Source organism: Agromyces sp. PvR057 (assembly GCF_040547485.1).
GTDB lineage: Bacteria > Actinomycetota > Actinomycetes > Actinomycetales > Microbacteriaceae > Agromyces.
In genome coordinates this window covers 1-114,616 of the sequence record NZ_JBEPPT010000006.1, presented here as the reverse complement: position 1 = coordinate 114,616, position 114,616 = coordinate 1, and the positions used below count along the sequence as shown (strand labels likewise).

The 114,616-nt window shown below is 70.7% G+C and carries 100 protein-coding genes; 39 read left to right on the top strand and 61 right to left on the bottom strand.

Features of this window, described 5'->3' with window-relative positions; genetic code table 11:
- Window positions 1-66: 66 nt before the first annotated feature.
- Window positions 67-759 carry a DUF4386 domain-containing protein gene (locus tag ABIC29_RS17990; RefSeq protein ID WP_354247685.1) on the top strand — a complete coding sequence of 231 codons (693 nt, stop codon included), beginning with the start codon at window positions 67-69 and terminating at the stop codon, window positions 757-759.
- A 110-nt stretch (window positions 760-869) separates the two neighbouring features.
- On the opposite strand, the gene ABIC29_RS17985 is transcribed toward ABIC29_RS17990, so the two are convergent.
- The 4 genes from ABIC29_RS17985 to cls form a co-directional block, all read right to left on the bottom strand.
- A complete protein-coding gene (locus tag ABIC29_RS17985) occupies window positions 870-2,813 on the bottom strand; it encodes a YhgE/Pip family protein (protein ID WP_354247683.1) in 1,944 nt (647 codons plus the stop codon).
- Entirely contained in the window at window positions 2,810-3,481 is a 672-nt protein-coding gene (locus ABIC29_RS17980) for a hypothetical protein (RefSeq protein WP_354247680.1), read from the bottom strand. Before ABIC29_RS17980 ends, ABIC29_RS17985 begins: the two co-directional genes overlap by 4 nt.
- Window positions 3,478-4,200 carry a TetR/AcrR family transcriptional regulator gene (locus tag ABIC29_RS17975; RefSeq protein ID WP_116086120.1) on the bottom strand — a complete coding sequence of 241 codons (723 nt, stop codon included), beginning with the start codon at window positions 4,198-4,200 and terminating at the stop codon, window positions 3,478-3,480. The genes ABIC29_RS17980 and ABIC29_RS17975 overlap by 4 nt, the downstream gene beginning before the upstream one ends.
- Window positions 4,201-4,294: 94 nt before the next feature.
- Window positions 4,295-5,794: a cardiolipin synthase gene (gene cls / locus ABIC29_RS17970; protein ID WP_354247677.1), complete on the bottom strand. Its 1,500-nt coding sequence runs from the start codon at window positions 5,792-5,794 to the stop codon at window positions 4,295-4,297.
- 232 nt (window positions 5,795-6,026) lie between these two features.
- On the opposite strand from cls, the gene ABIC29_RS17965 reads away from it, so the two are divergent.
- Window positions 6,027-6,365 carry a hypothetical protein gene (locus tag ABIC29_RS17965; protein WP_116086125.1) on the top strand — a complete coding sequence of 113 codons (339 nt, stop codon included), beginning with the start codon at window positions 6,027-6,029 and terminating at the stop codon, window positions 6,363-6,365.
- A 79-nt stretch (window positions 6,366-6,444) separates the two neighbouring features.
- Here the strand turns inward: ABIC29_RS17965 and argG are convergent, their stop codons facing one another.
- The gene (argG, locus tag ABIC29_RS17960; RefSeq protein ID WP_055862818.1) at window positions 6,445-7,872 is read right to left on the bottom strand and encodes an argininosuccinate synthase; all 1,428 of its coding nucleotides are present in this window, start codon (window positions 7,870-7,872) and stop codon (window positions 6,445-6,447) included.
- Window positions 7,873-7,987: 115 nt separating this feature from the next.
- Here argG and ABIC29_RS17955 point away from each other — a divergent pair, with 115 nt between their 5' ends.
- Entirely contained in the window at window positions 7,988-8,530 is a 543-nt protein-coding gene (locus tag ABIC29_RS17955) for a DUF3151 family protein (protein WP_354247673.1), read from the top strand.
- Window position 8,531: 1 nt separating this feature from the next.
- Window positions 8,532-9,818, top strand: coding sequence for an adenylosuccinate synthase (locus ABIC29_RS17950; RefSeq protein WP_116086132.1), 1,287 nt, complete (start codon window positions 8,532-8,534; stop codon window positions 9,816-9,818).
- Between the two features lie 214 nt (window positions 9,819-10,032).
- On the opposite strand, the gene ABIC29_RS17945 is transcribed toward ABIC29_RS17950, so the two are convergent.
- A complete protein-coding gene (locus ABIC29_RS17945; RefSeq protein WP_354247670.1) occupies window positions 10,033-11,904 on the bottom strand; it encodes an alkyl/aryl-sulfatase in 1,872 nt (623 codons plus the stop codon).
- 245 nt (window positions 11,905-12,149) lie between these two features.
- Here ABIC29_RS17945 and ABIC29_RS17940 point away from each other — a divergent pair, with 245 nt between their 5' ends.
- A complete protein-coding gene (locus tag ABIC29_RS17940; RefSeq protein WP_354247667.1) occupies window positions 12,150-21,518 on the top strand; it encodes a DUF5979 domain-containing protein in 9,369 nt (3,122 codons plus the stop codon).
- A 76-nt stretch (window positions 21,519-21,594) separates the two neighbouring features.
- On the opposite strand, the gene ABIC29_RS17935 is transcribed toward ABIC29_RS17940, so the two are convergent.
- On the bottom strand, window positions 21,595-21,813 hold the full coding sequence (locus ABIC29_RS17935) for a hypothetical protein (RefSeq protein ID WP_055862810.1): 219 nt from the start codon (window positions 21,811-21,813) through the stop codon (window positions 21,595-21,597).
- 143 nt (window positions 21,814-21,956) lie between these two features.
- Here ABIC29_RS17935 and ABIC29_RS17930 point away from each other — a divergent pair, with 143 nt between their 5' ends.
- A complete protein-coding gene (locus ABIC29_RS17930; protein ID WP_354247664.1) occupies window positions 21,957-22,604 on the top strand; it encodes a GNAT family N-acetyltransferase in 648 nt (215 codons plus the stop codon).
- Between the two features lie 4 nt (window positions 22,605-22,608).
- Here ABIC29_RS17930 and ABIC29_RS17925 read toward each other — a convergent pair whose 3' ends face one another.
- The 5 genes from ABIC29_RS17925 to ABIC29_RS17905 are packed head-to-tail and all read right to left on the bottom strand — an operon-like array spanning window position 22,609 to window position 27,233.
- Complete coding sequence (locus ABIC29_RS17925) at window positions 22,609-23,355, bottom strand: sulfite exporter TauE/SafE family protein (protein ID WP_055862806.1); 747 nt, start codon at window positions 23,353-23,355, stop codon at window positions 22,609-22,611.
- 44 nt (window positions 23,356-23,399) lie between these two features.
- Window positions 23,400-24,863 carry a sodium/solute symporter gene (locus ABIC29_RS17920; protein ID WP_055862804.1) on the bottom strand — a complete coding sequence of 488 codons (1,464 nt, stop codon included), beginning with the start codon at window positions 24,861-24,863 and terminating at the stop codon, window positions 23,400-23,402.
- On the bottom strand, window positions 24,860-25,276 hold the full coding sequence (locus ABIC29_RS17915; RefSeq protein ID WP_354247661.1) for a DUF485 domain-containing protein: 417 nt from the start codon (window positions 25,274-25,276) through the stop codon (window positions 24,860-24,862). Before ABIC29_RS17915 ends, ABIC29_RS17920 begins: the two co-directional genes overlap by 4 nt.
- On the bottom strand, window positions 25,273-26,022 hold the full coding sequence (locus tag ABIC29_RS17910) for a LytR/AlgR family response regulator transcription factor (RefSeq protein WP_116085571.1): 750 nt from the start codon (window positions 26,020-26,022) through the stop codon (window positions 25,273-25,275). The genes ABIC29_RS17915 and ABIC29_RS17910 overlap by 4 nt, the downstream gene beginning before the upstream one ends.
- A complete protein-coding gene (locus tag ABIC29_RS17905) occupies window positions 26,019-27,233 on the bottom strand; it encodes a sensor histidine kinase (protein WP_354247658.1) in 1,215 nt (404 codons plus the stop codon). Before ABIC29_RS17905 ends, ABIC29_RS17910 begins: the two co-directional genes overlap by 4 nt.
- A gap of 200 nt (window positions 27,234-27,433) precedes the next feature.
- On the opposite strand from ABIC29_RS17905, the gene ABIC29_RS17900 reads away from it, so the two are divergent.
- A complete protein-coding gene (locus ABIC29_RS17900) occupies window positions 27,434-27,805 on the top strand; it encodes a DUF485 domain-containing protein (RefSeq protein WP_116085576.1) in 372 nt (123 codons plus the stop codon).
- Complete coding sequence (locus tag ABIC29_RS17895; protein WP_354247655.1) at window positions 27,802-29,433, top strand: monocarboxylic acid transporter; 1,632 nt, start codon at window positions 27,802-27,804, stop codon at window positions 29,431-29,433. The genes ABIC29_RS17900 and ABIC29_RS17895 overlap by 4 nt, the downstream gene beginning before the upstream one ends.
- Window positions 29,434-29,644: 211 nt before the next feature.
- Here the strand turns inward: ABIC29_RS17895 and ABIC29_RS17890 are convergent, their stop codons facing one another.
- The 6 genes from ABIC29_RS17890 to ABIC29_RS17865 form a co-directional block, all read right to left on the bottom strand.
- Complete coding sequence (locus ABIC29_RS17890; RefSeq protein WP_116085582.1) at window positions 29,645-29,842, bottom strand: hypothetical protein; 198 nt, start codon at window positions 29,840-29,842, stop codon at window positions 29,645-29,647.
- 21 nt (window positions 29,843-29,863) lie between these two features.
- Window positions 29,864-30,523: an LPXTG cell wall anchor domain-containing protein gene (locus ABIC29_RS17885; RefSeq protein ID WP_354247652.1), complete on the bottom strand. Its 660-nt coding sequence runs from the start codon at window positions 30,521-30,523 to the stop codon at window positions 29,864-29,866.
- Window positions 30,524-30,651: 128 nt separating this feature from the next.
- Entirely contained in the window at window positions 30,652-32,052 is a 1,401-nt protein-coding gene (gene lpdA, locus ABIC29_RS17880) for a dihydrolipoyl dehydrogenase (RefSeq protein ID WP_116085587.1), read from the bottom strand.
- Between the two features lie 32 nt (window positions 32,053-32,084).
- On the bottom strand, window positions 32,085-32,744 hold the full coding sequence (locus ABIC29_RS17875; protein ID WP_116085589.1) for an isochorismatase family protein: 660 nt from the start codon (window positions 32,742-32,744) through the stop codon (window positions 32,085-32,087).
- Window positions 32,745-32,781: 37 nt separating this feature from the next.
- Entirely contained in the window at window positions 32,782-33,219 is a 438-nt protein-coding gene (locus ABIC29_RS17870; RefSeq protein ID WP_158551872.1) for a MarR family winged helix-turn-helix transcriptional regulator, read from the bottom strand.
- Between the two features lie 57 nt (window positions 33,220-33,276).
- Window positions 33,277-34,137, bottom strand: coding sequence for a carbohydrate kinase family protein (locus tag ABIC29_RS17865; protein ID WP_354247648.1), 861 nt, complete (start codon window positions 34,135-34,137; stop codon window positions 33,277-33,279).
- Between the two features lie 240 nt (window positions 34,138-34,377).
- Here ABIC29_RS17865 and ABIC29_RS17860 point away from each other — a divergent pair, with 240 nt between their 5' ends.
- A complete protein-coding gene (locus ABIC29_RS17860) occupies window positions 34,378-35,292 on the top strand; it encodes a DMT family transporter (RefSeq protein ID WP_502915507.1) in 915 nt (304 codons plus the stop codon).
- Window positions 35,293-35,323: 31 nt separating this feature from the next.
- Here the strand turns inward: ABIC29_RS17860 and ABIC29_RS17855 are convergent, their stop codons facing one another.
- Entirely contained in the window at window positions 35,324-36,616 is a 1,293-nt protein-coding gene (locus ABIC29_RS17855; protein ID WP_158551873.1) for a cation:proton antiporter, read from the bottom strand.
- A gap of 237 nt (window positions 36,617-36,853) precedes the next feature.
- Between ABIC29_RS17855 and ABIC29_RS17850 the strand changes: the two genes are divergently transcribed.
- From ABIC29_RS17850 to ABIC29_RS17795, 12 genes are all read left to right on the top strand, one after another.
- Window positions 36,854-37,213 carry a GntR family transcriptional regulator gene (locus tag ABIC29_RS17850; protein ID WP_116085600.1) on the top strand — a complete coding sequence of 120 codons (360 nt, stop codon included), beginning with the start codon at window positions 36,854-36,856 and terminating at the stop codon, window positions 37,211-37,213.
- On the top strand, window positions 37,210-38,115 hold the full coding sequence (locus ABIC29_RS17845) for an ABC transporter ATP-binding protein (protein WP_354247641.1): 906 nt from the start codon (window positions 37,210-37,212) through the stop codon (window positions 38,113-38,115). The genes ABIC29_RS17850 and ABIC29_RS17845 overlap by 4 nt, the downstream gene beginning before the upstream one ends.
- Window positions 38,112-38,879 carry a hypothetical protein gene (locus tag ABIC29_RS17840; RefSeq protein ID WP_116085606.1) on the top strand — a complete coding sequence of 256 codons (768 nt, stop codon included), beginning with the start codon at window positions 38,112-38,114 and terminating at the stop codon, window positions 38,877-38,879. The genes ABIC29_RS17845 and ABIC29_RS17840 overlap by 4 nt, the downstream gene beginning before the upstream one ends.
- A 221-nt stretch (window positions 38,880-39,100) precedes the next feature.
- Complete coding sequence (locus ABIC29_RS17835) at window positions 39,101-40,486, top strand: lytic polysaccharide monooxygenase (RefSeq protein WP_354247638.1); 1,386 nt, start codon at window positions 39,101-39,103, stop codon at window positions 40,484-40,486.
- 171 nt (window positions 40,487-40,657) lie between these two features.
- Window positions 40,658-41,359 carry an ABC transporter ATP-binding protein gene (locus ABIC29_RS17830; RefSeq protein WP_354247635.1) on the top strand — a complete coding sequence of 234 codons (702 nt, stop codon included), beginning with the start codon at window positions 40,658-40,660 and terminating at the stop codon, window positions 41,357-41,359.
- Window positions 41,356-42,681, top strand: a complete 1,326-nt coding sequence (locus ABIC29_RS17825) for an FtsX-like permease family protein (protein WP_354247633.1) — start codon at window positions 41,356-41,358, stop codon at window positions 42,679-42,681. The genes ABIC29_RS17830 and ABIC29_RS17825 overlap by 4 nt, the downstream gene beginning before the upstream one ends.
- Before the next feature lie 9 nt (window positions 42,682-42,690).
- Window positions 42,691-43,014 carry a chorismate mutase gene (locus tag ABIC29_RS17820; protein WP_354247631.1) on the top strand — a complete coding sequence of 108 codons (324 nt, stop codon included), beginning with the start codon at window positions 42,691-42,693 and terminating at the stop codon, window positions 43,012-43,014.
- Window positions 43,011-43,931: an SDR family NAD(P)-dependent oxidoreductase gene (locus tag ABIC29_RS17815; RefSeq protein ID WP_116085619.1), complete on the top strand. Its 921-nt coding sequence runs from the start codon at window positions 43,011-43,013 to the stop codon at window positions 43,929-43,931. The genes ABIC29_RS17820 and ABIC29_RS17815 overlap by 4 nt, the downstream gene beginning before the upstream one ends.
- Window positions 43,928-44,206 (top strand): hypothetical protein, encoded by a 279-nt coding sequence (locus ABIC29_RS17810; RefSeq protein WP_116085621.1) that lies wholly within the window; start codon window positions 43,928-43,930, stop codon window positions 44,204-44,206. Before ABIC29_RS17815 ends, ABIC29_RS17810 begins: the two co-directional genes overlap by 4 nt.
- A gap of 218 nt (window positions 44,207-44,424) precedes the next feature.
- Window positions 44,425-45,585, top strand: coding sequence for an alcohol dehydrogenase catalytic domain-containing protein (locus ABIC29_RS17805; RefSeq protein ID WP_116085624.1), 1,161 nt, complete (start codon window positions 44,425-44,427; stop codon window positions 45,583-45,585).
- A gap of 130 nt (window positions 45,586-45,715) precedes the next feature.
- The gene (locus ABIC29_RS17800; RefSeq protein ID WP_116085767.1) at window positions 45,716-46,135 is read left to right on the top strand and encodes a pilus assembly protein CpaE; all 420 of its coding nucleotides are present in this window, start codon (window positions 45,716-45,718) and stop codon (window positions 46,133-46,135) included.
- Complete coding sequence (locus tag ABIC29_RS17795) at window positions 46,132-46,725, top strand: hypothetical protein (RefSeq protein ID WP_147309226.1); 594 nt, start codon at window positions 46,132-46,134, stop codon at window positions 46,723-46,725. Before ABIC29_RS17800 ends, ABIC29_RS17795 begins: the two co-directional genes overlap by 4 nt.
- 26 nt (window positions 46,726-46,751) lie before the next feature.
- On the opposite strand, the gene ABIC29_RS17790 is transcribed toward ABIC29_RS17795, so the two are convergent.
- The 9 genes from ABIC29_RS17790 to ABIC29_RS17750 form a co-directional block, all read right to left on the bottom strand.
- Window positions 46,752-47,027, bottom strand: coding sequence for a hypothetical protein (locus ABIC29_RS17790; protein ID WP_116085629.1), 276 nt, complete (start codon window positions 47,025-47,027; stop codon window positions 46,752-46,754).
- 10 nt (window positions 47,028-47,037) lie between these two features.
- The gene (locus ABIC29_RS17785; RefSeq protein WP_354247626.1) at window positions 47,038-48,099 is read right to left on the bottom strand and encodes a GNAT family N-acetyltransferase; all 1,062 of its coding nucleotides are present in this window, start codon (window positions 48,097-48,099) and stop codon (window positions 47,038-47,040) included.
- 19 nt (window positions 48,100-48,118) lie between these two features.
- Window positions 48,119-50,452: a phosphoribosylformylglycinamidine synthase subunit PurL gene (gene purL, locus ABIC29_RS17780; protein WP_502915504.1), complete on the bottom strand. Its 2,334-nt coding sequence runs from the start codon at window positions 50,450-50,452 to the stop codon at window positions 48,119-48,121.
- A gap of 146 nt (window positions 50,453-50,598) precedes the next feature.
- Entirely contained in the window at window positions 50,599-53,751 is a 3,153-nt protein-coding gene (locus ABIC29_RS17775; protein ID WP_354247623.1) for a type I restriction endonuclease subunit R, read from the bottom strand.
- A gap of 192 nt (window positions 53,752-53,943) precedes the next feature.
- Window positions 53,944-54,459 (bottom strand): hypothetical protein, encoded by a 516-nt coding sequence (locus ABIC29_RS17770; RefSeq protein WP_354247620.1) that lies wholly within the window; start codon window positions 54,457-54,459, stop codon window positions 53,944-53,946.
- A gap of 8 nt (window positions 54,460-54,467) precedes the next feature.
- Window positions 54,468-54,854: a hypothetical protein gene (locus ABIC29_RS17765; protein ID WP_354247618.1), complete on the bottom strand. Its 387-nt coding sequence runs from the start codon at window positions 54,852-54,854 to the stop codon at window positions 54,468-54,470.
- Complete coding sequence (locus ABIC29_RS17760; RefSeq protein ID WP_354247615.1) at window positions 54,841-55,482, bottom strand: nucleotidyltransferase domain-containing protein; 642 nt, start codon at window positions 55,480-55,482, stop codon at window positions 54,841-54,843. Before ABIC29_RS17760 ends, ABIC29_RS17765 begins: the two co-directional genes overlap by 14 nt.
- A gap of 52 nt (window positions 55,483-55,534) precedes the next feature.
- On the bottom strand, window positions 55,535-56,752 hold the full coding sequence (locus ABIC29_RS17755; RefSeq protein WP_354247612.1) for a restriction endonuclease subunit S: 1,218 nt from the start codon (window positions 56,750-56,752) through the stop codon (window positions 55,535-55,537).
- A complete protein-coding gene (locus ABIC29_RS17750) occupies window positions 56,749-58,710 on the bottom strand; it encodes a type I restriction-modification system subunit M (RefSeq protein ID WP_354247609.1) in 1,962 nt (653 codons plus the stop codon). Before ABIC29_RS17750 ends, ABIC29_RS17755 begins: the two co-directional genes overlap by 4 nt.
- 292 nt (window positions 58,711-59,002) lie before the next feature.
- Between ABIC29_RS17750 and ABIC29_RS17745 the strand changes: the two genes are divergently transcribed.
- On the top strand, window positions 59,003-60,202 hold the full coding sequence (locus ABIC29_RS17745) for an MFS transporter (RefSeq protein ID WP_354247607.1): 1,200 nt from the start codon (window positions 59,003-59,005) through the stop codon (window positions 60,200-60,202).
- 24 nt (window positions 60,203-60,226) lie between these two features.
- Here the strand turns inward: ABIC29_RS17745 and ABIC29_RS17740 are convergent, their stop codons facing one another.
- The gene (locus tag ABIC29_RS17740; protein ID WP_354247604.1) at window positions 60,227-60,694 is read right to left on the bottom strand and encodes a DUF3817 domain-containing protein; all 468 of its coding nucleotides are present in this window, start codon (window positions 60,692-60,694) and stop codon (window positions 60,227-60,229) included.
- 168 nt (window positions 60,695-60,862) lie between these two features.
- On the opposite strand from ABIC29_RS17740, the gene ABIC29_RS17735 reads away from it, so the two are divergent.
- The 3 genes from ABIC29_RS17735 to ABIC29_RS17725 all read left to right on the top strand — a co-directional run bounded on the left by ABIC29_RS17735 (window position 60,863) and on the right by ABIC29_RS17725 (window position 63,503).
- The gene (locus ABIC29_RS17735) at window positions 60,863-61,396 is read left to right on the top strand and encodes an adenine phosphoribosyltransferase (protein WP_354247601.1); all 534 of its coding nucleotides are present in this window, start codon (window positions 60,863-60,865) and stop codon (window positions 61,394-61,396) included.
- Between the two features lie 94 nt (window positions 61,397-61,490).
- Window positions 61,491-61,931 (top strand): Fur family transcriptional regulator, encoded by a 441-nt coding sequence (locus ABIC29_RS17730; RefSeq protein WP_354247599.1) that lies wholly within the window; start codon window positions 61,491-61,493, stop codon window positions 61,929-61,931.
- A 111-nt stretch (window positions 61,932-62,042) separates the two neighbouring features.
- Window positions 62,043-63,503: a catalase gene (locus ABIC29_RS17725; RefSeq protein WP_354247596.1), complete on the top strand. Its 1,461-nt coding sequence runs from the start codon at window positions 62,043-62,045 to the stop codon at window positions 63,501-63,503.
- 114 nt (window positions 63,504-63,617) lie between these two features.
- Here ABIC29_RS17725 and ABIC29_RS17720 read toward each other — a convergent pair whose 3' ends face one another.
- The 5 genes from ABIC29_RS17720 to purS form a co-directional block, all read right to left on the bottom strand.
- A complete protein-coding gene (locus tag ABIC29_RS17720) occupies window positions 63,618-64,640 on the bottom strand; it encodes a DUF389 domain-containing protein (RefSeq protein ID WP_354247593.1) in 1,023 nt (340 codons plus the stop codon).
- Window positions 64,641-64,714: 74 nt separating this feature from the next.
- Entirely contained in the window at window positions 64,715-66,310 is a 1,596-nt protein-coding gene (locus tag ABIC29_RS17715; protein ID WP_354247590.1) for an AMP-binding protein, read from the bottom strand.
- Between the two features lie 92 nt (window positions 66,311-66,402).
- Complete coding sequence (locus tag ABIC29_RS17710) at window positions 66,403-66,588, bottom strand: hypothetical protein (protein ID WP_354247587.1); 186 nt, start codon at window positions 66,586-66,588, stop codon at window positions 66,403-66,405.
- 155 nt (window positions 66,589-66,743) lie between these two features.
- Window positions 66,744-67,442: a phosphoribosylformylglycinamidine synthase subunit PurQ gene (gene purQ / locus ABIC29_RS17705; protein ID WP_116085664.1), complete on the bottom strand. Its 699-nt coding sequence runs from the start codon at window positions 67,440-67,442 to the stop codon at window positions 66,744-66,746.
- Window positions 67,443-67,446: 4 nt separating this feature from the next.
- Complete coding sequence (purS, locus tag ABIC29_RS17700; protein ID WP_116085666.1) at window positions 67,447-67,719, bottom strand: phosphoribosylformylglycinamidine synthase subunit PurS; 273 nt, start codon at window positions 67,717-67,719, stop codon at window positions 67,447-67,449.
- A 180-nt stretch (window positions 67,720-67,899) separates the two neighbouring features.
- On the opposite strand from purS, the gene ABIC29_RS17695 reads away from it, so the two are divergent.
- On the top strand, window positions 67,900-68,481 hold the full coding sequence (locus tag ABIC29_RS17695; RefSeq protein ID WP_116085669.1) for a PadR family transcriptional regulator: 582 nt from the start codon (window positions 67,900-67,902) through the stop codon (window positions 68,479-68,481).
- Window positions 68,482-68,588: 107 nt separating this feature from the next.
- On the top strand, window positions 68,589-70,148 hold the full coding sequence (locus tag ABIC29_RS17690; protein ID WP_502915503.1) for a DHA2 family efflux MFS transporter permease subunit: 1,560 nt from the start codon (window positions 68,589-68,591) through the stop codon (window positions 70,146-70,148).
- 114 nt (window positions 70,149-70,262) lie between these two features.
- Here the strand turns inward: ABIC29_RS17690 and ABIC29_RS17685 are convergent, their stop codons facing one another.
- The 4 genes from ABIC29_RS17685 to kynA form a co-directional block, all read right to left on the bottom strand.
- Window positions 70,263-70,760 carry a hypothetical protein gene (locus ABIC29_RS17685; protein ID WP_116085672.1) on the bottom strand — a complete coding sequence of 166 codons (498 nt, stop codon included), beginning with the start codon at window positions 70,758-70,760 and terminating at the stop codon, window positions 70,263-70,265.
- 175 nt (window positions 70,761-70,935) lie between these two features.
- Window positions 70,936-72,159, bottom strand: a complete 1,224-nt coding sequence (locus tag ABIC29_RS17680; RefSeq protein ID WP_116085777.1) for a kynureninase — start codon at window positions 72,157-72,159, stop codon at window positions 70,936-70,938.
- A 32-nt stretch (window positions 72,160-72,191) separates the two neighbouring features.
- On the bottom strand, window positions 72,192-73,217 hold the full coding sequence (locus ABIC29_RS17675; protein ID WP_116085675.1) for an amidohydrolase family protein: 1,026 nt from the start codon (window positions 73,215-73,217) through the stop codon (window positions 72,192-72,194).
- Between the two features lie 4 nt (window positions 73,218-73,221).
- Window positions 73,222-74,121 (bottom strand): tryptophan 2,3-dioxygenase, encoded by a 900-nt coding sequence (kynA, locus tag ABIC29_RS17670; RefSeq protein ID WP_116085678.1) that lies wholly within the window; start codon window positions 74,119-74,121, stop codon window positions 73,222-73,224.
- A 246-nt stretch (window positions 74,122-74,367) separates the two neighbouring features.
- Between kynA and ABIC29_RS17665 the strand changes: the two genes are divergently transcribed.
- The gene (locus ABIC29_RS17665; protein WP_354247581.1) at window positions 74,368-75,045 is read left to right on the top strand and encodes a TetR/AcrR family transcriptional regulator; all 678 of its coding nucleotides are present in this window, start codon (window positions 74,368-74,370) and stop codon (window positions 75,043-75,045) included.
- Window positions 75,046-75,138: 93 nt separating this feature from the next.
- On the opposite strand, the gene ABIC29_RS17660 is transcribed toward ABIC29_RS17665, so the two are convergent.
- The gene (locus ABIC29_RS17660; protein ID WP_354247930.1) at window positions 75,139-75,993 is read right to left on the bottom strand and encodes a VOC family protein; all 855 of its coding nucleotides are present in this window, start codon (window positions 75,991-75,993) and stop codon (window positions 75,139-75,141) included.
- Between the two features lie 201 nt (window positions 75,994-76,194).
- On the opposite strand from ABIC29_RS17660, the gene ABIC29_RS17655 reads away from it, so the two are divergent.
- Entirely contained in the window at window positions 76,195-76,722 is a 528-nt protein-coding gene (locus ABIC29_RS17655) for a DUF1269 domain-containing protein (protein ID WP_147309227.1), read from the top strand.
- Between the two features lie 81 nt (window positions 76,723-76,803).
- On the opposite strand, the gene ABIC29_RS17650 is transcribed toward ABIC29_RS17655, so the two are convergent.
- Together ABIC29_RS17650 and purD are read right to left on the bottom strand one after the other, a co-directional pair.
- A complete protein-coding gene (locus ABIC29_RS17650; RefSeq protein ID WP_354247578.1) occupies window positions 76,804-77,751 on the bottom strand; it encodes a phosphoribosylaminoimidazolesuccinocarboxamide synthase in 948 nt (315 codons plus the stop codon).
- A gap of 9 nt (window positions 77,752-77,760) precedes the next feature.
- Complete coding sequence (gene purD / locus ABIC29_RS17645; RefSeq protein WP_354247575.1) at window positions 77,761-79,068, bottom strand: phosphoribosylamine--glycine ligase; 1,308 nt, start codon at window positions 79,066-79,068, stop codon at window positions 77,761-77,763.
- Between the two features lie 90 nt (window positions 79,069-79,158).
- On the opposite strand from purD, the gene ABIC29_RS17640 reads away from it, so the two are divergent.
- Window positions 79,159-79,554 carry a sterol carrier family protein gene (locus ABIC29_RS17640; protein ID WP_354247573.1) on the top strand — a complete coding sequence of 132 codons (396 nt, stop codon included), beginning with the start codon at window positions 79,159-79,161 and terminating at the stop codon, window positions 79,552-79,554.
- A gap of 22 nt (window positions 79,555-79,576) precedes the next feature.
- Here ABIC29_RS17640 and ABIC29_RS17635 read toward each other — a convergent pair whose 3' ends face one another.
- The 3 genes from ABIC29_RS17635 to ABIC29_RS17625 are packed head-to-tail and all read right to left on the bottom strand — an operon-like array spanning window position 79,577 to window position 82,616.
- Window positions 79,577-80,350 (bottom strand): heme ABC transporter ATP-binding protein, encoded by a 774-nt coding sequence (locus ABIC29_RS17635; RefSeq protein ID WP_354247570.1) that lies wholly within the window; start codon window positions 80,348-80,350, stop codon window positions 79,577-79,579.
- Window positions 80,347-81,444 (bottom strand): FecCD family ABC transporter permease, encoded by a 1,098-nt coding sequence (locus ABIC29_RS17630; protein WP_354247567.1) that lies wholly within the window; start codon window positions 81,442-81,444, stop codon window positions 80,347-80,349. Before ABIC29_RS17630 ends, ABIC29_RS17635 begins: the two co-directional genes overlap by 4 nt.
- Window positions 81,441-82,616 carry a heme/hemin ABC transporter substrate-binding protein gene (locus ABIC29_RS17625; RefSeq protein ID WP_116085700.1) on the bottom strand — a complete coding sequence of 392 codons (1,176 nt, stop codon included), beginning with the start codon at window positions 82,614-82,616 and terminating at the stop codon, window positions 81,441-81,443. The genes ABIC29_RS17630 and ABIC29_RS17625 overlap by 4 nt, the downstream gene beginning before the upstream one ends.
- Window positions 82,617-82,769: 153 nt before the next feature.
- Here ABIC29_RS17625 and ABIC29_RS17620 point away from each other — a divergent pair, with 153 nt between their 5' ends.
- Both ABIC29_RS17620 and ABIC29_RS17615 read left to right on the top strand, forming a co-directional pair.
- Entirely contained in the window at window positions 82,770-86,138 is a 3,369-nt protein-coding gene (locus ABIC29_RS17620; protein WP_354247564.1) for an HtaA domain-containing protein, read from the top strand.
- Window positions 86,139-86,270: 132 nt separating this feature from the next.
- Window positions 86,271-86,747, top strand: coding sequence for a hypothetical protein (locus tag ABIC29_RS17615; RefSeq protein WP_354247562.1), 477 nt, complete (start codon window positions 86,271-86,273; stop codon window positions 86,745-86,747).
- 95 nt (window positions 86,748-86,842) lie between these two features.
- On the opposite strand, the gene purF is transcribed toward ABIC29_RS17615, so the two are convergent.
- Together purF and ABIC29_RS17605 are read right to left on the bottom strand one after the other, a co-directional pair.
- The gene (gene purF, locus ABIC29_RS17610; RefSeq protein ID WP_116085705.1) at window positions 86,843-88,300 is read right to left on the bottom strand and encodes an amidophosphoribosyltransferase; all 1,458 of its coding nucleotides are present in this window, start codon (window positions 88,298-88,300) and stop codon (window positions 86,843-86,845) included.
- Between the two features lie 186 nt (window positions 88,301-88,486).
- Window positions 88,487-88,981 carry a carboxymuconolactone decarboxylase family protein gene (locus tag ABIC29_RS17605; protein WP_116085785.1) on the bottom strand — a complete coding sequence of 165 codons (495 nt, stop codon included), beginning with the start codon at window positions 88,979-88,981 and terminating at the stop codon, window positions 88,487-88,489.
- A 47-nt stretch (window positions 88,982-89,028) separates the two neighbouring features.
- On the opposite strand from ABIC29_RS17605, the gene pdxR reads away from it, so the two are divergent.
- On the top strand, window positions 89,029-90,432 hold the full coding sequence (gene pdxR, locus ABIC29_RS17600; protein WP_354247558.1) for a MocR-like pyridoxine biosynthesis transcription factor PdxR: 1,404 nt from the start codon (window positions 89,029-89,031) through the stop codon (window positions 90,430-90,432).
- 39 nt (window positions 90,433-90,471) lie between these two features.
- Here the strand turns inward: pdxR and ABIC29_RS17595 are convergent, their stop codons facing one another.
- A complete protein-coding gene (locus ABIC29_RS17595) occupies window positions 90,472-90,906 on the bottom strand; it encodes a PaaI family thioesterase (RefSeq protein ID WP_116085711.1) in 435 nt (144 codons plus the stop codon).
- A gap of 83 nt (window positions 90,907-90,989) precedes the next feature.
- The gene (locus ABIC29_RS17590) at window positions 90,990-91,601 is read right to left on the bottom strand and encodes a zinc-binding alcohol dehydrogenase (protein ID WP_116085713.1); all 612 of its coding nucleotides are present in this window, start codon (window positions 91,599-91,601) and stop codon (window positions 90,990-90,992) included.
- Between the two features lie 89 nt (window positions 91,602-91,690).
- On the opposite strand from ABIC29_RS17590, the gene purM reads away from it, so the two are divergent.
- Window positions 91,691-92,797 carry a phosphoribosylformylglycinamidine cyclo-ligase gene (gene purM / locus ABIC29_RS17585; protein ID WP_354247554.1) on the top strand — a complete coding sequence of 369 codons (1,107 nt, stop codon included), beginning with the start codon at window positions 91,691-91,693 and terminating at the stop codon, window positions 92,795-92,797.
- Between the two features lie 19 nt (window positions 92,798-92,816).
- Window positions 92,817-93,632: an LLM class flavin-dependent oxidoreductase gene (locus tag ABIC29_RS17580; RefSeq protein ID WP_354247551.1), complete on the top strand. Its 816-nt coding sequence runs from the start codon at window positions 92,817-92,819 to the stop codon at window positions 93,630-93,632.
- A 51-nt stretch (window positions 93,633-93,683) separates the two neighbouring features.
- Here ABIC29_RS17580 and ABIC29_RS17575 read toward each other — a convergent pair whose 3' ends face one another.
- Window positions 93,684-93,896 carry a DUF3073 domain-containing protein gene (locus tag ABIC29_RS17575; protein WP_116085719.1) on the bottom strand — a complete coding sequence of 71 codons (213 nt, stop codon included), beginning with the start codon at window positions 93,894-93,896 and terminating at the stop codon, window positions 93,684-93,686.
- Window positions 93,897-94,079: 183 nt separating this feature from the next.
- Here ABIC29_RS17575 and ABIC29_RS17570 point away from each other — a divergent pair, with 183 nt between their 5' ends.
- On the top strand, window positions 94,080-95,264 hold the full coding sequence (locus tag ABIC29_RS17570) for an FAD-dependent oxidoreductase (RefSeq protein ID WP_354247548.1): 1,185 nt from the start codon (window positions 94,080-94,082) through the stop codon (window positions 95,262-95,264).
- A 114-nt stretch (window positions 95,265-95,378) separates the two neighbouring features.
- Here the strand turns inward: ABIC29_RS17570 and ABIC29_RS17565 are convergent, their stop codons facing one another.
- The 6 genes from ABIC29_RS17565 to ABIC29_RS17540 form a co-directional block, all read right to left on the bottom strand.
- A complete protein-coding gene (locus ABIC29_RS17565) occupies window positions 95,379-97,469 on the bottom strand; it encodes an APC family permease (protein ID WP_354247545.1) in 2,091 nt (696 codons plus the stop codon).
- Between the two features lie 102 nt (window positions 97,470-97,571).
- On the bottom strand, window positions 97,572-97,952 hold the full coding sequence (gene crcB / locus ABIC29_RS17560) for a fluoride efflux transporter CrcB (RefSeq protein ID WP_199471798.1): 381 nt from the start codon (window positions 97,950-97,952) through the stop codon (window positions 97,572-97,574).
- Window positions 97,949-98,368: a fluoride efflux transporter FluC gene (locus ABIC29_RS17555; protein WP_354247542.1), complete on the bottom strand. Its 420-nt coding sequence runs from the start codon at window positions 98,366-98,368 to the stop codon at window positions 97,949-97,951. The genes crcB and ABIC29_RS17555 overlap by 4 nt, the downstream gene beginning before the upstream one ends.
- A 9-nt stretch (window positions 98,369-98,377) precedes the next feature.
- Window positions 98,378-98,899, bottom strand: coding sequence for a GNAT family N-acetyltransferase (locus ABIC29_RS17550; protein WP_354247539.1), 522 nt, complete (start codon window positions 98,897-98,899; stop codon window positions 98,378-98,380).
- 100 nt (window positions 98,900-98,999) lie between these two features.
- The gene (locus ABIC29_RS17545; RefSeq protein WP_116085730.1) at window positions 99,000-99,647 is read right to left on the bottom strand and encodes a PadR family transcriptional regulator; all 648 of its coding nucleotides are present in this window, start codon (window positions 99,645-99,647) and stop codon (window positions 99,000-99,002) included.
- Window positions 99,644-100,558, bottom strand: a complete 915-nt coding sequence (locus ABIC29_RS17540) for a DUF4097 family beta strand repeat-containing protein (RefSeq protein WP_116085732.1) — start codon at window positions 100,556-100,558, stop codon at window positions 99,644-99,646. The genes ABIC29_RS17545 and ABIC29_RS17540 overlap by 4 nt, the downstream gene beginning before the upstream one ends.
- A 214-nt stretch (window positions 100,559-100,772) precedes the next feature.
- Between ABIC29_RS17540 and ABIC29_RS17535 the strand changes: the two genes are divergently transcribed.
- Window positions 100,773-101,531, top strand: a complete 759-nt coding sequence (locus ABIC29_RS17535) for a MerR family transcriptional regulator (RefSeq protein ID WP_354247536.1) — start codon at window positions 100,773-100,775, stop codon at window positions 101,529-101,531.
- 93 nt (window positions 101,532-101,624) lie between these two features.
- Here ABIC29_RS17535 and yczE read toward each other — a convergent pair whose 3' ends face one another.
- Entirely contained in the window at window positions 101,625-102,305 is a 681-nt protein-coding gene (gene yczE, locus ABIC29_RS17530) for a membrane protein YczE (RefSeq protein WP_116085738.1), read from the bottom strand.
- 61 nt (window positions 102,306-102,366) lie between these two features.
- On the opposite strand from yczE, the gene yczR reads away from it, so the two are divergent.
- Window positions 102,367-103,818 carry a MocR-like transcription factor YczR gene (yczR, locus tag ABIC29_RS17525; protein WP_116085741.1) on the top strand — a complete coding sequence of 484 codons (1,452 nt, stop codon included), beginning with the start codon at window positions 102,367-102,369 and terminating at the stop codon, window positions 103,816-103,818.
- A gap of 58 nt (window positions 103,819-103,876) precedes the next feature.
- Here the strand turns inward: yczR and ABIC29_RS17520 are convergent, their stop codons facing one another.
- Together ABIC29_RS17520 and ABIC29_RS17515 are read right to left on the bottom strand one after the other, a co-directional pair.
- The gene (locus ABIC29_RS17520; RefSeq protein WP_354247533.1) at window positions 103,877-105,073 is read right to left on the bottom strand and encodes a chaplin family protein; all 1,197 of its coding nucleotides are present in this window, start codon (window positions 105,071-105,073) and stop codon (window positions 103,877-103,879) included.
- A 124-nt stretch (window positions 105,074-105,197) separates the two neighbouring features.
- Window positions 105,198-106,268, bottom strand: coding sequence for a hypothetical protein (locus ABIC29_RS17515; protein ID WP_354247530.1), 1,071 nt, complete (start codon window positions 106,266-106,268; stop codon window positions 105,198-105,200).
- A 164-nt stretch (window positions 106,269-106,432) separates the two neighbouring features.
- Here ABIC29_RS17515 and ABIC29_RS17510 point away from each other — a divergent pair, with 164 nt between their 5' ends.
- Window positions 106,433-109,786 carry an efflux RND transporter permease subunit gene (locus ABIC29_RS17510; protein ID WP_354247527.1) on the top strand — a complete coding sequence of 1,118 codons (3,354 nt, stop codon included), beginning with the start codon at window positions 106,433-106,435 and terminating at the stop codon, window positions 109,784-109,786.
- Between the two features lie 140 nt (window positions 109,787-109,926).
- Here the strand turns inward: ABIC29_RS17510 and ABIC29_RS17505 are convergent, their stop codons facing one another.
- The 3 genes from ABIC29_RS17505 to ABIC29_RS17495 are packed head-to-tail and all read right to left on the bottom strand — an operon-like array spanning window position 109,927 to window position 114,432.
- Complete coding sequence (locus tag ABIC29_RS17505) at window positions 109,927-112,002, bottom strand: ABC transporter ATP-binding protein (RefSeq protein WP_354247524.1); 2,076 nt, start codon at window positions 112,000-112,002, stop codon at window positions 109,927-109,929.
- The gene (locus ABIC29_RS17500) at window positions 111,999-113,735 is read right to left on the bottom strand and encodes an ABC transporter ATP-binding protein (RefSeq protein WP_116085751.1); all 1,737 of its coding nucleotides are present in this window, start codon (window positions 113,733-113,735) and stop codon (window positions 111,999-112,001) included. The genes ABIC29_RS17505 and ABIC29_RS17500 overlap by 4 nt, the downstream gene beginning before the upstream one ends.
- A 13-nt stretch (window positions 113,736-113,748) precedes the next feature.
- Window positions 113,749-114,432: a TetR/AcrR family transcriptional regulator gene (locus ABIC29_RS17495; RefSeq protein ID WP_354247521.1), complete on the bottom strand. Its 684-nt coding sequence runs from the start codon at window positions 114,430-114,432 to the stop codon at window positions 113,749-113,751.
- Between the last annotated feature and the right edge of the window lie 184 nt (window positions 114,433-114,616).

Genomic DNA, 114,616 nt, shown 5'->3' with positions numbered 1-114,616 from the left:
GAGCCATCGAGTCCGAGACACGGCCGGTTCCGTCGGCCGACCTCGCAACGACGGAGGCGTGACGCCATGCGCATCGTCACCGGCATTCTCCTGATCGTGCTCCCCATCGCGTTCAACGTCGCCTTCGCGGGACTCGCAGCGCGGTTCTCGTACCCCGACATCCTCCGCAGGCCCACCACCGAGATCCTCGAGCGCTTCAGGGCGGGCGGGTCCTCGCTCGTGCTGCTGTGGTGGTGCTTCGCGATGACGGCCGTGCTCCTCGCCCCGGCGGCAGTGCTCGTCGCCGGAACGCTGACCGGGGCGGATGGGACGCTCGTCGCGACCGGTCTCGTCGTCGGGGTGCTCGCGGCGGCCGTGCAGTTCCTGGGCCTCGTGCGCTGGCCCTTCCTCGTTCCCTTCCTCGCGCGGGAGAGTGCCGATGCCGAGGCGTCGCCGGCGCGCCGCGAGGCCGTCGAGATCGTGTTCCAGTCGTTCAACCGCTACCTCGGCGTTGCTGTGGGTGAGCACCTCGGCTACCTCTTCAGCGGTGCGTGGACGATCCTCGTCGGGGTCGCGATCATGCAGTCCGCGGCGGTGCCGTGGTGGATCGGCCTCATCGGCATCCTCGTCGGAGCCGTGCTGGCGCTGTGCTCGCTCGAGTTCGTCGGCGGGTTCGAGGAGCACGGTTGGCGGCTTGCAGGTGCGATCACGCCGTTCGCGTACATCGCGTGGTCGGTGTGGCTCGTGGGCACGGGCGTCGCGCTGCTGTTCCCGCTCTGAGGTCGCGGGCTCGCGCCGGGCCGACGGTGCAGAGAGGGGCGGATGCCGCGGCATCCGCCCCTCTCTTCGTGCGCGAGGTGCGCGGCCGACGCGATCGCCGACGCTCGCGCTCAGCCGATCAGGCTCGGCTGCAGGTCGCGCAACGTGCGGAAGTGCGTCATGCGGGTCACGCCGATCGCCGCGAGGGCGAGCGCGCCGACCATCCAGACGAGCAGCACGACCGCGTCGGACGCCGCCCGGCCGAGGTCGCCGCCGTACATGAACTGGCGCATCATGTCGACCACGTAGCCCATCGGCAGGACGTGGTGCAGCGCGGCGAGCGGCGCGGGCAGCGTCTGCCACGGGAACGTGCCGCCCGCGGTCACGAGCTGCAGCACCATGAGCACGAGCCCGAGGAACTGCCCGACGGAGCCGAGCCACACGTTCAGCGCGAGGATGATCGCCGCGTACGTGGCCGAGGCGAGCACCATGACCCCGAGCGTGCCGAGCGGGTGCGTCATCGGGAACCCGAGGGTCACCGCGAGCACCGTGAACAGGCCGATCATCTGCACCGCCCCGAGGATGCCGGGGGTCAGCCATCCGGCGAGGGTCACCCGGATCGGCGAGTGCAGGGCCGTGATCGCGCGCCGCGAGATGGGCTTCACGATGAGGAACAGCGCGTAGATGCCGATCCACCCGGCGAGGGCCGCGAAGAACGGGGCGAGTCCCGCACCGTAGTTGCCGGCCTCGGTGAGCGCGTCGGTCTCGAGCGAGACCGGGTCGGCGATGGTCTTCGCCTGCGCGTCGCGGGTGGCCTGGTCGGAGTCGGGGATCGCCGCGGCGCCGTCGGAGAGACCGGACTGCAGCGTCTGCGCGCCGGTCTCGAGCTCGCCGAGGCCGGCGCCGAGCGTGCCGATGCCGTCGCGCAGCGTCGAGGCGCCGGATGCCGCGGCGGCCGCGCCGTCGGCGGCGCTCTGCGCTCCCTGGGCGAGCGTGGCCGAACCGCTCGCGACCTGGGCGCTGCCGGCCGCGAGGCTCGCCGAGCCGCTCGCCACCTGCGCGCTGCCCGCGGCGAGCTGGTCGATCTGCCCGACGACCTCCTGCACGCGTGCGTTGCCGGCGGCGATGTCGTCGGCAACGGGGTCGAGCCGGGCGAGCACCGCGTCGATCGTCGCCTGGTCGACGCCCGCGGCCGCGAGCCGTGCGGCGATGTCGGCGCGAGCCTCCGGCACGGAGGCCGCGGCGTCGCCGAGGGCGGATCCGACGCGGTCGGCGGATGCCGCGAGCTGCGCATTGCCGTCGGCGACCTGCTGTGCGCCGTCGGCGAGCGTCGCGCTGCCGTCGGCCACCTGCTGTGCGCCACCGGCGAGCGTCGCGCTGCCCTCGGCGAGCTGCTGCGTGCCGGTGGCGAGCTGCGCGTTGCCGTCGGCCAGCGCGGACGCGCCGGCACCGAGCTTCGAGGAGCCGTCGATCGCGGTCGCGGTGCCGTCGGCGAGCTGTTGCGCGCCGTCGGCGGCCTCGACGATCTTGCCCCGGATCGTCGAGATCGAGTCGAGCAGCAGCGAGGCGGCCTCGCGCCCGACCTGCTCCGCGACGGTCGTGCGGATGGTCTTCACCGCCTGCTCGCCGATGGTGCCCGCGAGGTAGCTGTTGGCGTCGCTGGTCTCGAGGATGATCTCGGCCTGGCGCGGCTCGTCGGTCTGGATCGAGGCGAGCGCCTCGCTGAAGTCGGCCGGCAGCGTGATGACGAAGTCGTACGACGAGTCCGCCAGGCCGTCGGCGGCCTCGTCGGCGGAGACGCGGTGCCAGTCGAACGTGCCATCGGCGATGAGCTCGTCGGCGACCTCGTCGCCGACGTTGCGCGCCTCCGCGTCTTCGGTCGCGGGGCTGCCCTCGTCGGCGACGACGAGCGCCACCGGAACCTCGTTCAGCTTCGCGTAGGGGTCCTGGTTCGCCCAGAGGTAGAGCCCGCCGTAGAGCACGGGCACGGCGACGAGCGCGATGAGGGCGATCACCGACATGCGGGTCGAGAACAGGCGCCGGAACTCGGCGGCGATCATCTGCGGAACCTTCACGCGAGGCCTCCTTCGGCGATGACGTCGTGTTCGACGTCCTCGTCGGGTTCTTCGTCGCCCTGCATGCGGGCGAGCATCGAATTCGCCGCGATGGCGGCGGCCGAGGCGTCGCCGGCGATCACGAGCACGGCGAAGCCGCGGTCGGCGAGCGCCCGGGCGAGATCCCACCACTCGATGGGGTCGCCGCCGTGGCGGTCGGGGGAGACCAGCACGAGCCCCTCGACGCCGTCGCGGAGGATCGCGAGCTCGGTGAGCAGGCGCAGGCGGTCCCTCGGGTCGACGTTCGCGATCGGAACCCGGGCGGATGCCGCGAGCCCGAGGTCGTTCAGCCAGTTCGAGACCGAGACCGGGTGCGACGGGATGCCGGCGAACATGAGCTCCTCGGCGGTGACGCCGGCGACGGTGACGTCGGGCGCGGGGTCGCTGACGCCCGGTGCGTCGACGAGGGCCACGCGTCGGCGGATGGCCGAGGCATCCGCTCGCCCGTCGATCGTGACGGTGCCGGCGTCGGGCCGCATGCGCCCCGCTGCCATGAGGCCGAGCACGGTGGGCCGCTGCTCGGTCTCGGCGCGGGCGAGGGTGGCGCGACCGGACTCGAAGCCGATCGTCGTGCCGGGCAGGGCCTGGCCCTTGCGGCCCTTCGAGACGTGGTGCAGGTCGATCCTCACGCGCGGGCCTCCTCGCCGGTCTCGGCGTCGGCGGGGGCAGCGGCGGTGGGAGCACCGGCCGTGGTGCCGACCCCTGCCGGTGCGGGGCAGTACGCGAGCTCGGGTGCGGCGTCGATGAGCGCCCCGGCCTCGCGCCAGCCGAGGCCGGCCGTGCCGAGCACCGAGAGCATCACGAGCCGGTGGCCCTCGGCGTCGTCGAGTCGGGCGACGGATGCCTCGAGCAGCACGGCGATCGCGGCGCGCTCGATGAGCCGGGCGAGCGTCTGCGGGTTCATGTCGCCGCGCAGCGCGCCCTCGTCGATGCCGCGTGTGACGAGCTCGCCGACGCGTTCGCGCACCGGGGCGAGCGCGGCCGCCACCTGGTCGACGTGGGGCTCGCGCACGGCCATGGCGGCGAGCAGCTGCACGTGCTCGACCGCGTGCCAGAGGCGCGCGCCGAGCAGGGCGATCGCGGTGGGCGTGTGCGGGTGGTCGAGCGTGGCGGCAATGTCGTTGAGCCGGGTCGCGCCGGAGGCGATGAGGGCGGCGATGAGCTCGTCGCGGCCGGCGAAATGGCCGTAGACGGCTCGGCGCGAGAGGCCGGCGGCCGAGGCGATGGCCTCGAGCCCGGCGTCGGGGTGCTCGTTCAGCGTCGCCGATGCGGCGGCGAGCAGGGCTTCGCGGTTCGCGGCGGCATCTCGACGAGGGGCGCGGCGAACCTCCTCGGTGATGGTCGGCATGCTTCCATCGTACGAACTTGCACACTGCTGTGCAAGTTATCTCGGCGAACGCCCAGCGACACGCGCATCGCGCGCCGCGCGTGCTGCCTGCGCGCTACTGCAGCGCCGAGGTGAGCCGTGCGACCCCGTCGAGGAACGTCGCCGACAGCGGCTCCTTCTCCCACTCCTCGAGGGTGAGCTCGCGTCCGGCATCTCGGTACCCCTGCTCCACCTCGCGCATGTCCGCGACGAACGACGCTCCGCGGACCACGAGCGAGATCTCGAAGTTGAGGTTGAAGGAGCGGATGTCCATGTTGCTCGACCCGATGACGGCGACCTCGTCGTCGATCGAGAGATGCTTCGCGTGCAGGATGTACGGCGCCGGGTAGAGCCAGATGCGCACGCCCGCCCGCAACAGGGTGCCGTAGTACGAGCGCTGCGCGTGCCAGACCGAGCCCTGGTCGCCGAGTTCCGAGACGAACAGCTGCACGTCGAGCCCGCGCAGCTTCGCCGACGTGATCGCGTAGATCATCGCCTCGTCTGGCACGAAGTACGGGCTCGTGATGATCACCCGCTCCTGGGCCGACGCCACGAGCGAGAGGAACAGCCGCAGGTTGTTCTCGGTCGGGTAGGCGGGGCCGCTCGGCACGACCTGGCAGACCAGGCCCGCGGATGCCCCGGGCGAAGCGCCCTCGGTCGCGCCGACGGCAGCGGCGGCAGGAGTCGCTGCGCGCTCCGCGGGATCCTCGAGCAGCTCGTCGGTCTCGGCGTACCAGTCCGACCGGAACACCGCATCGATCGAGCGGACGACGGGCCCGGTGGTGCGCACCACGAGCTCCTGCCACTTCAGCCCGCGCTTGAGGTTCTTCTCCGCGTCGTAACTGCGGTCGATGAGGTTCTGCGAGCCCGTGAAGGCCACCCGGCCGTCGACCACGACGAGCTTGCGGTGGTTGCGCAGGTCGGGGCGCTCGTACCGGTTCGAGAAGAACTTCAACGGCAGCAGGAAGTGCCACTGCACGCCGATGCGGTCGAGCTCGGCGAAGGTCGCCTCGTGCACGCTCACCCGCTTGGATGCCACGTGGTCGAGCAGCACCTTCACCGTCACCCCGCGCTGCACCGCGCGCTCCATGGCGGCGAAGAACCCCTTCGTGGTGTCGTCGAGCCCGATGATGTAGAACTCCACGTGCACGTACCGCTCGGCGGTGTCGATGTCGGCGGCCATCGCCGCGATCGATGCCTCGTAGTCGCCCATCAGCTGCGCGGAGTCGCCGGCGACCGCCGGCAGCGCGCCGAGCCGGCGGTTCTGCTCGACCACCGTCCGGAACCACGCCGGCCAGTTCGCGGCATCCGGCGACGGCAGGAGGTCCTCGTCGTGCTCCTCGAGGATGCGGTCGATCTCGAGCTGGCGCTGGCGCCGTCGCTTCGACAGCTTCACGTTGCCGATCAGCAGGAACAGGATGATGCCGATGAACGGGATGAGGAAGATCGCCAGCAGCCAGGCCATGGCTGCCGTCGGCTTGCGGTCGCGCGGCACGATGATGAGCGCCGCGATGCGGATGGCCAGGTCGGCGGCAACGAGCAGCCAGCCGATGATGGTGGCCAGTTCGGCGCTCATCGTGAGGGCTCCGCGTCGATCGTCGGTGCGTGGCTCATCGGCACTCCTCGGGTCGGAGCCGGACTGGCCGGCAGCGCGGGCGATGCCTGAGTATCGCACCGACGGGGCCGTCGCCGGTGGGGTACACGCCCCGAATTGGGGGCATCCGGCGGTAGGACGAACGGCACCCGCCGTCGCCTCGGCGCCCGGATCCGGGACTTGAATGTGGTGATCCGAGACGAAAGGAGCCACCATGTCCGCAACGAAGCGACGGCTCACCGCAATTCTCGCCGCGATCCCGTTCGTCGCGCTCAGCGTGCTCGGCGCAGGCGCCGCCGCGAACGCGACGCAGCCGGGCGCCGACGGCGAGCACAAGGTCGCGTTCTGCCACGCCACCCACAGCGAGACGAACCCGTACGTCTACATCGAGACCGACAACATCGCCGTCGTCCGCGCGCACTTCAAGCACCAGGACCAGGAGGACGTCTGGCCCGCCTTCAGCTACACCTGGAAGGGCGAGACCGTCTCGTACGCCGGATCCGACAACGACGCGTTCATCGAGCGCGGCTGCAGGAGCGGCGGCATCGGCTGACCGACCCGTCACGTCGACATGCAGCAGGGCGGATGCCGCGGCATCCGCCCTGCTGCATGCGGCGTCGGTGCTGCTCGACTCAGTCGGTGCCGAGGTCGAACGCCGAGGCCTCGTTCGCGGCGTCGGTCGCGGCCTCGAGGTCGGTCTCGCCCGAGCCGGCCAGGATCTGCGCGGACTCGCCTGAGGCGAGGTCGCCCACGAGCGCGGCCGTCGCGCCGCCCACCAGGTTGAGGCGGGCGTACTGCTCGAGGCGCGCACGCGAGTCGGCGATGTCGAGGTTGCGCATGGTCAGCTGGCCGATGCGGTCTTCGGGGCCGAAGGCCTGGTCGCCGACGCGCTCCATCGAGAGCTTCTCGGGCTGGTAGCTGAGCGCGGGGCCGGTCGTGTTCATGATCGTGTAGTCGTCGCCGCGGCGAAGTCGCAGCGTGACCTCGCCCGTGACGGCCGAGGCGACCCAGCGCACGATCGACTCGCGCAGCATGAGCGACTGCGGGTCGAGCCAGCGGCCCTCGTACATGAGACGGCCGAGGCGGCGACCCTCGTTGTGGTAGTTCGCGATGGTGTCTTCATTGTGGATCGCGTTCACGAGGCGCTCGTAGGCGATGTGCAGCAGTGCCATGCCCGGGGCCTCGTAGATGCCGCGCGACTTCGCCTCGATGATGCGGTTCTCGATCTGGTCGCTCATGCCGAGGCCGTGGCGGCCGCCGATGGCGTTCGCCTCGAGCACGAGGGCGACCGCGTCGTCGAAGCGCACGCCGTTCAGCGCGACCGGGCGACCCTGCTCGAACGTGACCGTGACGTCTTCGGTCGGGATCTCGACGCTCTCGTCCCAGAACTTCACGCCCATGATCGGCTCGACCGTGGTGATGCCCTCGTTGAGCTCCTCGAGCACCTTGGCCTCGTGCGTCGCGCCCCAGATGTTCGCGTCGGTCGAGTACGCCTTCTCGGCGGAGGCGCGGTAGGGCAGGTCGCGCTGCTGCAGCCACTCGCTCATCTCGGCGCGGCCGCCCAGCTCGGTGACGAAGTCGGCGTCGAGCCACGGCTTGTAGATGCGCAGTCGCGGGTTGGCCATGAGGCCGTAGCGGTAGAACCGCTCGATGTCGTTGCCCTTGTAGGTCGAGCCGTCGCCCCAGATGTCGACGCCGTCTTCGAGCATCGCGCGCACGAGCAGCGTGCCCGTGACCGCGCGGCCGAGGGGGGTCGTGTTGAAGTAGGCCTTGCCGCCGGAGCGGATGTGGAAGGCGCCGCACTGCAGGGCGACCAATCCCTCTTCGACGAGCGCCGCACGGCAGTCGACGAGGCGCGAGAGCTCGGCGCCGTACTCGATGGCGCGCCCGGGCACGGCCTCGACGTCGGGCTCGTCGGGCTGGCCGAGGTCGGCCGTGTACGTGCAGGGGATCGCGCCCTTCTCGCGCATCCACGCGACCGCGACCGAGGTGTCGAGGCCGCCTGAGAAGGCGATGCCGACGCGTTCGCCGACGGGGAGGCTGGAGAGGACTTTCGACATGCCCTCCAGCCTACCGGCGCGGCAATTCCGCTCCGACCGGCGGATGCCGAGCGAGACGCAGGAACCTCCGACGCCGCCTCGTGGGCGGCCGAGACCCCTCGCGATAAGGTTGAGTGTGACTGCAGACGAAACAGAAGCAGAGCGCGAGACCGGTCTCCTCGACGAACCCGAGGTTCGCGAGGCGCTCGCCACCGCCGATCGCGGGGCCGTCGCCGAGGTGGTCGCGGAGCATCCGTCATCGCCCCTCGCCTGGGCCGAGCTCGCCGACCTCGCCGATTCCGAGGGCAACTCCATCGCGTCGTTCGCCTATGCGACCGTCGCGGTCGACCTCGCCGAAGAGCAGCTCGCGGCATCCGGATGGGAGCCCGGCGCAGCCGTGCCCTGGTCAGACGAGCCCAACCGCGCCTACCTGCGCGCCCTCGACGCCAAGCGCCGTGCCGCGTCGGCCCTCGGCCTCGACACGCAGGTCGAACGTCTCGCCGGCGAGCTCTCGAGCGCCGATGCCGAGGCCCCCGGCCGCATCGCGTCGGAGTACACGCCCACCCAGGTCATCACCATCGTGAGCCAGGCCCAGCTCCTCGAGCGGGCCAAGGCCACGGCAACAACCGGCGACCCGCTCGCCGAACCCGTCGCGCTCGACGCGGCCGGAGAGGACTGAAATGCCCGCAGCCGTCCTGATCGGTGCACAGTGGGGCGACGAGGGAAAGGGCAAGGCGACCGACCTGCTCGGTCCCCGCCTCGACTACGTCGTCAAGTTCAACGGCGGCAACAACGCCGGACACACGGTCGTCGTCGGCGACGAGAAGTACGCGCTGCACCTGCTGCCGTCCGGCATCCTGACCCCCGGGGTCACCCCGGTCATCGGCAACGGCGTGGTCGTCGACGTCGAGGTGCTCTTCGAGGAGCTCGAAGCCCTCGAGAGCCGAGGGGTCGATGTCTCGCGGCTGCGCGTCTCGGCGAACGCCCACCTCATCACGCAGTACCACCGCACGCTCGACAAGGTCACCGAGCGCTTCCTCGGCAAGCGCCAGATCGGCACCACCGGCCGCGGCATCGGCCCGGCCTACGCCGACAAGATCAACCGCGTGGGCCTCCGCATGCAGGACCTGTTCGACGAGAACATCCTGCGCCAGAAGGTCGAGGGCGCCCTCGACCAGAAGAACCACCTGCTGGTCAAGGTCTACAACCGTCGCGCGATCGCCGTCGACGAGGTCGTCGAAGACCTGCTCGGCTACGTCGAGCGCCTGCGCCCCATGGTCACCGACACGGCGCTGCTGCTGCACCAGGCGCTCGAGCGCGACGAGACCGTGCTCTTCGAGGGCGGCCAGGCGACCATGCTCGACGTCGACCACGGCACCTACCCGTTCGTCACGTCGTCGAACGCGACGAGCGGCGGCGCCGTCACCGGCTCGGGCATCGCGCCCAACCGCATCGACCGGGTCATCGCCGTGATCAAGGCCTACACGACCCGCGTCGGCGCCGGCCCGTTCCCGACCGAGCTCTTCGACGAGTGGGGCGAGTTCCTCAGCGAGAAGGGGCACGAGTTCGGCACCACCACCGGTCGTCGCCGTCGAACCGGCTGGTACGACGCCCCTATCGCGCGCTACACCTCGCGCATCAACGGCGTCACCGACTTCGTGCTCACCAAGCTCGACGTGCTCACCGGCATCGAGCGCATCCCCGTCGCGGTCGCCTACGACGTCGACGGGCAGCGCTTCGATGAGGTGCCCGTCTCGCAGTCCGACTTCCACCACGCGACCCCGATCTACGAGGAGTTCCCCGGCTGGAGCGAAGACATCACGGGCGCCCGGGAGTTCTCCGACCTGCCCGCGAACGCCCGGGCCTACGTGCGCGAGCTCGAGGCCATGAGCGGGTCGCGCATCTCGGCGATCGGCGTCGGCCCCGGCCGCGACGAGATCGTGCAGCTGCACGACCTGCTGGCCTGAGCCGCGCTTCCCCCGTTCGACCCTCCCCGACAGCGCCTTCGTTGGTGCCGTGTCGCTGATTCTCCCTCGTGCGTGTCCTGCATGCCATCCCCTACGAACCACGCCCGTGGGAAGTGCCGATCCTCAAGACGGCCGCTCGGACGAGCGCGCTCGAGTGATCGTGTTCTCGATCGGTGACCAGACCCCGCCCTCCACGGGGTCCGGTCCCCTCCACTTACGGGAGGACGATCTCGAAGGCGGGGTTGCCGGGGCTGAGCACGCCGAAGAGCTGCGTCAGCAGGCCGAGGTCGCCGTCCGCGCCGAGGCCGTCGGACTGCAGGTCGCCGCCGGCGAGACGGATGAGTCGCGCCTTCTCGAGCGTGAGGTGCAGCGCGGCATCCGTCTCAGGCTCGCGTTCGACGTAGACGAGCACGCCGTTGCGGAGGGTGACGTGGAAGCTCCGGCCGAGGTCGCTGACGGTGACGTCGAACGCCAGATCTAGATCCCAGGCCTTCGGGCCGTCGACGGTGATCGCGATGGCGTCGAACACCTGTTCGGGCGTGAGCTGCGCCAGGATCGCCGGCGCGTTCGTGGTGGTCGGCGTGCCGAAGTTGCCCGATCGCAGCTCGGTCGCTCCGGAGAGGAAGAAGTTGCGCCAGGTGCCGTTCTCGGAGCCGTAGCCGAGCTGCTCGAGGGTATCGGCGTAGAGCGCCTTCACCGCCTCGTTCGACGCGTCCACGAACACGGCGTGGTCGAGCAGGGTCGCCGCCCAGCGGAAATCGCCGCCGTCGTAGGCGACCTGTGCGAGTTCGAGGACCCGGTCGATGCCGCCGATGGCGTCGACGTACCGTTCGGCGATCGCGGCCGGCGGGTGCGGCCAGAGGCGCGCGGGGTTGCCATCGAACCAGCCCATGTAGCGCTGGTAGATCGCCTTGACGTTGTGGCTGACCGATCCGTAGTAGCCGCGCGCGTGCCACGAGTTCTCGAGGGCCGGGGGCAGTTGGATCACCTCGGCGATCTCGGCCCCGGTGAGTCCCTGGTTCAGCATCCGCAGTGTCTGGTCGTGCAGGTAGGCGTAGAGGTCGCGCTGCAGGCCGAGGAACTCCGTGATCTCGGTGTTGCCCCACGTCGGCCAGTGGTGCGACGTGAACACGACCTGTGCGCGGTCGCCGTAGCGTTCGATGGCCTCGGTCAGGTACTGCGACCAGACGTGCGGGTCGCGCACGACCGCACCGCGGAGCGTGAGCAGGTTGTGCAACGTGTGAGTCGCATTCTCGGCCATGCAGAGCGCCTCGTACCGCGGGATGTAGAAGTGCATCTCGCTGGGAGCCTCGGTGCCCGGGGCCATCTGGAACTCGATCTCGACGCCGTCGATCGTGTGCGTCTCGCCGGTCGTCGTGATCTCGAGCGTCGGCGCGAGCAGGGTCGCCTCACCGGTCGAGGTCGTCTGCCCGAGCCCGGCGCCGACCGCACCACGGATGCCGCGCGGCAGCGCTGCTCCGTACATGTAGCCGGCGCGACGCCCCATCGCAGTGCCCGCGTAGACGTTCTCGGCGACGGCGTGCTCGACCAGGCCCTCCGGTGCGATGATCGCGACGGCTCCGGTGTCGACCTGCTCCTGGGTGACGATGCCCTGCACGCCGCCGAAGTGGTCGATGTGCGAGTGCGTGTGGATGACGGCCACGATCGGCCGGTCGCCGCGGTGCTGCCGGTACAGGCCGAGCGCGGCCGCGGCGGTTTCTTTGGAGATGAGCGGGTCGATCACGATCACGCCGGTGTCGCCCTCGACGAACGACATCACCGACAGGTCGAGACCGCGGATCTGGTACAACCCGGGCACGACCTCGAACAGGCCGTGCTTGGCGACCAGCCGGCTCTGGCGCCACAGGCTCGGGTTCACCGAGTCCGGCGCCTCCCCCTGGATGAAGTCGTAGGTCGACGCGTCCCAGACGACCTCGCCGGCCGCGTCGAGGATCTTCGGATCCTCCAGCGTGGCGATGAATCCCCGTTCGACCGCCGCGAAGTCCGCGTCATCCGCGAACGGAAGGCGGGCGGCGAGCTCCGCGTTGGCGGCGATGATCGCGTCGGTCGGGTCCTGATGCTGCATACGTTGAACTCCCCCTCGCGTGGGCACGCGCCCACCCTTGGCAGTCTGCCGCGAAGCGCGCGGATGGACAACCACCTGGCCTCACGCCTTCCCGGCGCGGCTGAACATGCTTCGGATCTGCTGACGCCGTTCCACCGGGACGCGGCCCTTCCCCACTCAGGCCCTCCCGGATAGGGTCGGAGCACGGGCGTCTCACCTACCGCGCGTCCGTGGCAGCCGTGCGGCTGCGGGGGCTGGGGGAAGTGATGTCGGTCGTTCGACGCGTGCTCGCCGGGGTCGGCGCGATCATCCTGACGGCGGCACTGGCGACGCCGGCGGCGTTGTCGGCGTCCGCGGCTCCCGATGACGCCGAGTTCACGACCTTCACGAAGGCGGTCACGCCGCCAGACACGGCGCCCTTCGAAGCCGGCGAGCAGTTCAGCTACACGATCACCCTCACCTGCAACAGTCCCATCGTCGACATCTGCGTCGGCGCCCAGGTCTCTGACACGCTGCCGCCGCCCCTGATCTTCGACCCGACCGTGCCGAACCCGGTCGTCGTCTCCTCGAGCGACGCGACCGTCACCACCGGCGACACCGACTTCACCGTCGCGTTCAACGAGACGGGCGCGGCGGGCACCGGACTCGAGACGGGCCAGCAGGTGAGCATCGTCGTCTACGTGCAGGTGCCCGATCCCGTCTCCGCAGACTACGACGGCGAGATCACGAACACCGCGACGGCATCGGCCGAGAACGCGTTGCCGAAGGACGCATCGGTGGTCGTCGACCTCGACATCCCGTCGGAGCTCGAGTCGACGGTCGAGAAGTCGGTCGACGACCACGTCGCCGACGGGCAGAGCGTTCCCTCCCTGCCCGGCCAGCCCATCGACTACACGATCGGCGGCGGCAACGCGTCGAACCAGTCCGTCGACGCGGTCGTCGTGCAGGACCCGGCGGAGGGCGTCGACAGCCCGTTCGACAGCTACCTCGACTTCACCGGCATCACGTCGATCACGCCGCCGCCGGGCGCCGACCAGGTGCAGATCGAGTACCGCGACGCCGACGGCAACTGGACCAGCGTGTACGGCCCCGACGTGGTGCCCACCGACTTCACCGACATCCCGGGCGTCGACCCGCCGTCCGACGTGAAGGGGCTGCGCTTCACGTTCACGTCGAGCACGGGCGAGCCGATTCCCCCGGGCGACAACGGCACGATCGGCATCTCGGCGGAGACGAACGACACCGTGCTCGACATCCCGCTCGGCGAGTCGGTCGACGTGCCGAACACCGCCTCGTCGAGCGTCGTGGTCGACGACACCACGACCGACCCGAACACGGCCGACGGCGATGTCGTCATCAGCAACACCGGCCCGACCGTCGACGTCGAGAAGACCTTCGCCGACCCGGTGCTGCTCGCCGGCGACTCCACCACGGCCACCATCGAGTCGGCCAACGGGCCGCGGCCCGTGACGTCCATGACCATCGACGAGCCCACCGCCGGGTCGCCGAACCTCGCCGACCAGGGGCTCACCTTCGACGGCTTCGGCGACATCACGTGGCCGCAGAACGCCACCGGTGCGTCCATCACGTACACGTATGCCGACGGCACGACCGAGACGCTCGACACCACGACGCCCGACACGCTGCCCGACCCGACCGGCGACGTCGTCGGGTTCTCGGTCACCTTCACCGGCCCGATCCTGCCGAACGCGTCGGCGCAGATTCCGTTCGACGTCACGGCGCAGAGTGTCGAAGGCCAGGCCGACGTCGTCAGCACGAACGACACGACCTCGACCGTGACCGACTCCACGGGCCAGACGGGCGACGACGAGGATGCCGCGGACATCACCAGGCAGCCGGTGCGCGTGTCGACGGTCATCGACAAGAACATCGTGCGCGACGAGGTCTGGGACGTGCCGGGCAGCACGACGGACGTGACGTTCCTCGCGTCCGTGAACAACCAGGGCGAGAACGCGTCGACCGTCGGAGCCGACTCGCTCGTGATCAGCGACCCCGCCGACCCGCAGCCCGGCGATCCGCCCTCGCTGTTCTGGAACACGTTCGACCTGAAGCAGATCAGCGCCGGCGTGCCGGCCGACGCGAACCTCACCGTCGAGTACTGGGACGGCGAGGAGTGGGTGACGCTTCCCGGTGCCGAGCTCGTCGAGGGTCCGGCAACGTTCAACTACACCGTGCCCGACGACCTGCAGGACGACATCCAGGGCATCCGATTCGTCTACACGCCGAAGCCCGGCGAGACACTGCCGCCCGGATTCCAGGTCGCCCCGCGCATCTCGGTCGAGACCCGCGACCAGTTCCGCGACGGCTCGGGCAGCGTGCACGACGCGGCCGTGGCCGCGGATCCGCTCGTGGTCGACAACACGGCATCGTCGACGGTGACGAATCCCGACGACACGTCGCCCGAGGACAACACCGCGACCGACGGCGACCAGATCGACGTGAACCCGTTCGACCCCGACGAGGGCGTCGACCTGCTCGAGAAGCAGTGGCTCGACGAGAACGTCGAGGCGTTCAGCGACGACCAGCGCAGCGCGCGCATCTCGTGGGCGACCGAGGGCCTGCCGTTCGACTCGGTCGCGATCACCGACGACCCGACGGCCGGAGCGGACTTCGCCGACATCGCGGCATCCGCCTTCGACGCCTGGAACCTCGCCGTCGTCGAGCCCATCGACGGCGACCTCGACCCGGTCATGACGTACGACCGCATCGGGACCGTGGAGCTCTTCGACGCCACCGCGGGCGACTGGGTCGACATCACGGCCGAGGCGTGCGGGGCGGCCGACACGACCGGCACCGCCTGCGACGGCGGCTTCCCCGGCTACACGCTCTCCGACGCCGAGCAGGAGTCAACGCTCGGCGTGCGCCTGACCTACGTCGAGGGCTCGAACCGCGGGGGCGCCGGACCGGCTGCAGGGTCGGGGGTCGCGGCATCCTACGATTTCGAGCGCAACCTCGACCTGACGTTCCAGCTCCGGCAGGAGAAGCGGAGCGGCGGCCCGGTGGTCGGCACGCTGCACGACGAGCCCTACAACTCGGGCCAGAACGGCGTGGTCACGAACACCGCCAGGGCTGAAGGCGTCGGGCCGCAGCCCGTGACCCACGACGACTCCGACGACATCACGATCCTCGACACCGTGATCAACACGTCGGTCTCGAAGTCGTTCGACCAGGACAGCCTGCCGATCCCGCCCGACAGCGCCGACCAGGCCGACTACCCGCTCGTCAGCGCGACGATGACGGCCGTCAACCAGACGGAGGCGAACGTCAGCGTGCTGCGGCTCGACGACCCGGCCGCGACACCGACGCCTCCGACTCCGCCGCCCGCCGAGACGACGACGTACACCTACCTGAACCTCTACCGCATCGACGTCATCACGGTGCCCGAGGCGGCGACGCAGTCGACCGTGACGCTCACCCGCGAGGGCGGCGGAACCGACGAGTACACGATCGACGAGGCGCTCGCCCTGACACCGACCGATCTCGCCGACGTCGTCGGCTTCAGCGTCGTGCACACCGATCCCGACGGCGTGTCGATCGAGACCGAGGAGACGACCTCGGTCGTGCTGACCTACCAGTTGCGCGAGTTCCTCCGCGACGAGCCGGGCGTGCGCCCGACGACCGCCGACACGGTGACCAACGTCGCCTCGTCCGGGGCGTCGCGGCCCGGCGGCGACCCCACGCTCGACGAGGCGTATGCCACGGACGACGACTCGCTCACCTTCGCCGACGCGACGTACGGCGTCAACGCGGGCAAGTCGATCGACCCGCCGTCGCGCTACGAGGACGAGTCGCCCGACGGGTACACCGTGACGATCGGCGGCCAGCCCACCGGCAACGTGCGCACGACCGTCCTGACGCTCACGGATGACACGCCGACCTTCTGGAACGCGTTCGAGTTCGCGTCGTTCCCCGCCGCGACCCTGCCCTCCGGCATCGGCCAGCTGCAGGTGTCGGCGCTCGTGGGCGTGGAGTACACGTACGACGTCGGCACGAACACGCTCGGCCAGACGTGCGACGGCGACACCGACCTCACCGACTGCTGGGTCATCGGCGACTGGCAGGATGCCGTCTCCAACGTCGTCACGCCGGCGCTGCCCGACGGGGTCGCCCCCGCCGACGTGCGCGGCCTGCGCTTCGACATCCGCAAGGACGAGGACGAGACGAACTGGGAGTCGCCCCGAAACCCGATCGTGTCGTTCAAGTTCATCGCCGACCGGCTCGAGAACCTGCACTACGGGCCCGACGGCGTCATCGACAGCTACCCGGTTCCCTCGACCCTTCCCGGTCTCGACACCGCGCCGGGCGAGGCCGTGCAGGGCACGACGACCGACGACGTCGACGTGCACGGCACGGGGTCGTGGGAGACGCCCGACGGCGTGACCTGGCAGGCCGACGCCACCGCGTCGGACACCACGATCCTGCAGCACCGGGTGAACGCCATCAGCGTCGTCAAGTCGCCGGGCAACGGCTCCGGCGGCGCGGGCGCCCAGCAGTTCCCGCCGGCGTCGACCATTCCGTACACGATGACCATCACCAACACCGGTCAGTGGGCCATGACGGGCCTCGAGTTTACCGACCAGGTCGCGACGGATGCGTCGGGCTCGCTGCTCGTCGACGATCCCGATGTCGAGGAGGAGTTCGAGTTCGAACTGACCGACTCCTCGGGTACCGCTCTGCCGACCGACGGGTTCACGGGAACGCTCGACGAGACCACGGGCGTCGTCACGATCACGGTGCCCGACGGCTTCGTGTTCAACCCGGGCGACGTCCTCGTCATCCAGGCGAACCTCATGTTCCGCCCGGGGCTCACTCCCGGCACACCCGTCGGCAACACGATCTCCGCCACGAGCGACCGCGACTTCGAGATGTGCGGGCACAGCTCGAACAACCTCCCGATCGCCGACACCGCGAACGTCGCCGACTGCGCGGCGGACACCACCGTCACCCCGGCCGCCGCGGCGCCGATCAGCATCGTCAAGGCGGTCAAGGGCACTGCGGCCGGCGTGCCCGGCGTCGACCCGGCCGACCCCAACTCCGACGACCTCGGCGTGCTGAACACCGCGGCGAACCCGACTGCGGAGGCCTGCGCCTCGCCGAACGCCTCCGATGGCTTCTACGTGAACCAGTGCGTGCCGATCACCCGTCCGGGCGGCGTCGAGACCTGGCGCCTCAGCTTCACGAACCGCGGCAACGTGCTGGCCGACCGGATCGCGGGCATCGACGTGCTGCCGGCCGTCGGAGACACCGGCGTGGTGGTGGGTTCGCCCCGCGGGTCCCAATGGCAGCCCGTCTTCCTGGGCAACGTGAGCACCATCGCTGCGGCTACGGCGACGTCGTACTACATGGCCAGCGTGCCGGACCAGGCATGCAATGCCGTCGATATCCAGTACAGCACGCTCGGTCAGCCGGTCCCCGACTCCGACCCGTGCTTCGCGGATGTCTCCACCAGGCCATGGGTCGAGTTCGATGGAACGACGCCGCTCGCCGAGCTCGCAACGGCACGGGCGATCAAACTCGTCTACAGCTTCCCGGAGGGTTCCGGACTCCCGCCGGGCGTCACCGGCTCCGTCACCTTCGACACGCAGACCCCGGCGATCGTTCCGGACGCCTACGATGACGGCCTCCCGATCGCGTGGAACACCGTCGCGGCCGGTTCACGAGCCACATTCCAGGGCAATCAGATCTACCAGGGCCCGGTCGAGCCGGTTCGCGCCGGTGTCGCGGTTCCCGCGGGTCAGGTGCAGCTGCAGAAGGAGCAGGTCGCACCGGACAGCTGGACCTACCCGCTGCCCGACTCCTACGACTTCGACGTGCAGTGCGAGTCGCTCGAGGAGCCCGTCGACCTCGTCGACACCGGCGGGGCCGAGGTCTCCCCGATCGACGTGCCGGCCGACGGTTCGCTCGTCGAGGTCGGCACCGGAACCAACCTCCCGCTCTTCTCGAGATGCACGGTCCAGGAGCTCTTCGCGCAGGGTTCGACCGTCACGTACGACCCGGAGGGCACCGCTGACCGCTCAGGCGAGGTCATCGCGACGCGCGACCTCACCGGGCGTACCGACATCCACCATCCGTTCCCGCCCGACCCCGTCGAGGAGGTCACGCTCCAGGTCACCAACACGTACGAGATCGGCGGCTTCAGCGTCACGAAGGAGGTCGAGCGCAGCACCGCGGTCGACCAGGACGGCAACGCGATCGCATACGACCCGCAGTTCACGTTCGAGGCGAGCTGCATCTGGCTCGGCCAGGAGATCATCCCCGAGGACCAGCGCGAGTTCACGATCGGCGAGGGCGAAACGCAGGACTTCGGTCCGCTCCCGGTGGGTGCGACCTGCTCGGTGCAGGAGACGGATGTCGCGGGCGCGACCACGTCCGAGGTCGTGGTGACCGAGGACGGCGTCGATCGCGACCCGGTCGACGTGACCTCCGCCGTCGAGTTCACGATCATGCCCGACGAGGCGGACGGGACGCACCTGACTGCGCTCACCGCGACGAACACGTACACGGTCGGGGGCCTCGAGATCACGAAGGACGTGACCGGCGCGGGCGCAGACGCATGGGCTCCCGACGACTTCACGCTCCAGCTCGTCTGCACTTGGGACCAGGCGACGACGAACCCCGTCTACGACGACACGTTCGTGATCTCCGACGGCGAGACGTGGAGCGTCGACAACCTGCCTACAGGGGCGGATTGCACGGTCACCGAGCCCGACAACGGCGATGCCACCGAAGTCACGATCGCGCCCGAGCAGCCGATGACCATCGGCGACACCGACGGCGGCGAAGAGCCGATCGCCGTGACGGTCACGAACGACTACCGCACCGGCGGCTTCGTCGTCGAGAAGTCGTTCGTCGGCCCCGGCATCGTCTTCGCCACGGGCGTCGCCTTCGCCTTCGACTACACCTGCACGTACGAGGGTCAGACGGTCGGCGAGGGCACGCTCACGGTCGTCGGCGACGGCACCACCGGTCCGATCGAGTCCGAACCCGTGACCGGGCTCCCGGTCGGCAGCGAGTGCATCGTCACCGAGTCCGACTCCGGCGGGGCCGACACGACGCCCGAGCCCGTGACGGTGACGATCACCGACGAGGTCGACGGCACGCCGCAGGTCGAGGTCGCGCCGTTCCTGAACTCGTTCAGCGCCGGCACGATCGCGGTGACGAAGGAGCTCGCGGGCACCGGCGCCGAACGGCCCGAGGTCGTCGACGCGACGTACACGGTGCACCTGACCTGCGTGCTGACCGCCGACGGCGATCCGCTGTTCGACGGAGATGTCGAGGTCACCGGCGGCGAGACGGTCACCGTGCTCGACGAGACGACCGGCGAGCCCCTGCTGCTGCCGTTCGGCACCCACTGCTGGGGCGAGGAGACGGATGACGCGGGCGCGACCGACTCGTCGGTCGACCACGACTCGTTCGACGACGCCGCCATCGTCGTGGCATCCGATGACGAGGAGCCGCAGGCGCTCGCCGTGACGGCGACGAACACGTTCGACCTGAGCAATGTCTCGATCGAGAAGGAGGTCAGCGGCAACGCCGACCATGCCGAGGGCCGCACCTTCGAGATCCTCGTCACCTGCACGCTCGACCGCGGCGACGGCAACCCGCCGATCGTGGTCTACGACCAGGAGCCGGTCGAACTCGAGGACGGCGAGGTGACGACGCTCTTCGAGGTGCCGGTCGGGTCCGAGTGCTGGGCCGAGGAGCCCGACGGCCAGGGCGCGTACGACATCTCGATCAGCGCGACCGAGGACGACCCGATCGTGGTCGGGCCCGAGGGTGCCCCGCCCGTCACCATCACGGTGACGAACGACTTCCCCGACGCGGGCTTCACCGTGACGAAGGACGTCGACAACGGCGGCGCCGTCGATGAGAACGGCGACCCGATCGAGTACGACACGGTCTTCTCGTTCACCGCGACCTGCGTGTTCGAGGGCGAGACCGTGCTCGATGAATCGTTCGACCTCTCCGACGGCGGCGAGCAGACGTACGACACCTTGCCCGCCGGCAGCGAGTGCACCGTCACCGAGGCCGCCTCCGAGGGGGCGACGACCTCGATCGTGGTGACGCAGGACGGTGTCGACGACGACCTGGGTGCGACCTCGGAGGCCACCTTCACGCTCCTGCCCGACAGCGAGGGCGCCACCGTGACCACGGTCGCGGTGACGAACGCCTTCGGAGTCGGATCGGTCGAGATCACGAAGGCCGTGACCGGTACCGGCGCAGATGCCTGGGGCGGTACGTTCGGCGACTTCGAGGTGGAGCTCGTCTGCACCCTCGAGGGTGCAGACCCCGACGTCGTCTACGACGCGACGCACACGCTGACGAAGGATGCACCGGGCGACGTCTGGACGGTGGAGAACCTGCCGACGGACGCGGACTGCACGGTCGCCGAACTCGACGACGGCGAGGCGACCGAGTCCACCGTGAGTCCGTCGGAGTTCACCGTCGGCGACGACGCGACCGACGAGCCCGTCGCCGTGACGGTCGAGAACGAGTTCCGCACCGGCGGCCTGAACGTGTTGAAGGTCGTCGCCGGACCCGGTGTGCCGGAGTTCTCGAACGGTCCGTTCATCTTCCAGGTGGAGTGCACCTACGACGGGCAGACGGTCGTCGACCGGGAGCTCGTGGTCGTCGGCGACGGCACCGAGGGTCCGTTCACGAGCGAGACGATCACCGGCATCCCGGTCGGTGCGGAGTGCGTCGTGACCGAGACGTTCAAGGCCGATGCCGACACGACGCCGCCGCCGGTCACCGTGACGATCACCGACCAGGACGAGGGTGTCGAGACCGTGGTCACGGCGGGCTTCCTCAACGTCTTCTCGCTGGGCACGATCGACGTCACCAAGGCGGTCGACGGCTCGGCGGCCGACGAGGCGTACGTGCAGGATGCGACGTTCACCGTGCAGGTGACCTGCCAGCTCGACGTCTTCGGCACGATCGTCACGGTCTTCTCCGGGCCGGTCGAGGTCGGTGCCGACGAGACGGTGCCCGTGCTCCGTGAAGACGGCGACCCCCTGAAGCTGCCGTTCCAGACGCACTGCTTCGGCGAGGAGACGGATGCCGCGGGCGCGACCGAGAGCACGATCGACTACGACTCGTACGACAACGCCGCAATCATCGATGTCGAGGACGAGCCGCAGACGTTGGAGCTCACGGCCACGAACACCTTCGAGGAGGGGTCGGTCGACCTCGTGAAGACGGTGAGCGGGGCGACGGACCAGGCCGACGGCAAGACGTTCATCGTCGCGGTGACCTGCACCTTCGACCAGGGCGAGGGCAACGACCCGTACGTGCCGTTCGACGCCGAACCGGTGCCGATCACCGCGGGCGAGACGGTGACCCTCAGCGACCTGCCGATCGGCACGGAGTGCTGGGCCGAGGAGACCGACGCCGGTGGGGCGATCGCCGTCACGGTCAGCGCGACCGAGGCCACCCCGGTCGTGGTCGGTCTCGACGAGGCGGCGACGATCACGGTCGACAACGAGTTCGCGCCCGCGCCGCCGGTCACCGGTGTCGACGGCGCTGTCGTGGCGGCATGGATCGGCTTCGGCGGCATCCTCGTCGCGATCGGCGTCGCGCTCGTGCTGATCGCCCGCCGGCGCCGACGGGCGTAGCGCCGCATCGCGGCCTTCGCGCCGGACATGAGGATGCCCCGCCCGGGATCGGGCGGGGCGTCCTCATCTCGGGTCGCTACTCGTTGCCGACCGCCTTGTCGATGTTGCCCTTGACGTCGTCGATCACGCCGTCGTGCTCGTCTGGCGCGATCTTCTTCACGGCTTCGCCGATGCCGTCGAGCAGCTTGTCGCTGATGTCCTCGGCCTGCTCGCTCTTCAGGACCTCTTGGATCTTGTCCTTGTTCTGCTCGATGAAGTCCCCGGCCTGCTTGGCGAGGTCGTCGATTCCGGCCATTCCGTTCCCCCATCTCCACGGCGGCGTCGCCGATCGGATCCAGCCTACGTCCGCACCGGCGGCCGCGGAAGGCAGCCCGGCAGCCGCGGAAGGCGCCTCCGGCACACGCGGAGAGCGGCCCGCCCGTGTGCGAGACTCGTGCGGTGACCGCCCTGCTCCCGCCCGCCGAGCCGCTCGTCGGCCGGTTCATCAGCCTGTCCCCGTTCGTGCCCGCCGACGTGCCGGAGCTCGCTGGGGCCCTCCGGCATCCGGAGGTCTTCGCCGGCGGATACGGCGGCGGCCCTGCCGGCCTCCCCGCTGATGACGCGGCGTTCGAGCGGTTCGCGCTCGGCTACTACGCGGGCGGCCGGCTGGCCCTGCCGTGGACGGTGCGGCTGCGCGGCGGCGAGCACGACGCGCGCGTGGTCGGCGCGACGAAGTTCGGCGACCTCGACCTCGTCAACGAGTCGGGGCACATCGGCTGGACGGCGTACGACCCCCGCGTGTGGGCGACGGGCGTGAACGTCGAGACGAAGCTCCTGCTGCTCGGCATGGCCTTCGAGCACGGCTTCGGCCGGGTGAAGCTGCAGGCCGACAGCCGCAACGAGCGGTCGCGGGCGGCGATCCTGCGCCTGGGCGCGTCGTTCGAGGGCATCGCGCGTCGGCACAAGCTGCGTGCCGACGGCAGCTGGCGCGACTCCGCGGTCTACTCGATCGTGGTCGACGAGTGGCCGTCGGTGCGCGCTGGGCTCGAGGCACGTCTCGCCGCCCGGGGCGACGAACCGGTCCGGCTCGCCGCGGCATCCGCCTGAAGGCCTACGCCGAGAACCAGATCTCGATCGCGCCGTCGATGAGGGCTGCGGCTCCGCCGACGTAGGCGATCGCGATCACGGCGATGCGCGCGGCGTGGTGGGGGATCCGCCGGTGCAGCACCTCGCCCAGCACCAGTCCGGCGAGCACGGCGCCGATCACGATCGGCCACGAGCCCGGCGCCAGCTCGGGGATCGCCCAGCCGGTCTGGGCGAGCTTCAGCACGAGCGAGGCCGTGCCGATGGCCACGAAGTAGGGCTGGGCGGTCGCGGCGAAGCGCGGCTGCGGCCACCTGGTGGCGACGGCGTAGACGCTGAGCGCCGGTCCGCCGACGCCGGCCGCGGCATTCATGACCCCGGATGCCGCGCCCGCGACGAGTGCGGGCGGCCATCCGCTCACGACGTGCTCGGCGCGCGTGACGAGCAGCGTGATCGTGAGCGCGATGATGACGAGGGCGCCGATGACGACCTGCAGGGGAGCGCCGGGAACATGCGCGGCGATGAGCGCGCCGACGACCGTGCCGGCGAGGGCCGGGAGCGCGAGCATGGCGAATCGACGCCACTCCACGTACCGCCACACCCTCGGCAGGATGATGAGCGACGACACGATGGCACAGAGGTTCACGACGATGACCCCGTCGAAGGGGCCGAGCAGGATCACCAGGGCCGGCGAGGCGACGAGCGCGAACCCCATGCCGGTGATGCGCTGTGCGAAGGCGCCGACGAGGACGGAGATGGCGACGGCGGCGAGCACCGGAGTATCCTACGCGCCCCGCGCCGATGCGCCGGTCGAGCAGCTCAGCGCACCCGCTCGGGCGTGTGCAGCCGGGCGAGGAACGCATCCGTTCCCCGGGGTCGCCGTCGCCGGTCGAGGCGCGACACGACCACCGTGACGAGCAGCGCGGCGGGCACGGTCCACGCGGCGGGCTGCTCGAGGAAGGGGCGGATGCCGGGCGCCGCCGCCGCGATCGCCCCGCCGCCGAGGATCGCCGCCCCCGAGAGCACGGCGCCGGTGAGCATGCCCGACACGGCGCCGCGCGGCGTGAGCCCGCGCCACCAGATGCCGAGCAGCAGCATGGGACACAGCGTCGAGGCGGTGAAGGCGAACACGAGTCCGACGCTGCCGGCGAGCCCGGTGGATTCGGTGGCGAGGGCCACGACGAGCGGCACGAACGACGAGGCGACGGCGGCGATGCGGAATCCGCGCACGCTGCCGCCGAGCAGGTCCTGGCTGATGACGCCGGCGAGCGAGACGACGAGTCCGGACGAGGTCGAGAGGAAGGCGGCGAACGCGCCGGCGATGACGAGCGCGGTGAGCAGGTCGCCCGCCCATCCGGGTACGAGCCGGTCGGGCAGCACGAGCACGAGGGCGTCGGCGTCGCCCGAGGCGACGAGGTCTGGGGCGAACGCCCGGCCGAGCAGGCCGAGGATCGTCGGGAACAGGTAGAACACCGAGAGCAGCACGAGCACGATCACGGTGGTGCGACGGGCCGCCTCGCCGTCGGGGTTCGTGTAGAAGCGCACGAGGACGTGCGGCAGGCCGAGGGTTCCGAGGAGCAGCGCGACCATGAGCGAGATCGTGCGGTACGGGTCGAGGTCGCCGGGTCCGGCGGTCGGGGGGAACGCCGCCGCGGCCTCGAGCGCGGGTTCGACGCCGCCGACGATGATGAGCATCGCGATCACGGGCACCGCGATGGCGGTGAGCTTCAACCAGAACTGGAACGCCTGCACGAACGTGATCGAGCGCATGCCGCCCGCCGCGACGACGACGGCGACGATCACCGCGACGGCGAGCGAGCCCGCCCACGACGGCAGCCCGGTCGTGATGCGCACGGCCAGGGCCGCGCCCTGCAGTTGCGGCACGATGTAGAACCACCCGATGACGATGACGAGGGTGCTCGTCACGAGTCGTGCGGTGCGCGACTCGAGCCGGGCCTCGGTGAAGTCGGGGATCGTGTACGCACCCGAGCGGCGCAGCGGTGCGGCGACGAACAGCAGCAGCATGAGGTATCCGGCCGTGTAGCCGATCGGGAACCAGATGCCCCCGGCGCCCGTGGTGAGGATGAGGCCGGCGATGCCGAGGAAGCTCGCGGCCGAGAGGTACTCGCCGCCGATGGCCGACGCGTTCCACCACGGCCGCACGGTGCGCGAGGCGACGTAGAAGTCGCTCGTCGTGCGCGAGACGCGCAGGCCGTAGAACCCGATGAGCGCCGACGCGAGCGCCACGGCCGCGATCGCCGCGTAGCTGATGGCGGCGTTCACTCGGCCTCCGTGAGCGCCCGGTACCTGGCCTCGTTGCGGGCCGCGGCGCGCGCGTAGAGCACGGCGACGGTGATCGCGAGCGGGTACACGCCGACCGCGAGCAGCAGCCACGACAGCGGAACGCCGAACACGAACGTCTCGTCGAGCACCGGCGAGAGCACAATCGCGAGCACGAACAGGGCCGTCGCGAGCGCGAACCCGGCGGCGTAGGTGATGCCGAGGCGCAGCTGCGAGCGGATCAGCGATCGCACGTAGACGCTCTCGGGCTCGCTGCCCGCCGAGGCGCCACCGGGCGTCGAAGGGCGAGCGGATGCCGCGGCCGAGCCGCTCCTCGGGGCCGTCACCCGCACCCGGGCGGGCGGCGTCGGCGGCGGCCCGCCCGCGGCATCCGTCGGCTCGGTGTGCTCGCTCATGGCCGTGGACGCAGGGTCGCGGACTCGAGCCGCTCGCGCAGCGCGGGGAGCAGGCGCCGGCTCACGGGCAGTTCCGCCCCCGCGATCGTGACGCTCGGGTGGTCGGTGCCGAGGCGGATCCGCGTGAGGTGCGCGAGCGAGACGAGGTACGACCGGTGCACGCGCACGAATCCGGCATCCGCCCACTGGCGTTCGAGGTCGGCCATCGGCACGCGCACGAGGTAGCTGGCCTCGTCGGTGTGCAGGCGCGCGTAGTCGCCCTGCGCCTGCACGTAGCGCACCTCGTCGCGCCGGATCATGCGGGTCGTGCCGCCGAGCGTCACGGCGATCATCTCGGGCGCGGTCACGGTCGGGATGCCGCCGGTCGCCGTCGCCTGGCCGGCCTTCAGCACCTCGACGATGCGCCCGATCGATCGCTGCAGGCGCTCGGTGCGCACGGGCTTCAGCAGGTAGTCGACGGCGGCCAGGTCGAAGGCCTCGAGCGCGCCCTCCTCGTCGGCGGTCACGAACACGAGTGCGGGCCGGTGCTCGAAGCGCTGCAGGGCGCGGGCGAGATCGAAGCCGTTCAGGCCCGGCATGTGGATGTCGAGGAACGCGGCGTCGACCGGCTCGCGCGTGAGCAGGCGGATCGCCTCGGACCCCGACGAGGCCTGGTGCACCGTGCCGATGCGCGGATCCTGCGACAGCAGGAACGCCAGCTCGTCGATCGCGGGCTGCTCATCGTCGGCGATGAGGACGGAGATCATCGGGCTCGGCTCCCGTCGAGGGCGGTGGTCGGCGCGTTCGGGTTCGGACCGGGCTGCGACTTCGGCACCCGCATGCGCACGAGCGTGCCGGCGCCGACGTTCGTCTCGACGACGAGGCCGTGCTCCTCGCCGTACACCTGGCGCAGGCGGGCGTCGACGTTACGGAGGCCGACGTGCTCGCCGGGCGAGCCGCCCGCGAGCACCTCCTCGAGCACGACGGGGTCGATGCCGACGCCGTCGTCCTCGACGCTGATCTCGGCGAAGGCGCCGGAGTCGGCCGCGGTGATCGTGATGCGTCCGCCGCCCTCCTTCGCCTCGAGGCCGTGCCGCACCGCGTTCTCGACGAGCGGCTGGATCGACAGGAACGGCACGACGGTCGAGAGCACCTCCGGCGCGACCTGCAGGGTCACCCGCAGGCGATCGCCGAAGCGCGCCCGCTCGAGCTCGAGGTAGCTGTCGATCGAGCGCAGCTCCTCGGCGACGGTCGTGAAGTCGCCGTGCCGGCGGAAGGAGTACCGCGTGAAGTCGGCGAACTCGAGCACGAGCTCGCGCGCCTTCGCCGGGTCGGTGTTGATGAACGACGCGATCGCGTTGAGGGCGTTGTAGATGAAGTGCGGGCTGATCTGGGCGCGGAGGGCGCGCACCTCGGCCTCGGCGAGGGCCGCCCGCGAGGCGTCGAGCTCTCCGAGCTCGACCTGCGACGCCACCCAGCTCGCCACCTCGCCCGTCGCACGCACGAGGCCGGCCCGCACCGGGGAGGCGAAGGCAACGATCGCCCCGGCCGAACGGTCGCCGACGAGGATCGGCGCGGCCACGGCATCCGTCTCCGTCGCGCCCAGCGTGATGCGCCGCTGCACGTGCGGCTTGCCGGCCGCCTGCGCCGCCTGCGCGAGTTCGCCCGCGATCGCACGCACGTCGTCGTCGCCCTCGACCGTGACGAGTCCGGCAGGGTCGACGAGCGCGAGGCTCTCGCAGCCGAGCATCGTGCGAAGTGACCGGCCCGCCCGCGCGGCATCCGCCCCGTCGAAGCCCCCGCGCACGTGCTTGGCGGCGCGGCTCGCGAGGTGCAGCGTCTGGTACGTCGCCTGCTCGGCGTCGGTGCCGAGCTCGCGCTGCGCGACCACCAGCCGGCGCAGCAGCAGCACCACGCCGACCGCGAGGGCGCCGGCGACGACACCGGCGCTCGCGGCGAGCAGCATCGACTCGGGCATGCTCGAAATCGTAGCCGTCGTTCGTCGGCGCCCTCGAACCGTTCGTCGCACCAGCGGTGCCGTTCGGCGACGACGAACGGCGGAGCCGCCCCGTCCGCCCGTCCACCCGGCAGCATGGGCCCACTGCTCGTCTGCCACGGCATCCCGAGCAGTGGGCGCGGACCTTCCCCCGTGCCGGACCCCCTCGAAGGAGAGACGCCATGGGCAACGACGCCCTGAGCGCGGAGACGACGCAACCCGACGTCGATTTCACCGCGGTGCAAGCATCACCCCGATTCCAGGAGCTACGCGGTCGCCACCGCCGGTTCGTGTTCCCCGTCCTCGCGGCGTGCCTCGTCTGGTACTTCGCCTACGTGCTGCTCGCGATCTACGCGCACGACTTCATGTCGACGCGCGTCTGGGGCAGCGTCAACCTCGCGATGGTGCTCGGCCTGGCGCAGGTCGTCACCACGTTCGCCGTGACCATGTGGTACGTCAGCTACGCCAACCGTCGACTCGACCCGATCGCCGCGGAGATCCGCGACGGGATCGAGTCCGGCGCCGGTGCGAACTCCGAGGCGGTGGCCCGATGAGCGCCGTGCACGCCGCGGTCGTCGCCGAGGCGGCAGCCACGCAGGTCGGCGAACCCTGGCTGAACATCGCCATCTTCGGCGCGTTCGTCGCGATCACGATGGTCATCGTGTTCCGCGCGAGCCGCAACAACAAGACCGCGGCCGACTACTACGCGGCCGGGCGCTCGTTCACCGGCGGCCAGAACGGCTCGGCCATCGCGGGCGACTACCTCTCGGCGGCCTCCTTCCTCGGCATCGTCGGGGCGATCGCGATCACCGGCTACGACGGGTTCATGTACTCGATCGGATTCCTCGTGGCGTGGCTCGTGGCACTGCTGCTCGTGGCCGAACTGCTGCGCAACACGGGCCGCTACACGATGGCCGACGTGCTCTCGTTCCGCCTCAAGCAGCGCCCCGTGCGCATCGCCGCGGCGATCACGACGCTCGTGGTCTGCTTCTTCTACCTGCTCGCGCAGATGGCGGGCGCCGGTGGTCTCGTGTCGCTGCTGCTCGGCATCGGCGACACGCTCGGCCAGTCCCTCGTCATCACGGTGGTCGGCGCGCTCATGATCCTCTACGTGCTCATCGGCGGCATGAAGGGCACGACCTGGGTGCAGATCATCAAGGCGATCCTGCTCATCGCGGGCGCCGGCGTCATGACCGTCTGGGTCCTCGCGATGTACGGCTTCAACTTCTCGAGCCTGCTCGACAACGCGGTCGAGGTGGCCGGCAACCCGGCGATCCTCGATCCGGGCCTCAAGTACGGCGTCTCCGACATCTCGAAGATCGACTTCGTCTCGCTCGGACTCGCGCTCGTGCTCGGCACCGCGGCCCTGCCGCACGTGCTCATGCGCTTCTACACGGTGCCCACCGCGAAGGAGGCCCGCAAGTCGGTCGTCTGGGCGATCTGGCTCATCGGCATCTTCTACGTGTTCACGCTCGTGCTCGGCTACGGCGCTGCGGCGCTCGTCGGCCCAGAGGTCATTGCCGCCGCTCCCGGCGCCGCGAACTCGGCGGCTCCGCTGCTCGCGTTCGAGCTCGGCGGTCCGCTGCTCCTCGGCCTCATCTCGGCGATCGCGTTCGCGACGATCCTCGCGGTCGTCGCCGGACTCACCATCACGGCGGCGGCGTCGTTCGCACACGACATCTACGCGAGCGTCATCAAGAAGGGCAAGACCGAACCGGGCGCCGAGGTCAAGGTCGCACGTCGCACCGTGGTCGTGATCGGCATCGTCGCGATCGTCGGCGGCATCGGGGCGAACGGGCAGAACGTGGCGTTCCTCGTCGCCCTGGCCTTCGCGATCGCGGCATCCGCGAACCTGCCGACGATCGTCTACTCGCTCTTCTGGAAGCGCTTCACCACGAAGGGCGCCCTCTGGAGCATGTACGGCGGCCTCATCTCGGCGATCGTGCTGATCATCTTCTCGCCGGTCGTCTCGGGCTCCGAGACGTCGATGCTGAAGACGGCCGATATCAACTTCGCCTTCTTCCCGCTCTCGAACCCCGGCATCATCTCGATCCCGCTGGCGTTCCTGCTCGGCTGGATCGTGACGCTCCTCGACAAGACGGTCGAGGACCCGAAGAAGCAGTCCGAGATGGAGGTGCGCTCGCTGACCGGCGTCGGAGCCGAGAAGGCGACGCAGCACTAGGAATCCGACCGGCGGCAGGGGGCCGCCGGTCGACCGGAGGTCCGGTGGCGGGCTGAGGGAACGCCCGCCGCCGGAACGGACTTCGGCGCGGCGGGAATGCCTGCCCATGCCGCGCCGAACGAACAAGCGGGGCGGATGTCACGACCGGTCGGTCGCGGCATCCGCCCCGTTGTGCGCTGTCGGCCGACCCGTCGCCGGCGTGGTCGCGAGGCTACGGCCGTGCGCGACGTCGGCGGGCGATGCCCCAGGTGAGCAGCGCGACCCCCACGACCGCGACGATCGGCCCCACGATGGCCCAGAGCGTCACGCCGCTCATGGCGGAGCCGGGCAGGATGCCGACGCCCTGCAGCGTCCAGATCAGGCCCGACAGGGTCAGCAGGCCTCCGAGCACGATGAGCAGCCAGTTCATGGGTCCGCCTTTCTCCGAGGTTCAGAGCGATGCGGGTGCGATCCGTCGCCGCAACAGCACGGTGGCGCCCGCCGCGATGAGCGCGAGTGCGGCGAAGCCGATCGTTCCGTCGGAGCCGGTCTCTGCGAGTTCCGCCGTGGAATCGTCAGCCGCGGCGACCTCCGCAGCAGGAGGTGCTTCGGCTGGGGCCGTCTCCGCGGGAGGCGTCACCGGCGGCACCGTCGGGGGCTCGGTCACCAGCGGGGCCGTGATCGTCAGCGGGGTCCAGTCGGATCTCACGAAGAAGCCCGGTCCGGGCTGATGCGCCCCCACGACGAACGGGGCCTGATCGGGGCTGTCCGCCGAGGCGGGCTCTCCCCACGGATCGACGTGGACGGAGAAGTCTCCTTCGGCATCGGTCTCGAACTCCTCAGCCGGAGCGCTCGGAGTGTCTGGCGTGATTCGGCCGTACGTGACGAATCCGGAACGATTCGGGATGAATCCGGAACCGGTCACGGTGAATCCGCCCTCCCAAGCGCCGGCGACGAACTCGGTCCGGTCGACCACGATGACGGGATCGTAGGCATCGGGCGACGAGGGCAGTTCATCCGCCACCGCCGATGTCGCGGCGAAGCCGGCGAGCAGGAAACCCGCGGCGACGGCGATGACGCCTCCGCGGCGGACCGTGATCTGTCTCGACACTGGGGACTCTCTCGTTCGGGGCATCCGGATCCGGGACATGCGGATCACTCGGTGCAGGCCGAGCGTGGACACCCTATCAACGGCGTGCCCCGACCGGAATGCAGCCGCATCGCTCCGACAGCCGCGCCTCACATGTTGATCATGTGGCCCGTGAGGCCGTGGAACGCCTCCTGCAGCGCCTCCGAGAGCGTCGGGTGCGTGTGCACGTTGCGGGCGAGCTCGTTGGCGCCGAGGTCCCACTTCTGGGCGAGCGTGAGCTCGGGCAGCAGCTCGGAGACATCCGGCCCCACCATGTGCCCGCCGAGGAGTTCGAGGTACTTCGCGTCGGCGACGAGCTTCACGAACCCGACGGGCTCGCCGAGGCCGTTCGCCTTGCCGTTCGCGCTGAATGGGAACTTCGACACGACCACGTCGTAGCCCTCGTCGCGCGCCTGCTGCTCGGTGAGGCCGAAGCTCGCGACCTGCGGCGAGCAGAACGTCGCGCGCGGCATCATGCGGTAGTCGCCGAGTTCCATGGTCTCGGCGTCGCCGATGGTCTCGGCGGCCACGACGCCCTGCGCCTCGGCCACGTGCGCGAGCATGAGCTTCGCGGTGACGTCGCCGATGGCGTAGATGTGCGGCACGTTCGTGCGCATGCGCTCATCGATCGCGATGGCCCCGCGCTCGGTCAGCGCGACACCCGTGTTCTCGAGCCCGAAGTTCTCGACGTTGGGCGCGAAGCCCACCGAGATGAGCGCGCGGTCGACCTCGAGCGAGCCCGGCCGGCCGTCGGCCGCGGTGTACGAGACGGTGACGGATGCCCCATTGTCGACGACCGACTCGACCTTCGTCGACGTGAGGATCGGCACGCCGAGGTTGCGGTACTGGCGGGTGATCTCCTTCGAGACCTCGACGTCCTCGTTCGGGAGCGCCCGGTCGAGGAACTCGATGACCGTGACCTCGACGCCGTAGTTGCGCAGCACGTAGGCGAACTCCATGCCGATCGCGCCGGCGCCGACGATGGCGATCGAGCGCGGCAGGTCGCGCGTGAGGATCTGCGTCTCGTAGGTGACCACGTTCTGCGACAGCTGAACGCCCGGCAGCAGGCGCACGCGAGAGCCGGTCGCGATGATCGCGTTCGCGAAGGTCAGCGTCTCGGCCGTGCCGTCGGCCTTCGCGACCTCGAGCGTGTTCGCGTCGCGGAACGTGCCGCGCCCGTCGAACTCGGTGATGCCGTTCTTCTTCATGAGGAAGTGCACGCCCTTGACGTGCTTGTCGGAGACCTGGCGGCTGCGGTCGAATGCGGCGCCGAAGTCGAAGTGCGCGTCGCCCGTGATGCCGAACGTCTTCGCCTGGTCGTGGAAGATGTGCGCGAGCTCGGCGTTGCGCAGCAGGGCCTTCGAGGGGATGCAGCCGACGTTGAGGCAGACGCCGCCCCAGTACTTCTCCTCGACCACGGCGACCGAGAGGCCGAGCTGTGCGGCGCGGATGGCGGCGACGTAGCCGCCGGGGCCGGCGCCGAGGACGATGACATCGAAGTGCGTGCTCATGGGTTCCAGCCTAGGCGCGCACTCCGTCATGGTCACTCGCGAGTGCGGACGTCTTCGTGGGCTGCCGCAGGGAGCAGGGCGATGACCTCGGCGCTCGTGCCGCGCTCGCCGAGGTCGGGGAAGACCACGTCGATGCTGTGCCGGTGCGCGTCGAGATCGCCGTCGGTCATCGCGTCGGTCGCGAACGTCACGTGGTAGCCGTGCTCGTGCGCGGCGCGGGCGGTCGACTCGACGCCCTTCGTGGTGGCGATGCCGGCGAGCACGATCTGCGTCACCCCGGCCGCCTGCAGCTGCTCGTGCAGGTCGGTCTCGTGGAACGCGCCCCAGGTGCGCTTCGAGATGCGGATGCCGCTGCCCTCGAGTTCGGGCACGAGGTCCATCGCGCCGGCCGGGAGCGATGCCAGGGCGGATGCCGCGGGCGCGCCGCTCGCACCCGCGCCGCTCGCTCCGGCTGCCGCAGCCGCCGCGGCGAGCCTGGCGGCGTTGGCGGCGCCGTTCTCGGTGCGACCGGGTGCCTGCCCGAACGCCCGCACGAGCACGACCGGCAGGCCGCGCTCGCGGAAGGCGGTGGCGAGCTCGGCCGCATGCTCGACGGCGGCGGCCGAGCCCTGCTCGGCGTTGCGGTCGACGATGAGGCGCTGCAGGTCGATGACGACGAGGGCGACGGTGGGGTCGATGGTGCTGAGGGTCATGCGTGGTCCTTCGAGGAGTGGTCGGGTTCAGGTGAGGTCAGGGTGCGAGGAGCCGGTCGAGCAGCTCGACGGCCTCGGAGATCGTGCCCTGCTCGGCGGGCGTGAGCCGCTCGCGCATGGCGTTCACGAGCCAGCCCGTCTTGTTCGCGCGGGCGCGCTGGATCGCGGACTGGGCGGCATCGGTGAGGAACACGAGCCGCGCGCGACCGTCGGCGGGGTCGGGCCTGCGGTCGACGATGCCCGCGTCGTGGAGCTCTGCGACGGTCGCGCTCATCGACTGCGGACGCACGGATTCGAGCCTGGCGAGCTCGGCGACCGAGATGCCGTCGGTCTCGGCGAGGCGTCGCACGACTGCGGTCTGGCCCGGCGTGAACTCCTGGAAGCCGCCCTCGGTGCGGAGCTTGCGCACGAGGCGCGCGCTCGTCACGCGCAGTGCGGCCGCGGTGGATTCGAGGTCGACGTCGGCTGAGGGCACGGCCCCACGGTAGCACTTGGACAGGTAAACTGCACAGTTTTCCTGTCTAAGTACGGCTCAGCCGAGCAGCGCGTCGAGCGAGGGGTGCAGGTGTCGCGTCGTGAGCACGGTCGCCGCGTGCCCGGCTCCGGCGTCGAGGGCCGCATCGAGCGAAGCCCCGCCCAGGTGCGCGTCGAGCACGCCGGACATGAAGGCGTCGCCGGCGCCGTTCGCGTCCACCACCTCGACCGGCACGGCGGCCACGTCGTGGCGGCGCAGGTCGGCATCGACGGCGACGGCGCCCCGGGCTCCGAGCGTGCACACGACGACGGATGCCCCGCGCAGCACGCACGTCTCCATGAAGGGGATCGGGTCCTCGCCGATGCGGTCGGCGTTCATGAAGATCCAGTCCGCGGCCTCGATGAACGGTCGGTGGAACGCGGCCTCGCCGTCGTAGTCGTGGATGTCGGTCCAGATGGGCCGGCCCGACGCGCGGGCCGTGGCGATGAGCCCGCGCGAACGCTCCGAGAGGTCGAGCACGATCGCCGCGGCATCCGCCATCGCCTGCACGAGCTCGGGCGACGCCGGCGTGCCGGGGTCGGCGGGTGTCGAGAGGTAGAGCGACACGCGCTCGCCGGCCGGGGTCATCAGGTTGAGGTGGCGCTCGGTGACGTCGGTGGGCAGGTCGTCGAGGTCGATGCCGGATGCCGCGAGCAGGCGCCGTACGCGCTCGCCGTCTGCGTCCGACCCGATGAGGGTGTGCAGGCGGACCGCATGCCCGAGCCCGACGAGTCCGAGCGCCTTGCCCGCGGACGTGCCGCCGATCGTCTCGTGCTCGGCAAGCGCGAACTGCATGTGCGGCACCGGTTCGGGCAGGCGGTCGAGCAGCAAGATGCGGTTCCACGACGCGGCGCCGGAGATCACGATGGGAGCGGTCATCGCGCCAGCATATGGGCCGAACCCCCGGTGCGTGCAAGCGCTTGCAGCGACGCGATGCGCGACGGCCTGCCGTCCTTCGGCGGATTCCGGACATCGAGCCGTCGACGGCGCATCGCGCACCGCGCCCGGGCGTACGCTCGGCAGGTGAGTTCGAGCGCCACCCCCGCAGCCGGCCCCGTCGCCGCATCCGCCGGCCCCGCGGCATCCGCCCCTCGTCAGGGTCGGAGCGTCTCGACCCTGCTGCAGTTCATCGCGATGGGGCTCGTGTGGGGCTCGAGCTTCCTCTTCATGAAGGTCGCGCTCGAGGGCGTCTCGTTCGGCCAGGTCGCCTGGTCGCGCACGGTGCTCGGCGGGCTGGCGCTCGGCGTGATCGTGCTCGTCATGCGCCCGCGGGTCGTCGCCCCGGATGGCACGCCCGGGCCCCTGCTGCCGCGCGAGGGCATCGTCTGGGTGCACTTCCTCGTGGTGTCGCTCACGACGTGCGTGATCCCGTACCTCTGCTTCGCGTGGGCCGAGCAGTACGTGTCGTCGAGCCTCGCGTCGATCTACAACGCGACGACGCCGATCATGACGGCGCTCATGGCGACCCTCGTGTTCCGGGTCGAGCGGCTGGGTCTCAGCCGGTGGGCGGGCGTCGGCGTCGGCATCCTCGGCGTCATCGTGGTCATCGGGCCGTGGCAGTACTCGGCGCTCACCGGTTCGCTCGCGGGCCAGCTCGCCTGCCTCGTCGCGACCCTCTGCTACGGCTTCACGTTCGGGTACCAGCGCAAGTTCCTCAGCCAGCGGCCGATCGCCCCGGCGACCTTCGCGTTCCTCTCGATCGGCGTCTCTGCGGTCGTGATGCTCGCGCTCACGCCCTGGCTCGCGCTCGAACCGGTCGACCTCGACTGGACCGTCGTCGCGTCGCTGCTCGCGCTCGGCATCCTCGGCACGGGCCTCGCCTACATCTGGAACATCAACGTGCTGCGCGCGTGGGGTCCGACGGCCACGTCGACGGTGACCTACGTGACCCCGCTCGTCGGCGTGGCGCTCGGCTTCATCCTGCTCGGGGAGCGCTTCTCGTGGCACGAGCCGATCGGCGCGGTGCTCGTGCTCCTCGGCATCCTGCTCGCGCAGGGCCGGCTCCGGATGCCGCGGCGGCGCGTTCGCGCGTGACGGCGGCCCCGAGGCATCCGCTCGTCCGAGGTCAGTCCGGCTTGCTGGCTCCGGTGTCGGGCCAGCTGGGGCCGGAGAGCTGGCGCCGGCGCCGGGGCATCGTGGTGGGCCGGGCTTCGCTCGCGGCCGGGTGGTCGGCGGTGTGCCCTGTGTACCAGCGGTGGTACGCCTCGACGAGCGGCACGGAGGTGAGGCCGTGCAGCAGCACGCTGAGGGCGACGGTGACGACCACGGTCGAGAGCACGACCTCGCCCTCTGGGACGCCCTCCTCGATCGCGAGCAGGACGAAGACGAGCGAGGCGAGCCCGCGTGGTCCGAACCAGCCGATGAACGCGATCGTCTGGAACCGCGCGCCGCGGCCGGCGAGGGCGATCGCCACGGGGACCATGCGCACGATCGTGAGGCTGAGGGCCGCGTAGAGCACGACCTGCCACGTGATGTGGGGGATCGCGCGCGTCAGCGCCAGGGCTCCGAAGCCGATCCAGGTGATGGCGGCGAACACCTCGCCCGCCTGCTCGGCGAAGATGCTCACGGTCGACCTGACCGGGCCGGCGAGGCGCCCGAACACGACGCCGCCGACGAACGCCGCGATGAACCCGCTTCCGCCGAGGCCGTCCGCGATCACGAACGACAGCAGGGCTGCTGCGAGGGGCAGGATCTGTCGCCACTCACGCCCGACCCACTGGCGCCGATCGCCCATCCGGAACAGCAGCCCGCCGAGGATGCCCGCGCTCGCGCCGCCGACGAGGCCCCAGCCGATCTGCGCGGCCATGCTGCCCACGACCGCACTGGTGATGCCCGTCTCGAGCTCGGCGTTGGCGATCGACAGCGCGACGAGGAAGAACGGCACGGCCAGGCCGTCGTTCAGGCCGCTCTCGACATCGAGGGCCTGGCGGACCCGGCCGGGGACCTTCTCGTCCGAGACGACCTTCTGGCCGAGCGCGGCATCGGTCGAGGCGAGCATCGTCGCCAGCAGCACGACCGACGCGATCGCCATGTCGGGGAACACGAGCACGCCCACGCCGACGCCGAGGAGCATGGTGAGCGGGAGGCCGATCAGCAGGAGCCGACCGGGCCACGCCATCTGGTGTCGCAGGGCGCGGAGGTCCAGGCGCGTGGCGTCGCTGAACAGGAGCAGCACGAGGGCGATCTCGGCGACGCGTTCCGCGACGACGGTCTCCATCGAGATGTCGGTCGTGCCGGGCACGACGAGGCTGACGGCGAACCCGGCCGCCGCGAGGAACAGCGCAGACGTGATGCCGCGCCGGTCGAGCGGGCGGGAGAACGCGCTCCACACGATGATGAGCACGAGGACCGTCGCCACCGCCGCCATGCGAACCCCATCTCAGACCTCGTGTGCCGTCGAGCGCTTGGTTGCCCTCCAACCTAGGGCCGCGATGCCCGCGGCGACAGTCCCTGCAACGAAGTCCCGCCGCCGAGGAAGTCCCGATCGCATCGAATTCGGTGCGCGGATGTGCGCCGAAGGGTTGACAGCCGCGCCGTGAGGTGGTTGGTTAGTTGGTGAAGTAACTAACCAACGAACCAAGCAGGGCGAGGCGGCATGGACGAATCGCGACCGATCTTCATCCAGATCACGGAGCAGGTCGAGAACGACATCATCGACGGCACCCTCGCCGAAGGGGCGCAGATCCCGTCGATCAACGAGTTCGCGACCTTCCACCGCATCAATCCGGCGACCGCGCTCCGCGGCGTCAACCGTCTCGTCGACGACGGGATCGTCGAGAAACGAAGGGGCATCGGCATGTTCGTCACCACCGGCGCGAGGGCGCGCCTCGTCGAACGGCGGCGAGACGAGTTCGCCGCCGCCTACATCAGACCGCTCATCGTCGAAGCCGAGAAGCTCGGGCTCGACATCGACCAGCTCGCTGCGCTCATCCGCGCGGAAAGGATCGAATCATGACCGCCACCGTCGTCAGCGCGAAGGGGCTCACGAAGCGCTACGGGTCGTTCACCGCCGTCGACGCCGTCGACCTCACGCTCGAGGAGAACCGCATCTACGGCCTCCTCGGTCGCAACGGCGCAGGCAAGACGACCATCATGCAGCTGCTCACCGGCCAGCTGTTCCCCGATGCCGGCTCGCTGGACGTCTTCGGACGAGCGCCGGCCGAGCATGCCGACGTGCTGCGCCGCATGTGCTTCATCGCGGAGTCGCAGCGCTACCCCGACAGCTTCAAGGCCGTACACGTGTTCAAGGCGGCGCCGTGGTTCTTCGAGAACTGGGACGCCGCGTTCGCCGAGCAGCTCATCAAGGACTTCCGCCTGCCGCTGAACCGCCCCATCAAGAAGCTCTCGCGCGGGCAGCTCTCGGCCGTCGGCGTCATCGTCGGGCTCGCGAGCCGGGCCCCGCTGACGTTCTTCGACGAGCCGTACCTCGGACTCGACGCGGTCGCGCGGCACGTCTTCTACGACCGCCTGCTCGAGGACTACGCCGAGCATCCGCGCACGATCGTGCTCTCGACCCACCTGATCGACGAGGTCGCGAACCTGCTCGAGCACGTCATCCTCATCGACCAGGGCCGCATCCTCTTCGACCGCGACGCCGACGAGCTGCGCGGATCGGCGACGACCGTCGCCGGGCCGCGATCCGTGGTCGAGTCGTTCGTGGCCGACCGGCCGGTCATCGGTCGCGAGGGCCTCGGCGGACTCGCGTCCGCGACCATCGACGGCCGGCTCGACCAGGCCGAGCGCATCAGGGCCGCCGAACTCGGGCTCGAGCTCGCGCCCGTCTCGCTGCAGCAGCTCATCATCCACCTGACCGGCACCGACCTGCGTGCCGACTCGACCGAGGAGGTCGCAGCATGAGCGCCGTCATCGATCAGTCGATCGTGCGCACCGAAGCCCGCTCGCGGGCTCATGAGATCTGGCGCATCGTGCGCCTCCACTGCGTCAACCCGTCGGTGTTCTTCGGGATCCCGTGGATCATCCTCGGGTCCGCCTGGGCGGTCATGATGATCGTCGGCCTCATCATCACGGGCGCCGGCGGGCCGGCCGAGGATATGGCCGAGGGCATGCGCTACAGCTGGGCGGTGCTCTCGCCGCAGTGGTACCTCGTCGTCGTCGGGGTGCAGGCCATCGGCATGACCTTCTCGTTCGCACTCGGCTTCGGCACGACGAGGCGCGACTTCTGGCTCGGCACGAGTGCCATGTTCGGCATCGTCTCCTTCCTGAACGCCGTGGCCATCGCCACGCTCGTGCAGATCGAGAAGGCGACCGACGGCTGGGGTATCGGCATCGCCATGTTCGACTCGCTCTGGTACGGCCAGCAGGGGTGGCTCACCGACTTCTACACGACGTTGGCGATGCAGCTGCTGGTGCTGTTCATCGGTGCGAGCGTGACGACGGTGTACATGCGGTGGCGCATGCGGGGCATGCTGTTCGTCGCCTTCGGCGCGATCGTCCTGTTCCTCGCCTTCATCGCGACGATGACGTTCAGCGGCACCTGGATGGCCCTGTTCGAGTGGTTCGCCGCCATCGGCGTGGTGGGCGGCTTCACCATCGTGCTCGCGCTCGCGGTGGTCTGCGCGATCGGCGGGTACCTCGTGATCCGGCGGGCGACGCCCCGGTGATCGACGCCCTGTGAGGGGAACGCACTGGCCGCGGCGCGGCATCCGGTGGGGGCCGGATGCCGCGCCGCATCCGTGTGCGCCGACGACCGCCGCCCGCCGGTGCGTAGGTGGAATTGCGGATGCCGCGGCCGCGCGCCCGGGCGTAGCGTCCGCAGGTGCCGGGCAGGGCACGCTCGCCGCCCGCGCAGAGGCGGCGCCGCGCGCCGCGGAGAGGATGAGCGATGCACACCACGTCTCGACGGCGGAGTTCTCGACGAAGGAGGCCGAAGGCGCTCGTCGTGCTCGCCACGGCGACCGCGCTGGCGATGCTCGGCGTCGCCGCACCGGCGTTCGCACACGGATGGATCGGCGGCTCGGGTTCGGAGCTGACCGCCAGGCAGGTGATGCCGGGCAACACCGGACTGGGCGCGGTGGCCTACGAGCCGCAGAGCCTCGAGGCGCCCGGCGGGTTCCCCGAGACGGGGCCGGCCGACGGCAGGATCGCCTCGGCGGGCATCGCCCAGTTCTCGGAGCTCGACGCGCAGACTGCGACGAGGTGGGCGAAGAACGAGATCACGCCGGGCCCGCACCGGTTCGGGTGGACGTACACCGCGCCGCACAACACCGACCAGTGGCGGTACTACATCACGAAGAACGACTGGAACCCGAACGAGCCGCTGAAGCGCTCGTCGTTCGAACTGCTGCAGGTCGTCGCCCACGACCACTCGGCGGCGAACACGTACCCGGTGCACACGATCACGATCCCGAGCGACCACTCGGGCTACCACGTGATCCTCGCGGTCTGGGAGGTGTGGGACACGACGAACGCGTTCTACAACGTGGTCGACGTGAACATCTCGGGTTCGCCCGGGTCCGCCGACACGCAGGCGCCGACCGCGCCGACGTCGGTGCGCAGCACGGCGACCGGCTCGTCGAGCGTCGGACTCGCCTGGACCGCGTCGACCGACGATCGCGGTGTCAGCGGGTACCGCGTCGAGCGTGCGACCGCGACCGGCGCGTTCGCCCAGGTCGCGCAGGCGACGGGCGCGAGCCACCTCGACACGGGCCTCGCGGCCTCGACGGCGTACCGGTACCGGGTCGCGGCCGTCGACGCGGCGGGCAACGTCTCGGCGTGGAGCGCGGTGTTCGGCGTGACCACGGGCAGCGGCTCGCAGCCCGACACGCAGGCGCCGACCGCGCCGACCGGCGTGCACAGCATGGCGACCACCGCCTCGAGCGTCGACCTCATGTGGACGGCGTCGACCGACGACCGCGGGGTCGCCGCCTACCGCGTCGAGCGGGCGACCGCGACGGGCGCGTTCGCGCAGGTCGGGCAGAGCTCGGCGACGAGCCTCGTCGACACGGCGCTCACGGCCTCGACCGCCTACCGGTACCGGGTCGCCGCGGTGGACGCCGCGGGCAACGCCTCGGCCTACAGCGCGGTGTTCCAGATCACCACCCTCGCCGGCTCGGGGAGCAGCGCGCCCGCGTGGAACCCCAGCGGCGCTTACGCGAAGGGCGACCGCGTGAGCTTCGGCGGCACGGTCTACGAGGCCGTGCAGACGCACCAGGGCGTCGGCGATCCGAGCTGGATCACTGCGCAGTCGCTCTGGAGGCCCGTGGGCTGACCGGGGGCAGCGCGACCCGCCTCCGCCGCGGCGCGGCATCCGTCGACCTCGGATGCCGCGCCGCACCGGTGTACGCACAGGCCCGCCGTACATCTGCAGGCGGATGCCGCGGGCCCGCGGATCATCCCGCAGCCCGACGCCCCGAGCGCCTTGCCCGACGAGGCTGGAGGCATGAGTTCGTTCGTGATCGAGGCAGCAGGCCTCAGCAAGTCCTTCGGCACCGCGCACGCCCTGGCGGGCGTGGACCTCCAGGTGCGCACCGGCGAGTCGCTCGCCATCATGGGCGCATCCGGGTCGGGCAAGACGACCCTGCTGCACTGCCTCGCGGGCATCACCCGGCCCGACTCCGGAACGGTCGGCTTCCGTTCCGGCATCGGACTGGTGCCGGTCACCGAGCTCGGCGAGCGCGAACGTTCCCGACTTCGCCGGGAGGCGTTCGGGTTCGTCTTCCAGCAGGGGCTCCTCATCCCGGAGCTCACCGCGGTCGAGAACGTCGCGCTCGCACTCATGCTGAACGGGATGCCGCGGGCGACCGCCGAGCAGCACGCGCGCGGGTGGCTGGCCGCCCTCGGCCTCGCGGGGCTCGAGGAGCGTCGCATCGGCCAGCTCTCGGGCGGCCAGGCGCAGCGCGTGGCGATCGCCCGTGCACAGGTCACGGGTGCGACCGTGGTCTTCGCCGACGAGCCCACCGGAGCCCTCGACTCGCAGACGAGCGCCGACGTGATGGGCGCGCTGCTGCACTCGACGACCGGCCAGGGGCGCACGCTCGTGGTCGTCACGCATGATCCGGATGTCGCGGCGCAGTGCTCCCGCGTCGTCGAGATGCGCGACGGGCGCATCGTGGGCGAGCGGGTGCCGGGGGTGAGCGCATGATCGCCAGGGTCGCGTGGCTGCTCGCACGACCGGGATCGGCGGGCGCCGCGGCATCCGTGCTCCCCGTGGTCGCGTTCGCGGTGGTCACCGCGCTGCTCCTCACGGTCGCGGGCGGCGCCCGGACGTTCTTCACGTGGACCGACGACACGTCGATGATCTACCAGCTGCTCGCGGTCATCGCGCTCGTGCTGCTCGTGGTGCCGCTCGTGTCGCTGGGCGGCGCGGCGGCACGGCTCTCGGCGAGGCGCCGCGACGACCGGCTGGCGACGCTCCGCCTGCTCGGCGCGACGCCGGGCGCCGTTCGCGCGCTGGCCGTCGTCGAGGCGGCCGCGTTCGCGCTGGCCGGGGCGGTGCTCGGGGTGCTCGCGTACCTCGCGGCGGTGCCGCTCATCGGCCTCATCCCGTTCCGCGGGGAGCCGCTCACCGCCGCGGGCGTGCTGCTGCCGTGGTGGGTGCTCGTGGGCGCGCCGATCGCGGTGGCCGCGCTCGCCGCGGTGAGCGCCGTGCTCGGCCTCCGCCAGATGGTCATCTCGCCGCTCGGCGTGCGCACCCGCCAGGAGGCACCGCGCCTGCACTGGATCCGCGTGGTCGGCGCGGTCGGCGTCGTCGCGTTCGCCTACGCGCTGATGAGCGTGATCGGGGTCGCGCAGGTCGCGCTCGTGCTCATCACGATGCTCGCGGTCGCCTTCGGCGGCACGCTCGCGGTGCTGAACCTCCTCGGCCCGTGGGTCATTCGCCTGCGCGCGAGCGGGCAGGCCCGGCGGGCGAAGACCCCGGCCCGCCTGCTCGCGGCGCGCTCGGTGCTCGAGTCGCCGAAGGCCGCCTGGCGTCAGGTCGGCGGCGTCGCGATGACGAGCTTCATGGCCGTCTTCGCGGGTGTCGGCGTCGGCCTGCTCGGTTCGGCCGCCGTCGACGGGGGCAACGCCGACCCCGAATCGGCGATGCTGCTCGCCGACGTGCGCACCGGCATCCTCATCACGGTCGTCGGCTCGTTCCTGATGGTCGCGTGCTCGGTGGGCGTCGGCCAGGCGGCGGCGATCCTCGACCGCGCCGACCTGTACCGAAGCCTCGAGATGCTCGGCATGCCGGTCGCCACCATGGAGGCCGCACGGCGTCGAGCCGTCATGTCGCCGCTGCGCGTCACCGCGGTCGGATCGGCCGTGATCGCGGCGATCGTGATGCTGCCGCTCACGGGCATCACGCTCATCGTCGCGCCGCTGTCGCTCGCCGTGATCGCGGTCGTGCTCGCCGCCGGCATCGGCATCGTCTGGCTCGGGCTGGCGGCCACGAAGCCCGTTCTGCATCGGGTGGCTGCCGGGTAGGGTCGAAGCATGACTGAAGGCCGACCCGACGAACGTGATGCCGCGATGGCCGAGCTCCTCGGCATCCGCTCGAGCATCGACAACATCGACGCGGCCCTCATCCACCTGCTGGCCGAGCGGTTCAAGTTCACGCAGAAGGTCGGGCGGCTGAAGGCCGAGCACGGACTCCCGCCGAGCGACCCGAGCCGTGAGCAGCGGCAGATCGCCCGGCTGCGCGACCTCGCCGTCGACGCGCACCTCGACCCCGCCTTCGCCGAGAAGTGGTTCAACTTCGTCGTCGCCGAGGTGATCCAGCACCACGAGGAGATCGCGGGCGGGGCACGGCCCGAATGACCTGGTACCCGCTTGCGCTGCCGCCGCAGGCGGGGCGTCGATTCCTCGTCACCGGTGCGAACGCCGGGGTCGGGTTCTTCACCGCGGCGCGACTCGCGGCCGCGGGCGCGCACGTCGTGCTCGCCGGGCGCAGCGCAGACCGGCTCGACGCCGCTCGCTCGGCCATCCGGGGCGCCAGGCCCGCGGCATCCGTCGAGGCGATCGTGATCGACACGTCGTCGCAGGGGTCGGTGCTGCGCGGCACCGATGCGCTGCTCCTGGTGGAGCCGTTCGACGGCATCGTCGCGAACGCCGGCATGGTGCACACGCCCCGCACGCGCGAGCTCTCGGTCGACGGCGACGAGCTCGTGCTCGCGACGAACGTGCTCGGGCACTTCACGCTGCTCGCCCGGCTCGTGCCGCATCTCACCCTGGGCGCCAGGGTCGTGCTGCTCGGGTCGTTGTCGACCCGGCTCTCGACGTTCCGCATGAGCGACCTCCAACTCGAGCACGGCTACGACTCGTGGCGGGCGTACGCGCAGTCGAAGATCGCGTCGCAGGTGCTCGGCTTCGAGCTCGACCGCCGGTTGCGGGCCGCGGGGGTCGCCGCCTCGAGCATCGTCGTGCACCCCGGCTACTCGGTGCGCGGGCGCACGCCGACCGTGCCCGGCGTGAACGAACCGACCCGCGGCGACCGGTTCTCCGACGCGCTGCAGTCGGCGTGGGCGCAGGGCAAGCACCGTGGCGCCGAGATCCCGTTGCACGCCCTCACGGCGCCGGAGGTCACGGGCGGCCAGTTCTGGGGCCCGCGATACCTGACCCGCGGCGAGCCCCGGTTGCAGAGACCGACCCGCGTCTCGACCGATCCGGCGATCGGCGCGCGGTTCTGGACCTTCGCCGAAGAGACCACGGGCCGCGAGTTCCCGATCGGCGCATGAGCGGGCTCGAGCGGCGGCCAGGGGGCGGCCTCGAACGCCGACCCGCGGGCGCGTCCGGGGGCGCGGGCGACGCAGGGGCCGAGGCTCCGCGCGGCCTCTTCGCGCGCCTCTTCGCCAAGCCGACCGTGCGCGCGGTCCTCGCCAGGGTCGTCGTCGTCGTCGGTGCGGTCTTCATGGTGGCCGGCCTGCTCACGGCGCGTTACGGCTACCTCGTGGTCGGCGTCATCGTCGTCGGGCTCGGCGCGGCGCTCGGCCCGGGGCGTCTGCGCCGGTGAGCGCCCCCGGCACGGCCCAGCTCCCGCCGGCCTCCCCTTGCGCGCCGCTGAGCGCGCCCGGCACGGCCCTGCGAGCGGAGCCTGCCGGATTCGAGGCATTCACCTGCCGGTAACCGAGCCGACCGACGCCGTTGGCGGCGGCTGCATACGGTGGGAACCCCTACGACAGCACGCGCTCGCCCCGGGCGCATCGGCCACGAAAGCGAGGGGCAGCCGCGATGCACACCGTCGACCGCCTGAGTGAGCACGACGTCATCGTCAAGCCCTCGCCCGTCGCCATGGTCTGGAACGAGCCGGGACGCGCGCAGGAGGCGCTCGCCGTGCCGGGCGTGCACCTCGGCGACGGAGAGGCCCTCGTCGAGGTCGAGCTCACCACGATCTGCGGGTCCGACGTGCACACGGTGCTCGGGCATCGTCCGGTGCGGTCGCCGCTCGTGCTCGGTCACGAACAGGTCGGCCGCGTGGTCGCCCTCGGTGCCGGAGCCGTGCGCAGCGACGGGTCCCCGCTCGAGCTCGGCGACCGCGTCGTGTGGTCGGTCACCGTGAGCTGCGGCACCTGCGACCGCTGCCGTCGCGGGCTCACCCAGAAGTGCCGAACGCTCGCCAAGTACGGCCACGAGCGCGTGCACCGCGGGTGGGAGCTCTCCGGCGGATTCGCCACGCACGTGCAGCTGCGCGCCGGCACGGCGATCGTGCGCGTGGCCGAAGACGTGCCGGCGGTCGTGGCGGCGCCCGCCTCGTGCGCGACGGCGACCGCGGTCGCGGCGCTCGCCGCGGCATCCGATCGCGTCGACCTCGACGGGGCCGTCGTGCTCGTCACCGGCGGCGGCATGATCGGCCTCACCTGCGCGGCCCTCGCGCTCGACGCAGGCGCGACCGTGATCGTCTCCGAACCGGATGCCTCGCGGCGGGCGTTCGCGCGCCGGCTCGGCGCGCTGAGCGCAGACCCGCGCGCCAGGGCCGACGACCCCGAGCGGCTCGAGTCCGTGCTGGCCGCCGCGAGCGGGGCGGGCGCCCGCGAGGTGCTCGTCGCGATCGAGGCCTCCGGCGCCGCCGCAGGCGTGCGCACGGCCGTCGCGAAGGTCGGCATCGGCGGCGTGGTCGTGCTCGTCGGCACCGTCACGAGCGGCACCGAGCTCTGCATCGATCCCGAGTCGCTCGTGCGACGGCTCGCGACCATCACGGGCGTGCACAACTACGACGCCGCGCATCTCGAGCGCGCGGTCGCGTTCCTCGAGCGTTCGTGGCGCACGCTGCCGCTCGACGAGCTCGTGAGCTCGACGCACGCGCTCGCCAGGCTCGACCACGCGCTCGAGGAGGCCGCGTCTGGTCGGCACATCCGGGTGGGCGTCGCCCCCGGGCGGCGGTCCGCCCCCTGAGCCGCTTCCGTCGGGGCACGGTTCGAGGGAGCATTGGGGGATGACCCCGAATCCCGGCCCCGGCGGGAGCGTCGACCCGAGCGAGGTGCGGCGGCGTGACGCGGCGGCCGGTTCGGGGCACGATTGGGAGATGATCAGCCGGGAGCTCGCCCTCACCCTCCGCGACGCCGGGCTCGTGTGGCACCCGCAATCGGGTGATCGCTTCCAGCTCGACCTGCCGAGCGATGTCGAGGCCGAGGCCGAGGCCGACGTCTTCACCGTGAGCGAGATGACGATCGAGGCGCGGCGCCACCCGACCGGCACGGTGCTCGCGTTCAACGGCACCACCGAGTGGGCCCTCGACTCGGTCGCCCTCGTCGACGCCGTGTGGCTCCCGCGCGAAGACCAGCTGCGCGAGCTGCTGCGTGCGACGTTCCGGTCGCTCACGCGGCTCGACGACGCCTTCGAGGTCGAGATCGAGCTCGGCGGCGAGCGGGTCAGGTTCGAGCATCCGGATGTCGCCGAGGCCTACGGGCTCGCGCTGAGCGAACTCGTCGGCAGGTCGCGATGACGGATGCCGCGGGGCCGGTGCCCGGTGAATCGGGGGCGGATGCCGCGAGTCCGGATGCCGCGAGTGCCGATGCGGCTGGTGCCGCCGTCGCCGCGGCGCGCCTGCTCGTGGCCGACGCGGCCGCGGCGCTCGCCGCCGGCGGTGCGCGGCAGGAGACGCTCGCCGCGCTCGCGCCCGAGCGACGCGTGCTCGGGATCCCGCGCGCCGCGCGCATGACGCCGACCGGCCGGGTCTGGCGACTCGGGGTGCTGCTGCTCGACGACTCCGGCGGGGCCTGGGACACCGGGCGCGTGGTGCGGGCCGAGCGCGCGGCGCGCAAGAGCATCACCGCCGAGTCGGTCGCCGAGCAGCGCGCACTCCGGGCGGCCGCGGTGAGGGGCGGCATCCCCGAGGGCGAGACCGTCGCCTTCGACGCGAACCCGATCGACTTCGAGGCGCTCGCCCGCGACCGTGCGGCGGGTCCGCTCGTCGTGCGCGACGGCGAGGTGCTCGTACGTTGGAATCCGACCTCGCCTGAGGCGCTCGCCCCGCTCGCCCGGTACCTCGCCGAGCGCGTCGAGCTGCTCGCGAACCCGCCCGAGCGCGCCTGAGGCCGGGCTGCCGCGCGGGGCGCAGATCAGGCCGGGTCGCGACCGGGTTCGGGCTCGGGGTCGCCGTCGGTGCGCGACGGGCGCACCTCGGAGACCTGGATCGACTCGATGATCGAGTCCTGCAGGCCCCTCTGGCCGGTGTGCAGCTCCTGGTGCACCTCGAACGAGCTCATCAGCGGGCTGAACGCCGCGCGCATGCGCTGGCCGCGCTCGGCGCGTATCGCCCGCACCGCCATGCCGACGACGAGCGCGAGCGCGAACGCCGCCGCCGCGATGGCGATGCCGGTGGAGAGCAGGTGCATGTGCGGAATGCTACCTCGCGCTGCGAACCCACCGCCGCCAGTCGTCCTGCTCGGCGTAGCCGAGGGACGACCAGAGGCTGCGGCCGAGGTCGTTGTGCGCGAGCACCATCGCGTCGAAGCGCGTGACGCCGAACGCGGCCAGCCTGGCCTCGGCGCGCCGCAGGAGTTCGCGGCCGATGCCGCGGCGTCGCTGCTCGGGCGCGACGGCGAGGCGGGAGAGGTGGGCGCGCCACCCGTCGTAACCGGCGATGACCGTGCCCACCACCCGGCCGTCGACGCGGGCGACGATGAGCGACGCGGCGTCGCGCGCGAGGAGCCGCTCGACCGCCTCCGGCGTGTCGCTCGGTCGCGAGTCGTTCTCGCCGGCACGCGCCCAGAAGTCGATGAGCTCGCGGATGTCGCGCGCCGACGCCGTGCCGTACGCGACCTCGTGCGGAAGGGCCGGGTCCAGCCCGGGCCCGGCCTCGGGCGCGGGCTCTGCGTCGGGCGCTGCGGCACCGGCCCCCGCCGCGAACCCGAACGCGGAGACGGGTGACAGGGTTCCGTCGCGCCAGCCGTCGAGCACGAACCGTTCGTGGTGCACGAGCCGCTCGGGCAGCGCACCGAGGTCGAACCAGGCGAGCTCGCTCGCCGTGCGCTCCTGCAGGGCGGGCTCGCCGGTCCAGCGGGGGCACGCGAAGAACACGTCGAGACGCTGGTCGACCCGCCGTCGGCTGGGTGCCGTGCGATGCATGGCCGTCAGCGGCTCGAGGTCGTCGGGGTCGATGCCGACGCCGATCTCCTCGAGCGCCTCGCGCGCGGCGGTCGCGTGCACCGGTTCGCCCGGGTCGACGTGACCGGCGGCCGACGCGGCCCACCAACCGTCGTAGTAATCGGTGTTCGCGCGACGCTGCAGCAGCACGCGGTCGCCGGCGATGAGGAACACGTACGCGGCGGGCACGAGGCCGAAGCTGCCGTGCGCGGCAGCGTAGGCGTCCGTGTAGCCCTGAGGAGCATCGGATGCGGCGAGAGGACGGATTTCGGCCGTGTCGCCGTCGGGCGACCGCCGGAATCCGTCCTCTCGGGGGCACATGGGGCCGCGTCAGCCGGTGTCAGTACCCGACGACGGGACCGAACGCGTCGGCGAGCGGGGCGCGGTTGACGCCGCGCAGCTCGTCGATCGACACCGTGAAGGCGTCCTGCACCTCGAGCGATCCGGATGCGGCATCCGTCACGCCGATGCGGCGCACCGGGTAGCCGCGACCGTCGCAGAGGCCGCGGAACTTGACGTCGTCTTCGCGCGGGACCGTGACGATGACGCGACCGGCCGACTCCGAGAAGAGCGCGGTCGCGACGTCGATGCCGGCGTCGCCGGTGACCTCGCCGAGGAACACGCGGGCACCGACGCCGAAGCGCGTGACCGCCTCGGAGAGGGCGATCGCGAGGCCGCCGTCGCTGAGGTCGTGCGCGGAGTCGATGAGGCCCTCGAGCGCCGCCGCGGCGAGCAGCTCGGCGAGCACCTTCTCGCCCTCGAGCGAGACGGCCGGCGGGCGACCGCCGAGGTGGCCGTGCACGGTGCCGGCCCACGCGGAGCCGTCGAGCTCGAGCGCGGTGTCGCCGAGGAGGTAGATGTTGTGGCCGTCGTCCTGCCATCCGCTGGGGATGCGGCGGGCGACGTCGTCGATCACGCCGAGCACGGCGATGACCGGCGTCGGGTGGATCGGCACGTCACCGGTCTGGTTGTAGAAGCTGACGTTGCCGCCCGTGACGGGAATGCCGAGCTCGAGGCATCCGTCGCTGAGGCCCTCGACGGTCTCGGAGAACTGCCACATGACCTCGGGGTTCTCGGGGGAGCCGAAGTTCAGGCAGTCGCTGACGCCCATCGGCTTCGCGCCGGTGACGGCGACGTTGCGGAACGCCTCGGCGAGGGCGAGCTTCGCGCCCTGGCGCGGGTCGAGGTACGAGTAGCGGCCGTTGGCGTCGGTCGCGACCGAGACGCCGAGGCCGGATTCCTCGTCGACGCGGATCATGCCCGCGTCGTCGGGCGCGCCGAGCGCGGTGTTGCCGAGCACGTAGGAGTCGTACTGGTTCGTGACCCACGCGGCGTCGGCCTGGTTCGCCGAGCCGACGAGCTTCAGGAACTGCTCGCGGATCTCGTCGGGCGTCGCCGGGCGGTCGAGCTTCGCGGCGGTGTCGGCCTGCAGCGCGTCGATCCAGGTGGGGTAGGCGACCGGGCGCTCGTAGACCGGGCCGTCGACGGCGACGGTGCGCGGGTCGACGTTCACGATCTCCTGGCCGTGCCACATGATGCTGAGGCGGCCGGTGTCGGTGACCTCGCCGAGCACGCTGGTCTCGACATCCCACTTCTTGACGACCTCGAGGAAGCCGTCGAGCTTCTCGGGGCGCACGATGGCCATCATGCGCTCCTGGCTCTCGCTCATGAGGATCTCCTCGGGCGTGAGCGTGGGGTCGCGCAGCAGCACGTCGTCGAGCACGATGGCCATGCCGCCGTCGCCGTTCGAGGCGAGTTCGGAGGTCGCGCACGAGATGCCCGCCGCTCCGAGGTCCTGGATGCCCTCGACGAGGTCGCCCTGGAACAGCTCGAGGCAGCACTCGATGAGCACCTTCTCGGCGAACGGGTCGCCGACCTGCACCGCGGGGCGCTTGGTCGGGCCGCCCTCGGCGAACGTGTCGGACGCGAGGATCGAGGCGCCGCCGATGCCGTCGCCGCCCGTGCGGGCGCCGAACAGCACGACCTTGTTGCCCGCGCCCTTGGCGTTGGCCAGGTGCAGGTCTTCGTGCCGGAGCACGCCGACGGCGAGGGCGTTCACGAGCGGGTTGGCCTGGTAGACCGAGTCGAACCAGGTCTCGCCGCCGATGTTCGGCAGGCCGAGGCAGTTGCCGTAGAAGCTGATGCCCGAGACCACGCCGTGCACGACGCGCGCGGTGTCGGGGTGGTTGATGTCGCCGAAGCGGAGCGCGTCCATGACGGCCACGGGGCGCGCGCCCATCGAGATGATGTCGCGCACGATGCCGCCGACGCCGGTCGCGGCACCCTGGAACGGCTCGATGTAGCTCGGGTGGTTGTGCGACTCGATCTTGAAGGTGACGGCCCAGCCCTCGCCGATGTCGAGCACGCCGGCGTTCTCGCCCATGCCCACCATCAGGTGCTGCTTCATGGCCGGCGTGACCTTCTTGCCGAACTGGCGCAGGTAGATCTTCGACGACTTGTAGGAGCAGTGCTCGCTCCACATGACGGAGTACATCGCGAGCTCGGCGCTCGTCGGGCGGCGGCCGAGGATGTTGCGGATGCGCTCGTACTCGTCGGGCTTGAGACCCAGCGCGGCGTACGGCTGTTCCTTCTCGGGAGTGGCGGCGGCGACGTCGACGGTGTCGAGCACCGCAGTCGTCGGGGCGGCGATGTTTGCTGGGGTGTTGATGGTCACGAGTGGCGAGCTCCAGAAGACGGCGGCGATGCGGATGCCGCGGGGCGAATGCCTGACCCGCTCAGTCTACTTGCCGGCGCATACCCCGAGAACGGCGAGCGGATGGCCCGCGCGGGGCTCATCCGGCCCGCCGCGGCCCGCTCGGTCTATTCCTCCGGTTCGCTCGCCTCTCGGCGCAATGCCTCGTAGAGTCCTGCTCCGAGCAGCACCTTCACGACCTCGCCGAGGTCCATGCGCGTGAGCACTGCCGCGATCGCCTTGGAGTGTCCATCTCCTGCTGCGTAGGCGACATCCTCGACGGCGCCTTCGAGATCAGGGGAGACGGAGAAGTCCTGCTCGGTGTTCGCCATCGCCTGCGCCTGCAGTGTGGGGTTGGCTGCAGCGTGCCGGAGCAACGACGAGATCGCGTTCACCTGGTCGGTCTCGCCGATGCCGGTGCCCGCGAACAACTCGTTGATGCGCTCGATCACGCTCGAGAGCGGGCCGTACTTGGTCTCCTTCGGCGTGGCGGAACCGGTGTCGGTGATGCCGGTGAGCCCGGTGCCCGCGCCGGGATGCAGTGCGATTCCGGCGTTGCCAAGTCTCTTCATCCGGTAGTGGGTGAGCACGATGTCGTCCGCGACTCCGGGTCCGGCCGTGTGCTGGCGTTGGATCTTGCGCGCGAAGACCCGCAGGAAGATCGCCCATCGCTCGACCTCGGTGTCGCCATAGTCGAGCAATTGTGAAAGGAAGTCGTACGCGCGCACGTACGCCGAGACGGTGCTGCGGAACTCTTCGAGGATGGCCGCCTCGGCTTCGTCGCCGGATTCGGCGGCCGTGTTCCATCGGTCCCAGAACACGTCGGACGACTTCTTGATGAGCGAGTACAGCGTGTTGTGCGACTTGCCGTGCAGCCACTGCTCGACCACGGCGTCGACATCATGTCGGTCGACGATCTTCGCCGCCTTGAGTTTCATGAGCATGTCGTAGACGACGTTCGGGTCGCTGGGCGCGTCGAGGCGTGCGTCTTCGTAGTACGTCTGGAAGGCGGACTCGATCTGTTTCGGGTCATTGACGAAGTCGAGCACGTAGGTGTTGACCTTGCCCGGAATCACGCGATTGAGGCGCGAGAGCGTCTGCACTGCCGTGATCCCCGAGAGTTTCTTGTCGACGTACATGGCCACGAGCTTGGGCTGGTCGAATCCGGTCTGGTACTTGTTGGCGACGATCATCACGTCGAAGGTGTCGGTATCGAAGGCCTCCTCGAGTGAGGCGCCGTGCACCGCGGGATTCATCGACGCCTCGGTGCGGTCCGACGGCGGGGTGCCATCGTGCACCGTGCCGGAGAACGCGACGAGCACGCCGATGTCTTCAGCGAGACCTCGATCGGCGAGGTATCGCTCCATGGCCTGGTGATACCGCACGGCATGTTTGCGGCTCGCGGTGACGACCATGGCCTTCGCCTGACCGCCGAGTTCGTGAGCGACGACGCGGCGGAAGTGTTCGACGATGACGGCCACGCGCTGGGCGATGTTGTGCGGGTGCAACTGCACCCATTGCATGAGCTCGCTACTCGCCTTCGAGACGTCGACCTCTTTGTCGGGATTCGCGGTCTCGGTGTGGGCGATCTTGAACGCGGTGTCGTAGGTGACGTAGTTCTTCAGCACGTCGAGGATGAACCCCTCTTCGATCGCCTGCTTCATCGCGTAGAGGTCGAACGGGAGCTTCTCACCGGTCGACGCGTCGGGCGTGCCGAACAGTTCGAGCGTCTTCGCCTTGGGGGTCGCGGTGAAGGCCACGAACGTCACGTTTCCGGCGCTGCCGGCTTTGGCGGCCATATGGGCTGACAGCACCGATTCGCTGTCGAACTCCGCCTCGGCGGGTTCGGGAAGATCTTCGGATGTCGCGGTGATCGCGTGGCCATCGTCGCTCGCGTCGCCGAGCGCGAGCAACTTCTTGATAGCTGATGCCCCTTCGCCCGATTGAGACGAGTGCGCTTCGTCGGCGATGACGGCGTACGCGCGGCCGGCCAGGGCGGCGTGATTGTCGAGTGCCTCGAGTGCGAAGGGGAACGTCTGCAGGGTGACCCCGATGATGGGCTTTCGGGCGATGAGGGCGTCGACGAGTTTCGACGATTTCGCACCTCCTTCACCGTCTTTGACGGCGGTGAAGACGCCGGGTGTCGTCTCGAGCCCGGCGACGGCCTTGGAGAGCTGACCGTCGAGCACGCGTCGATCGCTGACGACGATCACGCCGTCGAACACCTTCGAGCCGTCGGGTCGGTGGAGTGAGGCGAACCGGTGCGCGGCCCAGGCGATCGAGTCGGTCTTGCCGGAGCCGGCGGAATGCTGGATCAGATACGTGCCCGGGGAATCGTCGGCGAGGGCCGCGGACTCGAGCTTCGTGACCGCCCGCCACTGGTGATATCGGGGAAACCGAAGCGACGAAACCTTGTTCTGCTTGCCGGTGGCCGCGTCGGTACGGGTGTCGTACCGGTAATGCGCGAATCTGGCGAGGAGGTCGAGCCACGCGTCTGGTACGAGCGTCTCCTCCCAGAGGTATGCGGTCGGGCTGGTGCCTTCCCGGGGCGGGTTGCCCGCGCCGTGGTCGTGGCCTTGGTTGAACGGAAGGAAGATCGTGTTCTGTCCGTCGAGTCGGGTGGTCAGGTAGACCAGCTCGTTGGACACGACTAGGTGCACGAGCGCTCCGCGGCCGAACTCGAGCAGCGGTTCGCCGACGGGCGGCCGGTCGTGGGCGTACTGGCGCAGCGCGGCTGCGGCGTCTTGGGTGAGATCGGTCTTCAGTTCGACGGTCGCCACGGGCAGACCGTTCAGGAAGAGCACGAGGTCAAGTTCTCTGCCGCCCGTCTGCGAGTAGACGACCTGGCGCATGACCCGCAGTCGGTTGGCGGCGTACATGCCTGCGGTGGTCTCGTTGAATCCGATGGTCGGTTTCGCCTGGAACAGGCGGAATTTGCCCTGCACCGACGCGACCTCGCCCTTGAGGACCCCGAGGGTGCCGCCCCCGTTGATCGGGGCGACTGCGAGTGCTTTCGCGATCCGGTTGAGCACACCGTCGAACGTCGTGCGTTGCGCTGTGCTCAGAGCGTCGAACGCGATCGGGCGCTGCGCGTCGATGCCGGGCACCGCCTTCACCAGTTGCTCGGCCTGTGTTTCGGCGAGCCAGGCCCAGACATCGGCCGGATACATCGCGCGCTGCTTGTCGTAGCCGTCGTCGTTCTGGCTGACGAGCCATCCGCGCTCACCGAGCTCGTCGCAGATGTCCGATTCGAACGCGGCTTCGAGGTGTGGCTTCGTCATCGGCTTCCTTTGTTCGGCGTCTCTGGGAGCTGCCGTTGTGCGGGTCGAGGGGGTTACTCGTCGGAGAGACGCGAATTGCGAGAAGGCATCCCCGCGGGAGAGCTGAGCGAACGGCGCGAGGTATTGATCGACGTCCTCGTTCGGTGTCGGCTTCGGCTTGCCTTTCGGGCCGGTCCATCCCATCGAGTCTCCTTAGTCGATTCCGAGCGCAGCAGTCAGCATGGCGACGCTGAGCGTCGCGAGGGCGGAGATGATGAGGAGCACGAATCCGGTCTTCGCGAACCTCGAACGCTGTCGATTCTGCACGTCGCGAGAGGCGGTCTCCGCCATTTTGACCTTGCGAATCCGTTCAAGGTACGCGGCTTCGGTGAGGTCGGGATCGAGCAGGCTTTCGAGGAAGGCCGAGGAGGCCTGTCGGAGTGCGCGAGGCCAGAGCGCGACTGTGGCGCAGATCATCGCTGCGATGGTGAGTGACATCGGAACGGCACCGAAGACCCATGCAGCACCCGTCGGGAGGCCGGCGAAGTTCGCGGTCGCGAGCACGCCGCCGACCACCACACCGAACGAGGCCTTGGTTTCGATCGACTTCGTCCGCTCGATCGACGAAAGGCGGAGCAGTTCGGCTTCGGCGTTGACGGCGCCGAGCCGCTCGAGTCGTGCTTCGCGCGGGAGTCTGTTCATTCGACGGGCTTTCGAGTGGGATATCAAGCGGGTACTCAGGCCTGTCGCATGGCGACGAGGAGGGCGTGCATGGCGCGGACGGCGCGTTTGACGTCGGTAGCGCTCACCGAGTCCTGACCGTACCCGGCTTTGGTCTTCATGCCGAGTAGCGTCGAGAGCTGGTTCGCGGCGGCCGTGTCGGCGCCATACAGGTGCTTGATCGCGTCGGTGTGGCTCTCACCCTGCGCGTAGGTGCCGAGGCGACGCATGCAGATGACGTCGGATGCCGCGATGCCGGCGTGCACGCAGAGGGTCACCACGGCGTCGATGAGGTCGAATTCGTCGTCGGCGAGTTCGTCGACGATCTCGGTCGCGCGGGCGAACTGCTCGGCCTTGTGGCGGCGGCCGGCCTCCGCTGCCGCCGTGCGCTCAACCCGCCGCATCTGCGAAGCCGCTCAGCACGGTGCGACGGAACTCGGCGAGGTCGCCGACCAAGGGGATGCCGTCGCGCGCGATCTCGGCGAGCAACGGATGCTTCGTGGAGCCTTCGGTGAGTTCGCGATCGGTGTAGACGAGCACCCGTGCGTCGTTGCCGGTGAGCGCGGTCGCCTCCTCGGCGAAGTCGTCGGCGCCCTGTGCGAAGGCATCGACATCGACGTGAGCCGGCCGCACCATGAAGAGGTCGAGGTCGCTGTCGGGCCGCATATCGCCTCGGGCGGCCGAACCGAACAGCGCGCCGAACCGGGGGAACGCCGGGGTGAACTCGCGCTCGATGAGCTCACTGAGGCGCTGGAGAAGGGCCCGCTTCGCATCGACGATCGAGGTGATCGCCGGGGCGAGCAGGTGTCGGGCGTTGAACCGGTAGAGGATTTTCGCACCGACCGAGCTCTCGAGCACGGTGCCTTGCTCGACGAGGCGTTCGAGCGCATGACGAACGCCTGTATACGACTTGCCGGAGAGCCGCGCGATCATCGCCGCGTCCATCGGCTGGTCGGCCGCGCGCACGAGCACGTCGAGCACTCTCGTGTCGACGGCGCCCGAGATCGCCCCGAGCGGATGCTGCAGCTCCATGGCGCCAGCTTGACATCGATCACTATTTTTAGCAATCGATCTCTACGAATAGTTATACAGGGGTGTCGAGCCTTCCGGTCACGGCCGCCGAGATCAGCGCCGCACGGCGCTCCTTCGAGAGGGCGATCGCCTCGCGTGCGTCGGCGATCGCGGCATCGATCTCGGATGTCTCGCGGTCGAGGTGCGCGACGATCTCGCCTTGCTCGGTGGGACGAGGTACAGCGATGCGGAACTCTCCAACCTGGAATTCGCTCATGTGTGGCACACTGACGCCGGTAAATTCAGGCGCCATGTAGTCGTTGAACTCCTGGCTGCTGAGCGCGTAATAGAGCAGCCGGGTTGCGACTGCCGTTCCTCGAACTCGCAGGACTCGTTGCACGAGGAGTGAGCCCGCATCCGCGTCGCGTATCTGAGCGACTCGGGTTCCACGCGAGATGAACGGGCGATCCATTCCCAGAACCAGGTCGCCTTCCCTCAACACGTAGCGGTCGACGCCGATTGGGTTATCAACGCTCGCAACCTCGGACCAATCGATCGTCCCTACGCTGACGTTAATTCCTCTCATCAGACGAGTGCCAGCTTCATCGCCACGGAATTCGTCGCTCTTGAAAGCGAAGCCCGGAAGCATATCTGCGACATGTTTGATCGCAGTAGTGCGCCAGCCTGGGCGCGCCGCCGCCACATGTGAGATGGTGGCGGCGCGGCGCTCGGTGAGGAGGGTGATGAGTTCCTGCTGGTCGGCGATGAACGCGTCGATCTCCGCCGTCTCGCGATCGAGGTACTCCGCGATCTGCTGCTGCGCTTCGACGTCGGGAAGCGGGATCTCATGACGCGCGATCTTCTCAGCGGTGAAGTGGGGGATGGTGGCCGTGTTGATCGCGACATCGATTCCACCGGAGGTCAACGATTCCTGAATCGCGTAGTTCAGGAATGCGCCATTCGATCTATCTGCGCTCGGCCGGACGCGGACAACCGAGTTCTGGAAGGCCCACCCCGCTCGATCCTCAGCGAGTAGTGCGGATCGGCCGTAGCCTGCACCGCCTTCGACGACCACCACGTCGCCCGCTTGCAACGTCAGTTGTCGCTGTTCCGCGCTGGTGAACCACATCTTCTGAGAGTCGAGGTCAATCAATCGACCACGAGGCTGGATGTGTGCAGCCCGTAAATACTCCAACTCGACATCCGAATGGCCCGCCTGATTGGGTTGAAGCATCTTTCCAAGCGTGACCGTCGCGACTCGCTTGAGCTGTCGTCGCGGGAATCCGCTCACGCCCGCACCGCTTCGAGCCGCGCCCGGATCCGCCCGAGCACGACATCGAGGTCGCGGTCGATATCCTCGAGCGGGCGCGGGGGCGTGTAGACGTAGAAGTGGCGCGTGAACGGGATCTCGCAGCCCTCCTTGGTCTTCGACTCGTCGATCCAGGCATCCGCGGCGAACGGGGTGACCTCTCGCGCGAAGTACGCGTGCACGTCCTCGGCCCACGGCACATTCTCGGTGTCGCGCAGCGACGGGTCGGCGAGGGGCTTACCCTTGGCATCCGTCGCGAGTGTGCCGTCGGGGTCGGAGATCGCGAACGCCTTCGCGATGAGCTTCGCCGCGGCATCCGGAAGTTCGATGTTCAACTGGTCGGCCGCATCGCGCAGACGAACGAGGAACAGCGACTCCGAGGCATCCGCCCATGAACCTGCGAGCAGTGCGAGGATTTGGTCGAGTTCGCCCGCAGAGCCTTCGAACTTCTTCTGGACGGAGGGCTTGACCGCGTTCGCGAACGCATCGGCGCTTGGCCGCCAGACCTGCCGCAACGGCCGCTCCACCGTGATCGTGCGGTAGAAAAAGTCCTCGTTGTGGAAGATCTTCGACTTCTCGGTCTCCTCGAACTCGCCGTACGCCGTCACGAGTGCTGCGATGTCGTCGTCGTTCAAGAAGTTGCGCTTCGAGCCGAGCGATTTCTTCAGCCTGTGCGCGAGCTTCGACCCGTCGACGAGCTGTACCTTGCCTTTGCGCTCGGGTGCCTTGTCGTTCGAGAGGACCCACACGTAGGTCGCGATGCCCGTGTTGTAGAACATGTCGGTCGGCAGGGCGACGATCGCCTCGAGCAGGTCGCGCTCGAGGATCCACTTGCGGATGTTCGAAGGGCCCGATCCGGCGCCGCCCGTGAACAGGGGCGAGCCGTTGAGCACGATTGCTGCGCGGCCGCCCGCCTCGCCGTCGGAGGCATCCCGCATCTTGCTGATCAGGTGCAGCAGAAACAGCATCGCACCGTCGCTCACGGCGGGCAGGCCCGGACCGAAGCGGCCCGCGTAGCCGCGCTGTGCATGCTCGGTCTGCACGGCCTTCTGCTGTTTCTTCCAATCCATGCCGAACGGTGGATTCGACAGGCAGTAGTTGAATGTGCTGCCGGCGTGGTGATCATCGATGAGAGAGTCGCCGAAGCGGATCGCGTCGATCCGTTGACCTTTCATGATCATGTCGGCCTTGCAGATCGCATATGACTCCGGTTGGAGTTCTTGACCGGCCAAGTGAAGCTTCGCTGTCGGATTGTAGTGATGGATACGGTCCTCGGCCATGCTGAGGAGACCGCCCGTGCCAGCAGTCGGGTCGTAGGCAGATCGCACGACGTTTGCCTTCGTCAGGGTCTCTGCATGGGGAGTCAGGAGGAGATCGACCATCAGCTCGACAACATCTCGGGGGGTGAAATGTTCGCCCGGTCGTTCCCGGCCCTCGGAGAACTTCCGGATCAGCTCTTCGAAGATGTGACCCATCTCCTCGTTCGGCACAGACGCAGGCGACAGGTCCACCTCGGTGAACCGCTTGGCAACGAGATACAGCAGGTCGGCGTTCTGCAGGTCTTCGAGCACTTGGGCGACCTTGTACTTCTCGAAGATGTCCTGCACGTTGGCGCTGAAGCCGTTGAGGTAGTCGGCGAGGTTCGCCTCCACCTGATCGGGGTCGCCGAGTGCGGTAGTCAGGCTGAACCCGCTCGTGTTCCAGAAGCTGAGCGCGTGCCCGGCCTTCGACTTGAGCAGGCCGGGCTTCACCGGGAGCCCCTGCTTCTTCGCCTCTGCGGATGCCGCGAGCACGGCCTGTTTCGTCGGCGCGAGCACGCAGTCGAGTCGCCGCAGCACCGTGAACGGCAGGATGATGTCGCCGTACTGGTGCCCCTTGAAGCTGCCGCGCAGCAGATCGGCGACCGACCAGATGAACGCGGCGTGGTTGTTCGACGACAAGATAGCTCCCTCGGTGGTGCAGGCGCGCGTTCAACCGGGTGCAGCGGAGGAACGGTGACAGGGTGATGTCACCTGACGACAGGTGCCCTTCACGATGACACACGGCGGCACTGTGCGCGAACTCCGGCTGAGCGCCGAAGGCCCGCTCGCGGCATCCGCTCGGTAGACTGGTCGCGGTCGTCGGATCCCGGCGGCCCTGGGCGCGCACATCGGCGCGCAGTCCTCGTGGCCGTTCGCGCATTCGCGGAGCCCCGCCCGCGCCCCACGAGCGACGTTCGTCCAGGCACTTCACATGACCTCTTCGATTCCCACGGTGCATCCTGCGCCGCCGTTCCCCTGGCTCGGGCTCATCGTGCTCGCCGCCGCCGTCTTCCTCTCGGTCACGATCGAGATGCTCCCCACGGGCCTGCTGCCCGACATGAGCCGCGAGCTCGGCGTCGGCGAGCCCCTCGTCGGCCTGCTCGTGACCGTGTTCGCGGGCACCGTCGTCGTGCTGACGGTTCCGCTCGCGGCGCTGACCAAGCGCCTGCCGCGCCGCCGCCTCATCGTGATCACCCTCGCCGTGCTCGCGCTCAGCTGCGTGCTGACGTCGATCGCCCCGAACTACCCGACGGTGCTCGCGACGCGCGTGCTCGGCGGTGCCGCGCACGGCGTGTTCTGGTCGGTCGTCGGCGCATACGCCGGGCACCTCGTGCCCAAGGAGCAGCTCGCGCGGGCCGTGTCGATCAGCGTGGCCGGCGGTTCAGCCGCGTTCGTGCTCGGCGTTCCGCTCGGCACGGCGCTCGGCCAGGCCCTCGGCTGGCGCGTCGCCTTCGCCGCGATGGGCGTGCTGACGCTGCTCGGCGCGCTGCTCGTGTGGCGGTTCCTGCCGCCGGTGCGCCACCACGCCGGTGAAGCGGATGCCGCGCCCCTGCGCCTGCGCAGCGATCGCACGTTCATGCCGGTGCTCGTGGTCTGCGCGATCACCGCCGTCACGATGATCGGCATGTACACGTTTTACACGTACATCGCGCCGTACATCACCGACGTCATGGGGCTCCCGTCGAGCGCGATCAGCCCGATGCTGCTCGCCTACGGCATCGCCGGCGCGGTGGGCCTGGTGCTCGCCGGGGCGGTGCTCGGCCGGCGCCCGACGGCCGGCCTCGTCGTCGCCCTCGTCGCGACGGGTCTCGGCGTCGCCGGCCTGGCGGCGTTCCCGACCACGCCCGTCGTGGGCATCGGCAGCTTCCTGCTGTTCGGTACGGCGTTCGGCGCCCTCCCGACGATGCTCAACACGCGCCTGCTGCACACGGCGTCGGCCCGCATCCGCGACGCCGCGGCATCCTTCTACACGACCGCGTTCAACACGGGCATCGGCGGCGGAGCGCTGCTCGGCGCCGTGCTCTTCGGCGTGATCGGCCTCTCGGCGCTGCCGTGGGTGTTCGTCGCGCTGCTCGTGTGCTCGACGACCGCGCTCATCTGGACGGCGCTCGTCAACCGCGTCGGCCGGTAGTCACTGCTGAGCAGCCGGGCGAGGTCAGCCGACTGCGGGCGGCGGCACCGGCGGGCCGACCATGAGCAGCACCGTGAACGCCGCCGCGACGGCGACGACGCCGACCGCGATCGAGATCGCCGGGCGCGCGAGCACGAGTCGCAGCACGCGGTTCGGGAACGAGCCGTCGGCGGGGTGGTCGCCGGCCTCGCGGCGCCAGTCGCCCTCGAGGTGGCCGCGACGCACGAGCCACAGCTCGAACGGGATCGTCGCGTAGGGCACGATCGCCGTGAGGAGGGCGAACGCGATGCGCCCGACGTTCCAGCGCTGGTTCACGCCGACGACGACGGCGATCACGGCGTAGGCGAGGAACACGAACCCGTGGATGCCGCCGCCGATGGTCACGGCGATGTCGACGCCGAACCCGTACTTCAGGATCATGCCCGCGATCAGCAGCGTCCAGGTGATCGCCTCGGCGACGGCGAAGGTGCGGTACAGGCGTTTCGGTGACACGGGTGCTCCAGAGGTCGGGGTCCCTCCATGCTCGCAGGGCGGGCCTGTGCGAGGCCTCCGACGAACGGTTGAACTCCGGCCGGCCAACACGGCGAGCGGATGTCACGTGGTCGGCCCGCGGCATCCGCTCGCCCGAGCCCGGCGAGCCCGACGGAGTACCCTTGACCGGTGACCGAGCAGGATGTGCGCGACCTTGTCGAATCGAACCTCGCGACGATTCCCGACTTCCCCGAACCGGGAGTGCTCTTCCGCGACCTCACGCCGGTCTTCGCGAACGGGCCGGCCTTCCACGCCCTCTCCGAGGCGCTGACGGCGCCCTTCGCCGGCACCTTCGACGTGCTGGCCGGCGTCGAGGCGCGCGGGTTCCTGCTGGCGGGCGCCGCGTCGGCGCTCTGCGGGGCGGGGCTCTTGCCGATCCGCAAGGCGGGCAAGCTGCCGCGCAAGGTGCTCCGCGAGGAGTACGCGCTCGAGTACGGCACCGCAGCGCTCGAGGTGCACGAGGGCGAGCTGCCGCCAGGCACGCGCGTGCTCATCGTCGACGACGTGCTGGCCACCGGCGGAACGGTCGCGGCCGCCGCCAGACTCGTCGAGCGCGCAGGATGGCAGGTCGCGGGCATCTCGGTCGCGATCGAGCTCGTCGACCTCGGCGGTCGCGCGGCGCTCGACGACCGCTACGAGACGTTCTCGCTGCTGCAGTACTGAGCCCAGCCGACCGAGCCCCTGCCGACTGAGCCCTCGTCACCCGAGGCGACCTCAGTTGTTTTGAATGACTCAAAAGAACCGATACGTTGGAGCCATGACCACCGACGAGATCCGCGACGCGGCCGCCGGGCACCTCCGCTCGGCGGGGTTGCGCGTGACGGCGCCGCGACTCGCGATCCTCGAGGCGGTCACCGGCAACGGGCATCTCGACGCCGACGCGGTTCACGCACGCGTGGGCGTCGACCACCCGGGCATCCCGCTGCAGACCGTGTACAACGTGCTCGCCGACCTGAACGCGGCCGGCCTCCTCCGGCGCATCGAGCCGGCGGGGTCTGCGGCGCTCTACGAGAGCCGCATCGGCGACAACCACCACCACATCGTGTGCACGCGATGCAGTGCCGTGGCCGATGTCGACTGCATCGTCGGGCAGGCGCCGTGCCTCGCCCCGTCCGATGCGGGCGGGTTCGTCGTGCACACCGCCGAGGTCACCTTCTGGGGCCTCTGCGCGAGCTGTCGGCAGGAGGCCGCGGCCTAGCCTCCGCCGGGAATGCCCGTGCCACGCCGTCTCGGCGCCCTTCGCCGTACCCGCCAGCGGGTGCGTTCGGCGCGCCGTCGCGGCATCCGTCACCCTACTGAGAAGGAACAGATGACCGAGAACACCACCACCCAGACCGGAACGCCCGTCGCCAGCGACGCGCACTCGCTCACCGTCGGCGCCGACGGACCCACCGTGCTGCACGACCGCTACCTCGTCGAGAAGCTCGCCCAGTTCAACCGCGAGCGCATTCCCGAGCGCATCGTGCACGCCAAGGGCGGCGGCGCGTTCGGTCGCTTCGAGGTGACGGCGGATGTCTCCGCGTACACGCGGGCCGCGGTCTTCCAGCCGGGCGCCGACTCCGAGACGCTGATGCGGTTCTCGTCGGTCGCCGGCGAGCAGGGATCGCCCGACACCTGGCGCGACGTGCGCGGATTCTCGGTGAAGTTCTACACGACCGAGGGCAACTACGACATCGTCGGCAACAACACCCCGGTGTTCTTCATCCGCGACGCCATCAAGTTCCCCGACTTCATCCACTCGCAGAAGCGACTGCCGGGCTCCGGCCTCCGCGACGCCGACATGCAGTGGGACTTCTGGACCCTCTCGCCCGAGTCGGCGCACCAGGTCACCTACCTCATGGGCGACCGCGGCCTGCCGAAGTCCTGGCGCGAGATGCACGGCTTCGGGTCGCACACGTACCAGTGGATCAACGCGGCCGGCGAGAAGTTCTGGGTGAAGTACCACTTCCGCTCGCAGCAGGGCGACCTGCACCTCGACGCCGAGACCGCCGAGGCGATCGCCGGCGCCGACGCCGACTACTACCGCCGCGACCTCCACGAGGCGATCGAGGCGGGCAACCACCCCAAGTGGGACCTGCACGTGCAGGTCATGCCCTACGAGGACGCGAAGACCTACCGCTTCAACCCGTTCGACCTCACGAAGGTGTGGCCGCACGCGGACTACCCGCTGATCCCGGTCGGCACGCTGACGCTCGACCGCAACCCGCAGAACTTCTTCGCCGAGATCGAGCAGGCGGCCTTCTCACCCGCGAACACCGTGCCCGGCATCGCGATCAGCCCCGACAAGATGCTCATGGCCCGCGTGTTCAGCTACCCCGACGCGCAGCGCTACCGCGTCGGCACGAACTACAATCAGATCCCCGTGAACGCGCCGCACGCGGCACCCGTGCACAACTACTCGCAGGACGGCGCGCAGCGTCACGGGTTCAACTCGCCCGCAGCGCCGGTCTACGCGCCGAACTCCTTCGGCGGGCCCGTGGCGTCCGCCGGGGCCGCCGCTGAGGGCGGCTGGGAGAGCGACGGCGAGCTCGTGCGCTCGGCGTACACGCTGCGCGCCGACGACAGCGACTTCGGCCAGCCGGGCACGCTCTACCGCGAGGTGTACTCGCCCGAGGCGAAGCAGCGCCTGCTCGAGACCCTGACGGGTCAGGGCGGGGCCATCACGGTCGACGAGATCCGCGAGCGGTTCTTCCAGTACTGGACGAACGTCGACGCGAACCTCGGTGCGGCGCTGCGTGCCGCGGTGGGTGCGGTGGGCGCGGCCGCGTAGCGGTCGGCCCTGGCGGGCGGGGCGCGAGGCGACTCGCGTCCCGCCCGTGCGTCCGGCCTCGGCGCCCGTGCGTCCTGGTCCCGCGCGTCGCGTCCCGCCCCGCCGAGGTGCGTGCTAGTCGCCGCCCGAGTCCGCCGCGGGGCCGAGCTTCACCGTGTACGTCGGCTCGAGCTCGACCTCCACGTCGCTCGGGTCGATGCCCGCCTCGCGGAGGGCGCTCTCGAGGGACGCCGTCTCGGGCCGGCCGCCGTCCCCCTCGAACTTCGCGACGATGACGCCGTTCGCGGTCGTCACGCTCGTCAGCTCCCAGCCGACGTCGGCGCCCCAGTCCTTGGCGACGCCGTGCACGGTCGACTCCCGGGTGACGTTCTGCGCCGTCTGCACGCTCGTGATCGTGAGGGGCACGATGACGACGATGCCCATGAGCGTGAGGGCGATGGCCGTGTTCCGCCGCTTGTGCGCGATCTGCCGCATGTCGGCCGGTGGCGCCGCCAGCCGACTCGCGCCGTAGACGGCCATCACGACGATGCCCGTGCCGATGATCGCGGCGACGTTCGTGAGGAAGAGCAGCAGGGCGCCGAGCGCCTGATCGGGAGCGCCGGACTGCAGCGTGAGCCCCACGACCGACAGCGGCGGCACGAGCGAGATCGCGATCGCGACGCCGGGCAGCGTGTCGGAGATGTCGCGCCGAACGAGGGCGATCGACCCGACGACGCCCGTCGCGAGCGCGGCGAGCAGGTCGATGAGGCCGGGGGACACCCGACTGGCGACCTGCGAGTTGTTCGACGCGACCACCTCGTTCACGACCACGAGGCCGACGGCGAACCCGATGCCCACCGCGGTCGCGGCACCCGCGACGAGCAGCAGCAGCGAGCGGATGAGCGCGTCGCGGTCGCCGAGCACCGTCGCGAGCATCGTGCCCTGGATGGGCAGCATGAGCGGCGCCACGATCATCGCGCCGATGACCGTCGCCGTCGAGTCGGCGACCACGCCGGCGGCGGCGATGATCGACGACAGGATCAGCAGCATCCAGAAACGGCTCAGCTTGTGCGGTGACTCCGGGCCGTCGAACAGCACGGCATCGCGCATGTGCGCGAGGTCGTTCAGCTGCGGTCTCGGACGCGTGGTCTCACTCATCTCGGCCCCCTCGCTTCTGCCCCGGCAGGTCTGCGCGCGCCGATCCTATCGACGCGGCACCCCCGCCGGGCGGCTCACGCGCCCTGCGTCGCCGCCTCCCGCGCGCGCAGGTCCTTGCGCAGGATCTTGCCCGAGCTCGACTTCGGCACCACGTCGATGAACTCGACGGCGCGCACCTTCTCGTGCGGCGCGACGTGCTCGGCGACGTAGGCGATGACCGCGTCGGCGTCGAGCGCGGCACCGGGCTGGGCGACCACGAACGCCTTCGGGATCTCCTGCCCGTCGTCGTCGAGCACGCCGATGACCGCGGCGTCCGCGACATCCGGGTGCCCCAGCAGCACCGCCTCGAGCACCGCCGGCGCGACCTGGTAGCCCTTGTACTTGATGAGCTCCTTCAGCCGGTCGACGATGCGGTAGACGCCGTCGGCGGTGACCGTCGCGATGTCGCCCGTGTGCAGCCATCCGTCGGCGTCGAGCATCTGGGCGGTCGCCTCGGGGTTGCCGAGGTAGCCCTTCATGACCTGCGGGCCGCGGATCCAGAGTTCGCCGGGATCGCTCGCGCCGTCGGCCGGCACGTCGACGTCGACGCCGGAGTCGACGTCGACCACGCGCGCCTCGGTGCTCGGCAGCAGGTGGCCGATGCTCGAGCGGTCGAGGTCGGGCCGGTCGAGCGCGATGACGTGCGTCACGGGGCTCGTCTCGGTCATGCCGTAGCCCTGGCAGACGATGCAGTCGAGCCGTTCGGCCACGAGCTCGGCGAGGGCGCCGTCGAGCGGCGCCGCACCCGAGAAGACGACCTTGACGCTCGAGAGGTCGGCCTGCGCGACGAGCGGATGCTTCGCGAGCGCGACCGCGATCGGCGGCGCGATGAACACCCACGTCGCCCGGTGCTCGCCGATGACGCGCAGGAACTCGACGAGGTCGAACTTCGGCATCGTCACGAGGCTCGCCCGGCACTTCAGCGCGTAGTTCAGCAGCACGGTCATGCCGTAGATGTGGAAGAACGGCAGCACCGCGAGCACGCGGTCCGACGATTCGAGCCCGATCGACTCGACGTTCTGGGCGACGTTGGCCACGAGGTTGCGGTGCGTGAGCATGACGCCCTTCGGCCGCCCGGTGGTGCCCGACGAGTACGGGAGCACGGCGAGGTGCTCGGCCGGGTCGAACGAGACATCCGGCGCCGAGTGCCCCTCGCCGAGCAGGTCGCGCAGCGACGGATGTCCCTCCGCGCCGTCGAGCACGACGAGGTGGTCGTCGGCGATGCCGACCCGCGCGGCCGCGGCCTTCGCCTGGGGGAGCAGCGGCGACACCGTGAAGAACCAGCGGGCACCGGCATCCGTCAGCTGGTTCGCGATCTCGTCGGGCGTGTAGAGGGAGTTCACGGTCGTCGCCGTGGCCCCCGAGCGCAGGATGCCGTGGAAGACCGTCGCGAACGCGGGAACGTTCGGGCAGAGCACCGCCACCACATCGCCGACGCCGACGTCGCGCGCGGCCAGCGCCCCCGCGAGGAGCTGGACCTGGCCGACGAGCTGCCGGTAGGTCGTCGTCGCGCCGCTCGTGCCGTCGATGATCGCGACGGCATCGAGGTCGTCATCGGCCAGCCCCCCGAACAGGTAGTCGAACACGGACAGGTCGGGAATGGTCGCGTCAGGGCGCGGGCTGCTGGCCATCGGATCTCCTTCGATCAACGGGTGCAGCCATCATCCGCCATCGCAGGCGGGGAGGGAAGGGCGGATGCCGCAGCGGGCGGCATCCGCTCGGATCACGAGTTCGTGCCGTCGGAGGTTCCGGCGTCGCCGCCCTGCTGGTCGCCCTGGTCGCCGGACTGACCGCCCTGCCACGGGCCGCCGCCGTCGGGCAGGTCGGGACGTTCGCCGTCGCCCGGGAACTGCCCGGGGCCGCCCTGGACGTCGCCGCCCGACGGCACGCCGAGGAGCCCGTTCAGCACGGAACTCGCCGAGCCGGCGGCGAACCCGCCCGTGAACGAGAGGAGCAGGAGCAGGACGCCCCCGAGACCAGCACCCAGATGGGGCGGTACCCGGGAGTCTTCGCGGTCTGCGCCGAGCTGGTCGCCTTCGAGGTCGCCGTCGTCGTGGCTGGAGGCTACGCCTCGACGAGCGCCTTCCGGATCACGCTCGTGAAGAACCCGAGCCCGTCGACGCCCGAGCGCATGGCTGCGGCGGTGTCGGGGCCGAAGCCGGGCTCGACCGCGTGCTCGGGGTGCGGCATGAGGCCGACCACGTTGCCGCGGGCGTTCGTGATGCCGGCGATGTCGCGCATCGAGCCGTTGGGGTTCACGTCGACGTAGCGGAACACCACGCGACCCTCGCCCTCGAGGCGGTCGAGCGTGTCGGCGTCGGCGATGAATCCGCCCTCGCCGTTCTTCAGCGGGATGGTGATCTGCTGGCCGGCGTCGAATCCGCTCGTCCAGTCGGTCGACGCGTTCTCGACCGTGAGCACCTGGTCGCGGCAGATGAACGAGCCGTGGTCGTTGCGGATCAGGCCGCCCTCGAGCAGGTGCGCCTCGGTGAGCATCTGGAAGCCGTTGCAGATGCCGAGCACGGGCATGCCGGCGTTCGCGGCGTCGACGACCTCGGTCATGATCGGCGACAGCGAGGCGATCGCACCGCAGCGCAGGTAGTCGCCGTAGCTGAACCCGCCGGGCAGGATCAGCGCGTCGACGCCCTCGAGGTCGTGCGAGCCGTGCCAGAGGGCGACGGGCTCGGCGCCGGCGAGGCGGACGGCGCGCTGCGCGTCGCGGTCGTCGAGCGAGCCGGGGAAGGTGATGACGCCGATCCGCATGGCCTCAGGCCTCCGTGGACTCGACGGCCTCGTCGCCGAAGTCGATGTTGACGACGTCCTCGATGACCGAGTTCGAGAGGATCTCCTCGGCGATCTGCTGCACGTTCGCGCGCAGCTCGTCGTCGACCGGACCGTCGACGGTGAGTTCGAAGCGCTTGCCGATGCGCACGGAGCTGAAGCCCGTGCGTCCGGTGCGCGAGAGGGCGCCGGCGACGGCCTTCCCCTGGGGGTCGAGCAGTTCGGCCTTGGGCATCACGTCGACGACGATGGTGGGCACCGTGGTTCTCCGTCCGGTGTCGAGGGTGTGGAAGCCTCGATTCTACCGGGGCGGGCGACGGCGCGCGGCCACCCCCTCGTCGACGTCGGCGGCCGGGTTCGGCCTCGTGTTGCGGCCTCCGAATTCCAGATGTACTATTCCGGATGGAATAAACGCACCGGAACATGATTGGAGCAGCGGATGCCGCAGCTGAACCCGCTCGCGTTCTCGGCGCTCGCCATCCTGATCGACGCGCCGATGCATCCGTACGAGATGTACCAGCTGATGCTGGCGCGCAAGGAGGACCGCGTGGTCAAGGTGAGCGCAGGGTCGCTCTACCGCGCGGTGGAACGGCTCGCACGCGACGGGCTGATCGCCCCGACGTCGACCGAGCGCATGGGCAACCGGCCTGAGCGCACGGTCTACACCGTCACCGAGGCGGGCCGGGCCGCGTTCGACGAGCGTCTCGAGGAGATGCTCGCCCGGCACGTCAACGAGTTCCCCGAGTTCCCGCTCGCCGTCGGCGAGGCCCACAACCTGCCGGTCGACCGGGTCGTCGAACTGCTGGGCGCCCGGCTCGACGCGATCCGCGACGGCATCGCCTGGTACGACGCCGCGGTGGTGCGCATCGCCTCGAAGGGCAAGCCCAAGAGCTTCGTGCTCAACGTCCACTACACCCGCGCGATGCTCACGGCCGAAGCCGAGTGGCTCGCCGCGACCGTCGACGAACTCCGCTCCGGCGAGCTCGAGTGGCCGTCGGGCGACCCCGCCCCACTGACCTGACCGCTCGGCGGTCCACCTGACCCGACCGCTCGGCGGTCCACCTGACCCGACCGCTCGGCGGTCCCCCTGACCCGACCGCTCGGCGGTCCCCCGTTCTGGAGGAACACATGTCAACCGAACCCCGGCGGCCCGCGCGGCTGCAGACCGAATACAAGCCGTGGCCGGCGCTCTGGGCGCTCGTCATCGGGTTCTTCATGATCCTGGTCGACTCGACCATCGTCTCCATCGCCAACCCCGCGATCATGCGCGACCTCGGCACCGACCTCACGGCGGTGCTGTGGGTGACCTCCGCCTACCTGCTGGCGTACGCCGTGCCGCTGCTCATCACCGGCCGGCTCGGCGACCGCTTCGGCCCGAAGAACGTGTACCTCGTCGGTCTGGCCGTCTTCACGCTCTCGTCGCTCTGGTGCGGCCTGTCGAACGACATCACGATGCTCATCGCCGCGCGTGTCGTGCAGGGCCTCGGCGCCGCGCTGATGACCCCGCAGACGATGGCGGTCATCACGCGCATCTTCCCGCCGCAGCAGCGCGGCGCCGCGATGGGGCTCTGGGGCGCCGTCGCGGGCGTCGCGACGCTCGTCGGCCCGATCGTCGGCGGCCTCCTCGTCGACTCGCTCGGCTGGGAGTGGATCTTCATCGTCAACGTGCCCGTCGGCGTCGTCGCGTTCGTGCTCGCGGTGCGGCTCGTGCCCAAGCTCGAGACCCACCAGCACTCCTTCGACTGGCTCGGCGTCGTGCTGAGCGCGGTCGGCATGTTCCTCGTGATCTTCGGCATCCAGGAGGGCTCGACCTACGACTGGGGCACCATCACCGGGCCGATCACCGTCTGGGGCCTCATCATCACGGGCCTCGTGGTGCTCGTCGCCTTCGTCGTCTGGCAGCGCTTCAACCGCAAGGAGCCGCTGCTGCCCCTCGACCTCTTCAAGGATCGCAACTTCGCGCTGTCGAACGCCGCGATCACCTTCGTCGGCTTCGCCATCGTCGCCATGCCGCTGCCGCTCGCGTTCTTCTACCAGGTCGCCCGCGGGCTCGAGCCCACGCAGGCCGCGCTCATGCTCGTGCCGATGGCCGTGGTGTCGGGCGTCATGGCGCCCTTCATCGGTCGCCTGACCGACCGCGTCGACCCGAAGCGGATCGCCTTCGCCGGCTTCACGATCACGGCCGGCGCGCTCAGCGCGATGTCGCTGCTCATCACGCCCGACGTCGAGCTCTGGGTGCTGCTCATCCCCGCCGCCTTCCTCGGCCTCGGCATGTCGGGCATCTGGGCGCCGCTCGCCTCGACGGCGACGCGCAACCTGCCCCCGCAGCAGGCCGGCGCCGGCTCGGGGGTCTACAACATGACCCGCCAGTTCGGCTCCGTCTTCGGCGCCGCGGCGATCACCGCGCTGATGAACGCCCGGCTCGAGGCGAACCTTCCCGGGTTCGCCGAGGCCGGGGGCGAGCAGGCGTCGACCGCGGGCCAGGCGCTCCCGCCGCAGATCGCGACGGGGTTCACCGAGGCCATGTCGCAGTCGCTCTGGCTGCCCGTCATCGGGTTCGCCGTCGGCGCCGTGCTGGTGCTGTTCTTCGCCAAGCCCAAGGTGACGGTCGACTGGGAGCACAAGGGCGCTGCCGCGTGGACGGATGCCGCAGGCCCGACCACGGGCTCGCTCACCGCGGTCGACTGACCGACGCCGCCGCCCGGACGAGAACGGAGCGCATCGGCACCCGATGAGGGTGTCGATGCGCTCCGTTCCTCGTACGGCGTGTTCCCCTTCGCCGAGCTCGAATCGTGCGGCCGCTCAGTTCCGTCGGCGGCCGAACGATCGGATGACGAGGGTGAGGGCGAGCACGGCGGCCGCGCCGACGGCGATGACGAGGCCGGGATTCTCCCGGTACCGCGCCTGCACGTAGCCGACGCCGTCGTCGACGAACTCGCGGCCGGTCCGGTACGCCTGCTGCGCCTGGGCCTGAGTGGCGTCGAGCGCCTCGGCGCCCGCGTCCTTCGCCTGCGCCGCAGCCGACTTGAGGCCGCCGACCATGTCGTCGACGGTGGCCTTCGCGTCGTCCACGGCACCGGAGACGGCACTCGCCGCGGCGCTCGCGGCGGCGGCGGCCGCGTCGCGGGTCTCGCTCACGGCATCGTCCGCGTGCTTCGCGGCATCGTCGGCGTGCTTCGCCGCGTCCGTCGCGGCACCTCGCACCTCGTCCGTGGCTCGGGTCGCGGCATCCGTCACCTTCGCGGCCGCCTCGCGTGCCGCTGCCGTCGCATCCGAGGTCGTGCGGTCCGTGTCCGTCATGCTGCCCTCCTGGCGTTCGGGGGCGGGCAGCCGCCGGTCGTGGCCGCTCACCCGTCCTGTGGGTGCGGCCATGCTACGTCCGCGTCCACCGGAACGTCTGATCGCGGCTGAGGGGTTGTCAGGGCGGTCCGCGGGTGCTAGCGGGAGGCCCGCAGGCGGGAGCGGGAGGCCCGCGTCAGGCCAGCCCGGCGCGTTCGAGCAGCACCTGCTTGAGCACGTCGCGCGTCGCGGCCATGCCCCGGTGCACCTCCTCGAAGCTCGTCGAGAGCGGCGACAGGCCGATGCGGATGCCGCCGGGATCGCGGTAGTCGGGAATGACGTCCTGCTGCCAGAGCCGCGCGACGACCTCGCGCATCTCGGGATGGGAGAACGTGACGTGGCCGCCGCGCAGCTCGACCTCGTCGGGGGAGGCGAGGGTCACGCCGAGCGGGGCCAGCCACTCGGCGGCGAGCGAGATCGCGAACTCCGTGAGGGCGACCGACTTCGCCCGGAGCGCGGGCATGCCCGCCTCCTCGATCATGCCGAGCGTCTCCTGCATCGCGAGCATGCCGACGATGGGGGCGGTGCCGCTGATGAAGCGCTGCATGCCGGGCGCCGGCCGGTACTCGGGCCCCATGAGGAACATGTCGGTCGTGCCCCACCAGCCCTGGATCGGCTGCTCGAGCACGTCATGCAGGTCTTCGCGCACGTACGCGAACGCCGGGGAGCCCGGTCCGCCGTTGAGGTACTTGTAGGTGCAGCCGACGGCGAGGTCGAAGCCCCATTCGTCGGCCTTCACGGGCACCGAACCGGCCGAGTGGCAGAGGTCCCAGAGCACGAGCGCCCCGGCGTCGTGCGCGATGCGGGTGAGCTCGGGCGCATCGGCGAGGTACGCGGAGCGGTAGGCGACGTGCGAGATCACGACGAGGGCGGTGTGCGGCCCGACGGCGGCGGCGAGCTGCTCGGGCGTCACGCCGGCGGAGGTGTCGACGTCGATCCACCGCAGGGTCAGCCCGCGCTCCTTCGCGATGCCGTCGAGCACGTAGCGGTCGGTCGGGAAGTTGTCGGTGTCGAGCACGATCTCGCGCCTCGCGGGGTCGCGCGCCACCTGGGCGTCGACGGCCGCGCGCGCGAGCTTGTAGAGCAGCACGGTCGTCGAGTCGCCGATGACGGTCTGCCCGGCCTTCGCCTCGATCACGGCGCGGCCGATGCGGTCGCCGATCTCGTTCGGCAGGCGCAGCCAGGACTCGTCCCAGCCGCGGATCAGCCGCCCGCCCCAGCTCTCGCGCAGGAACTCCTCGACGCGTGCGATCGCCGAGATCGGGGGGCGGCCGAGCGAGTTGCCGTCGAAGTAGACGAGGTCGGTGTCGGCGCCCTCGAACCGCGCCCGGTGGTGCGCGAGGCCGTCTGAGCGGTCCATGCGCCGGGCGAACGCGAGCTGGGGGTCGAGCGTCACAGGGTCTCCAGGTCTTCGGCTTCTTCGGTGGGCACGAGGACGGCGCCGGCGAGCCACGCGGGCAGGTCGTCGAGCGTCTCGGGTGCGGGGTCGGCGGCGAACGTCACGACGCCCTCGGCGGGGTCCTCGCGCGGCCACGGATCGGTCAGGGCCTCGAGCACGTCGGATGCCGCGAGCCCCGCCTCGACGAGCAGTTCGAGTTCGCGGGGGTTCACGCCGAGCGGCTGGTCGCCGTTGCCGAGGTCGGTGCCGTAGAGGACGCGGCCGCCCGCGGCGTGGAACCGGCGGAGGTTGTCGACCGCGCGTGCGGCGTCGGGCGTGCGCTCGCCGTAGCCGGCCACGAACAGGGTCGAGATCCACCGCTGTCCGAGCGCGACGGCGCGGGCGATGAGCTCGTCGTCGACCTGCTCGGTGAATGGGGCGTGCGCGAGCGCGTCGACGCCGGCGTCGATCGCGAGCCGCGCCATGCCCTCGCCCTCGACGTGGGCGACCACCGGCAACCCCCGCGCGTGCGCCGCGGCGACGATCGCGTCGAGCGTCGTGGCATCGAAGACGGCGCCGGCTGCGGTGTTGAGGGCGACCTTGACGACGGATGCCCCGAACGCATGCTGCTCGGCCACGGCCGCCTCGGCCGGCGAGGGCAGCGCGCCACGTCCGTCGCCCTCGGCCGGCGGCACCTCGCGGGCGCATCCCTCGGCGGCCCAGGTCCGGCCGACGGGATACCCGCCGGGAGCCGTGAGGAACGCGCCGGCGAAGTCGGTGCGCGGCAGGCCCTCGCGGCTGCGGAGGTCGGTCAGCACGTCGAGCGGGGCGCCGAGGTCGAGCACCGCGCCGAGCGCGGAATCCACGAGGGCGTCGGCCCCGATGATCATGAGGTGCACGTGGTGATCGACGAGCGGAGGCAGCCGCGTGCCGACCACGCCGGGATGGTCGCCGTTCAGCGAGCGCCGGGCGCGGGACGCGAGCGGCCCGAGGTCGAGCCGGTCGTCGGTGGCCGGAGCCGAGTCGTCGAGCTGCGGCATCCGATCACCCCGGGATCTCGGTGCGCACGGCGTAGAGCTCGGGGAAGAACGTGAGCTCGAGTGCACGTTGCAGGAACGGCGCACCGCTCGACCCGCCCGTGCCCGGCTTCGAGCCGATGATGCGCTCGACCGTCTTCAGGTGCCGGAACCGCCACAGCTGGAAGTTGTCCTCCAGGTCGACGAGCTCCTCGCAGGTCTCGTACGCCGCCCAGTGCTGGTCGGTGTGCGCGTAGATCTCGGCGAACACCGGCACGAGCTCGGGCACGAAGGTCCACGCCTGGGTCACGTCGCGTTCGAGCACCGACGCCGGGATCGGGTAGCCGGACCGCGCGAGCAGCCGCAGGAACTCGTCGTAGAGGCTCGGCGTCTCGAGCGCCGCGGTCAGCATGGCGTGGGCCTCGGCATCCGCCTCGAAGACCTTCAGCATGCGGGGGTTCTTGTTGCCGAGCACGAACTCGACCGCGCGGTACTGGTACGACTGGAACCCGCTCGCGTTGCCGAGCACCCCGCGGAACTGCGCGTATTCGGCCGGCGTCAGGGTTGCGAGCACCGACCACTGCTCGGTCAGCGTCTTCTGGATGTGCTTCACGCGGGCGACGCACTTGAGCGCCCGCGCGAGCTCGTCGGCCCGCAGCAGGTCGCGTGCCGTCTCGAGCTCGTGCAGCACGAGCTTCAGCCAGAGCTCGGTCGTCTGGTGCTGGATGATGAACAGCAGCTCGTCGTGGTGCTCGGGCCGGGAGATCGGCCGTTGCGCACTGAGCAGCGTCGGCAGGTCGAGGTAGCCGCCGTAGCTCATGCGGTCGCTGAAATCGGTGACGACGGATGCCTCGATACGGCGGGTGTTGCCCTCGACGCCGTCGTTCGCGCGATCGTCGACGCCGGCGTCGGGCTGCTCGGTACTCACAGGTCCAGCCTAGCCGCGGGGCCTCTCCCGTCGGTCGAGGAGCGAAGCGTATCGAGACCAGCGGCGATTCGTGCTGCGCGAGGCGAGGCGGGTCGGGCGCGGCGGGCGCTCCCCCCGACCGGTCGAACCGGCGGTCTGCCCGCCGCACCGCATCCTTCTCCCCCAAGAAGGCCGTTCGGCTCGGAAATGGATGAAACGGAGCCGACTCTCCGAATCCTATCGGAATCCCGGCGTAGGGTGAACTCCATGACTTCGAACGCATCGCCGCGCCGCGATGCGCGACGGAACCACGAGCGACTCCTCGTCGAGGCGAGGCTGCTCTTCGCCGAGCGCGGTGTCGACGCTCCGCTCGACGAGCTGGCGACCAGGGCCGGCGTCGGACCGGGCACCGTCTACCGGCACTTCGCGAACCGCGACGCACTGATCCGCGAGTTGTACGACACCGGGGTCGCCGACCTGCACGACCTCGCGCCCGAGATCCTCGGCGCCGAGACGGGCTGGCGCTCGATCGAGCTCTACCTCGAGCGCCTCGCCGAGTGGCTCATCGGGTCGCCGTACGTGCCGGCCGTGATGCGGCGCATGGCCGTCATCGACCCGTCGTACAAGCCGGGCGCCGAGTTCGCCGATGCGATCGCCGGCATGGTCGCCCGCGCCCAGGCCGAGGGCAGCCTCCGCACCGACGTGACGGCGGTCGACCTCAGCGTGCTCGTCGACATGCTCGGAAGCCTCGGCCAGTACGGCGGCGCCTACCTGCCGTTCTGGCGACGGCAGCTCACGATCGTGCTCGACGGGCTGCGCGCGCGGCCCGACAACACGCCCGTCCCGGGCGATGGGCAGGCGTTCGACGAGTTCCACGACATGTCGCACGCGAAGGGGCCGCGGCCGGCAGCGACCCAAGCGTCCCCGCACCCGTCGGGCGAGTAGGCGCTCCAGCGCCGCACCCGTCGGTCGAGGAAGCGCTCCGGCGCCGCACCCGTCGGTCGAGGAAGCGCTCCGGCGCCGTATCGAGACCAGCCGTCAGGCGGCCGGTTCCGCGCCCGCGCGCACCTCGACGAGGTTGGCCCACGGGTCGTCGAACGCGAGCGAGCGGCCGTCGTCGCGGGTCGGCACGCTGAAGTGCGACATCCGCTCGCCGAGTTCGCCCAGGTCGTCGACGGTCGGCACGACGATCTCGACCTTGCCGAGCCCGAGGGCGAGCCCGCGACGCCCCGCGCCCCGGCTGCCCCACGTGTTCATGGCCATGTGGTGGTGGTAGCCGCCCGCCGAGACGAAGATGGCCTGATCGCCCATGGCGGCGGTGGTCTCGAAGCCGAGGCGGTCGACGTAGAACTCGCGGGCGCTCGCGATGTCGCCCACTGAGAGGTGCACGTGCCCGACGACCGCGTCGCCGAGCCCGGTTCCGGATGCCGCGGCATCCGCCCCGACCTGGCCGAGGTGTTCACGGAGGTAGGCGTTGGGGTCGAGGAAGATGGTCGCCATCTCGACCTGGCCGTGCACCCAGCTCCACCCGGAGCGGTCGCGGTCGAAGTAGAGCTCCACGCCGTTGCCCTCGGGGTCGGTGAAGTAGAAGGCCTCGCTCACGAGGTGGTCGGCGCTGCCCGTGAAGGTGCCGGGGTAGCGCGAGGCGACCGCGAGGATCGCGGTCGCGAGCGCCTCGCGCGAGTCGAAGAGGATGGCCGTGTGGTACAGCCCCGCGTCACGCGGCGAGGCATGCTTGAGCTCGGGTGCGTGCTGCAGGATCACGACGGGCGTGGTGCCGCGGCCGAGCACGGCCACGGGGCCGTCGTGGCTCAGCAGTTCGAGCGTGACACCGTCGCGGTAGTAGCGGATCATGCCGTCGAGGTCGCCGACGCGGAGCGTGACGGCGCCCATGCCCGTGTCGGCGGCGAGGAGTCCGGCGCCCTGCGGCGCTCCATTGGTTGTAAGCACAACTAATTATAACCCGTCGGCGACGAACCCTATTCCGACCATTGACGACATCTCCCTTGAGCACACTCCGTCGCCGTCCCTATTGTTGGAGTCATCAGCGGCTCCCGGGGCACGATGGGGAGCCCTCATCGAGGGGAACGAAACATGGGTATGGACAACCTGGTGCTCTACGTCGCAACGTACGACGCCGCCACCACCGCGACCGACGACTACCGCCTGCTCAAGCAGGCCGAGTCCTCGTCGGACCTCGAGGTCGTGTCGTCGGTCGTGCTGCGCCGCGGTGACGACGGACGTGTCACCGTCGACGAGCACGGCACCGGTCAGGTCGCCGCGGGTGCGTGGATCGGCGGTGCCGCCGGTCTCGTCGTCGGGTTGTTCTCCCCGCCGCTGCTCGCCGCGACGGCCATCGGAGCGGGCGTCGGCGCGATCTCCGGCAAGCTCGCGAAGAAGCACGACGAGAAGAAGGTGGGCATCGAACTCGAGGAGTACCTCCCGAAGGGGACGTCGGCGATCGTCGCGGTCATCGACGACAAGTACCTCGACCGCATCGATGCGGCGCTCGCGCAGACGCAGAAGAAGATCAGCAAGGCCATCGACCGCGATGACTACGAGCAGCTCGAGAAGGCCATCGACGAGGGCGGCGACAAGATCGCGAAGGCGATCGCGTCCTGACCCGACCAGACGAGACGAACGGCCGGCGCTCCTGCGCCGGCCGTTCGTCGTTCAGGCACCCGACGTGCGGGCGCCGGTCGTTCAGGCGCCCGTCGTCAGGCGTTCGAGCAGCTCGCGGTACTTCGCCGCGGTCTGCTCCACGATCTCGTGCGGCAGGGTCGGCGCCTCCTCGGTGGCGTCCTGATCCCAGTTCGCGGCCAGCCAGTCGCGCACGATCTGCTTGTCGAAGCTCGCCATGCGCAGCTCGGGGGTCGCCTCGGTCGCGTACGCCGCGGCATCCCAGTATCGGCTCGAATCGCTCGTGAGCACCTCGTCGCCGAGGGTCACGATGCCCGTCGCGCGGTCGGCGCCGAACTCGAACTTCGTGTCGGCGAGTACCAGTCCGCGCGCCTCGGCGAAGGCCGACGCCTTCGCGAAGATCTCGAGCGACAGCTCGCGCAGCTGGGCCGCGACGACCTCGCCGACGATCTCGACCGTGCGCTCGTAGCTGATGTTCTCGTCGTGCTCGCCGAGCGGCGCCTTCCAGGCGGGGGTGAAGATCGGCTCGGGCAGGCGGTCGCCGTTCGAGATGCCCTCGGGCAGCGGGATGCCGCCGATGGCGCCCGTCTGCTGGTACTCCTTCCAGCCGCCGCCCGTGATGAATCCGCGCACGACGCACTCGATCGGGAACATGTCGAGCGTGCGGCAGAGCGTCGCCCGATCGACGAGCTCCGCGGGGACCTCCGGCAGGTCGAGCGCCTGCAGCCGGTCGTCGAGCGGGTGCGCGAGGTGGTTCGGCACCTCGGGCAGCTGGTCGAACCACCAGTGCGTCAGCCGGGTGAGCATCGCGCCCTTGCCCGGGATCGCGGGCTCGAGCACCTGGTCGAAGGCGCTCACCCGGTCGCTCGCGACCACGAGCACCACGGGCGAGATCCGCAGCGGGTCGCCGGTCCAGGTGTCGTCGTCGTCGAGCACGGACGTCGGCACGTAGAGGTCGCGCACCTTGCCCGAGTAGACGTGGGTCCAGCCGGCGTACTCGGTGTCGCTCATGGTGCTTCCTTACTCCGCGACGCGCGCGGCGATGTCGGTGCGGTACTGGCCGCCGTCGAGGCGCAGGTGGCCGAGCGCCTCGTAGGCGCGGCGACGGGCCTCGCCGAAGTCCTCGCCGACCGCGACGACGTTGAGCACACGGCCGCCGGTCGCGACGAGCGGCGAGGCGCCGTCGACCTCGGCGCCGACGGCGGTCGCCGCATGTGCGATGTGCACGCCGGGAACGGATGCCGCGGCATCCAGCCCCTCGATGGCGCGCCCGGTCTCGGGCGCCTCGGGGTACCCCTCGCTCGCGAGCACGACCGTGACCGCGGCGTCGGGGCGGAACACGGGGCGGGGCAGCTCGCCCAGCCCGCCCGTGGAGGCCGCCAGCAGCAGGCCCGACAGCGGGGTCTCGAGTCGCGGCAGCACGACCTGGGTCTCGGGGTCGCCGAAGCGCGCGTTGAACTCGATCACGCGGATGCCTCGCGTCGTGAGGATGAGCCCCGCGTAGAGCAGGCCGACGAACGGCGTCTGCTCGTCGGCGAGCTGCTTCACGGTCGGCAGGGCGATGGTCTCGATGACCTCGTCGACGAACGCCTGCTCGCTGCCGAAGTCGGCGTCGAGCCACGGCAGCGGCGAATAGGCGCCCATGCCGCCGGTGTTCGGGCCCTGATCGCCGTCGCGCAGGCGCTTGTAGTCCTGGGCGGGCGAGAGGGGCAGCACGTTCGTGCCGTCGGAGAGCAGGAACAGCGAGACCTCCTGGCCGTCGAGGAACTCCTCGACGAGCACGGGACCCTGCTGCAGGTAGTGGGCCGCGTGCGCGAGCGCCGCATCGCGGTCTTCGGTGACGAGCACGCCCTTGCCCGCGGCGAGGCCGTCGGCCTTCACGACGTACGGCGCACCGTACTCGTCGATCGTCGCCTCGACGTCGGCGAGGGTCTCGGCGAGGCGCGCACGGCCGGTCGGCACGTTCGCCGACTCCATGATGCGCTTCGCGAAGGTCTTCGAGCCCTCGAGCGCGGCGGCCGCCTTGCCCGGGCCGAACACGGGCACGCCGCGACGACGCAGTGCGTCGGCGACGCCCGCGACGAGCGGCGCCTCGGGGCCCACGACGACGAGGTCGATGTCGTTGTCGAGCGCGTAGGAGGTGACGATGGAGGGGTCGGTCGGGTCGAGCGCGATCGTCTCGACGCTGCCGCGGCCCGACGAGGTCGCGGATGCCGCGATGCCGGCGTTGCCCGGTGCGGCGATGATCTCGTGTCCGGCCTCCTCTTCGAGGAGCGCGAGGATGATGGCGTGCTCGCGCGCGCCCGAGCCGAGGATGAGGATTCTCACCGGTTCAGGCTACCCGATGGGTCACCTGCCGCCCGGGCCGCGAGCCCTGCGAGACGGCCCGTGACGGCGGGGTGCGGGAGGATGGAGCACATGGCACGAGCGAGGATCGGCGACGACGAAGGACGCGCGGCGGTGGCCGCCTGGCGGGCGGCATCCGGTGAGGCGTCGGCCGCGGCATCCGCCCCGCCCTCGATCGATCGCACGACGCTCGCACTCGCGGTGCGCTACTCGCTGCAACTGCTCGCCGAGCGCGCCCCCGGCGGCACCGTCGAGGTGCGCGTGCCCCCGTTCGCCGCGGTGCAGTGCGTCGAGGGCCCGAAGCACACGCGCGGCACCCCGCCCAACGTCATCGAGACGGATGCCGCGACCTGGCTGTCGCTGGCCACCGGCGCCCTCACGTGGGCCGACGCCCGAGACGCGGGCCGCGTGCACGCCTCGGGCCAGCGTGCCGACCTCGAGGGGCTGCTGCCGGTGCTGCGCGGCTGACCTGCACAGCGGCCGAGCCGCCTCAGCGCACCGGCAGCACCAGCGGCACGCCCGTGCGCGGGTGCTCGATCACCTCGACCGGCTGCGCGTACACCGCCTCGATGCGCTCGGCCGTGAGCACCTCGGCGGGGCCGCCGTGCGCCACGACCCGGCCCTGCTCGAGCAGCGTGATCTCGTCGGAGTAGGCCGCCGCGAGGTTCAGGTCGTGCAGCACGACCACCACGGCATCGCCGGCCGCCGCCTGGGCGCGGGCGAGGCGCAGCACGTCCTCCTGGTGCCGCAGGTCGAGGGCCGCCGTCGGCTCGTCGAGCAGCAGCACCGGCGAACGCTGTGCGAGCACGCGGGCGAGCGCGACGCGGGCCTTCTCGCCGCCCGAGAGGTTCGCGACCGGGCGATCGGCGAGGTGCGAGACATCCGTCGCCGCCATGGCGCGCGAGATCTCGCGGTCGTCGTCGTCTTCGGCCGGCGTGCGGGCCCACGGGTGGCGGCCCATCTCGACGATCTCGCGCGAGCGGAACGAGAAGGTCACGCTGTGGTCCTGCGTCAGCACGGCGCGCGTGCGGGCGAGGTCGCGCAACGGCCAGTCGGACAGCGGGCGGTCGTGCAGCAGCACGCGTCCGGCGCTCGGTGCCCGGTCGCCGGCCAGCACGGCGAGCAGCGTGGACTTTCCGGCGCCGTTGGGGCCGAGCAACGCGTGCACCCGCCCGGGAATCGCCGCGAACGAGACATCCGTCAGCAGGGTCGCACGGTCGATCGTGACCGAGACGTGCTCGGCGACGAGGCCGGTGGCGGTCATCGCCAGCCCCCGGCGCCCTTGCGCTGACGGCGCAGCAGCCAGAAGAAGAACGGGCCGCCGACGAGCGAGGTGAGCATGCCGATCGGCAGGTCGGCCATCGGCACGGCCGTGCGGGCCACCAGGTCGGCGACGAGCAGCAGCAGGGCGCCGCCGAGTGCGCTCGCCGCGATGAGGCCGCGGTGCGCCGGGCCGATGACCATGCGCATGAGGTGCGGCACGATGAGGCCGACGAAGCTGATGATGCCCGCGAACGCGACGGCCGCACAGGTCAGCACGGCGACGAGCACGATCGAGATGATGCGCACGCGCTCGACGTCGACCCCCAGGTGACGGGCGCTGCGCTCGCCGAGCGAGAAGAGGTCGAGCTGCCGGGCGAGCACGAACGAGAACATGAGCGACACCACGACGAGCGGCGCGATCACGCCGATCTCCTGCCAGCGCGAGCCGTTCAGCGAGCCGAGCTGCCAGAAGATGATCTCCTCGCGGCTCGCCGTGTCGCCGAGAAACGTGAGCAGCGCGAGCCCGCCGGCGGCGAACGCGTTCACCGCGATGCCCGTGAGCACGAGCGTGACGACCTCGGTTCGGCCGCCCGAACGGCTCGCGAGGTAGACGACCATCGTCGTCGCGAGGCCGGCGAGGAACGACGCCCCCGCCGTCACCCAGTCGCTCGTCGCCGTCAGGCCGAAGACGATCGTGACGGCGGCGCCGAGCGCGGCGCCCGACGAGACGCCGACGACGCCGGGCTCGGCCAGTGGGTTGGCGAACACCGCCTGCATGAGCGTTCCGGCGACCGCGAGGGCGGCACCGATCAGGATCGCGGCGACGATGCGCGGAAACCGGATCGTCCAGAGTGCGGCGTCGACGTGCGGGGCGGCCGCCGGAGCGTCGCCAAGGCCGAGGCCGCGCAGCAGGCTGTTCCACACCTCGCCTGGCGCGATCTGCAGTTGCCCCATGCCGGCCGAGACGAGTGCGAAGACCACGAGCGCGACCGAGAGTCCGGTGAACAGCGCGATGCGCCGACGCGTCGAACGGCGGGTTTCGAGCGGTGCGGATGTCGCGACGGCCGAGTCTGCGGAGGCCTCGAGCCGAGTCATCCGTCGGTGCCGTTCGCAGTGTCGTCGGCGTTGTCGGATGCCGCGGCGACCGTCGCGGGTGCGTACACCGCACGGGCCAGCGCGTCGACGACCGCCGGCGTGCGCGGTCCGAACCCGAGGATCTCGGTGTCGGCCATGTCGACGATGCGCCGGTGCTCGCCGGCGGGCGTGGCGGCGAGTGCGGGCAGCCGTTCGAGCAGCCCGTCGACGCCGCCGGCCGACGCGAGGCCTTCGGTCATGACGAGCACGACGTCGGGGGCCGCCTGTACAAGCGCCTCGGCGGTCACGGGCCGCATGCCCTCCCAGCCGATCTCGCCGGCGACGTCGAAGCCGCCGACGGCGTCGATGAGCGAGTCGGCGCCGGACTCCTCGCCGAAGAGGTAGTAGACGTTCGCGCTGCCGCGCACGTAGAGGAAGATCATGCGCGGCCGATCGGCCGGATCCGCGGGGATCGACGCGTCGATCGGGGTCGTGACGGCGGTGAGGTCGTCGTCGATCGCGGACTTCAGCAGTTCGGCCCGCTCTGGGACCCCGAGTGCGGTCGCGATCTGATCGACGAGTTCGCCGATGTTCTCGACGCTGCGCTCCTTCGTCACGATGACGACCGGGATGCCGGCGTCGCGCAGTTGGGCGAGGGCGTCACGCGGGCCGAGCGTGGTGTCGGTGATCACGACGGTCGGATCGAGCGAGAGCACGGCCTCGGCCGACAGGGTGTGGCCCTCCTGCGTGACCTCCGGCAGGTCGGCGGCCTCGGGGAAGCCCGTCGACGAGTCGCGGCCGACGACCTGGTCGCCGAGGCCGAGGCTGAAGACGGTCGCGGCGATCGTGCCGGTGATGTCGAGGGGCAGGATGCGCTCGGTCGACGCCACGGTGACCTCGACGCCGTCGACGCCCGTCACGGTCAGGGGCACGGCGGATGTCTCGTCGGACTCGACGATCGGCAGGCTGGTGTCGGCGAGGCACGCCGTCGACGGTCCGTCGAGGGTGCGCACGTCGGCAGCGAGCTCGAGCTGGTCGAACGGAGTCGAGGCGCCGGGGCATTCGGCCTCGGCGGAGCCGGCGGAGTCGGCCGTGCCGGCGGCGGCGTCGGTCGTCGCGCATCCGCTGAGCGTCAGCGCCACGAGGGCCGCGAGCGTCGTGAGGGCGGCGCGCGCGTTTCGGGTGATCGTCATATTGAGGGTAGCCTTACCTCACCTTGCGTGGTGAGCGTTCGTCCGCTTATGTTAGATGAGCCTAACCTAACTTCAGGCATCCCCCTCACCCGCTGCCACGCCTCGGAACCCCTGGTTTCGTCGCGCTCGCGCGCCGACTCGGAGGTCCGCGTCTTGACGTCGCCACTGCCCACAGCCCCGCCCTCTCAGCCCGGAGCCAGTGCTCCGCCCGCGATCCGACGATGGCTGGCGGCACTGCTCGCCGCGCTCCTCGTGATCGGCGGCACGAGCCTCGGCGCGGCCGCGGCGACGGCCGATGAACTCGCGCCCGCCCCCGTGCTGTCGGTGACGCCGGCGACGGATGTCGATGCCGCTGTCGAGAACACGTTCACCGTGTCGGGTACGGGCTACGTCGGTGCGGGTGCCGCGAGCGGCGCCTACGTGCTGCTCGGTGCGCAGTCGGTCTGGCAGGGCGGCGGCCCGCTCGTCAGTGCGGGATGGCTCGCGCAGGCGTGGGTCCCGGCGGCGCAGATCGTGAACGGTGCGTTCACCACGACGATCACGATCCCCGCGGGGACGTTCGACTCTGCGGTGGCCTACCAGGTCGCCTCGTCGGCGGCACATGGGCTGTCGGTCTCGAACCGCACGCTCGATGCGTTCGCGCCGGTCACGATCACGCAGCCCGCGCCTCCTGAGCCGGTCGCGAATCCGGTGCTGTCGGTCTCGCCGGCGACGGATGTCGACCCTGCCGTCGAGAACACGTTCACCGTGTCGGGCACGGGCTATGTCGGTGCGGGTGCGGCGAGCGGCGCGTACGTGCTCCTCGGTGCGCAGTCGGTCTGGCAGGGCGGCGGCCCGCTCGTGAGCACAGGATGGCTCGCGCAGGCGTGGGTTCCCGCGGCGCAGATCGTGGACGGTGCGTTCACGACCACGATCAAGATCCCGGCGGCGAAGTTCGATCCGACGGTGACCTACCAGGTGGCCTCCTCGGCCGCCCATGGCCTCTCGGTGACCGATCGCACGCTCGACGCGTTCGCCCCGATCACGATCACGCAGCCCGCGCCTCCTGAGCCGGTCGCCGACCCGGTGCTCTCGGTCTCGAAGACCGAGGGGCTGAACCCCGAGGGCGAAGACCTGACGATCACGGCCGAGAACTACGCGACCGGCTTCACATCGAACTACGCGCCGGGCGAGGCTGGCTTCTACATCCAGGTCGGCTGGCTCGCCGAGACCTGGAAGGCCTCGGAGAAGGCGCCGTCGAGCGCCCGCACCAACGCCTACAACACCTGGGTCGCCGACGAGGCGAACACGATCGCGCCCACGAAGTGGACGAAGAACGGCGACGGCACCGCGGATGTCTCGTGGACCGTCGAGGTGACGAAGGCGGCGCTCGACGCCAAGGCGAAGGACGGCTCCACGCTCGCCGTCTTCACGCTCGGCGCCGGCGGTGCCGTGCAGGCCGCGAACGAGCTCGCCGTGCCGATCAGCTTCACCGCGACGGACCCCGGAACCGACCCGGGCACCGACCCCGGAGCCGCCGCGCCGAACCTGACGGTCCTGCCCGCTGCGGGCGTCGACCCCTCGGTCGAGAACACGATCACCGTCACGGGCACCGGGTTCACCGGCGCAGGTGCCGCCAACGGCGCCTACGTGCTCGTCGGCGAGACCTCGATCTGGAACGGACAGGGCCCGCTCGTCAATGAGGGCTGGATCGCCTCGACGTGGATCCCCACCTCGCTGATCGTCGACGGCTCGTTCACGACGACCTTCACGATCGCGGCCGGCGTCTTCGACCGGTCGAAGAGCTACCACGTCGCCTCCTCGGCGGCGCACGGCCTCTCGGTGACCGACCGCTCGCTCGACGCCTTCGCGTCGATCACGCTGCTCGCGGGCAGCGGGGGTGGCAACAACGGCGGGGGCAATGACGGCGGGGGCAACACCGGTGGTGGCAACCCCGGCGGTGGCACCACGACGCCGCCCGTCGTGATCGCGGCCGGATCGCTCGACTGGGGCATCTCCAGCTCCTTCCGGTCGTACATCATCGGGATCAACGCGAAGGGCTCGATCGCCGTCGGCGGCGGCGCCAGCTCGAACGGCTCGTCGTTCCGCTTCGTGCAGTCGGGCAGCTCGTTCAGCCCGATCACCACGACCGGTGCGGCCGACTACGCCGGAACCGTGCGCTTCACGGGCCACAACGGCGCGCTCGACCTGAGCTTCACGAATCCGACGCTCGTGGCGAAGGGCCTCGGCTCGGCGACGCTCGTCGTCTCGGTGAACGGCGACCGCGTCGAGCTCGCGAACGTCGACCTGTCGTCGGCGTCGCGTTCGACCGTCGACGGTGCGACGCGCTTCGCGAACGCCCCGGTGACGCTCACCTCGGCCGGTGCGGTCGCGTTCCAGGGCTACTACGGCTCGGGCCAGACCCTCGACCCGCTCACGGTCGTGATCGGCTCGGCGGGCGCGGCCGGTGGTTCGGGCGGCAACGGCGGCACGGTCGTCGTGGCGTCCGCATCGACTTCGACCGGTGACGCGAAGCCGAGCTACCCCGCCACCCCGCCGGCGACCACCGGCATCCAGCTCGACGCCGCGACCCTCGAGGCGCTCGGCGCAGGCAAGCGCGTCACGGTGACGGCGGGTGGCTTCGAGGCGAACGAGGAAGGCATCGCCGCGGTCGTCTACTCGACGCCGATCGTGCTCGCCGACGACCTCGTCGCCGACGGGTCGGGCGTCGTCACCTGGACGGGCAGCATCCCGGCCTCGCTCGAGCCCGGCACGCACACCCTCACATTCCAGGGATCGACCGCGGTCGGCGTGCAGTTCGTCGTGCCGGCCGAGACCGTCGGCGCGTGCAAGGTGACGGCCGGAAGCCTCGACTGGGGCTTCAAGGAGTCGTTCCGCAGCTACCTCACGAGCGGCATCGCCAACGGCGACTGGACGCTCACGGGGGTCACCGAGGACGGCGGCGTGTTCGCCTTCTCGAAGACCTCGGGCTCGCTCGACGAGTCTGGTCGCGGCGTGCTCGGCTCCGAGGGCACCATCGAGTTCACCGGTCACGACGGCGCGCTCGACACGACGATCGCCAACCCGAAGGTCGAACTCGACGGCGACGGCGGCGCGACCCTGCTGCTGGACGTCTCGGGCACGACGCAGGACGGCCAGCCGATCGACCTGAAGTCGGTGCGCTTCGCCGACCTCGAGCTCGCCGACGGCGTGACCGTCGTCGACGGCGTGCTGACCGGCGAGGCCACGGCGGTGCTCACCGCCGACGGCGCCGCCGCGTTCGGCACCTACCCGGCGCGCGAGGAGCTCGACCCGGTGTCGTTCACGGCCACCGTCTCGAGCGACTGCGTCGTCGCGGCCCCCGCCGCGGTCGAGACCGCCGAGGTCGAGGCCGACGCGAAGTCCGCCGGCGCGGTGGACCAGGCCGCCGCGACCGGATCCACATGGTGGATCTGGGTCCTCTCCGTCGCACTGCTGGTGATCGTGCTCGCGATCATCGCCGTGCTCGTCATCCGCTCGCGTCGCAACTCGACCGAGAGCTGACACGGATCGACCACGCCGGGCCGTCGACCTCACTGGTCGGCGGCCCGGCGTCGTTCCGGCCGCCCGCGTGACGTGGGCGGTGGTGCGGATGCCGCGGGGCGCGCGTTCAGCCGAGTGCGGGAGAATGGGTTCGTGAGCCAGACCCCCACCCCCGCCGAGCCGAACGAGCACACGACCCCCTCGGCGGCAGAGCCGGCCGAGACCGCCGTGCCGGCCGCGGTCGTGCCGGCAACCACCGCGCCGGCCGTCGAGCCCGCCGCCGTCGAGCCCGCCGCGGCATCCGAGATCCTCATCGAACACGACGTCACGAGCGACACGGTCAGCGTGCGTCGCGCACCGAAGTACGGCCGGTTCATGACTCTGGGTGCGGGTCTCGGCGCGCTCGTCGCGCTCGTGCTCACGCTCGCGTTCACGCCAACCGAGAGCGAGTTCGTGCCGGTCGGCTACGACGGCGGGCAGGTGTTCGGCTTCCTCCTGCTGATCTGCGCCTCGATCGGCGTCGCGCTCGGCGCGCTCATCGCCCTCGCGTTCGACCGTTCGATGGCGAAGCGCGCATCGTCCGTCGGCGTCGAGCACGAGGTCGCGCACCGCGTCGACGAGACGCCGTAGCGCTCACCCCGACATGACGAAGGGCCGCCCGGGATCGGGCGGCCCTTCGTGCGTTCGCGGGCACGCGACATCCGGATGCCGCGTGCCCGCGATGCTCAGCTGAGCTGCGTCTGCTCCACCCAGGAGAGGTACTCCTCGGTGACCGTGCCGGTGACGTAGTCGCCCGTGAAGCACGACAGGTCGAGCGAGTCGATGGCGGTGCCCTCGGTGATCGCGGCCTGCAGGTCGGCGACCTCCTGGTAGATCATGTGGTCGGCGCCGAGCTCGGCGGCGATCTCGGGGATCTTGCGGCCGTGGGCGATGAGCTCCTGACGGCTCGGCATGTTGATGCCGTAGACGTGCGGGAAGCGCACGGGAGGTGCGGCCGAGGCGAAGGTCACCTTGTTGGCGCCGGCATCGCGGGCCATCTGCACGATCTGCTGCGAGGTCGTGCCGCGCACGATCGAGTCGTCGACGATGAGGATGTTCTTGCCGCGGAACTCGGTGCCCATGGCGTTCAGCTTCTGGCGCACCGAGCGCTTGCGCTCCGACTGCCCGGGCATGATGAAGGTGCGGCCGACGTAGCGGTTCTTGTAGAAGCCCTCGCGGTACTCGATGCCGAGCTTCTGCGCGACCTGCATGGCCGAGGGGCGCGACGAGTCGGGGATCGGCATGACCACGTCGGCGTCGCCGAGCGGCATGTGCCTCGCGATCGTGTCGGCGAGGCGGTCGCCCATGCGCAGCCGGGACTCGTAGACCGAGATGCCGTTCATGACGGAGTCGGGGCGCGCGAGGTAGACGTACTCGAACGAGCAGGGCACGAGGCGCGGGTTCTTCGCGCATTGGCGCGAGATCATCTGGCCGTCGAGCGTGATGAAGATCGCCTCGCCGGGCTCGACGTCGCGCACGATCTCGTAGTCGCCGTTCTCGAGCACGAGGGACTCGGATGCGACGATCCACTCCTCCTTGCCCTTCGAGGTCAGGCGGCGGCCGAGGATCAGCGGACGGATGCCGAACGGGTCGCGGAAGGCGAGCAGGCCGTGCCCGGCGATGAGGGCGATGACCGCGTAGGAGCCCTCGACGCGCTCGTGCACCTGCTCGACGGCCGCGAACACCTGGTCGGGGTCGAGGTCGAGGCCCGTGATCTGGCCCTGCAGCTCGGTCGCGAGCACGTTGAGCAGCATCTCGGTGTCGCTCGTGGAGTTCACGTGGCGACGGTCGATGCGGAAGAGGTCTTCGCTGAGCTCGCGCGTGTTCGTGAGGTTGCCGTTGTGCACGAGGATGATGCCGTACGGCGCGTTCACGTAGAACGGCTGGGCCTCCTCTTCGCGCTCGGCGGCACCCTTCGTCGTGTAGCGCACATGGCCGAGGCCGATGTTGCCCATGAGCGAGCGCATGTCGCGCGTGCGGAACGCCTCGCGCACCTGCCCGCGCGCCTTGGCCATGTGGAACACGGGGCCGTCGGCGGTGGCGATGCCGGTCGAGTCCTGACCGCGGTGCTGAAGGAGGAGCAGGCTGTCGTACACCTGCTGGTTGACGGGTTCGGTCGAGACGATTCCGACGATGCCGCACATGCGAGCGATGGCTCCTCGAAGGTGGGGGAAGGTGTCCGAGCGGACTGGTCAATCCTCCCACACGTGCGCGTGTGAGCCGACTGGGCGTGGGCTGGTGCTCGGCTGAGCATCGACCGCGTCAGGTGCGCAGCGGCGCCGCCTCGACCGCGCACCTTCGCCAGCGTCAGCCGCGCACCTTCGCCCGCGTCAGCCGCGCCGCTTCGCCCGCCATCCGCGGGTCGCGACCGAGATCTCGTTCCAGGCGTTGATCGACACGATCAGCGCGAGCAGGGCCGCGAGCCCGTCATCGCCGAAGTGGGCGGATGCCTCGTTCCACACGGCGTCGGGCACGTGCGTCTCCGAGAGGCGGGTCACCGAGTCGGTGAGTGCGAAGGCCGCACGTTCGCGTGCGGTGAAGAAGTTGGCCTCGGGCCACACGGCGACGGCGAAGATGCGCTGGTCGGACTCCCCGGCCTCACGTGCGTCGTGCGAGTGCAGGTCGACGCAGTACGCGCAGCCGTTGAGCTGGGAGGCGCGCAGCTTCATCAGGTCGCGGAGGCCGCGCTCGATGCCGGCGCGATCGGCTTCGGCGGTGGCCGCCTCGTCGAGCGCGCTCACGGCCCGGGTGAAGGCGGGTGCGACGCCGTCGACGTCGAGGCGGCGGGCCGGGGTGATGGTGTCGGTGGGGTTCGTCGTGGTCATGGGCTTCACGCTACGGAGCGCACCGGCCGCTGGTAACGTCCATTCGCATGGCGGATGTCTGGGCCGATTCAGGATTGGACCTGCACGTCCTGCTCGACCCGCGCCGCAAGGTCGGCTCGCTCGAGCAGGCGCTCCGTGCCGCGATCGACGACGGCTCGCTCGTCGCCGGCACCCGCCTGCCGGCGACCCGCGCGCTCGCCGCCGACCTCGGCATCGCCCGCAACAGCGTGGTCGAGGTCTACGAGCGGCTCCTCGGCGAGGGGCGCCTCGAGTCGCGGGTCGGGTCGGGCACGTGGGTGCGGGAGCGCATCCTCCCGCAGCCGTCGCCGTCGGCGGTGAACCGGTCGACCCGGTTCGAGCTCGATCTCCGCGGCGGGCTTCCGGATGCCTCCGCGTTCCCGCGTTCGGCCTGGCTGGCCGCCATGCGGCAGGCGCTCGCCGAGGCGTCGAGCACCGCGCTGGGCTACGGGGCGCCAGAGGGCGTCGCCTCGCTGCGCACCGCGTTGGCCGAGTACCTCGCCCGTGCCAGGGGCGTGCGCGTGCACGCCGACGACGTGGTCGTCACGCACGGGTTCGGCGAACTCCTGGGGCTCGTCGCGGCGGCGATCGCGGCGCGCGGCGGCCGGCGCATCGCGGTCGAGGCCTACGGGCACGGCTCGCACCGCGAGGTGCTCGCCGCGGCCGGGCTCGAGCCCGTGCCCCTCGAGGTCGACGGCGACGGGGCCATGGTCGGGCGCCTGCACGACATCGACGTCGACGCGGTGCTGCTGACGCCGGCGCACCAGTTCCCGACGGGCGTGCCGCTCTCGACGCCTCGACGCGCCGCGCTGGCCGAGTGGGCCGCGAAGACCGGCGGCATCGTGATCGAGGACGACTACGACGGCGAGTTCCGGTTCGACGGGCGATCGATCGGGGCGTTCCAGTCCCTCGCGCCGGACTCCACCGTGTACGGCGGCACCGCCAGCAAGGCCCTCTCGCCGGCGGTCGGCATCGGATGGGGCGTCGTGCCCGCGTCGCTCCGCGACGGGGTGCTGGCGCAGCGGCGGCGCAGGGGGGCTGCCACCGACGCGATCACGCAGTCGGCCCTGGCCGTGCTCATCGCCTCCGGCGGGTACGACCGGAGCGTGCGAACCCTGCGCACGAGGTACCGGGCGCGGCGGGAGCGGCTCGAGGCGAAGCTCGCCGAGGGTGCTCCCGATGCCCGAGTGCTCGGCCTCGCCGCCGGCATCCACTGCCTGCTCGAGCTGCCCGACGGCGTCGTCGAGGCCGCCGTCGTCGAGGCCGGGGCCGAACGGGGACTGCGCTTCGACGGCCTGGCGGCCTATGCCGCCGACCCGCCGACCGCCTCGAGCCGCCCTCCGACGATGGTCGTCGGGTTCGGCGCGCCGCCCGACCTCAGGTTCGAGCAGGCCGTCGCAGCGGTCATCGGGTCCATCGACGCGGCGCGCTGACCGGCACCGGCATCGCCATGCACCGACGTGGGTGCGAGCTCAGTACTCCGAGGGCTTCGCGAGCACGGCCATCGTGCAGCGCGACACGCACACGAGCTTGCCGTTGTCGTCGGTGATGCGGATGTCCCACACCTGCGTGGTGCGGCCGCGGGTGATCGGCCGCGCCTCGCCGTGCACGAACCCGTCGGCGACCGGACGCACGTGGTTCGCGTTGATCTCCATGCCGACGCAGTAGTACTGCTCGGGGTCCACGGTGAAGCTCGCACCCCAGCTCGCGAGGGTCTCGGCCAGCGCGACGGATGCCCCGCCGTGCAGCACGCCGCCGGGCTGACGCGTGCGGCCGTCGACCGGCATCCGTCCCTTCAACGATTCATCGGTGACCTCGGTCATCTCGATGCCGAGGGAACGGATCGCGGTGCCCTCGCAGCGTGCGTTCGCCCACTCGACCGAGGGCTCGCCGAACCAGATGCTCATGCGATCGAGTCTGGCATGCCGATCCGCCTCGCCGGTCGAGGAGGCGCGCAGCGCCGTCTCGAGACCAGCGCTCCGCCGTACGGTCAGGCGAGCTCGGCGATGATCGGGTGGATCGCGTCGTCGAACGCCGAGGCATCCGCACGCAGCGAGTCGGTCACCGCGACGGTCTTCTCGCCGATCCACCAGACTCCGGATGTCGCGAGCGGCAGCACCTCGACGTTCAACTCGAACGAGTGGGCCCGGCGTCCGACCTCGCGCTCGTGCTCGGCGATCGTGCCGGCGTAGGCGCGGTAGGAGTCGCCCCGGCGGGCGCTGGATGCGGCGCGATAGCTGTCCTGCGTCCACTCGGCCCAGGCGCGCGCAGCCTCGGCGTGCGGCACGACCGCGGCGAGCAGCACCTCGGCCCCCGAGACGGGCAGCGCGATCTCGGTCTCGTACTCGTCGACGAGCTGCAGCGGCACGGGCGACGGATGCGACTCGGGCTCGACCGTCATGGCCCACCAGTCGCGCCACTGGCGCTCGAGCAGGTCGTGCTGGTCGATCGCGAGCGTCGGGCCGACCTTGCCGACATCGCGTACGCGCGGCAGCTCGACGGGGGAGGCCACGCCGAGGGCCGCACGGAGGTACAACGCGATCAGCACCGGCCGACTCGCGTTCTCTCGGATCACCCACGAGGGTGTGCCCTCCGGCTGCATGCCCGGATTCTACTCGCGGGCACGGCCTGCGGCCGGGATCCCGGGACGGGCGGGCCTTCGGCGTGCCGCGCGCCGGGTACCCTTGACGGGTGAGCGCGAACTCGTCCTACGCCGCTGCCGGAGTCGACACCGCAGCAGGCGACCTCGCCGTCGAACTCATGAAGGCCTCCGTGGCCGCGACGCACGGTCCAAACGTGCTCGGCGGCGTCGGCGGCTTCGCGGGGCTCTTCGACCTGTCCTTCGCCAAGGCGTACGAGCGACCGCTGCTCGCCACGTCGACCGACGGCGTCGGCACGAAGATCGCGATCGCGCAGGCGCTCGACAAGCACGACACCATCGGGCAGGACCTGGTGGGCATGGTCGTCGACGACATCGTCGTGGTCGGCGCGAAGCCGCTCTTCATGACCGACTACATCGCGTGCGGCAAGGTCGTGCCGGAGCGCATCGCGTCCATCGTCACGGGGATCGCGAAGGCCTGCGCCGAGACCGGCACCGCGCTCGTCGGCGGCGAGACCGCCGAGCACCCCGGCCTCATGGGCGTCAACGACTACGACGTCGCCGGTGCGGCCGTCGGGGTCGTCGAGGCCGACCGCCTGCTCGGCGCCGAGCGCGTGCGCGACGGCGACGCCGTCATCGCGATCTCCTCGAGCGGCCTGCACTCCAACGGCTTCTCGCTCGTGCGCCACATCCTCGCGAACGCGGGCCTCCACTACGGCGACACCGCGGCCGACCTGGGCACGACGTGGGGCGAGGCGCTCCTCGAGCCCACTCGCCTCTACAGCGGCCCCCTCGTCGAGCTCCTCGCCGACGAGCGTCTCGGCTCGGCCGTGCACTCGCTCTCGCACGTCACGGGCGGCGGCATCGCCGCGAACCTCGCGCGCGTGCTGCCCGTCGGGTCCTGGGTCGAGGTCGACCGCTCGACGTGGTCGCCCGCGGCGGTCTTCCGCTCGCTGAGCGCCCTCGCCGGCTCGACGCTCGAGAGCTCGGAGGGCACCTGGAACCTCGGCATCGGATTCTTCGCGGTCGTCGAGGCCGACGCGGCGTCCGACGTGATCGCCGCGCTCGAGGGGCTCGGGCTGCCGTCGTGGCAGGCGGGCACCGTCACCATCGGCGCACGCGACCTCGACGGCTTCGAGCAGGGCGCGAAGGGCGTCGACGGCGGCGCCGTGCGCCTCGTCGGCGGCTATGCCCGCTGACGCCGGCTCGCCGAAACGCATGTCGCAGCAACGCGCGAACCAGCCGGCCGCAGGGCAGCCGGCCCCCGACCAGGCGGTCTCGATCGGCCTCATGGGCACGACGTCGGCCGACACGCTCCGCGCGCTCGCGCCGCGCATCGAACGGCTCGGCTTCGCGTCGCTCTGGCTGAACGACGTGCCGGGCGGCGACTCGCTCGCCGGACTCCGGGTCGCGGCATCCGTCACCTCGACGCTGCGCCTCGCGACCGGCGTGATTCCAACGGACCGGCGACCGGCCGCCTCGCTCGACCTCGACGGACTCCCGGTCGAACGCACGGCGGTCGGCATCGGATCGGGTCGCGCCGACCGTCCGCTCGCCGCCGTGCGCGACGCCATCGCCGAGCTGCGCGAGCGCACCGAGGCGTCGATCGTGGTCGGTGCGCTCGGGCCGCGCATGCGGCGGCTCGCGGCCGAGGAGGCCGACGGCGTGCTGCTCAACTGGCTGACTCCGGATGCCGCGGCGGCCGCCATGCGCGACCTCGCCGCCGACGCGGTGGGCCGTCGGGTTCGCGGCGTGCTCTACGTGCGCACGATCGTCGACGAGGCGGCCAGGCCGATGCTGCAGGAGGAGTCCGCGAGGTACGACGCGGTCCCGGCGTACGCGGCGAACTTCGATCGGCTCGGGTTCCGGGCCGTCGAGTCGACCATCGACCATGCCGCCGCACTCACGGCGTACGCGGAACAGACCGATGCGCTCGACGAAGTCGTGCTGCGGGCGATCACCCCGGGGGCGACCTTGGCCGAACTCGAGTCGTTCGTCGAGCACGCGGCAGCATGGATCGCCGAACGAGGCTGACTCGCGTCAGCGTGAACCAGTCGGTCGAATCAGCGACGGCAGCCGGTCAGGCTACGCGCGCTGCTCGTGTTGTTCGTCGTCGGTGACGTAGCTGTCTTCGTCGTCGTCGGCATACTCTGCCCACTTCGCAGCTTCTTCGGTGTAATCGTCATGCTGCGAACTCGTGAGTTCGCGCTCAAGCGCGTTGTAGTCGGTGTTCGGGCTGAAGTACTTCAGCTCCCGAGCGACCTTGGTGTGCTTGGCTTTCTGACGGCCGCGCCCCATGCGTGACCCCCTTACGACGTCTGGCCAGGTGGAATGATCTTCACCCGGCGCTTCTGGTTTATATGAATTTCGTCCGGCGGCCAGTTTAGCACCGCCGTCAGGCAGTCCGACGTTGCCATGCACAGCCGCGTCGGCGCCCTCCCGATTGGGCGTGCGCACAGCTGGACGTGGTTCGATGGAGGGGTGACGTCGAGCCCTGAACGCGTGAAGATCGCGGTGATCGGCGCAGGGCAGGCCGGCCTCTCGGTCGCGTACTACCTGCGGCGCTTCGAACTGGTCCCCGGCGAGGATTTCGTGATGCTCGACCGCGCTCCTGGGCCGGGCGGCGCATGGCAGCACCGGTGGTCGTCGCTGCGCCTCGGCACCGCGCACCGGGTCAACGACCTGCCGGGCATGGCCGACCTCGGGCTCAGCTTCGACACCGCCGACCGCACGCTTCCGGCACGCGAGGTCGTCGCCGAGTACTACGGCCGCTTCGAAGAGCACTTCGGACTCCAGGTGCGCCGTCCGATGGACGTCCGCTCGGTCACGAACGAGGGCGTCGACCTCGTCGTGCGGTACGACGACCTCAGCCCGCAGCCGCTCGACGAGCAGCGGGCGAGGGGCTTCTTCGGCCGCATGCGCAAGTCGTTCCAGGAGCCGCCGGAGCAGGCCGCACCGCGTCACGAGCTCGCCGTCCAGTTCCTCGTGAACGCCACGGGCACCTGGGGTTCGCCGTTCGTGCCGTACTACCCGGGCATGACCGCCTTCCAGGGGCGGCACCTGCACACGTCCGACTTCGCCGACGCTGAAGACTTCCGCGACAAGCACGTCGTCGTCGTCGGCGGCGGAACCTCGGCGATCGGCTTCATGCTCGAGCTCGAGGGCATCGCGGCCGAGCTCACGTGGGTCTCCCGCAGGCCGATCGACTGGCTCGACCGGCAGGAGCTCGACCTCGAGGGCGCCTCCGCGGCGGTCGCCAAGCAAGACGAGGCGGCGCGCTCCGGCCGCGCCCTGCCGTCGATCGTGAGCGGCACCGGCGTGCCGAAGAACCGACGCATCGCCGCGGGCATCGAGCGAGGACTCCTCGTCGCACGACCGATGTTCGATCGCATCGACGCCGACCGCGTCGTGTGGGAGGGCGATGGCGACCACCCTGCGAGCGAGGTGCGCGCCGACGTGATCATCTGGGCGACGGGCTTCCGGCCCGAGCTGCGCCATCTCGCGCCGCTGCGGCTGCGCGAGAAGGCGGGCGGCATCAGCGTCGGCCAGGGCGCGTCCTGGAACGATCCGCGCATCTTCCTCGCGGGCTACGGGCCCCAGGCGTCGACGGTCGGCGCGAGCCGGGCCGGACGCATGATCGCCCGTCAGATCATGGCGATGCTCTGACCCGTTCGGGCCCGACCCGTTCACCTGGCCTCGACCCCGGTCGCCCAGCCGGGACCCCGTTCACACGGGCCCGACCCGTTCGCGCGGCCGCGACGGCGATGGCGACGGCCGACCCTACTTCTTCGGGTTCGAATCGGCCGGGCGGCGCGGCAGCGGGCGCACCGGCTCGCCGCGTCGATCCTGGCCCGGGAGCGGCCGCGAACGGCGGCCGTAGATCATGTCGGACGAATCGAGCAGCCATGGCACGAGCGCCACGGTGACGCCGTGCACGAGCATGACCTTCTGCCGGATGCGGCGTGCCTTGTGGTTGTGGAGGACGCCCTCCCACCAGTGGCCGACGATGAACTGCGGCATGTAGACCGTGACGACCTCGGAGCCGTGCTCGGCGCGATGCTGCTTGATGTACTGGATCAGCGGGTAGCTGAGGTCGCGGTAGGGCGACGACAGGATGCGCAGCTTGACGTGGATGTTCTGCTTGACCCAGTCCTTCTTGAGCTGCTTCGTCGACTCGTCGTCGATCGACACGTGCACGGCCTCGATCGAGTCGTGGCGGGCGGCGATCGCGTAGTCCAGCGCCTTCAGGGTCGGCTTCTGCATGCGGCCGACGAGCACGATCGCGTGATCGCCGTTCGAGCCGAACGTCGTGGTCGGGTCCGGCTCGATCTCACGCTCGACATCCCGGTAGTACCGGTTCACGCCCACCATGAGGAAGAACAGGATCGGCATCATCACGAACACGATCCAGGCGCCGTGGCTGAACTTCGTCACCGTGACGACGATGAGCACCACGGCGGTCATGCCGGCGCCGATCGCGTTGATGACGAGGGCGCGCAGCATCGCCGAGCGCGACAGGGCGCGGTCGTCGTCCGGCGAGCGCCGTGCGGCCTGCGACTTCGACACCGGATGCCGGTCCTTCGACAGCTCGCGCAGCCAGTGCCGCACCATGCCCGTCTGCCCGAGGGTGAACGAGACGAACACGCCGATGATGTAGAGCTGGATCAGCACGGTGAGGTTCGCCTGGAACACGACCAGGATCACGGTTGCCGCGAGGGCGAGGATCACCACGCCGTTCGAGTAGATCAGGCGGTCGCCGCGGGTCGAGAGCGACTTGGGCGCGTAGCCGTCGCGCGCGAGCACCGAGCCGAGCAGCGGGAACCCGTTGAAGGCCGTGTTCGCGGCGAGGAGGAGCACGAGCGCCGTGGTCGCCTGGATCAGGTAGAAGAACACGCTCGAGTCGCCGAACGTCGCGCCGGCGACCTGGGCCATGAGGCTCTGCTGCGGCTCCGTGGCGCACTCCGCCCAGCCGATGAGATGGCATGGATCCTCGGCGTAGTGCACCTGCGAGATGAGCGCGACGGCGGTGAGGCCGGCGAACAGGATGATCGCGATGCCGCCCATGAGCACGAGCGTGCGCTGCGCGTTGCGCACCTTGGGCCGACGGAACGCGGGCACGCCGTTCGCGATGGCCTCCACGCCCGTGAGGGCGGAGCATCCGCTCGCGAAGGAGCGCAGCAGCAGCAGGATGACGCCGGCCTGCGTGAGCGACTCGGCGTCGACCTGGTACTGCGCCGATTCGGCGATCGGCGGGTTGCCGAGCATCGTGCGCGTGAGCCCGACGACGATCATCACGAAGACGCTGCCGATGAACAGGTACGTCGGCACCGCGAACGCCTTCGACGACTCGCTCACGCCTCGGAGGTTCACCGCGGCGAGGATGATGACGAAGATCACCGCGAGCTCGACGCGGAACGGGTCGAGCTCGGGGATCGCGGAGATGATGTTGTCGACGCCCGACGCGACCGACACGACGACGGTCATGACGTAGTCGACGAGCAGGGCGGAGGCCACGACGAGGCCCGCCTTCTCGCCCAGGTTGCGGTGCGCCACCTCGTAGTCGCCGCCGCCCGACGGGTAGGCGCGGATCAGCTGGCGGTACGACGCGACGACCGTCACGAGCAGCACGACGACGGCGAAGGCCACCCACGGCGCGAAGCTCAGGAACGCGAGACCGCCCACGGTGAGGATCATGAGCAGTTCCTGCGGCGCGTAGGCCACGGAGCTCAGCGGGTCGCTCGCGAAGATCGGGAGCGCGAGGTGCTTCGGAAGCAGCTGCCCCTCGAGCTTCTCGGTCGGCAGCGGGTCGCCGATGATCCAGTGCTTCGGCGATTTCAGTTCGGGGGGCGGTGAATCCGCCTCATTTGTCACGGCGGATGAGACTACACCCGCCACCGGCCATGTCAAGTCGGCGGATGCCGCGCGGCCCCGGATCGGCGAGATCGCCGAAGCGCAGCCGCGACGGCGTCGTGCTCAGCGCAGCAGCAGGTAGGCGCCGGCGGCCGCCGCGATGCCGAGCGCGAGCGTGAGCAGCACGTTGAGGATCGCCGCACGCCACCGGCCGCCGTCGAGCAGTTCGATCGTCTCGACGCTCCAGGTGCTGAAGGTGGTGAGGCCGCCGCAGAACCCGGTGACGAGCACGAGGCGCAGGTCGCCGTCGATCGCCGCGCGCTCGGCGAGCCCGAGGAACGCGCCCGCGAGACCCGACCCGACGACGTTCACGATCAGGATGCCGCCCGGCAGGTGTCCGGGCCGAACCGGCAGCGCCCGCGAGAGCGCGAAGCGGATCACGGCGCCGATCGATCCGGCCACCAGCACGGCGACCGCCACGAGCGGCGTGAGCTGGGCGGTCACAGGGTCTGCCCGGCATCCGTGACGGTGGTCGGCATCGGCCGATGCGCGATGAGGGACCCGACGCGGAGCCCCGCCGCCGCGAGCGCGAGGCCGCCGACGGCCGAGACGGCGAGGTACAGGGCCGCGAGCCAGGCCTCGCCGACACCCGACAGCAGCACGACCGCGGCGAGGACGGCCGACATCGTGGTGAACGACCCGAGCACGCCGGAGCCGATGCCCGCCTTCAGCCAGTTCGGCGTCGACGGCCTGGTCCAGAGGCCGCCGACGAGCCAGCCGAGCACGAATGCGCCGACGAGGTTGACGGCGAGCGTGCTGAACGGGAACTCGTCGTCGCCGTGCGGCAGCGCGAGATCGCACGCCAGCCGAAGGGCGGTGCCGAGGAGTCCACCGACGAGGACGGCGAAGTAGGAGCGCACGCGTCGAGATTACGTCGGCATCGCCGAATCGGAGGTGAGGTCGTGCACCCAGTCGTTGGTGTGCAGGACGATGCCGGGCTTCACCTCGAACTCCAGCGGGCCGAGCAGGGTGAACCCGGCCTTGCGGCAGACGGCGTTCGAAGCGGGGTTGTCGACTCGCGGATACGCGTGCACCGGCTGCACGTCGCCTGCGGCGCGCGCGACCTCGAGCATGGCGCCGACGGCGGCGGGTGCGATGCCCTGGCCGCGGTACTCGGCCTCGACCGACCACCCCGCCTCGAGGGCCGGTCGCCCATCGTGCTCGTGCTCCCAGTAGCCGACCATGCCGACGCCCTCTGGATGCCCGGGGATCACGATGCGGAACTGGTGCGCGGTGCCCTCCGCCTGGAGGCGCAGGTACCTGGCGTGCCGCGCGATGACCTGTTCATCGTTCTCTGGTCCGCCCATCTGGTCCATGAGCTCCGGCGTGTTCGCCCGCCGCAGCAGGTCGAGGTCGTCGGCCGACCACGGAACGAGGGTGACATCCGTCATGCGGACATCGAAGCACTCCCGACCGACACCGCGGGGGGAGCGATGGTGGTCGGGAGTACGGGTCGGCGGTCAGTGTGGTGAGCGCGTGCGCGGCCGGCGCTCAGCGGTCGGCGAACGTCGCGAGCACGTCGGCCCGCACCTGCGCGAGACGCTCCTTCAGCAGGGTGACCGCCTCGGGCCGCACGCGATCGCGGTGCGTGCGGAGGTCGGTGCGCAGCTGCTGCCGGAATGCGGCGACGGCGAGGTCGGCGTCCTGCAGGGCGCGTTCTGCGTCGATGCGGTCGCGGTCGGTCGACCCTGCGGGGCCGGTCGCACCGGTGCTGGAGGCCGCGCCGGCGGAGGTGTTCGTCGCGGAGCGCTTGGCCTCGCGGGCGGCGCTCGCGAGCTCGGCCCGGAGCGAGCGCATCGCCTCGTTGACCTCGGCGCGCACCCCGTCGGCGAGGCGCCGCACCGAGTCGGTGACCTCGTTCTCGATGCCGTCGAGCTCGTGCCGCCGGGACTCGAGCTCGGCCCGGCCGGCCGGCGTGATCTCGTAGACGGTCTTGCGGCCGTCGGTCGACTTCGTGACGAGCCCCTCCTCCTCGAGCTTCGAGAGGCGCGGGTAGATGGTGCCCGCACTCGGCGTGTACGTGCCGCCGAAGCGATCGCTGAGCGCCTGGATCAGCTCGTACCCGTGTCTGGGCTGCTCCTCGAGCAGGGCGAGCAGGTAGAGGCGGAGGCTGCCGTGGGCGAAGACCGGCGGCGTCATGCTGCGCTCGTGTCGGTCGCCGCGCTCGAGTCGTTCGCGTCGGACGAGGCGCCCGTGCCGCTCGTCGTGGTCGTGCGGGTCGTGCCCCCGGCATCCGTCGCGTCGCCGCGCACCCGGGTCATGACCGAGATCGCGCCCGAGACGCTGTTGGCGCCGAGGTCGAGCCATTCGCCCGCGAGTTCGCCCGTGATGCGCTCGAAGCCCTTGCCGAGCACGCCCTTGATGCGCGTGTCGTCGAGCAGCACCGTGCCGCCGACGGTGTTGATGCGGAAGCGGGCGCCGGCGCCGGCGTCGTAGCGAACGGTCAGCGAGCCCGAGACGGTGTTGGTGTCGATCGACCCCGGCGTGCCCTGGGCGTCGACGATCATGTCGCCCGCGACGGTGTCGGCGCGGAAGCGGCGGATGTCGCCGGTCGCGATCACGTCGCCCGACACCGAGTGCGCGTCGATCGCGCCCATGTGGTTGCCGACGGACATCTCGCCGGACACGCTGGAGATCTCGACGTCGCCCTCGTGGTTGTCGACCACGAGGCTGCCCGAGACCGTGCTCAGCTTGGCGTCGGTCGTGAAGCCCGAGACGAGGGTGTCGCCCGAGACCATGCCGAGCTTCATCGCCACGTGCCGCGGGGCCAGGATCGACACGTCGGCCTTGGCCGAGCCCGCCCATCCCTTGAAGACGTCGATGAAGTTGTCCCAGCCGAGCTGCGGGTGGTCGATCTCGAGCACGTCGCCGTCGATCGAGACCTTGAGGTCCTTGCCGGTGACGCCGTTGACCTCGATGCGGGCGCCGGGCTCGTCGTGCGCGATGACGTCGACCTTGCCGCCGATCAGGCTGACCTTGATCCTGCGGACGAGTTCGAGGTCGATGACGCGGGATTCCCCGGGATTGATGACCCACTTCTCGATGCTCATGAGGTGCTGCTCCTTCTTCCGTTCGAGCGGCGATGACGGTGCCGCCCCGAAGTCTGATCGCGATATATCGCGTGTGTTGGTATTCACGATATATCGCGTTTGGGCGAAACGCAACCGACGAGCGGATGCCGCGCGCTTGACCTTGACGTAACGTCAACCCCTACCGTGACATCCGTGGGGCAGACGCCTCGAAGCCCACCGAGAGGAGCAGGTCGTGGACTGGTCGATCCAGGAGATCGCGAAGCTCGCCGGAACCACGAGCAGGACGCTTCGTCACTACGACGACATCGGACTGCTCGCTCCGGCGCGCATCGGATCCAACGGCTACCGCCACTACGACGAGGAGGCCCTCGTCCGCCTGCAGCGCATCCTGCTGCTGCGCGACCTGGGTCTCGGCCTCCCGGCGATCGCCGACGTCCTCGAACGCGAGGACCGGGCGCCCCATGCCCTGCGCGGCCACCTCGAGTGGTTGCGCAGGGAGCAGCAGCGACTGGCGCGCCAGATCGCGTCGGTCGAGCAGACCATCGATTCATTGGAAGGAGGAGAACGACTCATGGCAGAGCAGATGTTCGACGGGTTCGACCACACCGAATACAAGGAGGAGGTCGAGCAGCGCTGGGGAGCGGACGCGTACGCGAAGTCCGACGCCTGGTGGCGCTCGATGAGCGCCGAGGAGAAGCGCGCGTGGCAGGAGCGGCTCGCGCGGCTCAGCGGCGACTGGATCGCCGCGCACGAGCGTGGCATCGACCCGGCCGGAGATGAGGCCCAGGCGATCGCGCAGCGCCACTTCGAGTGGCTGCGCGGCATCCCGGGCACGCCCGGTGGCGGCGCTCGGGGCCCGAGCCGGGAGTACTTCCTCGGCCTGGCCGAGATGTACGTCGCCGACGACCGTTTCGGCGCCAACTACGGCGGCGCAGACGGTGCCCGGTTCGTGCGCGACGCGATGACCGCCTACGCCGAGCGCAACCTGTAGGCCGGCACGGCACGAGGCCCCGACCGCATCCTTCGGTCGGGGCCTCGGCAGTGCGGAGGGGCGACGGGTGTCCCGACCCGTCGCCCCTCCGGGTCAGGGCGTCGTGGTGACGGGGGCGCGCTCGCCGGAGGCGCCGGCATCCGCCGCCTCGAGGGGAGCCCGCCTGATCGCGAAGAGCGGGATCGTGTAGCCGCAGAGCGGGCCGATCAGGACGGCGAACGCGACGGTGCCGATGCCGACATTGCCGCCGAGGAGCCATCCGGTCGCGAGCACGACGATCTCGATGCTCGTGCGCACGATCCAGATCGGCCAGCCCGTGCGGCGGTGCAGTCCCGTCATGAGGCCGTCGCGCGGCCCCGGCCCGAAGTGCGCGCCGATGTACAGGCCGGTCGCCACAGCGAGCACGAGGATGCCGGCGGGCAGCAGGATGATGCGCACCCACAGGTCGAGGCCCTCGGGGATCAGCCACAGGCCGAGGTCAGCCGCGGGGCCGACGAGGAGCACGTTCATGATCGTGCCGAAGCCCGGCTTCTGGCGGATCGGGATCCAGAGCAGCAGCACGAAGACGCTCGTGATGACCGTGACGAGGCCGAAGTTCAGGCCGGTCTGCTTCGAGATGCCCTGCGTCAGCACGTCCCACGGGGCGACGCCGAGCTCGCCGCGCACGATCAGCGCGATGGCGATGCCGTAGAGCAGCAGGCCGAGATAGAGCTGCACGAGGCGCCGTGCGAGGATCGGCGCGGGATCGCGGAATGACGAGAAGCGGCGGAGCATGGCTCAATCCAATTCCATGATTGGCCTTCCCGTATACATCCAATCCTCCTAAAGTGGCCTGATGGTGGATCGGTCCCTCAGTGCGCGCTCCCTCGAACTCCTGCTCGGCGACTGGCGTGGCACGGGCAGCGCCTACGAGGCGCTCGCCGACCGCATCCGCCTCCTCATCGTCGATGGACGGGTGCCGGTCGAGACGAGGCTGCCCGCCGAGCGGGACCTCGCCGAGCGCCTCGGCCTCAGCCGCACGACGGTGGCGGCGGCCTACCGACGCCTGCGCGAGCTCGACCACCTGCACAGCGTCCGTGGATCCGGCAGCGTGGCGCGTCTTCCCGGCGCTCCGGCGATGCTCCCGATCCCGTTCGAGTCCGAGTACCTCGACTTCTCCAAGGCGGCGCCGTCGGCTCTGCCCTGGCTTCCCGACCTCGCGAGGCAGGCCGCCGAAGACCTTCCCGCGCATCTGGGCGATGCCGGCTACGACGCGATCGGCATCCCGTCGCTGCGCCAGGCCATCGCCGACCGGTACACGGCACGCGGCCTGCCGACCTCGCCAGACCAGGTCATGGTGACCATCGGCGCGCAGCACGCGATCGCCCTGGTCTCCCGGGCCCTGATCGCGCGTGGGGACCGGGCCGTGATCGAGGCCCCGACCTACCCCCATGCGTACGAGGCGCTGCGCGGCGCGGGCGCCCGACTCGTCGGCACGCCCGTCGTGCCGCGGGCCACCGGCGACGCCGGGGCCGAGGTCGACCGCGAGGAGGCCGCCGGGCTCGTGCAGGCGATCCGCCATGCCAACCCGGTCGTCGCATACCTGATGCCCGACTTCCAGAACCCGACCGGGCGCACCATGAGCCGCGAATCGCGGGCGAGGGTGCTGGATGCCGCGGCGAGGCAGGGCTCGGTCGTCATCGCCGACGAGACCATCGCCGACCTCGACATCGACCGGGTGGGCGAGTTCCCGCCCATGGCCGCCGACGGTCCTGCCGTGCTCATCGGCAGCGTCGGCAAGACGGTCTGGGGCGGCCTGCGCGTGGGGTGGATCCGCGCCGAACGACCCCTGATCCGCCGGCTGCTCGCCGTGCGCTCGCCGGGCGACCTCGGTACGCCGATCCTCGAGCAGCTGCTCGTGGCCCGCGCGCTCGAGCGCTTCGACGACGTGCTCGAGCTGCGTCGAGCGCAGCTGCGCGCCGGCCGCGACCGGCTCGAGCGCCGCGTCGCAGAGCTGCTGCCCGAATGGAGCGTGCCGCATGTCGACGGCGGCATCGTGACCTGGGTGGGCCTCGGTGCGCCGGTGAGCTCCCAGCTCGCGCTCGCCGCCCGTCGCGAGGGGCTCATCATCACCGCGGGTCCGCGCTTCGGCATCGACGGCGCCTTCGAGCGCTTCCTGCGGCTGCCGATCTGCCAGACGCCCGAGGCGACGGATGCCGCGGTGCAGGCGCTCTCGCGAGCCTGGCGCTCGCTGGCGGGGGCGCCGCTCGGCGAACCCGAGCCCGAACTGCTCGCGTCGGTCGTCTGAGGGCAGGCCGAAGCGGCGGGCCGGGCCGTCGAGGCCCGGACCGCCGCTTCGCCGTGGCTCACCGCCGCAGGGCGAACCGCCGCATTCCGACGAGCACGAGGCCGAGCGCGAGCATCAGCGCCGCGAGCGGCAGCACGCTCGTCGCGGCTCCGGTCGAGGCGAGCATGCCGTCGTCAGCCACGGCGACGACGCTCGTCACCGGGGCGCCGGCGACGGTCGTGCCGCCGCCGCCGCCGCTGCCGTTGCTGCCGTTGCTGCCCGGGGTGCCGGTCGTGCCGGGCGTGCCAGGATCCGTCGGGTCCGTCGGGTCCGTCGGGTCCGTCGGGTCGGTCGGGTCGGTCGGGTCGGTCGGGTCGGTCGGATCCGTCGGATCGATGATCGTCGACGAGCCTCCGGTCGTGCTGTCGCCCACGACCGAGACGGCGTTGCCGCCGACCGTGACCGGCAGCGAGATGCTCGGAAGCAGCTGCGTGCCGCCGAGCAGGCCGTCGAGCCCCGACGTCGTCGCGGCACCGGTGCCGCCGGTGCCCGGCGTCACGGTGGTGGCGGCATCCGTCGACGACGAGTCGCCGACGACGCTGATGGCGTTGCCGCCGACCGTGACCGGCACGGTGGCGCCGATGATCGCCTGGGTGCCGCCGAGCAGCGAGTCGTCGCCGGTGGTCGAGGGATTGCCCACGGTACCGGTGCCCGGTGCGACGTCGGTCGCGGCGTCCGTCGTCGACGAGTCGCCGAGGACGCTGATGGCGTTGCCGCCGACCGTGACCGGCACGGTGGCGTCGATGATCGCCTGGGTGCCGCCGAGCAGCGAATCCTCGCCGCTCGTCGCCGGTGCCGTCGCCGGCTCGGTCTCGGCCGCGGGCGCGACGTCGGTGGCGGCATCCGTCGTCGACGAGTCGCCGATGACGCTGATGGCGTTGCCGCCGACCGTCACGGGGATCGCGACGTCGACGAGGCCCTGGAGCCCGCCGAGCAGCGAGTCGTCGCCGCTCGTCGTCGCCGCCTCCGCGGGCGGAGCAGCCGCCGGGGCCACGTCGGTCGCGGCATCCGTCGTCGACGAGTCGCCGAGCACCGAGATGCCGTTGCCCGAGACCGTGATCGGCACCGCGATCGAGACGATCGCCTGCGTGCCCGAGAGGATGCCGTCGTCGCCGCTCGTCTCCGAGGCGTGCGCGACGCCGGCGCCGAGGAGCGTGAGCCCCCCGGTGACGAGGGTCGCGTACAGCGCCCTCATGGCGAATCGCTTGAGATCCATGGTCGTTCTCCTGACTGAAGGTGTGTGGTGCTCCGAGGCGCTCATGCTGCGCGGAGCGATGACCGTGTCCGCCGAGGCCCGTGGCGCGCCGAACGGCGCCTGCGGGCAGGCGGAGCGGTCCCCGTCAGTCGGGGGTGGTGTCGGTCTCGAAGACGGGGGACGACGGCAGTGCGTCGTCGACCGTGGCGAGCGTCATCGAGGAGGCCGCGTCGAGCAGGCGCGAGGCGTCGATGGCGTCGGAGCCGAGCACGCCCGCGCCCGAACCGGAGCCCGCACTCGGGCCTCCGGCGGGCGGCGGCGTGCCGGACGGGCCGCCGGCGTCACCGGGAGGCGCCGGCGCCTGGATCTGACCGCGCTGCGCGGCGTCGGCCGCGGTGCCGGGTGGCGCGGAACCTTCGTTCAGGGCATGCAGGGGCCCGGATGTCGCGGCGCGCGCAGGCGCGTCGGACCCCGTCGGCGCGGGCGGCTGCCCCGGGCCGCGCGGCTCGACCGTCGCGGGTGCTGGCGCGGGCGGCGCCGAGGGCTCCCCGCCGTCGGACCCGCCGGACGACTCGTCGCCGGGGAGCAATGGAACGTCGGGAAGTCCGGGCAGCACGCCGCCCGGGAGCACGCCGGTCGAGCCGATGAGCCCGCCAAGGACGCCGTCGACTGCTCCGGTCACGGGCGTGATGACGCCGCTGACGCCGCCGTCGCCGAGCAGGCCGCCGACCACGCCGCCGACGATGGGGACGCCGCCGACCACCCGGTCGACGCCGCCGACCACGGGATCGACGATCGCGCCGACCGTGCCGCCGCCCGCGACATCCGTCACCGCCTGCGTCGTGCCGTCGACGACGCCGACGATCGTGGTGTCGGTCGTCTCGACGACGGAGTCGACGGCGTCGATCGTGCCGCCCACGACGGGAGGCACGAGTTCGACGACGGGTGCGACGGGCGCAGGCACGACGGCGACGACCGGATCGAGCACGGTGTTCACGGGGTCGACGACCGCATCGACGACCCCGCCCAGCGTGTCGCCGACGGCATCGGCGGTGACCGAGACCCCGCCGAGCAGGGAGCCGACGGCGCCGAGCAGCCCGCTGCCGTCGCGTTCCTCGGCCGAGGCGCTCTGCGCGCCCGAGAAGAGCGAGACGGTGAGCCACGCGGCCGAGAGTCCGACGCCGATGAGGGCGTAGCGAACGCCGGTACCGCGCATCGAATTCGTCGACGAAGCCAACCGGATCACCCCCACCCTGTCTGCACCATATCGGGTGACCCCCGAACGGGGCCAGTGGTGCGACGCGGATCTGCGTCGCGAACCTCGTTCTTCACAGGCTTCCGTGACCGAAACGAACCCCTCCGCCTGCGAGGATTGAGCGCATGTCGCTGCTCGCTGCCCTCAGCATGAAGAACCGTGCCCTGATCGCGCTCGTCACCGTCGTCGTGGCGATCTTCGGCGGTATCGCGCTGACCTCGCTCAAGCAGGAGCTCGCGCCGTCGATCTCCTTCCCGCAGTTGATGATCGTCACGTCGTACCCGGGTGCATCGCCCGACGTCGTGAACACCGACGTCTCGACGCCGATCGAGACCGCGATCCAGGGCATCACGGGGCTCGAGGACACCTCGACCACGAGCTCGACCGGCATCTCGCGGGTGACCGCGAGCTTCACGTACGGCACCGACCTCGCGTACGCCGAGCAGAAGCTCTCGTCCTCCGTCAACCGCATCCAGAGCCAGCTGCCCGACGACGTCGACCCGCAGGTCTTCGCCCTGAGCCTCGACGACTTCCCGGTGCTGCAGATCGCCGTGACCGGTGCCGACGACCCCACCACGCTCTCCGACGAGATCACGCGCACCACGCTCGGCGAGATCAAGGACGTCGACGGGGTCCGCGACGCGACGCTCGTCGGCGACACCGGCCAGCGCGTGACGATCACGCCCGATCCCGCGAAGCTCGCCTCGTACGGCATCACCTCGCAGGCGATCGGCGACGCCCTCGCGCAGAACGGCGTGCTGATCCCCGCCGGCTCCATCACCGAGGGCGACACGACGTACTCCGTGCAGACGGGCGACCGCATCGAGGGCGTCGACGAGCTCGGCTCCCTTCCCGTGCTCGGGGCGACCGAGCAGCAGGCTGCACCCGACGCGGATGCCTCGACCGACGGCCTGCCCTCCGGCGCGACCCTCCCCGGGCTCACGGCGCCCACCGCGCTGAGCGTGCCGGTCGCGATCACGATCGCCGACGTGGCGACGGTCGAGGTCACCGAGAACCCCGTCACGAGCATCTCGCGCGTGAACGGCGAGCCCGCGCTGACGATCCAGGTCACGAAGCTGCCCGCGGCCAACACGGTCGAGGTCTCGAACGCCGTCACGGCGCTCCTGCCCGACCTGCAGGCCTCCCTCGACTCGACGAACCCCGGTGCCGAGTTCACCGTGGTCTTCGACCAGGCCCCCTACATCCAGCAGTCGATCGAGTCGCTCGCGACCGAGGGACTCCTCGGCCTCGCGTTCGCCGTCATCGTCATCCTGCTGTTCCTGATGTCGGTGCGGGCGACCCTCGTCACGGCGATCTCGATCCCGACGTCGGTGCTCATCACGTTCATCGGGTTGCAGGCCACGGGCTACACGCTCAACATCCTGACCCTCGGCGCGCTCACGATCGCCATCGGCCGCGTGGTCGACGACTCCATCGTCGTCATCGAGAACATCAAGCGGCACCTGGTCGAGGGCGTCGACAAGGCTTCCACGATCGTGCGCGCCGTCCGCGAGGTGGCGGGCGCCATCACCGCGTCGACCATCACCACGGTCGCGGTGTTCCTGCCGATCGCGCTCGTCGAGGGCGTCACGGGCGAGCTCTTCCGTCCGTTCTCGCTGACGGTCACGATCGCCCTGCTCGCGTCGCTCCTCGTGTCGCTCACGATCGTGCCCGTGCTCGCGTACTGGTTCCTGAAGCCCGCGAAGGTGCACGCGCACTCGGGCGATCACGAGCCGGGCTCGGATGCCGCGGCGGCCGCGTTCGTCGAGGAGGCCGGCGCCGGCGCTCCCGACGAGCTCGAGCACCCGTCGCGCCTGCAGCGCGGCTACCTGCCGATCATCGCCTGGACCCTGAAGCACAGCGTCGTGACGATCGTCATCGCGGTGCTCGTGCTCGGCGGCACCATCGCGATGGTCCCGCTCATGAAGACGAACTTCCTCGGTTCCTCCGGGCAGAACACGTTCCAGGTCACCCAGGAGCTCCCGGTCGGGTCGAGCCTCGACACGATGGACGAGGCGTCCAAGCCCGTCGAGGACGCGATCCGCGGCACCGAGGGCGTCGAGACGGTGCAGACCTCGATCGGGTCGGGCAGCGGCAGCCTCGCATCGCTCTTCGGCAGCGGTTCGGCGACCGTCACGTATTCGATCACGACCGACGAGGACGCCGACCAGGAGGCGCTGCAGGCCGAGGTCCGCGAGGAGCTCGACGGGCTCAGCGACGTCGGCGAGGTCACGCTGACCGCCTCGAGCGGGTTCGGAGCCTCGAGCGACATCGCCGTGAACATCACGGCATCCAACGCCGAAGACCTGCAGAAGGCGACCGACGCGGTCGTCGACGAGTTCGAGGGCTTCGACTCGCTGACCCAGGTGAGCTCGAACCTCGGCGAGTCCCGCGAGTACATCGCGATCGAGGTCGATCGCGATGCCGCGGCCGCGGCCGGCTACTCCGAGGTCGCGCTCGGCGGTTACGTGTCCGGCAAGATGTCGCCGCAGACCAAGGGCTCCATCGTGATCGACGAGCAGACGCTCACGATCTACATCGCCGACGAGAACCCGCCGACGACCATCGAGGAGCTCCAGTCCCTCGAGATCCCGACGGCCACCGGGCTCGTGCGCCTCGACACGCTCGCGACCGTCGAGACGGTCGACGGCCCGACGTCGATCACGACCGTGCAGGGGCTCCGCAGCGCCACCGTGACCGCCACGCCCGCGAGCGAGGACCTGACGGCCGCCAACGCCGACGTGCAGGTCGCGCTCGCCGAGGTCGACCTCCCGGCCGGCACGTCGGCCGAGATCGGCGGCGTCTCCGCCGACCAGGCGGAATCGTTCTCGCAGCTCGGCCTCGCGCTGCTCGCCGCGATCCTGATCGTCTACATCGTCATGGTGGCGACGTTCCGCTCGCTCCTGCAGCCGCTGCTGCTCCTGGTCTCGGTGCCCTTCGCCGCCACGGGCGCCATCGCGCTGCAGGTCATCACGGGCGTCCCGCTCGGCGTGCCCTCGCTCATCGGCGTGCTGATGCTCGTCGGCATCGTGGTGACCAACGCGATCGTGCTCGTCGACCTGGTGAACCAGTATCGAGATCGCGGCATGAAGGTGCGCGACGCCCTCGTGCACGGCGCATCCCGTCGTCTCCGCCCGATCCTCATGACGGCGCTCGCGACGATCTTCGCCCTCGTGCCCATGGCGCTCGGCGTCACCGGTCACGGCGGCTTCATCTCGCAGCCGCTCGCGATCGTCGTGATCGGCGGCCTGCTCTCGTCGACCGTGCTGACGCTCGTCGTGCTGCCCGTGCTCTACAACCTCGTCGAGGGCGGGCGCGAGCGTCGGGCGGCCAAGCGCGCCGACCGCGCGAACGCCGCCGCCGCGCCTGAGGAGCCCGTCGCGGTGCTCGCGCCGAGCAGCGGTTCCGAGCCGGTCGGCGGTTCCGAGTCGAGCAGTGATCCCGAGACCGAGGGCGGCACCGACGCCACGAAGGCCTGAGCCGGCGGTCGGTGCCACGGAGCGACGTCGGTCGCCCGCGGCCCCGGGCATCCGGCACTGAGATCCCCGGCCCCGGCATCCGGCACTGAGAAAGGGGCTGTGCGCGATGACTCGCGCACAGCCCCTTCTCGTCGTCCCGATCAGACCTGTTCGTCGACCGGCGCCTCGAACTGGGCGTTGTAGAGGCGGTAGTACGCGCCCTTGGCGTTGAGCAGTTCGGTGTGCGAGCCCTGCTCGACGATCGAGCCGTCCTCCATCACGAGGATCACGTCGGCATCGCGGATCGTCGACAGCCGGTGCGCGATCACGAAGCTCGTGCGGTCGGCGCGCAGTGCCGCCATCGCCTTCTGCACGAGCACCTCGGTGCGGGTGTCGACCGAGCTCGTCGCCTCGTCGAGGATCAGCACGCTCGGTCGTGCGAGGAATGCCCGCGCGATCGTGATGAGCTGCTTCTCTCCGGCCGACAGGTTGCCGGCCTCGTCGTCGAGCACGGTGTCGTAGCCGTCGGGCAGCGCGTGCACGAACCGGTCGACGTACGCGGCGACGGCGGCGGCGAGGACCTCCTCCTCCGTGGCATCCGGTCGCCCGTAGGCGATGTTGTCGCGGATCGTGCCGCCGAAGAGCCACGTGTCCTGCAGCACCATGCCGGTGCGCGAGCGCAGGTCGTCGCGCGTCATCTCGTTGATGTCGACGCCGTTGTAGGTGATGCGGCCGGAGTCGACGTCGTAGAACCGCATGATGAGGTTCACGAGCGTCGTCTTTCCGGCACCGGTCGGTCCGACGATCGCGACCGTGGAGCCCGGCTCGGCCACGAGGTTCATGTGCTCGATGAGCGGCTTGTCGGGCGAGTAGCTGAACGAGACGTCCTCGAAGGCCAGGCGGGCGCCGGCCTCGCCGCCGTCGTCGACGGATGCCGGTGACACGGCGCCCTCGGGATCTGCGCCCTGCTCGTCGGCGTCGAGCAGCTCGAAGATCCGCTCGGCGCTCGCGACGCCCGACTGCAGCAGGTTCGCCATGGAGCCGAGCTGGCTCAGCGGCTGCGTGAACTGCCGAGAGTACTGGATGAACGCCTGCACGTCGCCGAGGCGCATCGTGCCGGCGGCGACCATGAGGCCGCCGACGACGGCGATCGCCACGTAGACGAGGTTCCCGACGAACATCATCGCGGGCATGATGATGCCCGACACGAACTGGGCGCCGAAGCTCGCCGTGTAGAGCTCGTCGTTCTTCGCGTCGAACGCCTCGTCGACCTCCTTCTGGCGGCCGAACACCTTGACGAGCGCGTGACCGGTGAAGGTCTCCTCGATGCGGGCATTGAGCGCGCCGGTGTGCTTCCACTGGGCGGCGAACATCTTCTGCGAGCGCTTCGCGATCACGACCGTGATGACGGCCGAGAGGGGGATGGTCACGAGCGCGACGAGGGCGAGCAGCGGCGAGATCGTGAACATCATCACGAGCACGCCGACCACGGTGAGCAGTGAGGTGAGCATCTGGCTCATGGTCTGCTGCAGGCTCTGCGAGACGTTGTCCATGTCGTTCGTGACCCGCGAGAGCACCTCGCCGCGCTGCAGCCCGTCGAAGTACTTCAGCGGCAGCCGGTTGATCTTCTCCTCGACGTCGGCGCGCAGCCGGTAGACCGTCCGCTGGATCGCCCCGTTCAGCACCCAGCCCTGCAGCCACATGAAGAGCGACGCGAGCAGGTAGAGCACGAGCACGCCGATGAGCACCATGCCGAGCGCCTGGAAGTCGATGCCGGTGCCGACGCTGAAGTCGTTCATCGCCGAGACCATGTTGGCGATGTCGTCCTGTCCGGCGGCCCGCAGCATCTCGACGGCCTCGGCCTGGGTCGTTCCCTCGGGCAACTGCTGCCCGAGCGCCGACGAGACGACGCCCTCGAAGATGATGTTCGTGCCCTCGCCGAGGAGCTTCGGGCCGAGCACGCTGAACACGACGCCGATGATCGCGAGCACCGTGACGGTGATGACGGGCCATGCCTCCGGGCGCAGCCGGCCGATGAGGCGCTTGGCCGACGGCCAGAAGTCCATGGCCTTCTGCACGGGCGCCTGCATGCCGCCGCCGAACGGACCGCCACCGCGGCGCGGCGGCGCGGCGGAGGGCGCGGGGGCGGCTTCCGCCTCGGAGGCGATCTCGGCCTGGGTCGCCGCGCTGATGGCGCCGGTGTCCGGCTGGGCGTCGTTGCGCTGCTCGGTGGTCATGCTGCGGCCTCCTCGGCGCTGAGCTGGCTGGAGACGATCTCCTCGTACGTGGGCGACGTCGCGAGCAGCTCCTCATGGGTGCCGCGGGCGACGATCTCGCCATGCTCGAGCACCAGGATCTGGTCGGCGTCGACGATGCTCGAGACGCGCTGGGCGACCACGAACATCGAGGCGTCGCCGATGTCGGCGCGCAGCGCGCGGCGCAGGCGGCCGTCGGTCGCGACGTCGAGCGCCGAGAACGAGTCGTCGAAGACGTAGATCTCCGGTCGTTTCACGAGCGCCCTCGCGATCGCGAGCCGTTGCCGCTGCCCGCCGGAGACGTTCGTGCCGCCCTGGGCGATCGGAGCCTCGAGGCCGCCGGGCATCGCGGCCACGAACGACCGCGCCTGGGCGACCTCCAGCGCGTGCCAGAGCTCGTCGTCGGTGGCGTCGGGCTTGCCGTAGCGGAGGTTCGAGGCGACCGTGCCCGAGAACAGGTACGGCTTCTGCGGCACGAGCCCGATGCGCTCCCAGAGCGCGTCGGGCTCGAGGTCTCGCACGTCGATGCCGTCGATGCGCACGCTGCCCTCCGTCGCGTCGAAGAGGCGCGGCAGCAGGTTCACGAGTGTCGTCTTGCCGGCACCGGTGCTGCCGATGACCGCCGTCGTGGTGCCCGGTTCGGTCAGGAAGGTCAGGTTTCGCAGCACCGGCGCCTCGGCGCCGGGGTACGCGAAGCTCACGTCGTCGAACTCGATCGCGCCGTGCATGGGGATCTCGGTGATCGGCCGAAGCGGCGGCACGACGCTCGACTCGGTGTCGAGCACCTCGCCGATGCGGTCGGCGCTCACGGACGCGCGCGGGATCATCACGGCCATGAAGGTGGCCATCATGACGGCCATCAGGATCTGCATCAGGTACTGCAGGAAGGCCATGAGCGTGCCGACCTGCATGCTGCCGTCCTCGATGCGGAACGCGCCGAACCAGAGCACGGCCACGCTCGAGACGTTGAGCACGGCCATCACGACCGGGAACATCAGCGCCATGAGCCGGCCGGCCCTCGTCGCGACATCCGTGATCTCGGCGTTCGCGACCCCGAACCGGTCGCGCTCGACGGGCTCGCGCACGAACGCGCGGATGACGCGGATGCCGGTGAGCTGCTCGCGCAGCACCAGGTTCACGCGGTCGATCTTCTTCTGCATGACCCGGAACAGCGGCACCATGCGCGTCACGATGAGGCCGACGGCGATGAGCAGCACCGGCACGCTCACCGCGATGAGCCACGACAGCTCGAGGTCCTGCTGCATCGCCAGGATGACGCCGCCGATCGCGAGGATCGGCGCGGACACGAGCATCGTCGAGGTCATGAGCACGAGCATCTGCACCTGCTGCACGTCGTTCGTGGTGCGCGTGATGAGCGAGGGGGCGCCGAACTTCGAGACCTCGCGCTCCGAGAACGCGCCCACCTTGCGGAACACGCCGCGGCGGAGGTCCCGGCCGACGGCCATCGCGAGCCGCGCGCCGAAGTACACGGCGGTGATCGAGCACGCGACCTGCGCGAGCGTGATCAGCAGCATCCAGCCGCCGGTGGTGAGGATGTAGGCGGTGTCGCCGGTGGCGACGCCGTTGTCGATGATGTCGGCGTTGAGGGTCGGCAGGTAGAGCGATGCCATCGACTGCGCCAGTTGGAAGATGATCACGCCGACGACGAGCCATGAGTACGGCTTGACGTAGCGCTTCGTCAGGGTGAGAAGCATGCGGTGCGGCTTTCTACGCGGTGGTGGATGCGGTCATGGGCGGTGCGGTGAAGGTGGGGGTGACGGATGTCGCGTCTCGGCGCTCGTCGGCGGGCGCCGGCGGGCCGCCGGCATCCGTTCGGGCCGAGAAGCCGTGCAGCAGGAGCGAGCTGATCTCGTCGGCCGGCACGATGTCGCCGTTGGTGATGAGCGGGTGGGTCATCGAGAACGTCGCGTACCTGATGAACTGGGCCGCTCGACGCGGTGTCACCGAGAGCTCTGCGCGATGCGGCACCAGCACGTCGGCGATCGCCTGGATGACGGGCTCGTTGTCGGGCGGGCGGCGCTTGGCGTTCTCGGGGGTGCGTTCGTGGAACCCGAGGATCGCGACGAGCGCGAAGATCTGCTGGGAGCGCTGCTGCGTGAGTTCGACGATGACGCGGATCACGTGGGCGAGGTCGGTGGATGCAGGGATCTGGCGGATCGCGACGACCATCGACGTGGCCTCGATGTGCCGGTGGATCGAGTCGTGGATGAGCTCGTCCTTGTCTTGGAAGACGGAGTACAGCGTTCCCTCGGCGACGCCGGCCGCCTCGGCGAGCTGCTTGCTCGTGACGTCGCGTCCGTACTGCACGAGGAGCGGTACCGCGGCGTCCATGATGGACGCCCTCCGCTCCTCGCGACTCATGGGCTTCGCCCGCCCCGCTCGTTCTGCCATGGCGGAATCATAACTGAATGAGCGCTCACTCAGAAGAGCGGATGCAGGTGGGATCCGCTTTTCACGTCGAACTCGGCGACGACGGATGCCGCGTGTCGGGGTGCTGGGTGGGGTGCGACACGCCCGGGGTGTGGGGTGGATTTGTGTGTGGTGGGTGGGGGATTGTAGATTTTCTCTTGTCGCC

Bases quoted from the DNA above. Each gene is read 5' to 3' on its own strand.
- ABIC29_RS17990 (WP_354247685.1), top strand. From the start codon at position 67: ATGCGCATCGTCACCGGCATTCTCCTGATCGTGCTCCCCATCGCGTTC.
- ABIC29_RS17975 (WP_116086120.1), bottom strand. From the start codon at position 4,200: ATGCCGACCATCACCGAGGAGGTTCGCCGCGCCCCTCGTCGAGATGCC.
- cls (WP_354247677.1), bottom strand. From the start codon at position 5,794: ATGAGCGCCGAACTGGCCACCATCATCGGCTGGCTGCTCGTTGCCGCC.
- ABIC29_RS17965 (WP_116086125.1), top strand. From the start codon at position 6,027: ATGTCCGCAACGAAGCGACGGCTCACCGCAATTCTCGCCGCGATCCCG.
- argG (WP_055862818.1), bottom strand. From the start codon at position 7,872: ATGTCGAAAGTCCTCTCCAGCCTCCCCGTCGGCGAACGCGTCGGCATC.
- ABIC29_RS17950 (WP_116086132.1), top strand. From the start codon at position 8,532: ATGCCCGCAGCCGTCCTGATCGGTGCACAGTGGGGCGACGAGGGAAAG.
- ABIC29_RS17945 (WP_354247670.1), bottom strand. From the start codon at position 11,904: ATGCAGCATCAGGACCCGACCGACGCGATCATCGCCGCCAACGCGGAG.
- ABIC29_RS17940 (WP_354247667.1), top strand. From the start codon at position 12,150: ATGTCGGTCGTTCGACGCGTGCTCGCCGGGGTCGGCGCGATCATCCTG.
- ABIC29_RS17935 (WP_055862810.1), bottom strand. From the start codon at position 21,813: ATGGCCGGAATCGACGACCTCGCCAAGCAGGCCGGGGACTTCATCGAG.
- ABIC29_RS17915 (WP_354247661.1), bottom strand. From the start codon at position 25,276: ATGAGCGAGCACACCGAGCCGACGGATGCCGCGGGCGGGCCGCCGCCG.
- ABIC29_RS17910 (WP_116085571.1), bottom strand. From the start codon at position 26,022: ATGATCTCCGTCCTCATCGCCGACGATGAGCAGCCCGCGATCGACGAG.
- ABIC29_RS17905 (WP_354247658.1), bottom strand. From the start codon at position 27,233: ATGCCCGAGTCGATGCTGCTCGCCGCGAGCGCCGGTGTCGTCGCCGGC.
- ABIC29_RS17900 (WP_116085576.1), top strand. From the start codon at position 27,434: ATGGGCAACGACGCCCTGAGCGCGGAGACGACGCAACCCGACGTCGAT.
- ABIC29_RS17895 (WP_354247655.1), top strand. From the start codon at position 27,802: ATGAGCGCCGTGCACGCCGCGGTCGTCGCCGAGGCGGCAGCCACGCAG.
- ABIC29_RS17890 (WP_116085582.1), bottom strand. From the start codon at position 29,842: ATGAACTGGCTGCTCATCGTGCTCGGAGGCCTGCTGACCCTGTCGGGC.
- lpdA (WP_116085587.1), bottom strand. From the start codon at position 32,052: ATGAGCACGCACTTCGATGTCATCGTCCTCGGCGCCGGCCCCGGCGGC.
- ABIC29_RS17875 (WP_116085589.1), bottom strand. From the start codon at position 32,744: ATGACCCTCAGCACCATCGACCCCACCGTCGCCCTCGTCGTCATCGAC.
- ABIC29_RS17865 (WP_354247648.1), bottom strand. From the start codon at position 34,137: ATGACCGCTCCCATCGTGATCTCCGGCGCCGCGTCGTGGAACCGCATC.
- ABIC29_RS17850 (WP_116085600.1), top strand. From the start codon at position 36,854: ATGGACGAATCGCGACCGATCTTCATCCAGATCACGGAGCAGGTCGAG.
- ABIC29_RS17845 (WP_354247641.1), top strand. From the start codon at position 37,210: ATGACCGCCACCGTCGTCAGCGCGAAGGGGCTCACGAAGCGCTACGGG.
- ABIC29_RS17840 (WP_116085606.1), top strand. From the start codon at position 38,112: ATGAGCGCCGTCATCGATCAGTCGATCGTGCGCACCGAAGCCCGCTCG.
- ABIC29_RS17835 (WP_354247638.1), top strand. From the start codon at position 39,101: ATGCACACCACGTCTCGACGGCGGAGTTCTCGACGAAGGAGGCCGAAG.
- ABIC29_RS17830 (WP_354247635.1), top strand. From the start codon at position 40,658: ATGAGTTCGTTCGTGATCGAGGCAGCAGGCCTCAGCAAGTCCTTCGGC.
- ABIC29_RS17825 (WP_354247633.1), top strand. From the start codon at position 41,356: ATGATCGCCAGGGTCGCGTGGCTGCTCGCACGACCGGGATCGGCGGGC.
- ABIC29_RS17820 (WP_354247631.1), top strand. From the start codon at position 42,691: ATGACTGAAGGCCGACCCGACGAACGTGATGCCGCGATGGCCGAGCTC.
- ABIC29_RS17815 (WP_116085619.1), top strand. From the start codon at position 43,011: ATGACCTGGTACCCGCTTGCGCTGCCGCCGCAGGCGGGGCGTCGATTC.
- ABIC29_RS17810 (WP_116085621.1), top strand. From the start codon at position 43,928: ATGAGCGGGCTCGAGCGGCGGCCAGGGGGCGGCCTCGAACGCCGACCC.
- ABIC29_RS17805 (WP_116085624.1), top strand. From the start codon at position 44,425: ATGCACACCGTCGACCGCCTGAGTGAGCACGACGTCATCGTCAAGCCC.
- ABIC29_RS17800 (WP_116085767.1), top strand. From the start codon at position 45,716: ATGATCAGCCGGGAGCTCGCCCTCACCCTCCGCGACGCCGGGCTCGTG.
- ABIC29_RS17795 (WP_147309226.1), top strand. From the start codon at position 46,132: ATGACGGATGCCGCGGGGCCGGTGCCCGGTGAATCGGGGGCGGATGCC.
- ABIC29_RS17790 (WP_116085629.1), bottom strand. From the start codon at position 47,027: ATGCACCTGCTCTCCACCGGCATCGCCATCGCGGCGGCGGCGTTCGCG.
- ABIC29_RS17785 (WP_354247626.1), bottom strand. From the start codon at position 48,099: ATGTGCCCCCGAGAGGACGGATTCCGGCGGTCGCCCGACGGCGACACG.
- ABIC29_RS17775 (WP_354247623.1), bottom strand. From the start codon at position 53,751: ATGACGAAGCCACACCTCGAAGCCGCGTTCGAATCGGACATCTGCGAC.
- ABIC29_RS17765 (WP_354247618.1), bottom strand. From the start codon at position 54,854: ATGCGGCGGGTTGAGCGCACGGCGGCAGCGGAGGCCGGCCGCCGCCAC.
- ABIC29_RS17760 (WP_354247615.1), bottom strand. From the start codon at position 55,482: ATGGAGCTGCAGCATCCGCTCGGGGCGATCTCGGGCGCCGTCGACACG.
- ABIC29_RS17745 (WP_354247607.1), top strand. From the start codon at position 59,003: ATGACCTCTTCGATTCCCACGGTGCATCCTGCGCCGCCGTTCCCCTGG.
- ABIC29_RS17730 (WP_354247599.1), top strand. From the start codon at position 61,491: ATGACCACCGACGAGATCCGCGACGCGGCCGCCGGGCACCTCCGCTCG.
- ABIC29_RS17725 (WP_354247596.1), top strand. From the start codon at position 62,043: ATGACCGAGAACACCACCACCCAGACCGGAACGCCCGTCGCCAGCGAC.
- ABIC29_RS17720 (WP_354247593.1), bottom strand. From the start codon at position 64,640: ATGAGTGAGACCACGCGTCCGAGACCGCAGCTGAACGACCTCGCGCAC.
- ABIC29_RS17715 (WP_354247590.1), bottom strand. From the start codon at position 66,310: ATGGCCAGCAGCCCGCGCCCTGACGCGACCATTCCCGACCTGTCCGTG.
- purQ (WP_116085664.1), bottom strand. From the start codon at position 67,442: ATGCGGATCGGCGTCATCACCTTCCCCGGCTCGCTCGACGACCGCGAC.
- ABIC29_RS17695 (WP_116085669.1), top strand. From the start codon at position 67,900: ATGCCGCAGCTGAACCCGCTCGCGTTCTCGGCGCTCGCCATCCTGATC.
- ABIC29_RS17690 (WP_502915503.1), top strand. From the start codon at position 68,589: ATGTCAACCGAACCCCGGCGGCCCGCGCGGCTGCAGACCGAATACAAG.
- ABIC29_RS17685 (WP_116085672.1), bottom strand. From the start codon at position 70,760: ATGACGGACACGGACCGCACGACCTCGGATGCGACGGCAGCGGCACGC.
- ABIC29_RS17680 (WP_116085777.1), bottom strand. From the start codon at position 72,159: ATGGACCGCTCAGACGGCCTCGCGCACCACCGGGCGCGGTTCGAGGGC.
- ABIC29_RS17675 (WP_116085675.1), bottom strand. From the start codon at position 73,217: ATGCCGCAGCTCGACGACTCGGCTCCGGCCACCGACGACCGGCTCGAC.
- ABIC29_RS17665 (WP_354247581.1), top strand. From the start codon at position 74,368: ATGACTTCGAACGCATCGCCGCGCCGCGATGCGCGACGGAACCACGAG.
- ABIC29_RS17660 (WP_354247930.1), bottom strand. From the start codon at position 75,993: ATGGGCGCCGTCACGCTCCGCGTCGGCGACCTCGACGGCATGATCCGC.
- ABIC29_RS17655 (WP_147309227.1), top strand. From the start codon at position 76,195: ATGGGTATGGACAACCTGGTGCTCTACGTCGCAACGTACGACGCCGCC.
- ABIC29_RS17650 (WP_354247578.1), bottom strand. From the start codon at position 77,751: ATGAGCGACACCGAGTACGCCGGCTGGACCCACGTCTACTCGGGCAAG.
- ABIC29_RS17640 (WP_354247573.1), top strand. From the start codon at position 79,159: ATGGCACGAGCGAGGATCGGCGACGACGAAGGACGCGCGGCGGTGGCC.
- ABIC29_RS17635 (WP_354247570.1), bottom strand. From the start codon at position 80,350: ATGACCGCCACCGGCCTCGTCGCCGAGCACGTCTCGGTCACGATCGAC.
- ABIC29_RS17630 (WP_354247567.1), bottom strand. From the start codon at position 81,444: ATGACTCGGCTCGAGGCCTCCGCAGACTCGGCCGTCGCGACATCCGCA.
- ABIC29_RS17625 (WP_116085700.1), bottom strand. From the start codon at position 82,616: ATGACGATCACCCGAAACGCGCGCGCCGCCCTCACGACGCTCGCGGCC.
- purF (WP_116085705.1), bottom strand. From the start codon at position 88,300: ATGTGCGGCATCGTCGGAATCGTCTCGACCGAACCCGTCAACCAGCAG.
- ABIC29_RS17605 (WP_116085785.1), bottom strand. From the start codon at position 88,981: ATGACCACGACGAACCCCACCGACACCATCACCCCGGCCCGCCGCCTC.
- pdxR (WP_354247558.1), top strand. From the start codon at position 89,029: ATGGCGGATGTCTGGGCCGATTCAGGATTGGACCTGCACGTCCTGCTC.
- ABIC29_RS17595 (WP_116085711.1), bottom strand. From the start codon at position 90,906: ATGAGCATCTGGTTCGGCGAGCCCTCGGTCGAGTGGGCGAACGCACGC.
- ABIC29_RS17590 (WP_116085713.1), bottom strand. From the start codon at position 91,601: ATGCAGCCGGAGGGCACACCCTCGTGGGTGATCCGAGAGAACGCGAGT.
- ABIC29_RS17580 (WP_354247551.1), top strand. From the start codon at position 92,817: ATGTCGCAGCAACGCGCGAACCAGCCGGCCGCAGGGCAGCCGGCCCCC.
- ABIC29_RS17575 (WP_116085719.1), bottom strand. From the start codon at position 93,896: ATGGGGCGCGGCCGTCAGAAAGCCAAGCACACCAAGGTCGCTCGGGAG.
- ABIC29_RS17550 (WP_354247539.1), bottom strand. From the start codon at position 98,899: ATGACGGATGTCACCCTCGTTCCGTGGTCGGCCGACGACCTCGACCTG.
- ABIC29_RS17545 (WP_116085730.1), bottom strand. From the start codon at position 99,647: ATGACGCCGCCGGTCTTCGCCCACGGCAGCCTCCGCCTCTACCTGCTC.
- ABIC29_RS17540 (WP_116085732.1), bottom strand. From the start codon at position 100,558: ATGAGCATCGAGAAGTGGGTCATCAATCCCGGGGAATCCCGCGTCATC.
- yczE (WP_116085738.1), bottom strand. From the start codon at position 102,305: ATGCTCCGCCGCTTCTCGTCATTCCGCGATCCCGCGCCGATCCTCGCA.
- yczR (WP_116085741.1), top strand. From the start codon at position 102,367: ATGGTGGATCGGTCCCTCAGTGCGCGCTCCCTCGAACTCCTGCTCGGC.
- ABIC29_RS17520 (WP_354247533.1), bottom strand. From the start codon at position 105,073: ATGGATCTCAAGCGATTCGCCATGAGGGCGCTGTACGCGACCCTCGTC.
- ABIC29_RS17515 (WP_354247530.1), bottom strand. From the start codon at position 106,268: ATGCGCGGTACCGGCGTTCGCTACGCCCTCATCGGCGTCGGACTCTCG.
- ABIC29_RS17510 (WP_354247527.1), top strand. From the start codon at position 106,433: ATGTCGCTGCTCGCTGCCCTCAGCATGAAGAACCGTGCCCTGATCGCG.
- ABIC29_RS17505 (WP_354247524.1), bottom strand. From the start codon at position 112,002: ATGACCACCGAGCAGCGCAACGACGCCCAGCCGGACACCGGCGCCATC.
- ABIC29_RS17500 (WP_116085751.1), bottom strand. From the start codon at position 113,735: ATGCTTCTCACCCTGACGAAGCGCTACGTCAAGCCGTACTCATGGCTC.
- ABIC29_RS17495 (WP_354247521.1), bottom strand. From the start codon at position 114,432: ATGGCAGAACGAGCGGGGCGGGCGAAGCCCATGAGTCGCGAGGAGCGG.